This is a genomic window from Mesorhizobium sp. C416B, from assembly GCF_030323165.1.
Classification (GTDB): domain Bacteria; phylum Pseudomonadota; class Alphaproteobacteria; order Rhizobiales; family Rhizobiaceae; genus Mesorhizobium.
The window spans coordinates 165592-279067 of sequence record NZ_CP100471.1 but is presented as its reverse complement, the minus strand read 5'-3'; the positions used below and the strand labels follow the sequence as shown (position 1 = coordinate 279067).

Below are 113476 nucleotides of genomic sequence, written 5' to 3'. Positions count from 1 at the left end.
AGCACATCGGCGGCGCCCGTCAGCGACGACAGGCCGCGATTGCCGTGCTTGGCGACCGGCACGCCGCAGCCGGCAATGACGAAGGCCGAAGCGGTCGAGATGTTGACTGAATGCGAATTGTCGCCGCCCGTGCCGACAATGTCGATGGCGCCCTCAGGAGCTTCGACGCGCAGCATCTTGGCACGCATGGTGGCGACGGCGCCGGAAATCTCGCTCACGGTCTCCCCGCGCACGCGCAACGCCATCAGGAAGCCGCCGATCTGGCCCGGCGTCGCGTCGCCAGACATGATGATGTCGAAAGCTTCGCGCGCTTCCTCGAAGGTAAGCCCGGTTCCCGTGGCGACCTTGGCGATATGGGTCTTCAGGGCGCTCATTGGGCCAAGACGTTCATTGGGCTAAGGCCATTCATTGGGCGAGGGCTTGGGCAACGGCGGCCTGGTCGACGCTGACGGCGTACTGCGTCTGCAACTGCGCCACCAGCTGGTCGAGCAGATCGTCGGACATGCCTTGCGTGAAGGATTTTTGCGCATCGTCGGGTACCGAGCTGGCGTCGGCTCCGGCCGGCTCGAACACTTCGGCGACCTTGAACAGGATCTGGCCGTCGCCGGTGGGCGAGGGGATCAGCCCGGTGCCGCCTTCGCCGACGCCGAACATCGCAGCAGCACCCTCCTTGCCGAAATCGACATCGTCGGCCTCGCGCTTCACGCCGCGCTTGGTCTGCTTTTCAAGCTTCAGTTCGCCGGCGATGACGTCGAGTGTGGTGCCAGCCTTGAGGCGCTTGTCGAGTTCGTCTGCTTTCGCGGTCAGCCGCTTGGTCGTTTCCTCTGTCGTCCAGTCCGCCACCACGCGCTGGCGGACTTCGTCCAGCGTGCGGTCGCGAGCCGGCGTGATCGATGTCAGTTCATAGAACACGAAGCCGTTGTTAGGCGTGGTCAGGGCTTGATTCTCGGTGTTGGGCTCGGCCTCGAACACCGCCTTGATGAGGTCCGGCGATGCCGGCAGGTCCTTGATGATGGTCCCGTCCGGCCTGAGGCCGGTGCGGTCGATGGCCTCGACGGTGACGTCCTTGAGCTTCAGTTTGGCGGCGGCTTCGGCCAGCGTGCTGCCGGCGGCGCGGGTGTCTTCGTAATTGTCGTGCACGTCGAGCAGGATGCGGCTTGCTTCGCCAAGCGCCAGATCCTTGCGGATCTGGTCTGACACTTCCGCCAGCGGCTTCACCGTTTCCGGTTTGATCTCGGTGACGCGCAAAAGCACCGGACCGAACGCGCCCTGGACGACCGGGCTGACTTCGTTGACGGCTAGCGCGAATGCGGCATCGGCGACCGCCTTGTCGGTGATCTTGTCCTTGGAGAGCGTGCCGAGCAGCGTGTCGGCCGGGGTCTTGCCCTGCGCGGTGACGATCTTGTCGAAAGTGGCGCCCGTCTTCAGCGAATCGGATGCCGCCTTGGCGGCGTCCGCGGAAGGAAACACCAGCTGTTCGATGGTGCGCATTTCCGGCGTGGTGTAGCGGCCCTTGTTCTTGTTGTAGTCGTCGCTGACCTGCTGGTCGGTCACGGCGCTGACATCCATGATGTCTTCGGGCTCGAGCCGGACATAGGAGAATTTGCGGTATTCTGGCGCCGCGTAGGTTTTCTTGTTGGACTCGAAATAAGCCTGAAGCACGCTGTCGGAGGGGGCCTCGATCGGTTCGACCAACGCCTTTGGCAAGATCAGATAGTCGATGGTGCGGTCTTCGCCCCGATAGAGCGCAACTGCCTTGAAGAAGGTGTCCGGAGCCTTGAGGCCGTCCGAAACCGCTTCGACGATCTGCTGGCGCACCGCCACCTGAGCCCGGTTCTTCAGATAATCCTCCGGCCGCATTCCCAGTTCGCGCAGCCGGGATTCGAACAGCCGGCGGTCGAACTGGCCATTCGGGCCCTGGAAGGCGGGTTCCTGCCGCGTCAGTTCGGCCAACCTGTCCTTGGAGAAGCCAAGCCCGAGCTTGCGCGCCTGTTCGTCAAGGACGGCGCCGGACACCAACTGAGCCAGCACCTGGTTGTCGATGCCATAGGCCTTGGCCTGGTCGCGGCTGATGCGCTGGCCGATCTGCTGCTGCAGCATGGCGATCTGGCGATCATAGGCGAGGCGGTACTCGGTGATCGACACGGTGGTGCTGCCGGCGGTGATCACCGCATGATGGCCAGCCAGGAAGCCGCCCGTCATCCGCGTGGTGACGCCCCAGGCAAGGAAACTCAACACCAGCAGCGACAGCAGGGCTTTCGCGACCCAGGTCCCTGCCGCGCTTCTCAATATACCAAGCATTGTTACTTCCGATTTTTGCGCAGTTTTGCGTGCGCCCGAGTCTGAAACAAGCGCAATAGCGCCCTTCCGGCTCACTGTCGATTGCTTTGTGGCCTGATTTTGATAGGGAGGGCGAGACCCCAATGTCGCCCGGAGAACCAGATCCCCATGACGCCAGGAATTCGACCGCTCGTTGCCGGCAACTGGAAAATGAACGGCACCAGCGCTTCGCTGAACGAGCTCAGGATGATCGGCAACGGCTTCATGAGCGGGCTCGACGCAGAGACCGAAGCATTGGTCTGCGTGCCGGCGACCTTGCTGTCGCGCGCCGTCGAAATCCTGTCGCGCACGCCGGTGCGGGCCGGTGGCGAGGACTGCCACATCAAGGAAAGCGGCGCCTTCACCGGCTGCGTCTCAGCCGAGATGCTGAAGGATGCGGGCGCCAGCCACGTCATTGTCGGCCATTCCGAGTGCCGCGAACAGCGCAGCGAGGACGATGCCATCGTCCTCGCCAAGGCCTCGGCGGCGTGGCGGGCAGGGCTCGTCGCCATCATCTGCATCGGCGAGACCAAGGCCGAGCGCGAAGCGGGCACAGCACTCGACGTATTATCGCGGCAGGTCGCCGGCTCGGTGCCACCGAGCGCAACGCCCGCCAACACCGTTATCGCCTACGAGCCGGTATGGGCTATCGGCACCGGCCTGACGCCGACCGCCGAAGACGTGGCGGAGGCGCACGCGCATATCCGCCAAAAACTGGCGGAAGCGCTCGGCGCAGCCGTGGCCGGCAAGATGCGCATCCTCTATGGCGGCTCGGTCAAGGCGTCCAACGCGGTCGAACTGCTGGGCGTCAAAAACGTCGACGGCGCGCTGGTTGGCGGCGCCAGCTTGAAGGCGTCCGACTTTCTCGCCATCGCCGAGGCATACCAGAATATCGCTTAGGCCCCGGAATTTCGTTGCCGACCAGTTCCGTCATCGACTTATGAACGCAGCAGTTCGGCGGAAATCGTTGCAAAGGGCGCATTGCTTCCCATATTCCGGCCACGGGCTTGGAAATGCCGTTAAAGCATTGTATGGAGCCGCCTCCAAATCACCGGCCCTGATCGCCAGGGAGCGGCAGGGCTTGCCAGGATAAAATATGGAAACCGTACTGATCGTCATCCACCTCATGGTCGTGCTCGCCCTTGTCGGCGTGGTACTGCTGCAACGCTCCGAAGGCGGTGGTCTCGGCATTGGCGGCGGTTCCGGTTTCATGACCGCGCGTGGCGCCGCCAATGCGCTGACGCGGGCGACGGCGATCCTGGCCGCGGCCTTCTTCGTGACGTCGCTGACACTCTCGATCGTTGCACGCTATGGCGAAAAACCGATCGACATTCTCGACCGCGTGCCGGCCGACAGCGGCAACGGCGTGCTCAATCAGTTGCCCGGCACGACGGCGCCGACGCCGCCTTCGGGCAACACCGCACCGGCCGCGCCCGCGGCCAACGGCGCCGCCACGACGCCGCCCGCGACGGCTCCCGCCACCACAGCCCCGGCGACGGCTCCATCTCCGGCGACGCCACCTGCAACCGATTCGGCTGCGCCGCCGGCTACCAATGGCGTTACCTTGCCGGTCACGCCGCAGGTTCCGAACCAGTAGTCGGTAGCGTCCGGTGCCGCGATCTGTTGTTGTTTCAACACAGTCGCGGCAAATGGCACACGATCACGAAGATTCGACCGCACCCCGTGCTTGAGGCCCGTACGCCACTTCGATTATAGATTGCCGGCGGCACTTTCTGCGCCCTTGGGGGGCGCCGGGCGACGCCGTGGGCAACAAGCATTGAACGATCGGATCTTCGCCATGCAGCTTCGCAGCTTCATTTTCATGGGGTTTTGTGCCGTATTCGGCATGAGCTCCGCGGTCTTCGCCGGCACTCCGGCAATGACCTCACCGCAGGCGGTTGGCAAAACCGCTGTCATCAACGTCGCCGCCAAGAGCGATGCGACGCAGCTGAAGCTTCTCAAGAAGAAGAAAAACCCGAGCCCGGATGATCTGGCTCAGATCAGCAAGCTCGAAGACAAGATCGCCGCCGACAGGGATCTCGCCCGCGTCAAGGCGCTCGAGGCCCGCAAGCTGGCGATGCGCGATGCGGCGAAAGCCAGGGCCGATGCCCAGCGCCAGGCGTTCCTGGCAAGCAAGGGCAAGCCGGTCGTGGTTGCCGACGCCAAGCCAGGCAAGAAGACCACCAAGATCATCGCTCCGGTTGACCCGATCGCGCCGATCGAGCCGATCGAATCGGCTGAACCGCTTCCGGCCGAAGCGATGAATATCGCGCTGACCGGCAACAATGGCGAATTGCGCAGCGAGGCCCCGGGCCAGAAGCCGACGAGTGGCGGACTGTTCGCCGGCCTGTTCGGCGGCACGTCCTCTGCCTCGTCGATTGCCTATCTCCCCGAAACGCGCGCGCTCGACCAGGCTCTCGCCAAGCGGCAAGCCAAGAAGCAGTTCAAGGTGAAGCCGGAATTCGTGCCGCAGGACGTCGAATTCAGCGGCTATGAGCCGGGTACGATCGTCATCGATACCAGCGCGCGCCGCCTCTACCTCGTCGAATCGGCTTTCACCGCCCGCCGCTATGCGATCGCGGTCGGCCGCGAAGGCCTGCAGTTCAAGGGCAAGGTTGCCGTTGGCGACAAGCAGGAATGGCCGCGCTGGATCCCGACGCTCGACATGCAGAAGCGCGAACCCAAGCATTACGGCCAGTACAAGGACGGCATGCCCGGCGGCGGCCAGAACCCGCTCGGCGCCCGCGCCATCTATCTCTACGACGGCAAGAAGGACACGCATCTGCGCATCCACGGCACCATCGCGCCGCAGTCGATCGGAACCAGCGCTTCCAATGGCTGCTTCCGCATGATCAACGAGCACGTCATGGACCTCTACAGCCGCGTCAGGGTCGGCACCAAGGTCGTCATCATCTGACGCTTTCACAAACCTGCCGAAAGGGCCGGCTTTTGCCGGCCCTTTTGTTTTGACCAAAACACCAGTCTCGAACCTCGGGACTATCGCGCCTTCTCTGGAAAAAGCCTCAGCGGCGGTTTTTTCTCTGGCGGAATCAATTCGGCCGCGTTAAGCGATGACTCCCATGGCGCGATATGTATTCATCACAGGCGGCGTGGTTTCCTCACTTGGAAAAGGCATCGCTGCAGCGGCCCTTGGGGCTCTCTTGCAGGCGCGAGGCTATCGCGCACGCATCAAAAAGCTCGATCCCTATCTCAATGTCGATCCCGGAACGATGTCGCCTTACCAGCATGGCGAGGTTTTCGTCACCGATGACGGCGCCGAGACCGATCTCGATCTTGGCCATTACGAGCGCTTCACCGGCCGCTCGGCCAACCAGCAGGACAACATCACCACCGGCCGCATCTACAAGAACATCATCGAGCGCGAACGGCGCGGCGACTATCTCGGTGCCACCGTGCAGGTCATTCCGCATGTCACCGATGAGATCAAGAATTTCGTGCTCGACGGCAATGACGACTATGATTTCGTGCTGTGCGAAATCGGCGGCACGGTTGGCGATATCGAGGCGATGCCGTTTCTCGAGGCGATCCGCCAGCTCGGCAACGATCTGCCGCGCAACAACGCCGTCTATGTCCACCTGACCTTGATGCCTTACATCCCCACGGCCGGCGAGCTGAAGACCAAGCCGACCCAGCATTCGGTCAAGGAACTGCGCGGCATCGGCATCGCGCCCGATATCCTGCTGGTCCGCGCCGACCGCGCCATCCCCAAGGAAGAGCGCAGAAAACTGTCGCTGTTCTGCAATGTGCGCGAAAGTGCCGTCATCCAGGCGCTCGACGTGCCCCACATCTATGACGTGCCGATGGCTTACCACAAGGAAGGGCTCGATTCGGAAGTGCTGGCCGCCTTCGGTATCGATCCGGCGCCGAAGCCGCGCATGGAGCCCTGGCAGGCCGTGTCCAACCGCATCCACAATCCGGAAGGCGAGGTAACGATCGCCATTGTCGGCAAATACACCGGCCTCAAGGATGCCTACAAATCGCTGATCGAGGCTTTGTCGCATGGCGGCATGGCCAACCGCGTCAAGGTCAAGCTCGACTGGATCGAGAGCGAGATTTTCGAGAAGGAAGACCCGACGCCGTGGCTGGAAAAGGTGCATGGCATCCTGGTGCCCGGCGGCTTCGGCGAGCGCGGCTCGGAAGGCAAGATCCTGGCCGCGAAATTCGCCCGCGAGCGCAAGGTGCCGTATTTCGGCATCTGCTTCGGTATGCAGATGGCCTGCATCGAGGCAGCGCGCTCGCTGGCCGGCGTCGAACACGCCTCGTCGACCGAATTCGGTCCGACCGACGAGCCGGTCGTCGGCCTGATGACCGAATGGCTGAAAGGCAACATGCTGGAGAAGCGCCGCGAAACGGGCGATCTCGGCGGCACCATGCGGCTTGGCGCCTATCAGGCTGAACTCGCCAAGGGTTCGAAGATCGCCGACATCTATGGCGACACCCAGATTTCCGAGCGCCATCGCCACCGCTACGAGGTCAATATCGACTACAAGGAGCGGCTGGAAGATTGCGGCCTGGTGTTTGCCGGCATGTCGCCCGACGGCGTGCTGCCGGAAACGGTCGAATACCCCGACCATCCCTGGTTCATCGGCGTCCAGTACCATCCGGAGCTGAAGAGCCGGCCGCTTGAGCCGCATCCCCTGTTCGCCAGCTTCATCTCGGCCGCGGTGGACCAGTCGCGACTGGTCTAGGGCCACGGTGAGATTTCGCAGCTGATGCAGACCTATGTTGCGCTGCTCTACAGCATTATCCTCGGCGAAGGCCGCCGGGTCGTCATGGCCGACCTCAAGGCGATGGCTGAACAGCTTGGGCTGAAGAACCCGCGCACCCTGGTGGCGACCGGCAATCTGGTCTTCGAGACACGGGCGACCGGCATCGCCAAGCTGGAACAGCGGCTGGAAACGGCCTTCGAAAAAACCTTCGGCCGCAACGTCGTCATCATCGTGCGCACTGCCGAGGATTGGCTGAAACTTGCCGCCGGCAACCCATTCCCGGCCGACTCTGCCGAGGCAGGCGATCAGGTGGCTGTGCGGGTGATGCGCAAGCCAGCGCCAGCGGATGGTGTGGCCGCGCTCCAGACCTATGCCGCCGAGGACGAGAAGGTGGCTTCGGTCGATGGCGACATCTGGGTCGTCTTTTCGCGCGAGCGGCCAAGCTCGCGGCTGCTCGCTGCCATGAACCACAAGCGCATGGGCATCGGCACCGCACGCAACTGGAACACGGTGCGGAGATTGGCTGAGATGGTGGAGTAGGGAGTAGGGAGTAGGGAGTAGGGAGTAGGGATTATACTATTCCCACTGACTACTGACTACTGACTACTCCCTATCTCTCATTTCACGCCTTTGCCGTCCTGGCCCCTGCGCCAAGGGCGGCGGTGCGAAGGACGTAGTAGATGACCCCTGCAATGCCGACACCGAAGAACCAGCCATAAACGCCCCACCATGCCGGCAGCAAGTTGGTGAAGTTCGGCAGGACCGAGGAGAAGATGGCGCCGATGCCGGCGGCTATGAAGGCGTTGACGTGCCAGCCGCCCTGGAAGCGGAACTCGCCATGTTCGCGGTACAGTGCCTCGACGTCGACCTCGCCCTTCCGGATCAGATAGTAGTCGACCATCATCACCCCGAAGATCGGCCCCATCGTCGCGCCGATGACGTTGACGAAAGACGCGGCACTGCCTTCCCACGGCGCGAAGGGATAAAGCACCAGCGCGATCACGGCCGCGATATAGCCGCCCTTCTTGAAGTCGATCTGCCGGGGAAAGACATTGGAGAAGTCGAAGGCCGGCGAGACGAAGTTTGCCACCACATTGATGCCGAGCGTCGCCACGGCAAAAGTCAGGGCTGCAAGCGCTGCCAGGAACCAGCTGTCGAATTTCGCCGAGATCTGGTCGGGATGCAGAAGCACTTCGCCATACACGTCGAAGGCAGCGATGGTGGTCACGCCGGCGACCAGCGAGAACAGGATGAGATTGATCGGCAGGCCCCAGATGTTGCCCTTGCGCAGCGATGCCTTGTCTGGGGCATAGCGGGCGAAATCGCAGAAATTGAGATAGAGCGCCGAGAAATAGGTGACCCAGATCGCCGCCACCGCAAACAGCGACGTCCAGGAGCCAGGGGTTCCGGGTACGCCGGCATCCTTTGTCTTGTCGAGCAGCACATCCATCGGGATGTCGCTGGTGAAGGCAAATCTCCCGGATTTTACACAGAGATAGATCGCCAGGATCAACATCATCACCCACACCGCCGGGCCGGCCCAATCCTGGAAGCGGCGCACCGTTTCCATGCCGTTCTGGATGATCAGCAATTGCAGTGCCCAGATGACCACAAAACAGATCACTTCCAGACCCGTATGGCCGAGGAAATGCGTGTTGGCGTTGAAATCGGCGAACCATTGCGAGCGGATCAGCAACGCCACGATCGCGCCCGATGCCGCCGCCGTCTGCGCGCCGTACCAGAAGCAGGCTACGATGGCGCGCACCAGGGCCGGAATGTTGGCGCCCCAGATGCCGAAGGAGGCGCGCGCCAGCACGGGGTAGGGCACGCCGGTCTTCACGCCGGCATAGCCGACCATGTTCATCAGCGCGTAGATGATCAGCGAACCGATGCCGATGGCGATGATGAAATTGACGAAGCCGCCGCAAAACAGGAACAGGCTTGCGGCGAGATAATAGCCCCAGAGGCTGTGGACGTCCGACGTCCAGACGTTGAAGATAGAGAACGGCCCCCAGTTTCGGACTTTGGCCGGAGCCAGATCCTCATTGTATAGATCAGGTGATGCGCCTTGTATGGTCACTGCGATGTCCTCCCCTTGATGCCGCACGCGCCCTCACGCGTCGACTGCGCAGGTTATGCCTGACGCAGGGGAACCGGCAAGCAATCCATTTGCCGGCTTTGGCCTTAAAGATATTCAATGAGAACAGCGCTTATCGATCGGCTTTTGGCGAAGGTCGGCGCAAACGCGGCGATCTTGATTCGATCCGCAGGGGCAGCGATCAGGACGCTTTGCGGTTGAGGGCCGGTGATGCGTCGAAATTGGCGGCAAGCCAAGCTATCGCGCAGGTGACATCATCGAGCCTGTATTGGGCCACGGTCGGCCCATGCGGCTTGACCCGGATCGAGATGCCGCCGGCCTCGTTGATCGCCTCGAAACCGTTTTCGTCGGCGGTGTCGTCGCCGAGAAAGACCGGCCGCCGTCCGGCAAAGGGCGGGATTGCCATGAAACGCCGCACGGCAGCGCCCTTGGCCGCTTCGAGCGGCATGAGTTCGACGCCGGCGTTGCCCGGGATAACCCGATAGCCCTTGGGAAGCTCGGTCAATGCCTGTTCGGCGAGATGCGTTGCCCTGGCCAGCAGATGCGGCGCCGCACGCGTATGGATGGCGAGGATCGGACCCTTGCGCTCGATATGAACAAGGCCATCATCCAGTTCGGCTTCGATGGCGTCGGCAAGGGCAGCGATATCGGCGGGAGCATCGGCGGTAACGACCGGGCCGTCCGGCGTCAGCCGGTGTTCCAGCCCATAAAGACCCGCAACACGCAGCTTCAACGGATGAAACAGGCGGTCGGCGCCTTCGACCGAGCGGCCGGTGATAAAGGCGACAGCGCCGTCCAGCCGTTCATCGACGATGCCGAGGAGGTTGCGCAGTTCGTCGCTCACGGACACGGCGTCGGGGTGCGCGGCGTGCTCCAGCAACGTGCCGTCGATGTCGAGGAAAAGCGCCCATTGTCCTTCCGGCAGGTCGGGTGCGGTTGGCAGGCCCGGTGCTTTCGACAGGCTATTCATGACGCCACCTTCCGCATGCGGTCGAACAGTGAGACGATGTTGCTGCCGGTGTTTGCGGGCCGCTCGGCGACACTTGTCGCTCTTTCGAGGTCGCCGCGTTTGCGCAGGCGCGCCGCATCGAGCAGCATGCTGCCGGCCCAGCGAAAGACATTGTTGTCGCGCACTATTTCGCGCATCGGGCGCATGCGCTCGCGTTGTTCGTCCGGTGACATGGTCAGCGCCTGCAGCAACACCTGGCTCATCATCGCCGCGTCGTAAGGATTGACGATCAGTGCTTCCAGCAGTTCGCGCGACGCGCCGGCAAACGTGCTGAGCAACAGCACGCCCTGTTCGTCGTCACGCGCGGCGACGAATTCCTTGGCTACGAGGTTCATGCCGTCATGCAGGCTGGTGACCATGCAGATGTCGGCGGCGCGATAGATCTCATAGATCTGTTGCTGCGAATGGTGCTCAGCCACCATGACCACGGGCTTGTAGCCGTCATGACCGTAGCGCTGGTTGAGCTCGTTGGCATAACGCAGGCATTCATCGTGCAATTGCTGGTAGGCCGGCAGCGTGCCGCGGCTTGGGGCAGCAATCTGCAGGAACACTACCTTGCCGATCCACTCGGGGTGGCGCGTAAACAATTCGTCCAGCGCATGGAAGCGGTCGAGGATGCCCTTGGTGTAGTCCAGGCGCTCGACGCCGACGCACAGCTTGACGTCCGCCGACAGGCCGAACCGCTCACGCAGGCGGGCGCGGCTTTCCTCGACCGGTGGCAGTTTGGCCAGGAGTTCGGCCGGCCATTCGATGGAGATGGGATAGGCGTGCACCAGGGTCGTCCGCCCGCCATACGAGATCGCGGCGTCGGCGCGCTCGATCCGGCTTTCCAGGAACCTGTCTACGCTTTCAGTGAAATTATTGGCATGAAACTGGGTGTGAAAGCCGATGATCGAGCTCCCGAGCAGTCCATCAAGAACGCGTTCGCGCCATGGGCAGATGCTGAACACTTCGGAGTTCGGCCACGGGATGTGCCAGAAGGTGATGATGATCGCCTCCGGCAGGCGCTCGCGGATCATGCGCGGCAGGAGCGCGAAATGGTAATCCTGAACCAGCACGATCGGCCGCTCATTGCGCGCCTCGGCAACCACCATATCGGCGAATTTGCGGTTGACGGCCTCATAGGCCTCCCAGTCCGAGGCACGGAAGACCGGCCGTGTGAAGGCGATATGGCAGAGCGGCCAAAGCCCTTCATTGGCAAAGCCGAGATAATAGCCCTGATATTCGTCGTCGCTCAGCCACACGCGGCGCAGCGTATAGGACGGATTGTCCGGCGGCACCTGAACCCGATCGTTGCTGTCGACCGTCAGACGATCCGCAGTTCCGCCGCCATAGGCGATCCAGGTGCCGCTGCAGGCGCGGGTGATAGGCTCAAGCGCCGACACCAGGCCGCTGGCCGGCACCAGAAGCTCGACGCCGTCGTCCTTGATGTTGTGGATATAGGGTTCTCGGTTCGAGACGACGATGACCTGCGCGTCCGGCAGGTCGTCGGCAAGTATCTTGCGCAAGGTGTCGGGCGACCAGTTCACCAGCGCCGCGTCGGGAGATTGTCCGTTCTTCTCGAACTCCCGCAAGACCTTGCGCGTCGCTTCCGATGCGACGTCCTCGCCGGCAGTCGGTGCAACCGTCAAGCTATGGCTACGACGTTGCCTGGAGATCGATAACAGAACGGCTAGAATCGAAAGGCCAAGGCTTGCAAGGATCAAGACCCAGAGCAGGGCCATGCCATAATCAGTCATTCCAATTCCAACTCAATTTTGGCCGTCAGGGCCTTTTTCTTCATGGTTCGATTTGAGTGTTCGCAGCCGACGATCGCCCGTGAGAACCTGTGTTTTTCGCAACGCACCAACCCTGGGTTCGGTTCCCGTTGAAGGCCGTTCAGATCATGTCCGCACGATCAGCGGAACCAGCCCTTCATGGCGGTCGGCGAGAAAGGCGACGACGCGGTCGCCGACGCGCTGGAAGGTAAGATCGACCCTCTTTTCGCCGACACCCAGATGCCTGAGCGTCAGCGTATCGATGCCGATCGGCAAACGGGGTCGAGTGACGTGGATTTCGCCGTTCCAGCCGTCGATTTCCAGACCGAGGCACGCCTGCATCAGCATGAAGGCCGAGCCTGCCGACCACGCTTGCGGCAGGCAGGCGACGGGGTAGGCGATCGGCGCTTCGCCCGGCGAGCGGGTGAAACCGCAGAACAGTTCCGGCAGTCGCATGTTGAAATGCACTGCCGATTCGAACGTACCGCTCATCAGCCGCACCACGCTGTCACGCTCGCCGAACCGCGCCAGGCCGGCGCCGCACATCGCCGTGTCATGCGGCCAGATGGAACCATTGTGGTACGACATCGGGTTGAACAGCACAGCATCGTCGGAAAGCGTTCGCACCCCCCAGCCGGAGTGGAAGGAAGCCGAAAGCAACTGGTCGGCGACCATCTTAGCCCGCGCCGGTTCGGGCAGGCCGACGTAGAGCAGGTGTCCGGCATTCGACGTGCGCACCTTGCACGGCTCTCCGGCGCCGTCGATCGCCAGCGCATAGAAGCCGAGATCGTCCAGCCAGAAATCACGCTCGACGGCGATCCGCATCTCTTCGGCGCGATTTTCCCAGTGCTCGGCCTGTGCGAACTCGCCCCGGCGGCGGGCGAGAGCGGCAAGGCCCCTGAAGGCGGCGAAGACATAACCCTGCACTTCGACCAGCGCGATCGGCCCCTTGGGAATGCGCCCGTCGGCGTGGAAGACCGAGTCGAAGCTGTCCTTCCAGCCCTGGTTCGCAAGGCCGGATTCGGCAGCGCGCTGATAGGTGACGAAGCCGGTTGCGCGGCTCGCCTCTTCCGTCCACTTGGCGGCGGCGCAGAGAGACGGCCACAGGCTGGCGATGAAGTCCATGTCGCCGGTGCGCTCGGCATAGGCGCAAGCGAGGTGGATGTAGAGCGGCGTGGTATCAACGCCGCCATAGTAGCGGCCGAAGGGTAGCTCCTGCAGCGCCACCATCTCGCCCTTGCGCGTCTCGTGCATGATCTTGCCGGGCTGCGAGTCGCTGAAAGGCGATGTCTCGGTCGCCTGGTGCTGGGCGAGGAAGGCAAGCACGCCGCGCGCCAGGCCGGGGTTGAGCCATAGCATCTGCAGCGCCGAGATGACGCCGTCACGGCCGAAGGCCGTCGAAAACCAGGGGATGCCGGCATAGGGGTAGGGGCCGGTCGACAACTCGGTGGTCAGCAAGGCGACATCCGCGCGGGCGCGTTCGACCCAATCGTTGAAGACGCGACCCGAACTGTGCACCGTCGCGCCATGGCGGCGCTTGGCCCGCATGCCGAAACGGGCGCGCGCCGCGGCCGCCCGGAAGCGGTCGCGGTCGGGCGTTTCGGTCAGTTCCGCGCCGACCTCGACGTAAAGCATCTTGCTGCTGCGCTTGGTCACTGCGATGAGGAAATCCGCGCGCTCGGCCCTCAACTGGTCTGGCGGCTGCGAGAACGAGATCGCCGACACCCGCGCCAGCCCGTCCAGTCCGTCATAGCGCAGCAGCACCGAGGCAGGCGCGATCTCCGCTGCATGCGCCATTCCGCGCTTCGGCCGGGTCGAACCGCGCACCTCGAACATGTCGCGGAAATCGGCGGCAAAATGCAGCGAGACGCGGATTGCCGAATGCTCCTGGCTGTAGTTGGAAAGGGTGATGCGCTCGAACAGCCGGTCCTGCCACAACAGCCTGACGCGCTCGATATGGATGGCGCCCTGCGGGATGTCGCGGCCACCGACGCTTTGCATCGGCAAATTGGTCATATTGCTGGTGAACAGCACATTGTCCTGGCTGAGCGAGGCGCCGAGCAGCGATGTCTGCCGGCCGCCGACGGTGAGCCTGAACTCCGACAGCACCCGGGTGTCGTCACGGAAGAAACCGTCGCCCGCACCCCTGATATCGCCGTAGGCATCGGCCACGGCAAAACAGTCGCCTTGCTTCAGGGCAAACAGCCGGTGCGGCTCGCGCGGCGCGGTTTCGTCCAGGGAGGCAAGGGCCACGGCAGGGTCGAGCTTGCGCTCGTCAAGTTCGGTCATCAGTCACAAATCTCTGTTTCGGGCTCGGAACGTCCGCCGTCGTTCACGACGCTTTCGATTCAGCCGGGGCGCCGATGAGACGCGCATAGGCAGTGAGATAGTCGCGCGCCATCCTGTTGGCGGAGAACCGACTTTCGAAGACGGCGCGCACCTTTCGCCGGTCGAGTTGCAGCAAGGCCGGCACCGCGGCGACCGCGGCGTCGAGAGAATCGACGACAAATCCGGTAACGCCATGGTCGATGACTTCCGGCAACGCACCGCAGTTCCAGCCGATGGTTGGCGTACCGCACGCCATCGCCTCGATCGCGGCAAGGCCGAACGGCTCGGGCCAGTCTATCGGAAACAGCAGACCAGCGGCATTGCCGAGGAATTCAGTCTTCTCACTCTCGGCGATCTCGCCGACATAGTCGATGCGGTCGCCATCGATCAACGGCTCGATCGTCTCATGGAAATAGGCGCGATCATAGTCGCCGATCTTGGCCGCCAGCTTGAGTTTCATGCCCGAGCGCAAGGCGATGTCGATGGCCCGGTCCGGCCGCTTGTCGCGCGAAAGCCGGCCGAGAAAGGCGAGGTATGGTTCGCCTGCCGCCGTCTCGAAGGTCGGCTGATAGAGACTCGTCGGCAGCCCGTGATGGATGGTGGCCAGCCAATTGGCATTCGCAAGCCCGGTCTTCTGGCTATGCGAGATCGAGATCAGCGGAAAGCGCGGAAAACGCTCATAGGCTGGCGCCAGATCGACATAATCGAGCCGGCCATGAGGCGTCGTCACCGTCTTGTCCGGCATGGTCTCGAAGAACGAGAAATGCAGGAAATGGCTGAGATGAAAATGAATGATATCAAAGTCGTGGGCTCGGTTCCTCACATCGGCAAGCATCGCAAGATGCGCCGCCGTGTCCGATTTCAGTGGACGCGGATCGAGGCGTAGCGCGCGTTCGCGACCTGGTATCAGTCTGGCCGACGTCCGGCTGTCGCCGCTGGCGAACAGCGTCACCTCATGGCCGAGTTCGACCAGCCCTTCGGTCAGATAGGAAACGATGCGCTCGGTGCCGCCATAGAGAAGGGGTGGCACCGATTCGTGCAAAGGGGCGACATGGGCTATGCGCATGGTTTGAACGTGTCCCTCAAGGCAATCACGAGAGCGAAATGCATCAGCCGGCCTAACGTTCCGGACAAAAGCGGGCGTCGGCAACCCAAGCCCACCAGCGCAGATTTTTTTGCAATAAGCGGAACAAACGCGCCATCCGCGAATTTAGTAGGGTTGGTTCGCGCTGCGGCCGACCAGGGAGAGAACAAAATGGACCGCTTGCATTTCTTTACGCCCGTGCGCATTGCGCGCGGGCAGGGACACCCCGTCGAGGAAGTCGATAGCGTTGCCGAAGCGATGGTCTTTTTGCAGAAATGGCCATTGGGACGGCGTGGGCCTGTGTATCAATGCGCCGTGAATTGCTGCTCCGCGGCCCTGTCGGGCAGAATGTCGGCCGAAGCAGCCAGGAAGGCGTTTACGGGCTTTGCCCGCATCACCCGGCTGCTCGATGATGACATGGCGCTGCCGATGGGCGGCGAAAGCATGGCGGAAGTCCACGCGCTGAGGCGCTAGGCGCCGGTCCAGCCATTTGGCTATTGAACACCCGGGCTTTGGCGGCGCGGGCATCATCTTTTTCGCACCGGGTATTCCGGCGCGGCCCTTCACCTCATGGGCCACACTGTGCTTTCATGCGGCGTTTCGCATGACCGGTGGGTGACGACCATCCACGGGCGGTCCGAACGTGGAGGGGTAGACAATGCCGAAACTGATCGTGGGAACACTCGGCGCTATCGTCATCGCCCTCATCTGGGCGGTCCTTGCCAGTTTGATGGGCGCGCCATCGATCGTGATCACGGTCGGCGCGGTCGCCATTGGGGCCGGCGTCTACACCTACGTCGACAGACGCTCGACTTGACGCGTCCCCGGTCTGCCGCGCGCTCGACCAATTGCACGCCGGTGTTTGACGCGCGCGGCAGTCGCGGCGGGCACATTCTTCAAGGATGAGCTTGCTGGCCGCATAGAGAGCCAAGGCGCAGACAGGGCGCCACACGTCGGACCGGGGGCTCCGCGAGAACTTGGGAGAGATCGTCAGAGATATTTCAATCCGGCCAATGTAGATCGAAACGGCGAATCCGTGGATTTCCGGTGGAACATCGTCGCCTCGAAACACTTCGGGCGTTGCACTGCCCCATCAGTGCACGTTCCCTTGTTCTGTTGGAACTGGCCGGCTGCCGAAAGGTGGCCGGCTTTTTTGTATATAAGCGGAACCTGAAATTACGGGGCTTGTTCTGGATGCGGCAGCGAGCCCCTCGCTGCTGGTCGAGGGCCGTAACCCTTGGCCGGGCCCGCATCGCTCCGCCAGTGGTGCGGGCCCACGGCCTCCGGTTTTTCCGGGCGTCTCGACTCGCTGATCCTCACCCTGGTCCGGCTAATGCATGTCACTCAAAAAAAGGCTCGGTTGTGAGACAATGACATGCACACGCGGCGCGCTTTAGCACAATCATTCACAAAGCCGTGGGTTCAACTGTTGCTACCCTTCTTGGCTGGATTGTGCGAATGATGACTGTCCTTTTCACCGCCACCCCCTGAAACTCGGCTTTTGGATCGACGGTCTTCATCCGCCGGGGGTTTGTTGACCTGCAGGGGTTTTCTGGCGTTCTCGTGCGATGCGCCTGGCCCGCCCTGCCGGATCGTGTTCGGGTGTTTCTTCGATGTGGACATGATCACCGATCCTGCTGACGGCCCTGATGAGTGGTGTTGACCTTGGTGTTGGCTTGCTGCCCTTGGCGCTCCGGATCCGGCGCTCCGTGAGTGCCGTGCTGGGCATCATCGTGGCTAATCTGTCGCCCTTCTCCTCGACCCTTCTGGCTCTGGTTCTCAGGCGGCACGGGCGGCATTTTGCTCGACATCTGCATCTCCTTGGGTTGGTCTCGTGACTCCCAACCGTGATCGTGGGGGGAAGTTCCGTCTGCTTCGTCAGCACCTGTGATTTCGGTGCCGACGGAATCTGACTCCCAACGCGGATTTCAACGAACAGCAGCGGCCCGCCCGCGTCGCCCCGCCAGTGGTGCGGGCCTGCAATATAAATCCTAAGCCTGGGCTGCTATCGCAGTTTATTGCGAGCTTCCGGCGACTTGCGTAGCGGCCTGCAGTGGCATTCAGGAGAGCAGCGTGTTGTACCCGGTCAATTGGAGCGACCGAAATACAGTGCTTGACCACGTTGCTGACACGATCGGTGACGAGCGTGGTGTCGCGCCTGGATCGCGGCAGCAGCCTCTGGTCCGATCTGCCTGCAGCTGATGGCAGCTAAAACGACGTCAAAAGACCTAAGCCTCTTTGATCGCCCTCGCTGCTCGCACGAGCGATGACCAGTCAGCTCCCATGGCTGCGACAAGGTCTCGAGCATCTTCGTCTGATATTCCGGTACGGTCTACGAGCTTCCGTGCCAGCAATTCGAATGCCAATTCTATGATCGTCATAGCTCAGCCCCTACGAGAGTGCCCGTGACGATAGCTTGCTAATGGGTCTTCCGCATTTGCACATGTTAAGCGACCATCACGAATGTCTCATGTACCGCAGAATGTCTGCAGGACGCGCTCATCCGGGCGTGGCGGCTCAGCAAAGCGTTCCATTCCCGGCTGCTCATCGAAGGGACGGCTGACGACCGCCAGGATCTCCTCGAACAGTGTGAAGTCACCGCCCAACGCCGCCTGGATCATCGCCTCGATGCGATGATTGCGGGGGATGAATTTGGGATTGACCGATTGCATGGCAGAACGGCGCGTGGCCGTGTCGCCCTCGCTTGCGATGCGCTGGCGCCACCGCGCCGACCAGGCATCGAATGCACCTGGATCCTTAAACAACTGCCGCGCCGTGCCTTGGCCGTCCGCAGCGTCGAGGTCATCGCCCAGGCGCCGAAAGCCGAGCGTAAAGTCCGCTTCGCCGTGAGCCAGCACGTCCAGAAAGTCGGCAGCGAGCTGCAAGTCGCCTTCCGCTTCGGTCAGCAGTCCGAGTTTTCTGCGGAAGCCGCGCTGCAACACAGCCTCATAGGAGGCCTGGAACGACCTCAGCACCTCTTCCGCTTCAGACACTGCTTCATTCTCGTCCGTGCTCATGAGCGGCAGCAGGGTCTCGGCAAAGCGCGCAAGGTTCCATGTGGCGACACGAGGCTGGTTGGCATAGGCATAGCGACCGGCGCGGTCTATCGAACTGAACACCGCGCTGGGGTCGTAAGCGTCCATGAAGGCGCATGGGCCATAGTCGATCGTCTCGCCCGAGATCGACATGTTGTCGGTGTTCATGACGCCATGGATGAAGCCGACCAGCATCCAGCGCGCCACCAGGTCCGCCTGTGCGGCGACAACGGCCTCCAGCAAAGCCCGGTACGGCCGTGCTTCCCCCGCCAGCTGTGGGAAGTGACGCTGAATGGCATAGTCGGCCAGTATCTTGAGCGCCTCGGTGTCGTGGCGCGCGGCGAAATATTGGAACGTGCCGATCCTGATATGGCTTGCCGCCACCCGTGTCAGGACGGCGCCGGGCAGCCGGACCTCGCGATAGACCGGGTCGCCGGTGAGCACCGCCGCAAGGCTTCGCGTCGTCGGAATGCCGAGCGCCCCCATCGCTTCGCTGACGACATATTCGCGCAGGACAGGGCCGAGTGCGGCGCGGCCGTCGCCGTTGCGCGAGAACCGCGTTGGTCCCGATCCTTTCAGCTGGATGTCACGGCGAACGCCGTTGACGTCCACCACTTCGCCAAGCAGCAGGGCGCGCCCGTCGCCAAGCTGAGGCACGAAGTTTCCGAACTGGTGGCCCGCATAGGCCAGGGCGATTGCTTGCAACCCTTCCGGAAATCTGTTGCCGGCAAGCATCGCCACTCCATCCGGGCTGGTAAGCTGGTCGGCATCGAGCCCGAGTTCCTCCGCGAGGTGCCGGTTGAACCGGATCAGCCGCGGTTCGGACACCGGCTTCGGATCTGTTTGCGCGAAGAAGCGCTCCGGCAATTGCGCATAGCTGTTGCTCAGGGCGGGAAGCCCCGTCTGAATGACCGGGGGTTGTTCAGCAGTCGCAGGTGACGTCATGACGAGCTGTCTCTGAAGAGGAGGGGTTCAACAGATCCCGTTTCGAGGAGCCTGTGTTCATTTGTTCATATAGGGACGCAACGTCGTTGGTGCCATCCGGATCCATCAGGCCGGCACCGGATACAAGCTGGGAACCACCCGCCTCAACTATCGAGGTTCGGGCTGCCGTGGGACGACGGGCCGTGGCGGAATCCAGAGCTGACCCCGCATCGCCACTGTCTCCGAACTGAGCACCCGGCAATCTAGTCAGTGCGGGCGTGCAATGCCGGGGCGGCGTCTGCCTTGGTTGGCAGCGGCTCTCTCGGGGCCGCTCCCGGCGATGATTTCGAACCCGGTTCGACTCGCTCCTCGGCGATGAGCCGGGCGCCACGCTCATAGGTCAGGTAGCGCCAGAGCCACTGGATCGAGACCTGAACGCGGTGCTGAAAACCGACGAGCAGGTAGACATGGATGAGCGCCCAGGCAGACCAGGCGAACCAGCCTTTCAGTTTCAGCCTACCCGATTCGAACACGGCAGCGTGGCGGCCGACAATGGCCGTGTTGCCTCGATTGCTGAAGACAAAAGCGGGCAGCGTATCGCCAGCATCTATCCGGCGTGCCAGTGCCTTGCCGAGGTGCTCGCCCTGCTGCTTGGCGACCTGGGCAAGACCCGGCAATGGCTGGCCGTTCCCATCGAGGACCAGTGCGACGTCGCCAAGCGCGAAGACATCGGGATGGCCGACGACCTGCAGGTCGGATTCGACCTTCACCCGACCGCCGCGGTCGAGCCCGACACCAAGCTGGGCGACCAGCGGAGAAGCCGCCACCCCGGCGGCCCAGAGCGTCAAGGCCACCGGGATCACCTGGCCGCCGACGGTGATCTGATGCGCTTCGATCGCCTCGACCCGGTTGCCGAGCGCGACCTCGACGCCCAGGCTTTCAAGGCGCAGACGTGCATATCTGGAAAGCTCCGGGGCGAATCCGGCGAGCAGACGCTCGCCGGCTTCTACCAGTATGATCCTTGTCTTCTCGGGCCGGATGTTGCGGAAGTCGCGCGCCAGTGTGTGCCGGCTGAGTTCGGCGATCGAGCCCGCCAGTTCGACACCGGTCGGGCCGCCGCCGATAATGGCGATCGTCATCAGCCGGGATTGCTCGACTGGATCGGTGGTCCGTTCCGCGTGCTCGAACGATAGCAGCAGCCGTGACCGGATCGTGCGCGCGTCCTCGATGGTCTTCAAACCGGGACAGACCCGAGCCCAGCTCTCCTGGCCGAAATAGAATGGCTGCGAACCAGTGGCCAAGACCAGGATGTCGTAGGGGACCGTGGTCCCATCGGCCAGCACCAGTATCCTGGCCTCGGTGCCGATCTCGGTGACATCGCCGAAGAGGACCTGAACCGAGGGATAGCGGCCCAGGATCTTGCGGATGGGCTCGGCGATGTCAGGCGCCGACAAGGCGGCGGTTGCAACCTGATAGAGCAAGGGCTGGAACAGGTGGTGATTGTGGCGGTCGATGATCGTCACCCCGATTTCCGCCTTGCCGAGCGCCTTGGCAACCTCCAGACCGGCAAAGCCTCCGCCGACCACGACGATGCGCGGTGTCAGGCTCCGGCCGTGGCTGCTCTCGGTGGCGAATTGCATGCTTGATACTCCCCTATCCCTGTCCGGAAGTCATAGCCTGGCAGGAGTGCCTCGCTGCTGGCTGGAGCTACTGCTCACTCCGGCGGCATCGGTCCAGGCAAGGCATCCGGCAATGACAGGCGTCGTGCTGACCACAAGGGCGCCGCGCGCGTGAAGAGCTACCAACCCGCGCCATGAGACGCGGTCGACCGCCCAGATGGTGCCGCTGGCGTCGACCCATTTGAGATGGGCGTCGGCGACTTCAACGGCCCGCATCATCGCCGCCGGTTCCATCCCGGCCCGAAAGACGATGATGGAATTGGCGGCGCCGTTGAAGAACGGGCCGGCGCCGGCTGCCAGTCCCGCAAGCAGGACGATGCTGGTCAGCGCTGCCGAAGCACCGCGTGCCGGTCCGCCGCGGTTGGGCAGCACCAGCACCAACACAAGCGGCACGATGCCGAAGATGACCAGCCACGCAATATCCCAGGCGAGCGGCAAGTCGCTGTTCATCTTGATCCGGTGCAGACCCAGCAGCCAGTGAAACACGACGGCATCGACGACATGCCAGACGCCGAACCCGGCGAAGGCGAGCCGCAGGATCTCCGTGGTGGTCCCGGGCCGCGCGCCGGCCGCCCTCGCGGCCACCAGCAGCACCGTGCCGGCGACGGCGAGCACATACATGCAAAGATGGAAGAGGCCGTCGGCCATGATCTGGAAGCGCAGGTCGGAACCCACCGGATCGGCGACGCCCGAGAGAAGATGATGCCATTGCAGGATCTGATGCAGGACGATGCCGTCGAAGAAACCGCCGAGCGCGAAGCCGAGCAGCAGCCAGCCGGCTCGCGTTCTCGGGTCGAGTGTCGCGGTGATCGCGTCCATGTCAGGACCACCGGCTCCAGGCCGGGGCGTTCAGTTGCCTGCGCACCGACATGTCCGGCGGCATGGGGTCATGGAGACCATGACGCGCCTCGAGCCAGAAGGCGGATATCAGCCCACCAACCACCGTCGTCAGAACCAGTGTCGCAGCAATTATCGCCAGCATGGACGTCGATCCTCAGCCGCGCAGGGTCGGCCGCGCGGAACCTAACAGCGGCTTCCGTGGAATGTTCCTGGCTGTCGGTTCGGTGGAGGGAACAATCAAGTTCCAGCACGGTTCGATGCTGGCGACGGACGGCTCAAGCGGAGAAGGTCATGAACGAATATACGGCGGCAGATCCGGGCGGTCTCGACGGCCATCAGCCGAGCGGCATCACCCGATGGCTGTTTTCGACCAACCACAAGGACATCGGCACACTCTATCTGGTCTTCGCTTTCATCGCGGGGGTGATCGGCATGCTCTTGTCGGTGAGCATGCGAATCGAGCTGCAGCAACCCGGGATCCAGTTTTTCCCCGGACTGGCGTCGATGATCTACGGTTACCAGGGCGACGCGGCGATCGACGCCGGCAAGCAGCTTTACAACGTCTTCACCACGGCCCACGCGCTGATCATGATCTTCTACACTGTGATGCCCGCCCTGATCGGCGGCTTCGCCAACTGGATGGTTCCGATCATGATCGGCGCCCCCGACATGGCCTTCCCGCGCATGAACAACATCTCGTTCTGGCTGCTGCCGCCGGCATTGATGTTGCTTTTATTGTCGATCTTCATGCCCAGCGTCCCCGGCGGCTATGGCCCTGGGACCGGCTGGTTCCTGTACCCGCCGCTGTCGACCTCCGGCCATCCCGGTCCCGCCGTGGATCTGGTCATCCTGTCTCTGCACATTGCGGGCGCCTCCTCGATCCTGGGAGCCATCAACTTCATCACCACCATCTTCAACATGCGCGCGCCGGGGATGACCCTGCACAAGATGCCCCTGTTTGTGTGGTCGATCCTCATCACCGCCTTCCTGCTGCTGCTGGCTCTGCCGGTGCTGGCCGGCGCCATCACCATGCTCCTGACTGATCGCAATTTCGGAACCACGTTCTTCGCGCCGGACGGCGGAGGCGACCCGCTGCTGTACCAGCATCTCTTCTGGTTCTTCGGCCACCCGGAAGTCTACATCATGATCCTGCCGGCGTTCGGCATCGTCAGCCAGGTGATCTCGACCTTCTCGCGAAAGCCGATCTTCGGGTATCTCGGGATGGTCTACGCAATCGTGGCGATCGGGGTGATCGGCTTCGTCGTCTGGGCCCACCATATGTACACCAGCGGGATAGGCCTCGACACGCAGCGCTACTTCACCTTCGCCACGATGGTGATCGCAGTGCCGACCGGGATAAAAGTGTTCTCCTGGATTGCAACCATGTGGGGCGGCTCGGTCGGCCTGCGGACGCCGATGCTCTGGGCCCTCGGCTTCATATTCCTGTTCACCGTAGGCGGGGTGACGGGCGTTCAACTCGCAAATGCCGGCCTCGACCGTGAACTGCACGACACATACTTCGTCGTCGCGCATTTCCACTACATACTTTCACTGGGAGCGATCTTCGGCATCTTCGCGGGCTGGTATTACTGGTTTCCGAAAATGACGGGATATCTCTACAATCCGCTTCTGGCTGGGGTCCATTTCTGGACGACCTTCGTCGGCGTGAACCTCGTCTTCTTCCCCCATCACTTCCTTGGATTGGCGGGCATGCCGCGTCGCTATGTCGACTATCCCGACGCATTCGCCGGCTGGAACATGGTGTCCTCGTATGGATCGTACCTGTCGGCCGCGAGTGTCGTGATTTTCCTCTTCGGCATCTTGGAAGCTTTCTACCGGCAAAGAGCCGCCGGCATGAACCCATGGGGGCCAGGAGCTACCACATTGGAGTGGGAGCTGACCTCTCCACCCCCTTTCCATCAATGGGACAGGCTGCCGCAAATCAGATGAGGCCGGGTGTCGAACTCCTGTGCGCAAGCCAGCCCGGTTCGCCGCTGAGGCGAACTTCAGCCTGCCGGTGGCAGACGTTGGCTGCAGCTGAGAACCGGATCGCTATCTGAAGCTGATTAACAGCACAGCGAACAAGCTTGCGAGCGCGACTGCCCAGCAGAATAACCAATTGGCGATCAGAAGAAGCGATTTGAGCACGGTGGCATGGCAGTAATCTTCGATGATCGATTGCATTCCAAGCCGCATGTGAACGCAGCTTACGAGAATGAAGCCAATAAGGGCTGGCGCGACATAGATCGATCCTACGACGCTGAGGACGGCGTCTCGAGGCTCACCGACCACCATTATAACGACCGCGACGATGTAAATGACAAGGATCAACAGGGCAGCAGATGTCAGCCGCTCCAGCATGAACGTTTCGGTTCCGTGTTTCGCCGATCCAAGGCCCCGCACTCGAGCTAGCGGAGTTCTGATTGAGGGTCTGTCAGCCATGGCGTTTCCCCAAAATTACTTGGTTGACTTGCGGGCAACTCAAGCTGTTGCTGTTTCGATGCCCGGGCCGTCGGTGCCGACGGATAGTGGGCAAGCACGGTCTCCAGTCGAGCAAGGCGGGCTTTGTGGGCGTTCAGTTCGTATCCTGAACGCCATCCAATTTGCCTGGGTCTGCCATCTCTGCATAGCTCGCTTTCAAGCAGCGAGATACGAAGGCGGACCGCGTCGATCTCCTTGACGAGCGCGGCCTTCACCGATTTTCGACTCTGCATGGCTGTAGTTCCGGTGCAAGGATGGTTCCAAACCTGACGCGTCTGGAAATGTTCCCGGGTGCCGAAGGCGTGCTGAAGATTAATGCCTCAGTGCTGGACCCGCACAATGGGTCGCCATGAGCTAAAGCCGGGCACTAGCTCAACGGCCGCGATGTGCCCGGCGAATGCTTGTGAAAACGAGCGAACGCCTGGCCCGCCTCGTCCCGAGAGATAAGTAGCCCCTCAGAACAGCGACCGCACGTGGCCGAGATGACCAGAGGGTGTTCTTGGGCCAACATATGTTATCGGCCACTTTTGTTTCTCTCTCCTGCAAAAATATTTGGGCTGAAAGGCCGGGAACTAACCGATCCTCCGGATGTTGCGGAGTTAGTCAGGAGAAACGGACTATGTCGGACAAAGAAATTCATCGGGGCGCCTCGCGTTTTCGCCCTATCCGCGTCGTGGACGCCCGCGTGTTTCGCGGGCCGCACCTCTATAGCATGACGCCAATGGTCCAGATTCGGATCGACCTCGGAGCCCTTGAGGCGTTCCCGACAGACAAACTGCCCGGGTTTTCCGAACAAATCGTCCGACTGTTGCCCGGCCTTGCGGGCCATGGCTGCAGCTATGGCGCCGCCGGCGGCTTCGTCCGCCGCATGCAGGAAGGAACCTGGCTCGGCCACGTCGTCGAGCATGTCGCCCTGGAACTGCAGAGCATGCTCGGTCACCGGGTGACACGAGGAAAGACACGGTCGGTCAAAGGCAGTCCGGGCACTTATAATGTCATGTTCGCCTACAAGGACGAGCTTGTCGGGCTGCTCGCCGGGCGCGTCGCGCTCGAACTGGTGGACAGCCTGCTGCCGGCCAATCTGCATGGTGTCGAGGGGCTCGGCGACATTGCGGAAACGCAGGGGCCATTCGAGTTCGCAGCCAGGCTGCAGCAGCTCAAGCTTCTGGCCGCCGAGCGTGCCTTGGGGCCTACGACTGCTTCCTTGGTGCGCGAGGCCGAGAGGCGAGGCATTCCGGCGGCGCGGATCGACGACAGCAGCCTCGTGCTGTTTGGTCACGGAAAGCATCAGAAGCGCATCCGCGCCAGTTGCAGTGACCTCACTTCCGAGATTGCGACCGAGATCGCCTCGGATAAGGACCTGACCAAATTCCTGCTGCAACAGGCCGGCCTGCCGGTGCCACGCGGGGAGCTGGTGCGATCGGCGCAGGACGCGGTCGCGGCAGCCGCACGGCTGGGCTACCCCGTGGTCACCAAACCACTCGATGGCAATCATGGAAGCGGCGTCAACATCGGTCTGGCAACAGAAGACGACGTCCGCTGGGGTTTCGAACAGGCGCGAGAACACAGCCGCAGCGTTATCGTCGAGCAGCATTTCGTCGGCTCGGATCACAGGATCCTGGTAATCGGCGGAAAGGTGGTGGCGCTTGCCGAGAGGGTTCCGGCCCATGTGGTCGGCGATGGCCGGAGTTCTGTCGCCGAGCTCGTCGAGGAGACGAACCGCGACCCGCGGAGGGGAGAGGGCCATTCCTCGGTATTGACCCGCATCGAAATCGACGAATGCGTCGAGCATTTCCTGTCAAAATCGCAGCTCGCCCTGGCGAGCGTTCCAGCGCCGGGCCAAATGGTGCTCTTGCGGCCCACCGCCAATCTCTCCACCGGTGGGACCGCGATCGACCGGACGGAAGAAATCCATCCCGAAAACGCGCTGATCGCCAGGCGGGCGGCACAGATCGTCGGTCTCGACATTGCCGGGATCGACTTCGTCTGTCCCGACATCTCACGGCCGGTGAGCGAAACCGGCGGCGGCATCATAGAGGTGAATGCCGGTCCTGGCTTTCGCATGCATCTCGAACCCTCGTCGGGGCGCGCCCGCAACGTCGCACGGCCCGTGCTCGATCTTCTCTTCAAAGGCGGCAAGGACGGCCGGATTCCGATCTTCGCGATCACGGGAACCAACGGCAAGTCGACCACTGCCCGGATGCTGGCGCACATCCTGCAGGCGAATGGGGCAACCGTCGGGCTCACCTCCACCACCGGCGTCTACTTGAACGGCGAGCGGATCATGACAGGGGACTGCTCCGGTCCGCAGAGCGCCAGGATCGTGCTGCGCGAGCCGGGTGTCGATGTCGCGGTGCTGGAATGTGCGCGCGGCGGCATCCTGCGCGAAGGGCTTGCCTTCGATGCATGCGATGTTGGCGCCGTTCTGAACGTCCACGGCGATCATCTCGGGCTGAGGGGCATCGACACGATCGAGGACCTGGCGGAGGTGAAATCGGTCGTGGTCGAGTCCGTCCGCCGCGGGGGATGGAGCATTCTCAATGCCGACGACGTCCATACGTCCGCAATGTCGCGAGATGCCGGCGGCAGGATCTGCTACTTCTCGCTGGCGAGCAGGAGCGAGTGGCCCGATTTCTTGCGCAGCCACCTGGCGGAAGGCGGCCGCGCCGTGACGCGGGAGCCCAGCAGCGACGGCTGGGACATTTTCATCCACGAGGATGGGGAATCGATGTTCCTGATGAGCGTCGACGAAATTCCCGCGACCTTCGAGGGTTCTGCCGAATTCAACGTTGCCAACAGCCTGGCAGCCGTCGCCATGGCGCATTGCCACGACGTTCCGGCGGCAACGATCCGGGCGGCGCTGGCCGAGTTTGGCACCTCGTTCGAGCAATCTCCCGGTCGCCTCAACGTCTTCGACGGGCATGGTTTCCGCACGATCGTCGACTATGCGCACAATCCGGAAGGGCTGAAGGCGCTCGGAAAGCTCGTTTCCCACATGAGGCGCGGCTATCAGCGCACGATCGGCTTGGTCGCCATACCCGGTGACCGCCGCGATTGTGATATACGCGAGATGGGCGCGATCGCTTCGCGGATATTCGACGTCATCGTCTTCAAGGAGGATGAGCAGGAGCTGCGCGGCCGAGCCCCCGGAGCGATCGCCGGCTTGCTGCGGGAAGGTGCCTTGAACGCCGGCTGCGCCCCAGGCCGCATTCACGCCGTCTGTCCCGAGAAGGAGGCCGTCGACGTGTGTCTCAGGCTTGCACGGGAAAACGACCTTGTCGTGCTGACCGTCGACGACGTTGAAGCCGTGTGGCGGCAGGTAACCGGCTTCGGAGGCGCGACGCCTTCGAGGGGAGGGCCCGATCAGACCCATATTCGCCATCTGAGGGCTGGCTGATGTGGTCGCTGATCCTGCACGGCGGCGCCAAGGAGATCGATCCGCAAGAGGAGGAGGCGCATCGCAACGGATGCATCGAGGCGCTCGAGGCAGGTCGGGCCATCCTGGCCGGCGGCGGAACGGCGGTCGATGCCGTGGAAGCTGCCGGTCGCGTCCTCGAGGCCGACCCGACATTCAATGCGGGATATGGAAGTGCCCTCAATTCGGACGGCGAGGTCGAGATGTGCGCTGGCCTGATGGAGGGCAGGGACTTCAATGTAGGTGCCGTCGCAGTGATCAAGGGCGTGCGCCATCCAATCAGTGTCGCCAAGGCCATGCTGCATGAGGAGCCGATCCTGCTGGCGTCGGAGGGGGCCCGGCGTTTCGCCGCCGACAAGCAGCTGGAGCTTTGCGATCCGGCGGATTTGATCACGTCGCAGCAGCGCGACGCCTCCAGCAAGTCTGAGGCGAAGGATACGATCGGTGTGGTTGCCCTGGATCAATACGGGGACATCGCCGTCGGCACTTCGACCGGCGGACTGGACGGCAGTGCTCCCGGTCGTGTGGGGGATTCTCCGCAACCCGGCTGCGGTTATTATGCCGACAACCGGTTGGGAGCCGTCGCCTTCTCGGGAGACGGTGAGCATATCGCGCGAAAGGCTCTCGCGGCCCGTGTCATGCAGGCACTCTCGGCGCGGCAGGCATTGTCTTCGGGACAGGCTGAAGGCGGCCTGGAGCAGGTGCTGAATCCCGCGCTCAAGGAAGTCGAGGCGATCGGCGGCGAAGCCGGAGCCATCGTGCTTACCGCGACCGGCGTGTCTGGATGGGCGCATAACAGCAGGGAGTTCGCAGTCGCTTTCATGACCAGCGAGGACAACCACCCGCACGTTTTCCTGCGCAAGAAAGACGTGGGCAAATGACCGACAAGAAGAAAAAACGATCCTCGAACGGTAAAGCCGGAACGCTCGTCATCATCGGCGGCCACGAGGACCATGATGGCGATCGTGTCATCTTGAAGGAGGTAGCGAGCCTGGTTCCGAACGGCCGCCTGGTGCTTGCCACCATCGCGTCTCATGAGCCGGATGGCTATCTCGAGAAGTATCAGAGGTCCTTCGGTGAGCTGGGCATCAAGGATGTCATCGAGCTCTACGTCAACGACCGCCTCGAGGCAGCTCATGAAAAGAAAATAAGTGCGCTCGCAGACGTGAGTGCGGTGTTCTTCTCCGGCGGCGACCAGCTCCGGATCACCAGCCAGATCGGCGACACGCCCATCGACGAGCGGGTGCACGAAATCTATGAAGCCGGAGGCGTCATTGCCGGCACCTCCGCGGGCGCGTCGGTCATGAGCGACACAATGATGGTGAAGGGGCCGAACGCAGCGTCCTTTCGGATCGGCCACATTCGCATGGCGCCGGGACTGGGCCTGCTGCCGAACGTCATTATCGACCAGCACTTTGCGGAACGTGGCCGCATTGGGCGGCTCATCGGGGCGGTGTCGCAGAACCCGCGCGTCCTCGGCATCGGCATTGATGAAGACACCGCGATCGTGGTGAAGGGCGAGATGTTCAAGGTCATTGGCAGCGGCGCTGTCTATCTGGTCGACGCAGCCGGCGTGACCCATTCCAACATCGCGGAAGGTGAGCCTGATGCCGCCCTTTCGATTCATGATCTGAGGGTTCACGTGCTGAGCTCAGGCGATGCGTTCGATCTCGCGCTGCGACGGCCGGTGGGGCTTCCGTAAGACTTCGCCGCACTCAAGCTGATGGTGTGGCGCGGTCCGCGTACCGCGAAAACCGTATATGAGGCAGTTCTCCTATTTGAAGTCGCCCAACCAGGATTGTCGCGTTGTTGCGGGCCCGGCAGGATTACGGACGGCCTCTCTCGGCTCGAATCCCGCAAAGCTGAAGACCTTCGCTCACCCGGCGTTCTGCCGAGCTAGCCCCGGCGGCGACTGGCCTGAATGGCAGCAAAGGTTACCGGACGAAACCCCCATGCGTCGACGCCGACATCATGCTGGCGCGTCATCGGCTTCAGACGACCGTGCGAATGACCGTGCAGGTTTACCGACCTCTTGCCGATCTGGTTCCAGGTGCGAAAAGGATAGTGGCACAGAACCAGCAAGCTGCCCTCGACAAGAAGCTCCATGTAGTGGTGCACGCTCGCCCAGGCCGGGTCGCCAATGGTGGCGGCGCCATCATTGTTGCCAATTATCAGGTGCTTGGACCCGTTAAGAGACGACAGCAGTGAAGACACGGTCTCGGCTGGACCCTTGGCGAAATCGCCGAGGTGCCAGACCTCGTCGTTCGGGCCAACCGTTTCGTTCCAAAACGCAACCAGCGCCTGGTCATGATCGACCAACGAGGCGAAGGGACGCCGGTCGAGGCGCAGAATGCGCGGATCGTTGAAATGCGTATCGGAAGTGAAGAAGATCATGCGCCGCGGCCGGCTGCGACGCGCGACCGGCGATCGCGTCTAACTGCCGGAGCGCTCTTCGGCTTCATCATCGATCCCGATCGGGGCTTCCCTAAGCATCTTGAGTGCCTCTTCCTTCGTAAGGCCGCACTTGCGCGCGAAGTAGAGCGCCTCGATCGCCTTTTCGCGATCCGCCGTGGATTTTGCGTGCTGTTTGGGCTTTTTGCCCATCGTTCTCTGCCACCTTCCGAGGCCACCAAACCATCACAGTGCCGCGTTGTTCCCGTGCATCGGCTGACCTGCCGGACTGCGCGAATGCCGATGTCGCCGGCATCCCGCGAGCCCCGGACAGCGCGTATATCAGCCGGCTCGCGACAACGGCGGAGCGACTCCAACCCCGACAGCGTGAATTCAAACGAAAGCCCGCGCCGTGGGAGGGGCCGGCGCGGGCGATCGGGCTACCGATCTTGCAGCGCGGGGGTCGACCGCTGCATGGCTCGAACTGTGCAAGCGAGCATTTGTTCCGGGCCGCATGCAAAGCATCGGCGTTTCATTGCAATTCTGGGGGACACAACCAGCATTTCGCTTCAGTCCGCCGCCGATGTGGGAGGATGAATACCGCCTTGCGCTAATTCGTCCGCCCTGGACACGAAACCAACCGCGCATTGAGCGCGTAGCTTCGGCGATTTAAAAACACCTGCACTGGAATATTTCCGGGCGCATGGAACATCTCCGGCCGCTGATGTTTAGGCCGGAATGACGATGAGCTCTGTTCTTACAATGATTTACTCTCTCGCCATCTTTATCGGCGCGAAGCGGCGCAACCTCTTGGTGAATGCGAAACTCGATAGAGTTTTGCGCAATATGGCTGGCGCAGAACTGAATCAACGTGGCCAGTAAACCGCAACACCGCCGGTTCCAGTTCACAGCCAGTGTCCTCGCGGCCGCTACCTCGGTTCGGGTGGCAAGCGGCTCGGCAGGACTGCAAGGGCCGCCCCCTCTGGGCTGGCTGGTGCGTGGTCGATCCGATTTCGTCGATGAGGGCGGAGCACGATGCTCCCGCAGTGCGCCGTGCTGGCTCGAATTGCGGGGCCGCGTCCACGATCCGCTCACGGGGCACGCACCTTTAGGTCCGGCCCACGCGAGTGGCTTCGGAGGACCTATCCATGAACGATGATGATCCTATAAATTCGCTCGCCAATGCAATTCGTCATCGCAGCGCAATTTTGTTTGTGGGGGCGGGGGTATCGATCAGCGTCGGACTTCCGTCTTGGGAGAAGCTCATCGAGCGAATGGCAAAGGAGCTCGGCGTCGACGATGAATTTTCCACGCGACGCGATCGTTTTCAGACCTTGGCCGAATACTATCGGATCAAGCATGGCAGCATCGGACCACTTCGCAGTTGGATGGACAGAAACTGGTCTGTCGCCAAGGAACGGATCGAGAAATCGGAATTGCACCGTCTCATCGTGACGCTCGATTTTCCCGTCATCTATACGACGAACTATGACCGGAACCTGGAACTCGCTTTTGAAATCCACGGTCGAGAGTACGTGAAAGTGGCCAACGCACGGCACGTTGCGCAGGCCCGTCGAGGCATAACGCACATCGTGAAATTTCACGGCGACTTTGACGAGGACTCTTCCCTTGTCCTCACCGAAACCGACTATCTTGACCGCCTGTCCTTCAATTCTCCCCTTGATGTCCGCTTTCGCTCCGACGCTCTCGGCAGCACGATCCTGTTCATTGGCTATAGCCTCTCCGATCCAAACATCCGGCTGCTGTTGCACCGGCTTTGGCAAACCTGGCACCGGTCTGGATATGAGAAAGATCGTCCCCCTTCGTTCATCTTCATGCCCAGCCGCAACCCTGTGGAGGAGGCCGTGCTTGGGCGCTGGGGTATTTCGGTGCTCGTTGGCGCAGGTGATGATCCTGAAGCCGGTCTGACGGATTTCCTCAGGCGTTTGGTGGAAGCGGTGGCGGTGACCTGAGGCGCGCTCCCCAGTGGACCGTAGTTGGGTTTTCTCAGGTGCGCTGTGACCGACGCACCAGATCGTGGCCGACAGGCGCCAGATCGGCGACTGTTGGAGCCACGACTTCCACAATCAATCCCGCAGCGATCATCTTGGCGTGAAGTCGATCTCCGGCGTCAATTGCCGGCAATATGCACAAACCAGGTCAATCGTCGTTTGCACATCATCCAGGCAAACAACTTCGGACGGGGTATGCATGTAACGCAAAGGCACGGAGAGCACCCCACTTGCCACGCCGCCTCGGTTCTGCTGCATGACACGCGCGTCGGTAGGGCTTGAGCTGCCCACCGCCTGAAGCTGATAAGGTAGGCCCTCTTTCTCGGCCACCGACTTCAGCAGTTTGAACACCACCGGGTTGGTGTTCGCGCCTTGAGTGATTGCCGGCCCTTTCCCAAGGTCCAGTTTGCCCTGATCCTCGGCGCGAGCGCGCGGATAGTCCATTGCCACGCCCATATCAATTGCGAGGCCGGTTCGAGGCGCGATATTGAACGCTGAGGTCATCGCGCCTCGGGAACCAATTTCCTCTTGAACCGTACCCAGGATATAGAGGCCCACGCCGGGGTGAACGCCTCCCTCCTCGGAGAGGCAGCGCAGGACCTCGGCGCCGATGAGGAGGCCAACCTTGTTGTCGAACGCTCGTCCGACAGCAAGGTTGCCCTGTAGCGCCGCAAACTCGCCGTGGATAGTGACCGCGCTGCCGACCTCTACGACCTTCAACGCTTCCTCTCGCGAACTCGCGCCGATATCGATCCATAGTTCCATCAGCGAGGGAGTTTGAGACGTGTCAGAGGCTTTGAACGTCTGGATTGCTTTGCGACCTACGACGCCCAGGATCGGCTCCTTGCCGTGCACCCAGACACGCTGGCCGATTTCAGTGGCAACGTCCGTTCCACCTATGGTGCTGAAGAAAAGAAAGCCGTCATCGTCGATGTAATGGACGATGAAGCCGACCTCATCCATGTGCCCGGCATACATGAAGCGCATAGACGCCTCAGGATTGATGATCGCCGTGACATTGCCCATGACGTCCGTCGTCAACCTGTGGGCATACGGACGAACATACTCGCGGAAAAGCTCCGCTACGGGTTGCTCAAAGCCGCTCGGCGACGGGGTCGCCACAATTTCCTTCAAGAACTTGAGTGATTCATCGCGCATCAAGCTGACTTTCACGGTTCAAGGGGTGGAGGGCCATTCGAGCATGGTCATACTCGTCGGGCTTCGCGCCAATTTTGGCCTTCTTCGGTGCGATCGCCCGCGAATTGGTCAGCCCAAGGCAGGTTGTGGAGCCAGGCTTCGCGCCGGGGGGTCCAAAGCTCGTATGTCGGGAGAAGGTCGTTTGGCGCATCGTCGAGAGTGCCGGTCATGATCTCGGCTTCGTCGTCGCGGAGATTCACCACGCGCGACCCGCATGCCGGACAAAAACCTCTGCCGTTGAACGCCGCTAGCTCGCCCTTGCACTGGTAAGCCGACCGTGGCCACACGGCAAAGGCACTGTAGGTGCTGCCGCTGGTTCGCTTGCAATCCTGGCAATGACACAAGCCAACGCGCAACGGCGCGCCGGTAACAACATACCTCACAGACCCGCAAAGACAGCCGCCGGTCCGCTCTATCTTGTCAACCTCGTCGTTCATGGTCGCCGCCGACATGAGTGAGGGAAGCGTGTTGGACTCCGCTCTGCCGTTTGCATCGAGGCATCAAGTTAATGGGCAATGTCTTCAACAAGGCCTAGCTCCAAAGCTCTTGCTGCCATCAGGTAGCAGCTGTTCAGGGCATGGTCGCGCAGCTCTTCCAGCGATGTTCGAGAACCTTGGACGAGATCGGCGAACCCTTCATTCTCGAGTCGCTCTGCCGTTTCCAACAGCGCAAGTTGTTCGCGAACGATCTGAAGACAGCTTCGAATTGGTCCATTCAGAACCAAGTCTTTCTCAAGCCTTCTTTCATGAATCAGCAGGACTGCTTGCGGGCAAAGGAACCTGCAGGCTTTCGGGAAAGCGGCAAGGACCGTTACCCCGGCAGAGTAAACCGTATTCTTGCCAATGATGTAGCCGTTGCGGCCCGAGTGTTTCAGAAAAAGTTTGAACTCTAGAGCTAGACGTCGCGCGCCGTCGGCGTCGCCTCCGGGCGTGTCGATTTCAACGTAGAGATCGTCTTCCCCGGAACGCACGGCTTTCAAATCGTCCAAGGCTTTGGTGACGACAGTGTCATCAATCAAGCCGTGTATACGCAAGTTTGGATCGAACAAAAGCCGGTGAAGGTCTGGAGCGGGCGGCGGGGAGACGGTGTGTTCGGCTGACTGGGGCAACAGGTCCATATAGGCATCCTCATTATGGGGGCCGAACTTAGTTGGTACCCTTTTGTTCCCTTGAGGGAGTTCGAGCGGTGGTGATCACAGCCGCGTCTCTCGGCGGCTGTGGAGCTCCCTCTTTCATTGCAGATCCTTTTCGCACCAGGCCCGGTAGAGGCACCTCAGCCGCTAGGTTGGCTCCATCGGCATATCGGGCATTTGCCGGAGCTGACGCAGTCGCTTTGCTGATTTCTGCCACGTCCGGGACCAGTCCTGTGGACGGTTGAACTCAACGGCCTCAATGGTTCCCGGCTGCTGCCTTCCGGACCCCCGCGGTCGGGCTATTTTTCCTGGCCGTGCCATTTTTCCGGGGGGCTGAAACAAACAGCTTTGTTGGCAGTTCTAGCGTCCGGAGCACCGGCTCCGCGCGGCGCGGCCGAGCGGCCGGGGCTGTCCGGCAGGAGGTCCAGCAATGTCTCACGATATGCAAAGACGATTTGCAACGCGCTTGATCGCGGTTGCGCTGATGCTCTCGGCCAGTGGCGTGGCGCCTGTCCTGGCCCAGGATACCCCGACCGACTTCACAGCGATCATCCAGCAGAAATTGCCGGCCGTGGTCGCGATCACGACCCGGGAGGTTGTCCAGGACCAGACGACGGCGGGCGACTTTACAAGTCCGTTCGACGGCCAGGGCCTCGGACCCGTTCAGCCGCAGGTGAGGGAGGCGCTTGGCTCCGGATTTGTGATCAGTCCCGACGGCTACATCGTCACCAACAACCATGTCGTTGCCGATGCGACAGAGATCCATGTCGTATTTTCCGACAAGGAAACGGCGCCGGCGCAATTGGTCGGCCGTGACCCCGCCACCGATATAGCGGTGCTGAAGGTCGACCCGCGGCCCAACATGACCACGACCAAATGGGGTGACTCGGATGCAATGCAGCCGGGCGCATGGACAATCGCGATCGGCAGTCCCTTCGGGCTCGGAGGGACTGTCACTGTCGGCGTTCTTTCGGCCCGCTCGCGAGACATTCAAGCCGGGCCGTACGACGATTTTCTCCAGACGGACGCGTCGATCAATCGAGGCAACTCGGGCGGTCCGCTGTTCAATGCACGTGGCGAGGTGATCGGCGTCAACACCGCCATCGTCTCACCGTCGGGCGGCAGCATCGGAATCGGGTTTGCGGTGCCATCGCGTACCGCCCAGAGCATCGCCGACCAGTTGATCCGAACCGGCCGGATCGAGCGTGGCTTCATCGGGGTCCGCCTGCAGGACATCACGCCGTCGCTGGCTGAGGCCCTCGGGATGAAGGATGACAAGGGCGCGCTGGTTGCTTCGGTCGAGCCCGGCAGCCCGGCGGAGAAAGCCGGCTTGAAGCCGGGTGACGTGATCACCCGGTTCAACGGCAAGGGCATTGAGGGTGTCCATGACCTCACGCTTGCGACGGCTAGCCAGAAGCCTGGCAGCAAGGCCACTCTGACACGGAGTAACGGCGGCAAGGACCAGGAGATCGCGCTTGTCATCGGTGAGCGCAAGGATGCGGAGGTGAAGACCGGCGCTGTTCCCGACAAGAAGTCGGCGGCAGAAGGCCTCGGCCTATCGCTCAGCCCGATTCCGGATCAGGCGCGTCAGCAGCTCGGCATCAAATCAGGAACGACCGGCGTCTTCGTCGTGGAAGTGGTTCCCGATGGCCTTGCCGCCCGGAGCGGATTGCAGCCGGGCGATGTCATCATATCGGCCAACGATCGCCGCGTGACGGAGCCTTCGGATATCGTCGAGGAGTGGGCGAACTCTCGCCGGCAGAGCAAGCCCATCCTGTTTCGGCTGGAAAGGCAGGGGCAGTCCGTGTTCGTGGCGGTCGCCGGGAAATGACCGTCTCCAGGACGGCCATGTGACTGCACCACGATCCGCTTGCGGATCCGCTCCAAAGGCGCCGGAGCCCAGGTGCAACGGGGAAGCATCGCCGCAGAAAGTTTGCGGGATGCGCTCATTGGCCAGGGCGCGCAACGCGCACTTATTCTGCAGCGTCAGAGCTCTTTTGAGCTCGTCGTGCTCGAGTGTGCTCGCCATCCTCAGGCAGTTTCGCGCCTTGCCGTAAGCCGTGCCTGGAGAAGGACGACGACGAGCAAAAACAGCCCGCGGATCACCGACTGCCAGTAGGCTGACAGCGAAATCCAACCCATGCCGTTTTCGAAGTTCAGGACGTTGAAAAGGATCCCGAGCAAGAGCACGCCGGCCAGCGTGGTCAACACCGAGCCCGAGCCGCCGGTCAGCAGCGTCCCGCCCACGACCACGGCTGCGATGGCAAACAGCTCCCAGCCGACGCCCTCGATCGGCTGGCCTGCGCCGAACTGAGAAGCGAGGACGACGCCGGCGAGCCCGGCCAGGCACCCGCTTGCGACATAGACGAGAAATTTGACGCGGTCAGTGCGCAGCCCCATCAGCCGCGAGGCATCCTCGCCACCGCCGATGGCCAGCACCGTCCGTCCCGTGCTGGTGTAGTTCAGGACCACTGAGCCGACCGCATAGGCAACCAGGGCGATGACTGCCGGAATCGGGAAAATCCAGAAATTCCCTTGGCCGATGGCGGTGAAACCCGAATCGTAAGACACCGAAACGGTCTGGTTGCCGGCCAGAAGCAGCGCCGAGCCGCTTGCGGCCAGCATGGTCGCAAGCGTGGCGATGAATGGCATCAGGTTGCCGCGCGTAACCAGGAGCGCGTTGATCAGCCCGGCTGCCAGGCCGGCGCCAACGCCCGCTGCAAGGCCTGCCACGATGCCGTGCGGGCTCGCCAGGGCCGACGCGACGCTGCCCAAAGCGGCGACGGAGCCGACGGACAGGTCTATGCCGCCGGTCATGATCACGAAGCACATGCCGAGCGCGACGAGCGCGAACATCGAGTTGTAGCGCAGAACGCTCATCACGTTGAAGAGGCCGAGGAAGCGGTCGTAGCGCAGGAATCCGAACAGGACGAGGGCTGCAAGCGCGATGACGACACCGTAAGTGCCGATGATGCGAACCAGTCTGGCGCTGTTCATGGATTACACCCGGTGTTGCTGCTGCAGCCAGACGGCGAATGCGATGATGCCGGCCTTGACGACGAGCGCAGCGGCGTCGGGCACGCCATTGGCGAGCAGCGTGTAGCGCACCAACTGGATGGTCAGTGCGCCCAGCAGGGTGCCGATGATTGTGGCCTTTCCGCCACTCAACAGCGTGCCGCCCACCGCGACCGCCGCGATGGCGTCGAGTTCCATGCCCAGCCCCACGAGATTGGCGTCGCTGGAGGAGTTGATCGCAATGACGACGAGACCGGCTAGCCCCGCGCACAGGCCGCTGATCGCATAGACAGCGAGCTTGATCCTCGATACGGCGATGCCGGCGAGTTCAGAGGCCTTTTCATTGCCGCCGACCGCCAGGATGCTTCGCCCGAACACCGTGCGGTGAAGGGCCCAAGCGGCCGCCGCAACCAGCACGGCCATGATGATGACCTGCGCGGGAATGCCGAGCGGGCGGGCAAGTCCGATCCACTGGAATTGCGGCACGCGGAAGGTCTGCAGATTGCCGTTGGTCATGACCTGCGCGATCCCGCGCCCGGCGATGAACAGCACGAGCGTTGCGACGATCGGTTGGATGCGGAAACGCGAGACCAACCAGCCGTTGAACAGCCCGAACAGGCCGGCGACGAGGATCGAGGCAATCATCGCGACGGCTACCGCCAGATAGATGTTTCCGACCGGGAAGATCGTGCCCATGAAGATCATCGGCGCCAATGCGCCGGAGATCGCCATCAGCGAACCAACCGACAGGTCGATGCCGCCGGTGGCGATCACCAGGGTCATCCCCACCGCGACGATCACAATTGTGCAGACCTGGGTTAGGTTGACGTTGAGTGTCTGCAGCGTCGCGAAATTGCGCGTATAGGCAAGGTTGAAGACCACCAGCAGCACAAGCGCGATCACCGTGCCGTAGCGCGCCAGGAAACCGAACACATCAAAGCGGCGGTTTCCAGCGTCGTTGGCTGCGGATGGTGTGGCCAGATCGCTCACGCTGCCTCCTTCGCCGCGCCGCCATGCGCCATCGCCGCGAGCACGTCCTCCTCGTTGGCTGCCTGGCCTTCCAGTTCGGCCACCCTCACTCCTTCGCGCAGCACGAATATGCGGTCGGCTCCTTCCATCACTTCCTCGAGTTCCGAGGAGATCATCAGCACGCCGAGCCCGTCATCGGCAAGCTTGCGGATGAGGCGCTGGATCTCGGCCTTGGCCCCGACATCGATGCCGCGCGTCGGCTCATCGAGAATGAGCAGCTTCGGGTTCATTGCCAGCCAGCGGGCAAGCAGCACCTTTTGCTGGTTGCCGCCCGACAACTCGCGGACCTTCTGGTTAGGCCCCGAGCATTTGATGTCGAGTTCACGAATGAAGCGCTCGACGATCTCCTTCTGCCGGGCCTCGTTCAGGATGCCATTGCGGCTGATTTTCGGCAGCAGTGCCAGTGTTATGTTCTCCGCGACGGTCATTTCCGGCACGATGCCCTCGGCCTTGCGGTCCTCAGTGCAGAAGCCCATCCCTGCGGCGATGGCATCAGCGGCACGTGCGGGATGGTAGGACGCGCCCTCCATCGTCATCTCGCCTGCGCTCCGGCGGTCGGCGCCGAATACGAGGCGGGCTGTTTCGGTGCGGCCGGCGCCGAGCAAGCCGGCAAAGCCGGCGATCTCGCCGCGGCGCAGGTCGAAGCTCACGTCACGCACCAACTGGCCGGCCGCCAGCCCTTGCGCGGTAAACAGCACATCACCGATCCTCGACCGATCGCGTTCACCGAACGCGGTCGCATGGCCTTCGACGGCTGCGACGTCGCGGCCGAGCATGGCCGCGACCAGCTCCAGCTTGCCGATGTCGCTCATCGCCGCGCTTCGTACCGTGCGGCCGTCACGCATGATCGTGACCCGGTCGCAGACCTCGTACAACTCGTCGAGCTTGTGGCTGACGAACAGAACGGAGACGCCGTCGGCCTTGAGCTGACGGATAACGCTGAACAAGACCGAGACTTCACGCTCGTCCAGCGAGGAGGTCGGCTCATCCATGATCACGAGGCGGGCGGAAAAGCCGATGGCGCGGGCGATCGCCACCATCTGCTGCGTGGCGGTGTTGAAATCGCTGAGCGGGCGGCGCACGTCGATGCCGATCGAGAAGCGGCTGAGCAGGCGCTCGGCTTCCGCATGCATCGCGCTCCAGTCGAGCAGGCCGCGGCGGCGCTTCTCGCGTCCAAGGCAGATGTTCTCGGTCACCGAGCGCAGCGGTACGAGATTGATCTCCTGGTAGATGGTGCTGATGCCGCTGACCTGCGCCTGATGCGGAGACCCAACTTCGAACGGCTTCCGTTCGAACAGCACCTGCCCCGCATCCCGGCGGTAATAGCCGGTGAGCACCTTGATAAGTGTCGATTTGCCCGCACCGTTCTGGCCGATGAGTGCGTGGATCTCGCCCGGAAGAACCTGGAGCGAGGCATCGGCCAGGGCAGGGATGCCGGCAAAACGCTTCTGGATGTCACGCATGTCCAGGAGCAGCGCGGCTTGGTCCGGCTGAGCGGTCATCGTCAAACTCCCAAACCCTACCCGCCGAAGCGGGTAGGGCAACTGGAAAGAAAGTGGATATCAGAACGCAATATCGAAGTCTTTCTTCGCGTTCGTGGCGTCGAAGAAGGCATCCTCGTTCTTGATGAACGGCGGGATCTTCTTGCCGGCCGCATAGTCGGCCATCGTAGCGAAGGCCTTCGGCCCGAACAGCGGACTACAAGCGCAGATAGCGCCGATCTTGCCGTCAATGATCGCCTGGACGCCTTCCTTCTCGCCGTCGATCGACAAGATCAGCACATCCTTGCCCGGGGTCTTGCCGGCTGCTTCCAAAGCGGCGATGGCGCCTAGCGCCATCTCATCATTATGCGCGTAGATGATATCCGCATCAGGGTGCGCCTGAAGCAGCGTCTCGGCGACCTGCCGGCCCTTGTCACGGGCGAAGTCGCCGGACTGCGATGCCAGGATGGTGAACTGCGAGTGCTTGGCGATGAAATCGTCGAAGCCTTTCTTGCGGTCGGTAGCGGCCGAGGCTCCGGTCGTGCCTTCCAGCTCGATGATTTTCGACTTGCCATTGGCGTTCTTGACCAGCCATTCGCCGACGCGGGTCGCCTCCTCGATGAAATCCGAACCGATGAAGCAGACATAATCCTCGCCCGGCTTGGCCATGGTGTGATCAACGTCGCGGTCGACCAGAAACACCGGTATGCCGGCATCGCGCGCGGCAAGAATGACCGGCACCAGGGGCTTGTCTTCGCGGGGCGGCAGGAAGATTGCGTCGACGCCCTGCGCGATCATCGAGTTCACGTCGGAGGCCTGCTTGGCCGACGAACCGGCGGCATCCGTGTAGACCAGCTGATGGCCGAGCTTGGCGGCTTCGTCCTGCATGCTCTTGGTCTCGGCAAGGCGCCACGGATTGTTGCTTTCCGTCTGGGCGAAACCGACCTTGTACTTGTCCTTCTTGGCGAGTGGCGGGAGCGCCGCGAAGGCGCGTGAGCCGAGTGTCAGCGCGACCGCGCCGGCGGCGGAGCCAACCAGTAGTTTTCGACGGGTAATGATCATGCTCTTTCCTCCTTTATTGTCGCTTTCAGCGACTGTGTAATTTCCTCACGATATCGGCCCAGACGGCTTCGGCGATGACGCCGTCGGCAAGCTGGATCCGGCGCTATGCCGCCTCCAAAATAAAGTCGGCGCAGCGGTCGCCCAGCATCATGGCGGGCGCCGCCGTATTGCCGGCATTGATGTTGGGGCAGGCCGACATGTCGGCAACCCGCAGATTGTCTATTCCGCGCACGCGCAGCGCCGCGTCCAGCACCGCCATCCGGTCGCTGTCCGAGCCCATCCGGCATGTCCCGGCCGGATGGTAGTTGGTCTTCACAAAGCGCTTGCAATGCTTTGTCATGGCTTCGTCGCTGAGATCATCCTGGCTTGGCACGGCAATGGCCTTGACCCGATCGGCGAGCGGCTTGGTCTGAAAAACCTGCAGGAAATAACGCTGGCCGGAGATCATTTCCCTCATGTCGTCGGGATGTTTAAGGAGGTTCGGCGAAACGATCGGCATGTCCTTCGGATCCGCCGAACGCAGCCTCACGAAACCGCGCGACTTTGGCTTCACCACCACTGTCGTCACGGTAAGCCCATAGGTGTTCTCGACCAAGGTCAGGATATCGCGGTCCAGATAGACGTGCGGTACGCAGAAGGCCTGGATCGTCGGTTCGCCCTCGGGATCGGCCGGATTGACGAAGGCTCCGGCCTCCACCCCCGCTGACAGGATCGTGCCGGTGCCGAAGAGCTTGAAATGCAGGCCGTTCCTGATCATCCTCCAGCCTTGGCCCTGCCTGAAATAGCCGTATGGGCCGTTTGCGGTGGCGATGATCGGCACCTCCGGATGGTCGATCAGGTTTTCGCCGACCCCGGGCAGGTCGGCGACGCAGGAAATGCCGTGCCCGGCAAGCGCCTCGGCGGGGCCGATGCCGGACAGCATGAGCAGTTTCGGCGAGACGAGGGCACCGGACGAGACGATCACGTCGGCATCTGCATGGACGGTATGCTCGGCGCCCGACGCATCCGAATAGACGACGCCGGTGACCCGACCGTTTTCGATCAGCAGCCGGCTGACTGTGCAATTGAGTTTCAGCGTCAGCTTGGGATCATTCGTCAGCGGCTCGATGAAGGCATAGGCGGCGCTGCTGCGCTTTCCCCGCCGGTTCATGAACTGGTAGAAGCCGACCCCGCGCTGCGACGGTCCGTTGAAGTCATGGTTGTACGGCAATCCAAGGCCTTGGACGGCCTGGACGAACCAACGGGAAACATCATCGATGTGGCCTGGATCCGAGACCAGCAGCGGACCTTCGCTGCCATGCAGTTCGCCGCCGAGGCGGTTGTTTCCCTCCATGCCGGTGAAATGCGGCAGCACCGCCTGCCAGTTCCAGCGCACGCCGGCATTGTTGCCGCGCAGCAGTTCGTCCCACTCCTCATAATCGGCCGAGCGGCCTCGCATGTAGACCTGGGCGTTGACCGAGGTGCCGCCGCCCAGCACGTTGCCTTGCGAGATTTCATGGACGCGGCCGTCGAGATGGGCCTGCGGCTCGGTGCGGTGATAGCGCATGAATTTCGAGCCGTTGATCATCTTGAAGATGCCGGGCGGCATGTCGAGCAAGGGATGATGATGGGAATGGCCGGCCTCCAGCAGCAGGGTTCGCCGTCCCGCTTTGACAAGCCTTGCCGCCGCGACGCAGCCGGCTGCTCCGCCGCCCACCACGATATGGTCGTAGGACTGCGTCATGCTTCCGGCGCCTCACGGCTTTCGAATGTACCGCGGACATACTCCCAGGCCGCCGAGAGGTGGTTGAGCAGCGCCCGCTCGGCGCCGTCAGGATCTCGCTCAATGATGGCCGTGCAGATTTCACGATGGCTGAGGAAATTCACGCGGTTGCGCTCGGGCGACCGTGGCATGCGCATCCAATGCGGCGACAGCCATGCGGTAAATGCCTTGTGCACGACAGGCAGCACCGGGTTGCGCGCGATGTCATAGAGCGCTGCGTGGAACGCCACGTCCGTCGCATAGAATTTCTCGGAATCCGGGATGGCCGCCTCGTTCATCGCCAGCGCCGCCCTCAGGGCTGTGACGTCATCCTTGCGGGCATGGATGGCGGCGTTGCGCGCCAGCGACGCCTCGAGGAAGACGCGCATGTCGTAGAGGTTCTTCACGCCCGCCTGGTCGCTCAGCAGATGTCCTACAATGCCGTCGAGGGCGCCGAGCGCGGCATCCAGGCCAGGCCGGCGCGCCACGGGCCGGAACCGCGGACGCGCTTCCACCAGGCCGCGGCTGGCCAGGCGCGCAATCGCCTCACGCACAACGCCCCGGCCGACACCATACTCGATCATCAGTTCGCGCTCGGCCGGCAGGTAGCTGCCGTCGCCAAGCCTTCCGGACGTGATGTCGGCCTCTATGCCGGCCACCATCGCGTCGGCCGCGCGGGCGGCGAGAATAGCCGCGGGCATCTCAGGACGCTCTTCCGTATCCAGCAAGCCTTTTCCTCCCAGATGGTCCTGTTATTAGAAGGTAAATCGGACCAAAGCACAAGCGGTTTGATGCTTTTGTAGGACCAAAAATGACAGACTGGCTTCAGAATCGCTGAAAGATCAACCACATTGTTGCTAGTCAGCGCTGCCGGTGCAATTATGGTCCGATGAAAAAACCTGAATGGAGCGCAGCATGAGCCGCACCGAAATCAAGGAAGTCGAGACCCGGCTGTTCCGGGTCCCACTGCGTGAGGTGATGACCGATGCCAAGCACGGCGCGCACACGCATTTCGAGCTGGTCACCGTCACGCTGAGGCTTGCCGACGGCACCGAGGGCACAGGCTACACCTACACCGGCGGCAGGGGCGGCTATGCGATCAAGGCAATGATCGATCACGACCTCGCGCCGTTCCTCAAGGCTCGCGACACGACGCAGATCGACACGATCTACGACGGCATGCTCTGGCACATCCACTATGTCGGGCGCGGCGGCATCGCTTCTTTCGCGATTTCGGCGATCGACATCGCGTTGTGGGACCTCAAGGGCCGGCGTAGCGGCCTGCCGCTTTGGCAGATGGCGGGCGGGGCCGGGAAGAGCGCCAAGGCCTATCGCGGCGGCATCGACCTAAACTTTACCCTCGATCAGCTTTTGGCCAGCATCGATTCCTATCTCAATGGCGGCTTCACCGGGGTGAAGATCAAGGTCGGCAAGGACGACCTGGCCGAGGATGTGGCCCGGGTGAAGGCAGTTCGCGAGCGCATCGGACCTCATGTCACCTTTATGGTTGACGCCAACTACGCGCTCGACGTCCCGCGAGCGATCGAGGCAGCGAGAGCATTCGCCGCCTACGATCTGCTGTGGTTCGAGGAGCCCATCATACCCGACGACTATGAGGGTTACGCCAGCATTGCCAAGGCGACCGGAATGCCCCTGGCAATGGGAGAAAACCTGCATGTCATCGAGGAGTTCGAGCATGCCTTCGCTTGGTCGAATCTCAGCTACATCCAACCCGACGCCTCCAACTGCGGCGGGGTCACGGGCTGGCTGCGCGTGGCAGCGCTCTCACGCAAGGCTGGCATTCCGGTCTGCAGTCACGGGATGCAGGAACTTCATGTCAGCCTCGTTGCAGGTCAGACAAATGCCGGCTGGGTGGAGGCGCATAGCTTTGATATTGACCATTACACCACCGAGCCGCTTAGGCTTCAGGATGGTTTGGCGATAGCACCCGACGAGCCTGGAGTGGGCGTTGTCTTCGACTGGCACAAATTGGCGGAATTTCGCCAATAGCGCCTTGCATGGAACATGGTGCCTGTCGCTGCCGTTTAGAAATCTTGGAGGCGGCCGCATGCATTTTGTCCAGATCCTGCTTCCTCCTTCCGGCAACGCGGAGAGCGCTTCGCCGAGGAAGACTTCGACCGTCTGAAGAACGAACTCGCCGCCGCAGCAGCCAGCGGGCATACCATTATCGGATGCCACACTTACATTTGTAATTGCAGCGACGCTTCACCGGCTTTAACTCACGCGATCATAGCAGCGACACGACAAATGCAGGCGGCCGCCCGAACACCGGCAGAAGCTGCAAGCATTGGGTGCGCCTGCAGGGAGGCGGCGATGGTTGCAACGCGTACGGACACTGCGCATGCGGTTATGGAGGACTTCATTCTATCGCGGCACCGCTCACCGGTCCGCGAAGTTGGATTTTACGAGGCTATGAGTCAAACCCGACAAGCGATCGCCGCATCGCGCGAGGTGCTGAGGCGCTTTCGCGAACGTCAGGGCGACGACACTCCTCGAGCAAAGAATACAGACCGTGGTCCTGTCGCCGTGTCAGCCTTCGATGCCGACATCATACGCGCTGCATGCCGAGATCTGATCGCGGAGATGAACGTGCCCGAGTGTCAATGGCGCGAGCTGGCGCGAAGTCTGGTGCGCGAATTCGTGGCCTGCGAGCAGACCGAAGCCGGTTTGGTGGATTGGATCGTCCGCCGGCCAGCGATGACGGAGACGGACGAGGCCGGCTGACCGGAGCCAACTGGCGAGGCGGCGAATGAGCCAGGAGTCGGTCGACCGCAATCAACGCGAGCAAACAGTCCTCCCGGCGACTTGTTGCGCGGGAACTGCGGTGATCCGAGGATCGGAAACTTTGGCGAGCGGCTTGGACACATCTGATCCTCCTCGTCTGTAGCGTCGGGCTCGTGTTCGCATTTGAAGCATGTAGTGAGACTGGCCGATGGCGTGACCTTTCGTAGAGTGGAGACGAATGCGTCCAGCCCACTGTCCAAGGCACGGCGACGGCCATGTCGCGTTGCTCCCGGCCCTCGCACACAAAGGAGCCCAAGCCGGATGCTAACTGGCTGCATTAGGCCAATGGGAACAATTTGCGCGGGCCGAGCTTGGGCTAGCGTCGTACAGAGGTGCAAGTATGCAAGATGATTTTGACCGAGCTTCATCCGTCGCCGAGGTTGCGGAATCATTCGTGAGATCCCGGAGGCCGTTCTCTGTCGTATCGACCCGGGATGCGGTCACGATCGTCAGGAAACAGGCAGCTTTTTGCGAGCATACGGATGGCGAGCTTGCGGAGTTGGTGGCGGCAATTGCGGTCAGGCATGGTCGGTTGGTCGCGTTCGATCTTGATCTCGACGACACAGGCTTGGAGATCGGTCGCGCAGCATAGCCGACGCCTCACGCAATGAGATAGCCACCGTCAACCGGCAGAATTGCCCCAGTGATGAACCCCGCGAGCGGAGAACACAAGAACAAGGCGGGGCCGGTCAGGTCGCCCGGCGTACCCCAGCGACCCATCGGAGTGCGTTTCATCAATTCCGCGTTGCGAACTGGATCGGCCCGTGGCGCGGCGGTCATGGCGGTCTCGATCCAGCCAGGCGCCAATGCGTTTACGCGGATGCCATCCCCGGCATAGGCGATGGCGAGCGACTTGGTAAGTTGCACGATGGCGCCCTTGGATGCGGCGTAAGCCGGGGCATGAGCCGCGCCGAAAAACGCGAACATCGAGGCGATGTTGACGATGGCGCCCCCGTTCGAGAGTGCCCCTCGGAACGCGCTCGCACTCCGCATGGAGCCGGTGAGATTGATATCGACCACCGTTTCGAAACCCTGGACAGTGAATTCGGCGGCGCGCAGGTTTACCCCTGCGCAATTTACGAGCGCTGCAACGGATGTGAACTGACTGGAATATCCTTCGACCGCAGTCATGTCCCGGACGTCGAGTACTGAATACGAGACGGCGGTGCCGTATGCACGAGCGGCCGCTACCTCGGCGGCCGTGGCCCCCGTCGCGTGGACAATTGCCCCGGCCTCGGCGAACGCCATGGCGATGCCGTTTCCGATACCTGTCGTGCCTCCGGTAATGACGACGGTCTTGCCCGCGAAGAAGGGCATGGCCCATATGGAGTCGGTCACCAATATCTCCTCGTTTCGCCTCTGTGGCGGACCGCGAACTCACCGCAGCGGAAGGCAAACGGGCGGATGTCTACCGTACGAATTGATCGACGAAATCGTCACCGAGACCCACGCTCGCATAGTGATTTCTGCACATGTCGATCTTGGTGAAAACGTCCTCGAAACCAATCTGCTTGTTATCCTTGTCCAGGTAAACCATGCAGCCGGAAATGTTGAAGAAGGTGATCATCTCGGGCACGTCGCTTGGAACCGTGAGCGTGTGGATTTCACCGGGCGGCTCGAAAACGTAAGATCCCGTCTCTGCCACCCAGTCGTGTTCAAGGTAGTGCCAACGCCCCTTGATCACATAGCCATGCACGGGGGCCGGATGCAGATGACGGCTTAATATCCCGGCCCGGCGTACGCGGAGCAGATTGCACCACTGCCCTTGCATTGTGTTGAGCATAAGTGGTCGGAACCACACGCCCTCCGCCTGTGGGACCCAGACACGCTCGTCTTCGGGGACGGCAGCGATCGCGATCTCTTTCGGTGCCAGGGGATGGGCGGAGCCGTTGAAGGATTGATACATAGGAACCTCTGTCGCCAATTCATTGGAACGTCCATATCGGCGCGATCCTAACAACTGGGCCGAGTTCTGCCGAGGCGCAATCGGGCGCCCACCCATTGGGAATGTTGTAGGCGCGCACCCGCCCGCTGCCGCGACCGCAAGCGGGAAGGGGTTCGGAACGGTCCGTTGGGCGTCGAAGACGATCAGTGGGTTCATTCTTGCCTCATCATGCGGCTATCCGGGAGTGCACCGGGCTGGTACTGGTCTGGAAGCCCCGGTTTCGGACTTCCAAGGCCAGCAAGGCGAGTTCGACCTCGTCCAATCGCGACGGGCGTGCATTTTCCGGCATGCCTTCGGCGGTGGCCAGGTCGATCAGGTACTCGTTCCAGGCCCAGTCCTCGAGCACAGCGCGTTTCTCGTCGGGTGCGAGCACCGGGTCATCCACAACCTCCATCGGAGAGGCGTAGAATGTCTCCGGCTCGGAAAGCGCCGTCTGTATGTGCGCTGCCTGTGCGCCGGCGCCATAGCCGTGGCTTGCCTGGAGCCAAGCCAACTGCAGCCGCTGCCAAACCAGGTCGGAAAAGGCCTGTTTCTCCTCCGATGCATGCTGGCGCGTGACCTTGGCCTGGGAAGCAGGAGGTGCAGCCTGCACGACATAGTTGAGGCCTTGACGCTCGGCATAACGGATCGCCGCTTCCAGCGTCGGAAAGTTCAGTTCAACCTGGGTCAGGGTGTCCCGGCCACCGGTATAGCCCATCAGCGGCTCGATGAACGGGGCTGTGCGGCGTTCGAAGACCAATCGCCAGGCCTTGCGGGGCTTTGCCGAGGTCATGGCCGGGCGGCAGGGCTGGTAGATCCGCGCCACTGCGCCCTCCGGAAACACTGACCGTCCCATTGACAAAGCCGGCTCGTCTAGACGAGGCCGATTGTCATTGTCCGGCCGGACGGACGTCTTGGTTAGGTTTCTGTTGTCGCTGCTTTGAACTGTCTCCATTGCCTGTCCCTCCCGTTATGAAGGGTCGCACGGGCAGCGGCCGTAAGGGCCGCCACCCATACTGCATCCGTCAGTTCTTCCCGTTGATTGCGATCCGCTTGGCCTTCGCCTGCGCCCGCTCGGTCTTGGGCAACGTCACGGTCAGCACCCCGTTCTTGAAGGCGGCGTTGACCTTGTCTTCTTCAACCTCGTAGCCGAGCGGAATGAGGCGCTCGAAGCGACCGTAGAAGCGCTCGGAGAACTGCCGGTCCTTGTCCTCGGTCTCGGAACGCTTCTCGCCTTTAAGCTTGAGCGCCCCATTTTCCAGCAGGACTTCTATGTCGCTCTCGTCCAGGCCAGGTATTTCCGCCGTGACGCGGACTTCCTTGTCCGTGTCGGAGATTTCGACACTCGGCCAACTGGCGGCGAAAGAGGGACCGAAGGCCGGCAGTCTGGCGCCAAAGCTGCGGAAGGCGTCATCGAACAGCCGGTTTACCTCCCGGTGGAGGGAGACGAAGGGGTCTCGATCTCCGTCGGGGAAGAGACTGGGCGCCGAGTTTCCGTTGCCCCGGCCCCATGGGATCAAGTCACGTACGCTCATTGTCTTTCTCCTTTTGTAGGTCTCTGAGTCGGGCGGGACGCCCGGCTCAAGCGAAAGCCTTCATGGTGGATTGCTCAGGCGGCCAGCTTGTCGGTCTCGACCTTGGGCGCCTCGATCTTCGGCATGGGAGCCCCGCTGGAGATTTCGATCTTGCGCGGTTTCATCTCCTGGGGAACCTCGCGCTTGAGATCGATGCTCAGCAGCCCGTTCTCAAGGCTGGCGCCCTCGACTTTGACATGATCGGCCAGTTCGAACCGACGCTCGAAAGCGCGCCCGTTGATGCCGCGGTACAGATACCGGCCGTTCTCATCGCCGGATTGCGACCCGCTCACAACCAGCATGTTGGGCTGGTGGGTGACGGTCAGCTGGTCCTGCGAGAAACCGGCGACCGCCATCGTGATGCGATACTGATCATCATCAACCTTGGCGATATCGCAGGGCGGCCAGTTGTCGAACGAGGCCACACGGCTCGCACTTTCAAGCATGTCGACCATGCGGTCGAAGCCGATGCTGGACCGGTATAGAGGGGTAAAATCGAGGTTTGTCTTCATAGCCACATCCTCCTTGAGCAACATGGACAACAGAAGGCGCCAAGAGCCTTGCCGCCTCCTGGTGTTGCCGGCCCCATTGGGCGGCAGGCGACCATCATTTAGAATCGCGACGTGCACCTTCAAGAGCAAGAATAGGAAAATTTTCATCGGCAATCTGGGCGAACGCACCGATGCCACACCCCTCCCGCCGGCGGGGTCACTCGCCGACGGGTCCATGGTGCAAGAACAACTACGTCGCCCTTAAATCCGATCGACGAATGGTACGAACGCGGCCACTGCCGCGCTGTCACTGCAGTCAGGACCGGCACGCTCATCCGATTGATCCAACTGTTGCAACGCATCCATGATCGTGTCGAAGCTGACCGGTTCACCCGCTCCCGGCAGCATGCGAAGCGCTGGCACGGATTCTACGGCGCAGGCATCCGACGCCCATGACGAAAGAATGGCGCGCTACTCCTGAACAGCCAGGGCAACGTCGGCCAAAACGTCGTGGGGATGTTTGAAATGCCGCGCCGGATGCAGCAAGCGGTCCAGAAAACGTCAGGGGCCCACGGGTTCAATCGATGCAAAATAGCTCGAAATGGGTCCTTCCATGGATGGTCCTCCGCTTCAGACAATCTCATGCGAGTTTGGCGGCTCTCGCCAGCGGCTGTCGCGATCACGACCAGGCAGATCATCCAGGAACGACGCTCAACGACTTTCCCTAGGTGATGTCGATACCGAGACTCATCGTCCGGCACCTTGGGCGGCCCGGTCGCGACCAAAACGAATGAGCCGTTCGCGATCAAGGGCAGCTATGTTGCACTTCCCCGGATGTCTTTGGAGCATATCGAGGGCTGCGGCCTTGGAGCGGCGAGGGGACTTGCCTACATCGCACATGTCGTCGATATGAAGGTCGATGGGTTCGCCGAAAGTTTTCAGGCGCGCTATACGGACTTGGTCGGCGTCTCACCGCGATCGACTTGGCGCTCGGTTTAGGTTGCCCAGCGCCTGGCGTCGTCTCGGCGCAGAAAGGTCTCGCTAACGTAGCGACCCTTGCGACGGACTTGGACACGCCATGAACCGGACGAGAGTTTTGTGTAGGTGGCCATTTTCTCGTGTGCGCTCCGTGTGCACTGAGAGATCGAAACGTGGCGAAAAGGGTCGTATTCTGGCGTAAATTCGCGTGCACTCGGGCTGCTCTAACGATTTGATGTTAAAGAAAAAATGCTGAAAAATCAAGATCATAGACTGGCTATTGCACCCATGATGGACTGGACCGACCGGCATTGCCGGTTCTTCCACCGCCAGTTGACGCGGCGTGCGCTGCTCTACACCGAAATGGTGGTGGCGGACGCCGTCATCCATGGTACGCGCGAGCGGCTGCTTGGTTTTGACGAGACCGAACATCCGGTGGCACTGCAACTCGGTGGCTCCGATGCGCAAAAGCTGGCTGAGGCGGCGCGCATCGGCGAGGGCTTCGGTTACGACGAGATCAATCTCAATGTCGGCTGTCCGTCCGACCGCGTCCAGTCCGGCACGTTCGGCGCCTGCCTGATGAAAGTGCCTGACCTCGTCGCCAATTGTGTGGCGGCGATGAAGGCGGCGGTGAAAATCCCGGTGACGGTCAAATGCCGCATCGGCGTCGACGAGCAGGATCCGGAGCCCGCGCTCGACGCGCTGGCCGACGGCGTTTTCGCGGCCGGCGCCGACGCGCTGTGGGTGCATGCGCGCAAGGCTTGGCTGGAGGGTCTGAGCCCGAAGGAAAATCGCGACATCCCGCCGCTCGACTATGACAGGGTCTATCGCCTCAAGGCTAGAAAATCGAACAAATTCATTGGCATCAATGGCGGCGTTCAATCGCTCGAAGAGGCGGCTCGCCACCTCGATCATGTCGATGGCGCCATGCTTGGCCGCGCCGCCTACCACACGCCAGGCATCCTGGCCGGCGTCGACGCGGCATTCTACGGCGACAAGGCCGGCGCCTACGATTTTGCCGCGCTGATCGACACGATGGCCGACTACGCCGCGCGGCATATCGAGCAGGGCGGGCGGCTCGGCCACGTCACCCGCCACATGGTCGGGCTGTTCCACGGCCTGCCGGGCGCGCGCCGCTTCCGGCAGATACTGTCCACCGACGCGACGAAACCCGGCGCCGGACCGGATGTGCTGAAGGCAGCGTTCGCTGCCGTCGATTTCGACCGTGTTGAAAAGGCCGCTTAAGCAGTTCAGTCGCGCAGAATCATCCGGTTGCCGCGCACGTCGAAACCCGACAGCGAACCGATGAAATTCATGCCGAGCAGGCTCTGGCTGAGCGCGCCGGGCGCGGCGACCATGACTTGCATGTTCCTGCGCACGATGCCGCCGATCGCCAGTTCGTCGGTGCGCACCGAAGCGGCGCGCGCCATGCCATTGGCGGTCGAGACCGGGACGGTGAAGCTCAGCGCTGCCGGATTGAAGCCGGCCGCCTGCGCGTCTTCGGCGGTGAGCACTGTACTGGTCGCGCCGGTATCGACGACGGTGCGGATCGGCGCGCCGTTGATCGTGATGCGGGCCTCGAAATGGCCGCTGTCGGCCTTGTCCAGGGTCACGGTGGCATGGCCGTCCTCGACGCCGAGCTCCAGCGGGCTGCCGGGAACGAGGCCCGCCGTCACCCGGCTGGCGAAATCCTGCAACTCGTAGCGGTACTGGTAGCCGGCGACGAGCGCCAGCACGATCAGGGCCCACGTGCCGAGATTGCGGGCCATGACGCCGAGCGGCCTGCCGGACCGGACAAGGCCGGCGCTGACGAGCAAGCCGATCGCCCCCGGCCAGACCAGACGGCTGAAATCGTAATTCTCGATGCCGAACGTGCTGCCGGCGTCGTTGTTGATCATCAGCAGCACCAGCCCGAGGCCGATTGTCGCCATCACGATCCAGAACAGTCGGTTCATTGGACCTGCCGCCTCAAGAGAGGACGTCGCGCTCGCGCGCCATGCGGCTGCGGCGTGTTTCCCGGCGCGGCCTGCGCTCGACCGTTTCCAATCGGGCCGGCAACTCGGCCATGACGCTGCGGCGTACCTCCGGCGTCATCCCCATCCAGGCGCCGATTTCATCGCGCGTGCGGCCACAGCCGAAGCAGAAGCCGGTTTTCATGTCGATCGAACAGACCAGGATGCACGGGGATTCGATGGCCGTCATGACTTTCTCTTGAAGGTTCCGTCCGGAATCCCTCGTTCCATCTCCACATGGTGCAACGGCAAAGCCAATGCAAGCCCTTCGGAATGCGGCGCGGGCAACCGCTTTCGCGCCAATGTCGAGGGGAGTTGTGCCGGCCGGGCAAGGCGGTTATGCCGCTGATCAACCACAGGGAATGATCAGGACCGACATGACCAGCGCGCTGCCCTTCGACGACTTTCGCAATCTGCTGGCGAGCCTGCCGCCTGCCGATACAGTCGCGGAAAACAGGGTGCGCACCCTATTTTCCAAGGCCGACAAGCCGAAAGCCTCGCTTGGCCGCATCGAGGACATCGCCGCCTGGCTTGCTGCCTGGAGCGGGCGCGCCCCGCCGGCGGTGAACCGGCCCCTGGTGGCGATCTTCGCCGGCAACCATGGCGTGACCCGCCACGGCATCTCGCCGCGCCCTGTCGCTGCGACCGCAAACGCCGTTGAGCTGTGCGCCGCCGGCGGTGCGGCAATCAACCAGATTTGCGTCGCCAACAATCTTGGCCTCAAGGTGTTCGATCTGGCGCTGCACATTGCGACCGCCGACATCACCGAGGACGCCGCCCTCGACGAACGCGGCTGCGCCGCCACCATGGCCTTCGGCATGGAAGCCATCGCCGGTGGCGCCGATCTGATTTGCCTTGGCGATCTCGGCGTCGGCAACTCCACAGTTGCGGCGGCCTTGTGCGCCGTCCTGTTTGGTGGCAGCGGCGCCGACTGGGTCGGCCCCGCCTCGGGCGCGGACGCGGCCATGCAGGCGCGCAAGGCTGATGTAGTCGATAAAGCCGTCGCCTTCCATGGTGCGGCTCTGAAGGACCCGTTGGAAGCACTGCGCCGGGTCGGTGGCCGCGAATTTGCGGCCATTGCCGGCGCCATCCTCGCCGCCCGGATGCAAAAAATCCCGGTGCTGCTCGACGGCTTCGCCGCGACCGCTGCCGCTGCCGTGCTGCATGCCGCCAACCCGGGTGCGCTCGACCATTGCCTGCTGGCCAGCCAGTCGCCCGAACCCGGCCAAAGGCTTGCCGCCGAGCGGCTCGGCCTCAGGCCGCTGTTCGATCTCGGCATCAGCCACGGCGAAGGGGTAGGGGCCGCCCTTGCCGCCGGTCTGGTCAAGGCGGCGGCGCTTACCAGTTCGGGCATGGCGGCGGCGGTCAAAGCCTAGAACAAGCTGTCAACGTCGGCGGGCCGCCGCCACGGTCTTGGTTGGCAGCGCCGGCAGTTCCTCCATCACTCGGGCGAGCGGGAAAATGGCGATTGCCTCGGTGCCTTCGCGCAATTTCGACTGAAGTTCGAATTCGCCGCCATGCATGGCGAGCAGGCCCTGCACGATCGGCAGTCCGAGCCCGGTGCCCTGTTCGGCGCTCTTGATGGCGATCGAGCCCTGGCCGAAGGCGGACAGCACGATCGGGATTTCGTCTTCCGGTATGCCCGGCCCGTTATCCTTGACCGAAATGTACTGGCCGCCGCCCGCCGTCCAGCCGACGCGCACGCGAACTTCGCCGCCGGTGGCGGTGAATTTGATGGCGTTGGACAGGAGGTTGAGCGTTATCTGCCGCACCGCGCGCTCGTCGGCGAACAGCCGCGGCAGGGCACTTTCGAAATCCTGGACGATGCGGATGTCCTTGTTGCGCGCCTTCAATTCCATCATGTGGCAGCAATCTTCGGCGATGTTGAGCAGCATCACCGGCTCTTCGTTGAGCTGATAGCGGCCGGCCTCGATGCGCGACAGATCGAGGATTTCGTTGATCAGGTCGAGCAGATGCTGGCCGGAATCGTGCACGTCGCGGGCGTAGTCGCGATAGGTCGGGTTGCTCATCGGCCCGAGCACCTCATTGGCCATCACCTCGGAAAAACCGAGAATGGCGTTGAGGGGCGTCCTGAGCTCATGGCTCATAGAAGCAAGGAAGCGCGACTTCGCCAGATTGGCGTCTTCGGCCCGCCGACGAGCTTCGTCCGACATCGATTTCGCGGTCTCCACCTCGGCGAGCAGCGCATCCTTTTCGGAGCGGAAGGACAGAAGTATCAGCGACGAGCGGTTGAGATGGCGCGCGATATAGGCAAAGAACGGCAATGCCGCGACCAGCAGGGCGACCATGATCGTCCCGACCGGCACCCAAAATTTCGTTTCGGCATAGGCATAGACCGCCACCGGAACGACGAAGGTGGCAAGCAGCGAGCCGCGCAAGGACGACGCCATGATAGCGGTCGCCGCCATGACCAGCAGCAGCACCACCGCCTTGGCCACCTGGAACTGGTCGATCTGGCAGGTGGCGCAGCCGAGCCAGGCGAACCACGCCCAGCCGAGGCCGCACAGCGAATGGCCGATCAGGAATTCCCTGCGGGTGCGAACAGGGTTGAGTTCGGCGGCTTCGGTGCGTTCGACGCGGTGCGCCATGAAGGCGACGATCGAATAGCAGATCAGGGTGAACAGCGCCCAGACGCTGATCTGTTTGTCCACACCGGCCAGCAGCCCGGCCGCCGCGACCGCCAACACCAGCAGTGGGATGACGGCTGCGCCGCCCACCATGGTCCCGGCGTGCAGCTTCAGCAGCTCGCGGTCGAAGTCGAGATTGCCGACCTGCTGCGAAAGACGGTCGCGCGTCTTGCGCACCGCGCGCGCCACATCGCTGTTGCGGTGCGGTTTCCGGCGGTCCACAATGAATTTATCCGCTGTGTTCGAGCGTAGCAGAGGCATGGAAACTTCGATTTATGCGCGCAGCGATCTCAATTCGTTAAGCTACGTTCGAATGATTAAGAGACTGTTTGCCATATGAGCCGTTCGTGGTCGCCAAGGCCGCGCCGGCGATACTATCCGCCGCCGCCGCGAAGCCTGTGGCGCAAGCTGCTGGATTACGCGCTGACGGTCATTCTGCTCGGCCTGCTGATCCTGCTCGCCGCACGCCTCGACCGTTTCGAGACGCGCAAGGCGCAAGGGGCGGCGATCGTCAACGATGGCGATTCACTCACTCTTGGCACCGAACGTATCCGCATGCGCGGCATCGACGCTCCGGAATACCAGCAGATCTGCCGTAGGGATGGCGCAGACTACGCCTGCGGCAGGCTGGCGCGCCAGGCGCTGGTGCGGCTGATATCAGGCAATCCGGTGACCTGCAGCGGCTGGCAGCGCGACCGCTACGGCCGCCTGCTCGGCGATTGCAAGGCCGGCGGCAAGGATCTCAACCGGGCCCAGGTCGAGGCCGGCTGGGCCATTGCCTATGGCGATTTCGACACCGAGCAGGGCATTGCCCGCGCCGGCAAGGTTGGCATCTGGGCCGGCACGTTCGATGAGCCGCAAGACTGGCGCGAAAGCCACCACGGCGGCCCGCTCGAAAGAAAGCACGGCACGCTGGCTTCGGTCGGTGACGCCTTGCGAGAGATGTTTCGCTTCTGGTGACGAGCACTATAGTTGAAGGACCATATCGGGAGGAAAGCATGAAACTGTTCGATGGCGGCCGCGCCCCCAATCCGCGGCGCGTGCGGGTTTTCCTGGCCGAGAAGGGCATCGCAGTGCCACTGGTGCCGGTCGACATGGGTGCGATGGGGCACAAACAGGAGCCGGTCAGGTCGCGCAACCCGCTGCAGCGGCTGCCGGTGCTCGAGCTCGACGACGGTACCATCCTCACCGAATCCGTCGCCATCTGCCGCTATTTCGAGGAACTGCATCCCGAACCGGCGCTGTTCGGGCAAGGCGCGCTCGGCAAGGCCAAGGTCGAGATGTGGCAAAGGCGCATGGAGTTCAATCTGCTCAGCTGCGTCGCCCAGGCTTTTCGCCACATCCATCCGGCGATGAAGGAATGGGAAATTCCGCAGATCCCCGAATGGGGCGAGGCCAACAAGGCGAAAGCGGTCGAATTCCTGAAACTGCTCGACCCCGAACTGGCAAACCGCGAATTCGCCGCCGGTGACGCCTATTCGATCGCCGATATCACCGGCATGATCGCCATGGATTTCATGAAACCGGCGCGCATCAAAGTGCCGGACGAGTGCACAAACGTGCTGCGCTGGTACAGCGCCGTCTCCAGCCGTCCGAGCGCTTCCGCCTGATGGAGGCGGAACTCGAACGCTTGACGGCAAAGGTCCGCGCCTGCCGCATCTGCGTCGACACTCCGGTCGGCAGGCCACTGCCGCACGAGCCGCGCCCGGTGCTGCTGCCATCATCCAGCGCCCGCATCCTGCTCGCCGGCCAGGCGCCAGGCACAAAGGTGCATTTGTCGGGCATGCCGTTCACCGACGCGTCCGGCGACCGCTTGCGAAGCTGGCTGGGCGTGACAAGCGAGGAATTCTACGACACGGATAAATTCGCCATCGTGCCAATGGGGTTCTGCTTCCCCGGCCAGGACGCCAAGGGCGGCGACCTGCCGCCGCGCCGAGAATGCGCGCTGGCCTGGCGCGCGCCGCTGATGGCGCTGATGCCGCAGATCGACCTCGTTTTGACAATCGGCTCCTACGCGCAATCCTGGCATATGGGCGCCACGCGCCGGCCGTCGCTGACCGAAACCGTGAAGGACTGGCGCACCATCTGGGATGCGCTGGCCAGCCTGAAAGTGCTGCCGCTGCCACACCCGTCATGGCGCAACTCAGGATGGCTGAAGCAGAATCCATGGTTTGAAATGGATTTGCTGCCGTTTCTGAGATCGGAAATCCGCTATCGCATAGATTAGACTTTAAGCAAGATATCACTCGCTTTTGTGCCATCCGGCAGAATTTCTTTCTTGTGAAAGGTCGAAATAAGAGGGAGTATAGCCAATCTATTCCCAAAGCGCGTCACGCCCGAGGGAACGCGGCCTGCACCAGGAGCACCTTAATGGATCGCCTCGACAGAAAAATTCTCCGCCTCCTGCAGGAGGACGCGACGCTCGCGGTTGCCGATGTCGCCAAGAAAGTCGGCCTGTCGACGACGCCGTGCTGGCGCCGCATCCAGAAGCTGGAGGAAGAGGGAGTCATCAAGCGGCGCGTCGCCATCCTCGACCACGAAAAGGTCAATGTGCGCGTCACCGTCTTCGTGTCGATCCGCACCAATTCGCACAGCCATGAATGGCTGCGGCGTTTCTCGGAAGTCATCCAGGAATTTCCCGAAGTGGTCGAATTCTACCGCATGAGCGGCGACGTCGACTATCTCCTGCGCGTCGTGGTGCCCGACATCGCCGCCTATGACGCCTTCTACAAGCGGCTGATAGCCAAGATCGAGATCCGCGACGTGTCGTCGTCCTTCGCCATGGAGCAGATCAAGTACACCACCGAAATGCCGCTCGACTACATGCTGCTGGACAAGGAATCCGGCGCCAACGCGGCCTGAGCGCGGTTGACCATGACTGGGCGTTGACGCTGCACAAGCAGGCGGCGCTTAGTTTTTCTTTTTGTTGAGGAAACTCCAGGGCGAGTTGACCGGCAGCGTGATCGTGTCCGGCACCGTGTCGACTGCCACCACATCGGCTTTGCGTACGGTGTAGCCGGACTGGATGATGTTGACGCCGTCGAGAATGAACAGCTGGCTCTTCTCCAAGCCGGGCCGCAAGGCGCCGGTCACGGCAACCGACTCATAGGCCTGCGACATCTTGTAGGGACGGGCCGGCGTCACCAGCACGATCTGGTTGGGCGGCGGCGTTGGCATGTGGCTGCAAGCGCCTGTCCACGGCACCAGCAGGAACTGGTAGACGAGATCGCCATCACGGTCGACCGGCAATGCATAGCCGGCTAATTGTACTATCTTGTCCTGCAGGTTGAGCGACAATGTCTCGCCACGATCGGGCAGTTTTGCCGCAATCATCGGCAGGCCGGCATCTTCGGCCACCGCCTGCGTCGCAGGACGCAGATCTTTCCAGAAGATGTGCGCGGTTTGGCCTGAGGCGTTGGTAGCGGTGAACACCAACAACGCGGCTGCAAGCGCCAAGGTCGATTTGAGAGGACTGCTCATCGGCCGCTTCCTTTGTGCAGGAGTAAAGACGCCGCGGCCGATCGCGTCAACGCTCGAGCCGCATCACATGTCTGCGAGAGCCGGCCATGCCGACCTCATGGAACCCGCGAGCGATGAACACGCCGCGAAACCCCATGAAACGGTAGCTCGGCGATGCCTCGTCGACCGGGTAGGCCTCGATCACGCCGGCGCCCTTGGCAAAGGCGTGATCTATGGCAGCGTCAAGCAGCGCTGCCGCCAGCCCGCCGCCGCGCAGCGCCCTTGGCACATAGAAGCAGACGATCGACCAGATGCCGGTCTCGTCATCGTCCTGTTGCGACGTCAGCTTCCGATAGGTCTGGCGCGGCGCGACCGACCACCAGCCGACGGTCTTGCCGTCAATCTGGGCCAAGATTCCCACCGGCGTACCGGCCTCGACAAGCGCCATCATGGCCCGTTTCAACTCGGCGTGCTGGACATGCTCGCGGCGGCCGGGCAGGGGCCGCCAGGCCATGCACCAGCAATACTTCGGACCGCCTTGCGCTTCGAAGAGGCCTTCGAAATCGGCGCGCGTCTGCCGCGTCACCTCGGTGAACCGGACGTTGGCTAGGTCAGCCTTTTCTGGCGGCGATCCGCTCGACGATCTTGGCATTGGTGAGTTCCCGTACGGCGTCCTTGCCAATCCAGCGCGCCGTCTTGTCGGCCGACTGGGCCAGTCGTTCGGCCACGGCAAGGGCAGCGCCGTGCATCTCCAACGATCGCTTGCCGATCGAACGAAGCGCCCAGTTTGCCGCCTTCTTCACGAAATTGCGGCTGTCGGCGGCATGCGCTTCGATGATCGGCAGGAAGCCGAGGAAAGTCGCCACCGGCTCCTGCTTCCGGTGCACGACGGACCACGCCATCATGGCAAAGGCCGTGCGTCGAACGAACTCGCGCTCGTCCGCCGCGAACTCTTCAATCAGCTCCTTCCAGGCGTCCGTGTCGACGAAGAGATCGGAGACGCCGTCGACGATATCCCAGGAATCGAAGGACGCGGCCCATTGTCGTGCATCCGCGGCTGAGAAGCGCTTCGGGTCGGCCGTGACGGAAGCGATGAACTGCGCCTCCATGATGCCGGTCTGCCAAAGTTCGAAAGCTCGCTCGTGGTTGCGCTTGATCTTTTTGGCGATCTGCCGCTGCATGCCATGCGAGATGCCGAGCGCGCGCTCGGTCTTGATACCGTAGCGCAACATGCCGCGGCGATTGTCCTCCGAGCCGATCGAGCGCAAATGGGCGACGATCTCATCGGCGCTCGATTGGGGCGAAAGCTCGGCCATTGCGAACGCTTATTTTTCCAGGCGCGCCAGCAAGGACGAGGTGTCCCAGCGCTTGCCGCCCATCGCCTGCACATCCTTGTAGAACTGGTCGACAAGGGCGGTCACCGGCAGTCTCGCGCCATTGCGGTCGGCTTCATCGAGGCAGATGCCGAGATCCTTGCGCATCCAGTCCACGGCAAAGCCGAAATCATATTTACCGGCATTCATCGTCTTGTGGCGGTTCTCCATCTGCCAGGACCCGGCAGCGCCCTTGGAGATGACTTCGATGACCTTCTCGATATCGAGCCCGGCCCTCTTGCCGAAGTGGATGCCTTCGGCCAGTCCCTGCACCAGCCCGGCAATGGTGATCTGATTGATCATCTTGGTGAGTTGGCCGGCGCCCGACGGACCCATCAGCCCGACCATCCGGGCAAAGGCGTCGATGACCGGCCTGGCCCTGTCGAAGGCAGCCTGCTCGCCGCCGACCATCACCGTCAGCACGCCGTTCTCGGCGCCCGCCTGCCCGCCGGAAACCGGCGCGTCGAGGAAGGAAAAGCCGGCCTTTTCAGCGGCGTCGGCCAGTTCGCGCGCCACTTCGGCCGAAGCGGTGGTGTTGTCGATGAAGACGGAGCCTTTTTTCATCGCGGCGAAGGCGCCATCGGCCCCGGTCGTCACCGAGCGCAGATCGTCGTCATTGCCGACGCAGGAGAAGACGAAATCCTGGCCCTCTGCGGCGTCCGCCGGCGTCAAAGCAAGCTTGCCGCCATGCTGGGCCACCCATTGTTCCGCCTTCGCCGCGGTGCGGTTGTAGACGGTGACGTCGTGGCCGCCTTTGTTCCTGAGGTGCCCGGCCATGGGATAGCCCATCACGCCAAGACCGAGAAATGCCACAGATGCCATGGGTTTGCCCTTCAGACGGAACGGAATTGTCTTGGACAGCTCTAGGCTCTACGCGCCATTCGTCAAGACGCGCATGAGCCGATCGACTGGTACAGCCGAACGCTCAGCGGATCAGATGAATGGTGATCCGTCGCTCGATCCATTCGACGCCGTGGCGCAGGATCTCGACCATCACCAGATAGACGATGGCGACCCAGACATAGGCCTGGAAGTCGAAGGACTTGGCGTAGGCCAGCTTCGCGTTGCCCATCAAATCATAGACTGTGATGATGGCAACGATGGCGGAGGCCTTGATCATCAGGACGAGTTCATTGCCGTAGGGCCGGAGCGCGACGATAAACGCCTGCGGCAGGATGACCTTGCGCAGCGTCTGCAATTTGTGCAGGCCGAGCGAAGCAGCGCCCTCCCATTGGCCCCTCGGAACACTTTCTATGGCGCCGCGCAGGATCTCGGCCTGGTAGGCGGCGGTGTTGAGCGCGAAGGCGAACACACCGCAATTGAAGGCGTCGCGGAAGAACCACCACAGTCCGACGGATTCGAGCTGCACCCGGAACGAGCCCAGGCCGTAATAGACGAGATAGACCTGGACCAGCAGCGGCGTGCCGCGGAAGAAGTAGACGTAGCAATAGGCCAGGACGGACAGATAGCGGTTCTTCGACATGCGGGCATAGGTGACGGGCAGCGAAAAAAGCGCGCCGAGCACCATCGAGATGGCCACCAGCGCAAGCGTGGTTCCCAAGCCCTGCAGATAGGCCGGCGCGTATCTGGCGAAGAATTCGCCATTCCAAGCGTAAACCAGATAGACGGCGATGCCGATGCCGAACAGGATCCAGAAGCCGACCAGCGCGTAGCCGACGATACGGGCCCGCGGCCAGCCTCGCGCCCGTGGTGGTGGCTTCTCGATGTCGACGGCGGCGCGCGTCACGACGCTCATCGTGCCTCCCTCCGCCCGAGCGAACGCAGGATGAAGCCGGTGGCGATCGACGACAGGATGGCGAGGATAAGGAACACCATCGCCGCGACGCTGTAGAACAGGAAGGAATGTTTGGTGACACGGGCCGCCACGCCGGCGTTGCGCAGGGTTTCAGCCAGGTTGACGACCGACACCAGGGCCGTGTCCTTGAGCAGGCTCAGCCAGCAATTCTCAAGGCCGGGGAAGGCGATGCGCAGCAGCTGCGGCAGGATCACCTTGCGCATCGTCTGCCATTTCGACAGACCGATCGCATAGCCGCCCTCATACTGGCCCTTCGGAATGGCGCGAAAGGCCGACAGGAAGACTTCGCTGGAATAGGACGAAAAGATCAGCGACAGCACGATCATGCCGGCGAGGAAGCTGTCGACATCGACCGTCGCTTCCGGCCTGAACAGACGGATGACATACTGCAAGAGGATCGGCATGCCGAAGAAGAACAGGAAAAGCGTCACCAGTTCCGGCAGGCCGCGAAACACCGTGGTGTAGATGTTGGCGGCCACGCGGAGCGACGGCTCTTCGGATTGTTTTGCCCAGGCGACGAAAAAGCCGATCGTCAGGCCGATCGGCAGTGTCGCCAGCGCGAGCGCAATGGTGACCAGTGCGCCATAGGCAATATCGTCAATCCAGCCATCGGGTCCCCAAGTGAGAAGTATCCATATGTTCTGGCTTGGCATTGACGGGTCTTGTCTCCACTTCTGTCAGGCCAAGGCGGCAGGAGGAAACTTCCCCTGCCGCCTTGTTTCAGACGTTCAGGACTCGGCGCCGAAGACGTCGAACTTGAAGTACTTGTCGTTGATTTCCTTGTACTTTCCGTTAGCGCGGATTGCGTCGATGGCGCTGTTCAACTTGTTGACCAGATCCGTCTCGCCCTTGCGCACGGCGATGCCGGCGCCCGGTCCAAAGATATCGACCGGCTGCGGCGAGGGCTGGCCGAGAATCTTGCAGCAGGCGCCATCAGGCGAATCCAGGAACTGCTGCAACACGACGATATCGTCCTCGATCGCGTCGAGACGCCCGTTGGCGAGATCGGCCTGCTCTTCGGGGCTGCTCGGATAGCCCTTGACCGTGCTGTCCGTATAGGTTTTCGAGGCGTAATTGAAATGCGTCGTCGTGGTTGCGACGCCGATGGTCTTGCCGGCCAGGTCTTCCTTGGTCACGCCCTTGAGGGTCGAATCCTTGGGTACCGCGATCGCCGACGGCGTGTTGTAGTATTTGTGGGTGAAGTCGACCTTCTCGGCGCGCTCCGGCGTGATCGACATCGAGGCGACGATGGCGTCGAACTTGCCGGCCTGCAGAGCCGGAATGATGCCGTCCCAATCCTGGGCGACGAAGGTGCACTTGACCTTCATCTCGTCGCAGAGCGCCTTGGCGATGTCGATGTCGAAGCCCACGAGCTGGCCGTCCGAGGTCAGGTTGTTGAATGGGGGGTAGGCGCCTTCGGTGCCGATTCTCAGGGTCGTTTCCTGAGCCTGGGCGACGCCGAGCGTCAGCAGCGCAGCCGATGCGGCGAGCGCGATACGCAGTGCAATACGCATGATAGTCCTCTCTTTATGGCTCCCGGCCGTCGTTCCGGAACGGCTCTGTGGGGCGGTGCTTTTGACCGCCCGCTGGCGCGATACTCCCACTGTTTTCGGGAGAAAAGCAACTGTAAAACCGTTGCTTGCGGGATTTGCGGGTCCAGCCAATGCCGACGCCGGGTTAATGCATGTCGCCCAAAAGTGCGCAGCGGTTTTGGGACGACGACATGCATAAATAAAACAACCTGAAGCGCGTCGCATGAGGCCGTTCAGGCGCGACGCGCTTAGACAATGCAACGGCTGAAGAGGGCGGCTGACCCGGGCGAGGGCAGGGGCCTCAAGGTTTGAGGCCGGTCATGCGCTCGATGAAGTCGGCTATCCCTCCCGTGTCGTCGAGATCGAACACAGGCAGGCTTTCGCCGGCAACCGCGAAGTCGGCGGCAATCGCCACGATATGTCCGTCGTTCGCCGACAGCGGCGAGCGGTCCTTGGCCTCCCGCCGCCGGGTCTCGATCTTTTTGTGCGCCTCGCGCTTGTAGCCTTCGACCAGCACGATGTCGCACGGGGCCAACCGCGACAGGACCGTCTCCAGCGTCGGCTCGTCCTCACCGCGCAATTCATGCATCAGCGCCCAGCGTTTGCCCGACACCACCGCGACCTCGGTGGCGCCCGCCTGGCGGTGGCGATAGCTGTCGGCGCCAGGCTTGTCGATGTCGAACTCATGGTGGGCATGTTTGACCGTCGACACTGTCCAGCCGCGCCGGACGAGCTCTGTGACCAGCTTCTCGGTCAGTGTGGTCTTGCCGGAATTCTTCCAGCCGGTGATGCCGAAGATGTTCATGGGCCGATGCTCTGCAACAGACGCTCGGCCACCGCAAGGTCGTGCGGTGTGTTGATGTTGAAGAACGGGTCGATCTCGTCACTGCCGTGGGTCAGCAACGGAAATTCCACTTCGACACAGTCGTGCCGCTCGATGAAGGCGGAGACGCGCCTGTTGTCCTCGTCGATCAGGAAATGGCGCAAGGCCTCACGCAGCCCGAGCGGCCACAGCGCAAAGGTCGGATGCCGCCTGCCGCCGGAACTGGCAACAGCGATGGAGCCTGGTCGCTCGTCAACAGCCGCAGCCAGCCTCTCGACCAGGTCCACCGGCAGGAACGGCGTGTCGCCGGCGGCCGTCGCCAATGCCTTGAAAGCGGTATTCGCTGCCGCCCATTCGAGGCCGGTGAGAATTCCGGCCAGCGGTCCGGCATAGCCTTCCACCGCATCGGCGAGAACCGGAAGACCGGCCGCGGCGAAGCGCGCCGGGTCACTATTGGCGCTGACCGCCAGCGATCCGACCTGCGGCGCCAGGCGGGCAACGACATGGTCGAGAAGCGGACGCTCGCCAAGCGCCAGCAAAGTCTTGTCGCCGCCGCCCATGCGCCGTGACAGGCCTCCGGCCAGGATAATTCCTGCAATGTCTTGGCTCATGGCCAACCTATATGCCGTCCGGCGCCATGTCGGGTCCAGCGCTTTCGGCCGCCGGCTTCTGCCGGCCGACGACCCGTTCGCGATAGAGCGCGTAGAGGCCGGAGCCGATGATGATGGCGGAGCCAACGATCATCGGCAGGTCGGGGACATCGCCGAAGATGATGAGGCCAAGCAGCATCGACCAAAAGAGGGCGGTGTAGCGGAATGGCGCAATGAAGGAGATGTCGCCGGCCCGCATTGCCATGATGATGAACTGGTAGCCGATCAGCACCAGCACCGCCGCCAATGCCAACAGTGCCGTGCCTTTGCCGGACATCGGCGTCCAGCCACCCATCGGCGACAGCAGCACGGCGCCAACGATGGTCATGGCGATTGCCGTTGCCGTCGACACCAGCAAGGTCGGGATAGCCCTCGGGATGCGCTTGGTGGCGAGGTCACGTACTGCGCAACAGGCGACGCTGACGAGTGCGTACAGCGAATAGACGCTGAAGCCTTCGAAGCCTGGCCGCACGATGATCAGCACGCCGCCGAAGCCGACCGCGATCGCCAGCCAGCGCCGCCAGCCGACCGCTTCGCTGAATACGAGTGCCGCCCCCATCGTCACCGCCAGCGGCAGCGCCTGCAGCACCGCGGAGACATTGGCGATCGGCAGATGCGCCAATGCGACAAGGAAGGCGACGGTGGCGCCGGCCTCGGCGACCACGCGAAGCGCCACCAGCGGCTGCAGCATCGAGCCCGGCCGTGCGAGCGCACCTTGCTGCCAGGCGAGCAGACCGACGAGCAGCGACGCAAAGGCGCCGCGCACCAGCATGACCTGCGCCATGTTCATCGATTCCGAGGAGAACTTGGTGATGGCGTCGTTGAGGGTGAAGCCGATCATGGCCACCATCATGCACAGCGCGCCGCGAATGTTTGGGGAAAGAGGCAAGGGCGTTACCGGTTTTGCAAGAGCAATTCCAGAAAAGTGTGAAACGGTTTTCCGTCCGGAATTGCGTGAAAACAAAGAATAAAGCGGTTCGACGTTTCGGCGAAACGGTGAACCGCCCAAGCCTGTAGCAGCCGGCGGCAAGACAGCAACGTCAAAGAAATAGGCCACGGATTTTCACCCGTGGCCCACAAAATCGCTAAGAGGGCTGGCCGGATGACCAGCAGGCTCATTTCGGGGTCAGCACCTCGGTGCCGCTGCCGTTCTTGCCGGCGATGGTCCACAGGCCGTGCAGCGAGCCGTCATCCTCTACCTTGTAGACGACGAGACCGATTTCCTTGCCCATGACATAGCCGGCGGAGAAGGCATCGTCGTTGCGCATGCAGATGCCGTCCGACGATGATCCGCCCGTCTCCCAATGGATGGTGCAGGTGGTCTCGCTGGTCAGCGTGATGGTGGCTTCGCCGCCATATTTCGAGCCGTCGAAATTGGTGCCCGCAACGGTGTAGCTGCCACCGATGGACTGTGCTGCTGCCGGCGCGGCGGCAAACCCAAGCATTGCAAGAGAAAGTAAGAATGTGCGCATGTCGTATTCCCCCAAACCGAGCGACGAGCCGCTATAGGCCGAAATTTAGGGCGGAACGCGATGGCGGTAAATCGGGTTTGCAGCGTCGAGAGCGATTTATTACCAGTGTTGCTCAGCCCCATGCAGGCTGTCGCCGATAGCGCCGACCAGTGGGTCGTACTTGGCCTTGAGCGAGGCGGGATATTCGATCCAGACTGTATGGATTGCATCCTCTTTTTCGAAGACGATTCGGGTATAGAAGATCTTGTCGCCTTTGGTGCTTGAGACCACTGCCCAGTTCTTACCGGTTTTGCTGTAAGTGACCTTTTCCCCAGAGTCAGGGTCGGCTTTTTCCTTTTCAACCAGACTGTCGGGCGTATCTTCCGTCAGCTTGTATCCGCCGTAACAGGACAAGCTCGCACCATCGGGGCTAAGCCATTTTCGACCGTCGCCATTGAGGGACTCAGGCATCGGCTTGCTGAAAATCTGGCTCGGGAACGTGCACACCGTGCCATAGCGCGCATTGATGTAGGTGAACGGCTTTGCGAGCGCCACTGTGGTCGCCAATGATAGGGCCACGACCAGCGCTGACAGCCCGGTTTGGCAAACACGCTGCATGGAAATCCCCCTCGCTTCCAACGGAAGCATTCTGCACCAAATCTCGGAAAAAATCAGCCGCCGGTGACGCTCATATGCCTCGATACCGAAGGGCGGCTGGTGCGGCGGTCGATGATGAAATCATGGCCCTTCGGCTTGCGGCCGATCGCTTCGTCGATGGCAGCAGCGACCAGTTCGTTGCCTTCGGACGCACGCAGCGGGGCGCGCAGGTCGGCGGCATCCTCCTGGCCCAGGCACATATAGAGCGTGCCGGTGCAGGTCAGCCGCACGCGGTTGCAGCTTTCGCAGAAATTATGCGTCATCGGCGTGATGAAGCCCAGCCTGCCGCCGGTCTCTGCGACATGGACGTAGCGGGCCGGACCGCCGGTCTTGTAGGGGATGTCGCTCAGCGTGAACTGGCGCTCGAGCGAAGCGCGCAGCAGCGACAGCGGCAGATACTGATCGGTGCGGTCGGCGTCGATCTCGCCCATCGGCATGGTTTCGATGACGGTCAAGTCCATGCCGCGGCCATGCGCCCAGCGCATCATCTCCGGCAGCTCGACGTCGTTGAAGTCCTTCAGCGCAACGGCGTTGAGCTTCACCTTCAGCCCCGCCGCCTGCGCGGCATCGATGCCTTGCATGACCTTGCCGAGATGGCCCCAGCGGGTGATGGCGTGGAACTTGTCGGCATCGAGCGTGTCGAGCGAGACATTGATGCGCTCGACACCGCAATCGGCAAGCTCGGCGGCAAAGCGCGACAGCTGCGAGCCATTGGTGGTCAGCGTCAACTCTTCCAGCGCGCCGCTCTTCAAGTGCCGCGACAGCTGGCGCACCAGATGCATGATGTTCTTGCGCACCAGCGGCTCGCCGCCGGTGAGGCGCAGTTTGCGCACGCCCTTTTCGATGAAGACGGTGCAGAGCCGGTCGAGTTCCTCGAGCGACAGCAGGTCCTTCTTGGGCAGGAACGCCATGTCCTCGGCCATGCAATAGGTGCAGCGGAAATCGCAGCGGTCGGTGACCGACACGCGCAAGTAGCTGATCGTGCGACCGAAGGGATCGATCATGTCCATGCGTTCAAGCGTTTCCAATGCTGCGAGTGGTGCCGTTATATACGGCTATGTGATACGATCCAACCCGCCATTCAAGATAGCCGCTCTCGATCTTTGGTGACATTCCCCGGCCGACATCCGATGTCGGCCGGGTCCAAATGGCCTTTTCCGCTCGCGCGAAGCAGCGTAGGGAAGGGCGGATCGATGCGGGATGCAGAACAATGACGGCGCCGAAGGAACTCAGGGTCTCGAAGGACAGAAAACTGCTGTCCGTCACCTTTCCCGATCATCGGCCGTTCGAACTGCCGGCCGAACTGCTGCGCGTCGCTTCACCCTCGGCCGAGGTGCAGGGCCATTCGCCGGACCAGCGGGTGACGGTTCCCGGCAAGCGTAACGTTGCTATCCTGAAGATCGAGCCGGTCGGCAACTACGCCGTGCGCATCACCTTCGACGATTTTCACGACACCGGCATCTTCACCTGGAATTACCTGCACACGCTTGGCCACGAAAAGGACGCGCGCTGGAATGCCTATCTCGCCGAGCTCCAGGAGAAGGGACTGAGCCGCGACCGCTAGTTCGGCACTGTCGGCAAAACGTCATTGACTGGGGGTAACGCTGGCAACAGTTCGGAGACGGGAAAATGTCTGACATCACCACGGTCGAACAGCTCGAAGCCCTCTACGGCCTGCCCGGCGAAGCGTCGACGGTCAAGGAACTCGACCACGTCATTCCCGAATATGCCGCCTTCATCGAAGCCTCGCCTTTTGTCGCTTTGGCGACGAGCGGGCCGGAAGGGCTGGACTGCTCGCCGCGCGGCGATCTCGCCGGCTTTGTGCGCATGCATGACCCGAGAACGCTGATGATGCCGGACCGACGCGGCAACAACCGCGCCGATTCGCTTAAGAACATCATCCGCGATCCGCGCGTCGGACTGCTGTTTCTTGTGCCGGGTTCGGGCACGACGCTGCGCGTCAACGGCCGCGCCCGCATCACCACCGACGCCGCGCTTTGCGCCTCCTTCGCCGTCGAAGGCAAGCCGGCGCGCTCGGTCACCGTGGTCGATGTCGATTCGGTCTATTTCCAGTGCGCCCGCGCGATCGTCCGTTCGGAGCTGTGGAATCCGGCAAAGCACGTCGACCCGAAATCGCTGCCGACACCCGGAACAATCCTGGAAGTCACCAGCCGCAAGAACATCGATGCCGGTACTTACGACAAGGAATGGCCGGAGCGGGCGAAGAAGACGATGTGGTGAGGTGGGAGGCGCGTGGATCGAACGGCTCAGGTATCCTTCAGCACGTCATAGATCTTGCGCATCTGTTCGCCGATCATATCGCACTGTTCCGCTGTCGACTGGCTCATCGCCTTTTCGATCAGCGCCATATGCACCTTCAGCGCCTTCATCAAAAGCTCCGTGCCGGCCTCGGTAAGCGTCAGCCGCAGCACGCGCTTGTCCTTCTCATCGCCTTCGCGGCGCAGCAGGCCGCGCGCCTCGAGCTGCGGCAACAGCATGGTGATGTTGGAGCGGCCGACCAGCAGTTTGCGGGCGAGATCGTGCTGCGACATGCCGGGATGGCGATAGAGGTTCATCAGCACGTCGAGCTGCGCCGGCTTGAGATCCAGCGGCGCCAGCTTTACCGCCAGCGCACGCTCCAGCACATGGCAGGCGCGCGCCACCGCGACCCAGTTGCGAAAGCGCGGGTTGTCCCAGGGCAGCTCTTGTTTAATGTTCATGTTTGAACTATTATGTTCATGCTTGAACGGAATGGATGGATCGCCACTATGGCATCATTTGGACTGAAGGTCATCCGGGGCGTGTTCGGCGCGGCCGAGCTTGTGGCGCCGCGTCTGAGCGGGCGCGCGGCCTTCGAACTGTTCTGCCGCACGCCGAGCGTGAAGGCGCTCAGCGACGGCGAGCGGCGTGCGGTCGACCGCGCCGCCGGCTTCATGGCCGAGGCGCGCCATCATCGGCTGACGACCAAGGCCGGCTGCGTCATGGTGCACGAATTCCGGCCCGAGCCGGGCAGGGCGTCCGCCGGCACGGTGCTGGTGGTCCATGGCTGGCGTTCGCGCACGGAATATATGCGGGCGCTGATCGAAGGCTTTCGCGATGCGGGCTACCGGGTCGCCTCGCTCGACCTGCCGGGCCATGGCCAGTCGCTGGGCCGTCATCTCAATATGGTCAATGCGGTCGAGGCGGTCAGGGTCGCCGGCGAATGGTTCGGTCCGTTCAAGGCGATCGTCGGCCATTCCTTCGGTGGCGCCGTCGCCGCCAATGCCATTGCCGGTTCGATCAAGGGTATCCAGCCCGTCGCGGCCGAGCGGCTGGTGCTGGTCGCCGCGCCAAGTTCCCTGCCGGCGATCTTCGCCGACTTCAGCCGCATGCTCAATGTCGGTCCGCGTTCGCAGGTTTCCATGGCCGATCAGGTGAAAAGGCTGTCGGGCCGGCCGCTGCATGAATTCACCGGCGACCGCCAGTTGGCTGAGGCGCCGGTGCCGACGCTGGTCATCCACGCGCCGGACGACCGCGAAGTCCCCGCCGATCATGCCACACGTTATGCCGGCGCCGGCAGCCATGTGCGGCTGCACTGGGCCGATGGGCTCGGCCACCGTCGCATTCTCGCCGACAAAGGTGTTGTCGAACGCGCTGTGACTTTTGTCAAAAACGAGCGCGAGCTGATACTGCATTGATTCCAATGGGTGTATTGTCGACTCCGACAACGCCGGAGCGGTGAGCTAACCGTTCTTCTTGCCGCCCGGCTCGACGGGCAATCCGGCCGCCTTCCAGGCGGTATAGCCGCCAAGGATGTGCTTGACCGGCGACAGCCCCATATCCTGCGCCGTCTTGGTGGCCAGCGCCGAGCGCCAGCCGCCGGCGCAGAAGAAGACGAAGCTTTTGCCCGAGGCAAAGAACGGCTTGTGGTAAGGGCTTTCGGGATCGATCCAGAATTCCAGCATGCCGCGAGTGACATGTTTGGCGCCGGGGATCTGGCCGTCCCGCTCGATCTCGCGTGGATCGCGCAGGTCGACGAAGATGGTGTCCTCGTCGTCGAGCAGCCCGGCCGCTTCCTCGGGCGAGACCACCTCGATCTCGGCATTGGCCTCGTCGAGCAACTCGCGATACCCTTTTTTCACGGATGATCCCTCCCGGCGCATTTCGCCGCCGACTGGATTTCCAGCACAAGCTCCGCGCTTTGTCACGCTGTTCCGACCAGCCCCTGCCACGCCGCCATCGCTCCGGCCACTGTGGCCATCAGCGCTTCGCACGAGGCGCCGTCGCGGGCCTGGATCGACATGCCGTGCTGGACCGTCGCATAGAAGGTCGCCGCCGCGTTGCTGTCGAAGCCCGCCGGCAATTCGCCTTCCGCCACACCGCGTTCCAGCCGTCTCAGCAAGAGGGTGTGGTTTTCGGCGCGGCGGCGGCGCAAATCATCGCAGATCGCGCCGCTGCTGGAATCCTGGTGCAGTGCGCCCAGCGCGATGAGACAGCCCTGCGGGCGGTCGTCCTGAGAGTACGCTTTTGCCGTCTGGCGCAGGAAATTCTCGATCGCCTGGCATGCCGTCGGCGCTTCGTCCAGCGCGCTCCAGATCTCGGTGCCTTCGTTGCGGGTGTAATACTCGGTCGCTTCCAGAAACAGCGCCTCCTTGCTGCCGAAGGCGGCATAGAGGCTGGGCGAGCTGATCCCCATCGCCGCGGTCAGGTCGGCGATCGAGGTGCCCTCATAGCCTTTGGCCCAGAACAGCTCCATCGCCTGCCGCAAGGCGGCGGTTCGATCGAAGGTGCGGGGACGGCCTCTTTCCGGCATGACGATCTTTTCTGTGTTGATCGATACATAATTCACTTGACGTCGCCAGGCAAGGTTGCCAGATATTTATATATCGATCGTTACATAAACGGAGAAATGACATGTCAACGAACGGATTGAACGGCAAGGCAGCACTCGTCACCGGCGGCAGCCGCGGCATAGGTGCTGCGATAGCAAAACGGCTAGCGGCCGATGGCGCCGACGTCGCTATCACCTATGTCAACAGTGCGGCGCCGGCCCAAGCTGTCGTCGCCGAGATTATAGCGGCAGGTGGTCGCGCGATCTCCATCCAAGCCGACAATCGCGACGCTGCCGCCATCGAAAATTCGGTCGCCGAGGCGGTGAATGCCTTCGGCCGGCTCGACATCCTGGTCAACAGCGCCGGCATCTGGCGCGCGGCGCCCATCGAACAGATGTCGCTGGCCAACTTTGACGAGACCATTGAGGTCAATCTGAGAGCGCCGTTCGTGGCCTCGAAGGCGGCAGCGGCTCACATGGGCGAGGGCGGCCGCATCATTTCGATCGGCAGCAATCTGGCCGAGCGCGTCACCGACACCAGCCTCAGCGCCTATTCGACCAGCAAGGCTGCGCTGGTCGGCCTGACCAAGGCGCTGGCGCGAGACCTCGGTCCGCGCGGCATCACCGCCAACGTCGTTCATCCCGGTTCGACCGACACCGACATGAACCCGGCCGAAGGCCCGCATGCCGAACACCAGCGGCGGAAGATGGCGACGCCCCGCTTCGGCAAGGCTGACGAGATCGCCGGCATGGTTGCCTGGCTCGCCGGTCCGGAAGGGCGCTTCGTCACCGGCGCCGCGCTCACCATCGACGGTGGCGCCAACGCCTGAAGCAGCGGCCGCTTTGACCGGTCTGGAGCGGCAACGCCGCTCCAGACGTCACGATGTTGTGAAACCGTTCTGCAACAGGCCTGCGGAAATTTATGGAAGCTTAACGAAATCGGTATGAATCGGTATAGTAGCGCCTTACATCCGCCATGCGGTTGGCAAGATCGTCTAGCGGCGCGGAACGGGAGCCGGCTTGCAGCCGGAGCGGGTGATTAATGAAATTCCTCGGAAATAAAGCCACCGTGATGCCGCTTGCAGTGGCGGCAGCACTGGCCTTCGGTGTGCCGCAGGCAAGCGCGCAAGGCCTGTTCGACATGCTGTTCGGCGGTGGCGTCAAGCACAGGCCGCAAGGCGAATTCCCGCCGCCGCCGAAGCGCAAGCCGAAGCCCGCCGTATCGGGCGGTGGCGGCACCAGGATCAGCAGCCCGTCCTACTACACCTACAAGGCCGACCGGCTGGTGCGCGTCGACTTTACCGCATTGGTGGCAGCACCTCCCCAGGTGGCAACAGCTGAAGACGCCGCCTTTGTTCCGTCGGCGACCAGCACCGCCTTCCGCGAAGCCGTTGCAGGCCTCAGCGACTATGAACTCTATGCCGAGCCCGATATCGCCAAGGCACTGATTGCCTATTACTCTGCCAATCCTGATTTCATCTGGGTGAACGAGGGCAATCCCAATGCCCGCGCCCAGGATGCGGTGCGGGTGCTTGGCGAAGCCGCAAGCTATGGTCTCACGTCGGCCGACTACACGGTCGAGGTGCCGGCAGCCAACGCATCGGCAGTCGATGCCGACGCCCATCTGAAGGAACTCGTCCGCTTCGAGATGGCGCTGTCGGCGCGCGTACTGCGCTATGCCCGTGACGCCCAGAGCGGGCGCGTCGATCCCAATCGCATCACCGGCTACTATGAATTTCCGCCGAAGCCGGTCGACATGGAAGGCGCGCTCAAGACGCTGGCCCACACCCAGGAAGTGCGCACCTACCTCGAATCGCGGCACCCGCAGAACGCGGAATATCAGGCGCTGCGCGTCGAACTTGAATCGCTGCAGGCGAGCGCCGAAAACGAAATCGTCGTCGATCCCAAGCTGTTGCTGAAGCCCGGCGAGACCAGCGCCGAACTGCCGAAGCTGCTGACGCTGATCGCGCGCAATCTCGACGACGAGATGGGCGGCGCCTATGGCGAGATCCTGTCTCGTCTCGGCACCAGCGATGTCTATGTTCCCGAACTGGTTCCGATCATCAAGGCCGTGCAGGTGAAGGCCGGCATGAAGGGCGATGGGGTCATCGGCCCGCGCACCGTCGCCTCGCTCGCCGGCACGTCCAAGGCCGACAGGCTGCAGAAGGTGCAGGTCGCGCTGGAAGAATTGCGCTGGATGCCGTCCGATCTCGGCAGCCCGCGGGTGTTCATCAACCAGCCCGCCTTCACCGCCAGCTATATCGACAATGGCGAGGAGAAGCTGAAGACCCGCGTCGTCATCGGCCGGACCACCAACCAGACCGCCTTCTTCTTCAAGGAGATCAAGCAGGTCGATTTCCATCCCTATTGGGGCGTGCCGCAGTCGATCATCGTCAACGAGATGCTGCCAAGGCTGCGTGGCGATCCGGGCTATCTCGACCGTGCCGGCTACGAGGTGACCGACTCGCGCGGCAGGCGGGTTCCCTCTTCCTCGGTCAATTGGGGCGCCTACGGCGCCAACATTCCCTACAGCGTGCGCCAGCAGCCGAGCGAAGCCAATGCGCTGGGCGAACTGAAGATCCTGTTCCCCAACAAGCACGCCATCTACATGCACGACACGCCGCAAAAATCCTTCTTCCAGCGCGATATGCGGGCGCTCAGCCATGGCTGTATTCGCCTTCAGGATCCACGTGGGATGGCGGCGGCGGTGCTCGGCGTCTCGGTCGACGACATCGCCGAAAAGCTCAAGCACGGCCATGCCAGCGAAGACGTGACACGCACGATTCCCGTCTATGTCTCCTACTTCACTGCCTGGCCGGACCTGTCCGGCAAAGTCGAATATTTCAACGATGTCTACGACCGCGACACGCGGCTGATGCAGGCGCTGGAAGCGACTGAAGCGGTGCGCTCGCCGACGAGCTGAAACCAGCGGAGTTCCTCGTTCAACGAACGAGGAACTCACTTTGTCTCTCTGGTTTTATTAGATTTTTGGCCGATGGACGGTCGCCCGTTTCCTGCGATCAGCGCTGGATGAGCGGACGCCGGAAGCCGGCGTCGCGGCCCGCGATCAGCCAATAGACCAGACCGGCTACGAGGCCGGCGGCGGCGATGATGCCGATATCGGCCCAGCGTCCGGCATCCTCTTCCGCGGCCGGCCAGACCAGGAAAAAGCCGGCTGCAGCGGCAGCGGCGCCAAACAGCATGTGCACCAGGAAATTGCGCAGGGCAAAGAATTCGGCGAGCAGCGCGAAGATCAGCGTCTGCAGGCCGGTCAGCACGATCGTCAAGAAATAGACGACCATGCCGAGCGGCGGCCACAGCAGCACGACAATGGGCGAAAATTGCATGGCGCCGAAATAGTCCGGCGCGTTGGGCAATACGGCGAGTGCGCAATATATCGCCACGACCGCGAACAATCCGATCAGCACCGAAACGAAATAGCCGGCAAGCATCATCAGGATGCGCTTCAAAACATGCTTAACCATGGCCATGCACCCCCGTGCCCTGCAACTGTTACGCGCACTCAGCCATCAAAGGCGGATCGGCGCAAGAGTGCATCCAGCAGTGCTTTGCGGCAAATCTTCAGGCGCCGCCGCATAGATGTTGCGAATCCGGCAAAATCCATGTGCCTTTTATCGTGAGGTCGACGCCGTAATAGACCCGCCCGCGCTCGTCGCCCTGCGGACAATCCCTCGGGATCGATATCAGGCACATGACGACAGGATCGCCGGCTTTCGAACTGGCAAGGCCAGGCTCCCGCTCGTAGGAAACCCCGGCGCCGCCATTGCTGAACCGCGTCACACTGCCGGCTTCAGGACTGGCCGTTTCCAGCGGGTCGTCGCCAAGCCGCGTAGTCAGCGCCGTGATGTGGGTGAAGGCGCATTGCCCGATCGACGAGGGCAGGGGCTGGTCGGGGCTGCCTGGATGGCGGGCTGCGGTGTCGAGCGCCTTCTTGCCGATCAGGGCGATGTTGTAATCCTGCACCCAGGACGGCGCATTGCCGTAGGTCTGCAGCGCATTGTTCTGGGCGCTGACGATGCAGGCGGCATCCTGCCCGCAGGCGTTCCTGTCAGTGATGAGCGCACGGGCGATCTTGCGCTTGTCGCGGCCAAAGGCTGGCTCGAAACCCGTAAAGGCCTTGGCGACCAAGGCATCAATTGCCGACAGTTGCGGGTCGGCACAGATCGCCTTTTCCACCGGCAGGCTGGCTTTGCGGCAGTCGAAGGATGGCCCGTCGGCACGCGCTGGACCAAGGCAGACCGCCGCGCCAGCCAGTGCAACGACAAGCGCAAGCGAGTTGGCAATTCGATTGGAAGAAAGCATGGTCGCCCCGTTGTCCGACAACTGCCACCATCGTAGGCAAAAAACGCGGCGGACGGAATTGCCGAAGCGGTGCGGTATCAGCGCTATTTCGGTTCGGCTGTTACGGGATCGAAGGTGATTTCGACTTTCGCCTTGTCGGCGGTGTAATAGGTGACGGTGTACCCGTCCTTGTCCCAGTCGACCTCCTTCACATAGCGAAAGCCGTCGCGCTGCTCGACCTTGGCGATGATTGCCGACAGTTTCTGGGCATTCGTCGGCGGCAGTGGGCTGTCATCCGCGGCAAAGGCCGTCGAGCCGGCCAGAAGAACGACGACGCCGGTCGCCAGAACAAGATTTCGCATGATTACCCTCATTTCACGTTGGTATGAACCGCACCGGAAACTCGCAGGCAGCACAGTTTGTTCCGAGTGCTGACGTCGCGCAGGTTCCGTGAAGCCCTGGATCGCCGCGCTCAGAGCTACGGCACGCCAATATTTGCGCCAACCGCCGGCCAACCATGAGTGCTGCCACGGCCCGCGCTGGACAACCCGATGGTGGTAGAGCTTTGCCCAAGACCCTGCTAGACTTCTGGTCCTGGCGGGGTGGCATGGCGCGCCAACCCCGCCGGAATCTTCATCTCTCAGCGCGCGGCGAAGTGTTTCAGGAACGGGTCGTCGCCTGTGCTGGACCAGAACCAGAAGGGAGCGGGGGCTCGAACATGGCTGTACGGAACTACACCCGTCAGCTGGCGACAATCATTTCTATCGATGCCGTCGGGTTCTCCCGGCTGATGGGCATCGACGACGAGTCTGCTGTCGCGGCATTCGAGGAACGGCGCGACATCATCGCCGACAGCTGTGGCACATTTGGCGGCCGCACGTTCGGCGACGCCGGCGACAGCATCATGGCCGAGTTCGGCAATCCGATCGAGGCGTTGCGCGCGGCCTTTGATTTCCAGGGCCGCATCGTCGCCCTCAACGCCGAGGTTGCCGACGATATGCGCATGCCGTTTCGCGCCGGCATCAACACCGGCGACGTCATCGTGCGTGGTGGCCGCCTCTACGGCGACGACGTCAACATCGCCGCGAGAATCCAGGAATTCGCGCCGGGCGACGGTCTCGCCGTTTCGGAGACGACCTGGCACCATGTGAAGGACAAGACGGCGGCCGAATTCACCGATCTCGGCGAATTCAGGCTGAAGAACATCGCCTTGCCGGTGCGCGTTCTGATCGCCGGCCGCAGCGGCAACGGATCCTCGCCGGCGGCGTCGTTCGCGGCCATTCCCCAGGCCAATGCGCAGCAGAAGCTGTCGTCCAAGGGGCCGCCGGCGATCGCCGTCCTGCCCTTCCACGCCGATGGCGGCGAGCATGACATCGGCTACATGGCCGACGGCATCGCCGAGGACATCATCTATGGTCTATCCAACACCAGATGGCTCTCGGTCATCGCCAAGGGCTCCAGCTTCCAGTTCCGCGACGACACGCTGGGCACCCGGGTGATCGGCAACGCGCTCGGCGCGCGCTACATCGTCAGCGGCACGCTGATGCGCAATGGTGGCCAGATCCGCCTCAACACCTCGCTGGCCGACGCGTCCAACGGGCGGCTGGTGTGGTCGCAGCGCTTCGATCGCGATCTGGTCGACATCTTCAACCTGCGCGACCAGATCGGCGCTGAGATTGTTTCGATCCTCGACAAGGAGGTCGACCGGGCGGAACAGGCACGCACCTTCCAGGTTCCCTGGGAAAGCCTGGAGACCTGGCAACTGGTGCGACGCGGCCGCTGGCACATGAACCGGCGCACCCGTGGCGACACCGAAACCGCACTCGAGTTCTTCCAGAAGGCGTACCGCGAGGACGCCAACTCGAGCGCCGTGCTCAATGAACTGGCGTGGTGGTATTTCTGGCGGGCATGGCTGCGTTTCGGCGACAGCGACGATTTGAACAAGGTCGAGCAGTTTGCCCGCAAGGCGTTGCTGGTGGACAGCCTGGATGCACGCCCGCACGCCCATCTCGGCGCCGTCGACATCATGCGCGGCGAACCGCGATCGGCCGTCGACCATTTCGAGGAAGCGATCCACATCAATCCGAGCTTTGCCTTCGCGCGCTCGGCCATGGGCAGCGCCCAGCTGCTGCTCGGCAATGCCGCGTCAGCGATACCGTTCTTTCTCGATACCGAGCGATTGAGCCCGTTCGACCTCTACCGCTTCCACAATCTGGGGGAACTGACGGCGGCCTACTGTTTGGTCGAGAACTGGCCGGCGGCGATCGCTGCCGCCGATCGCTCGCTCAACCTGTCTCCCGGCTATTTTTATTCCAGGTTCCTGAAGATCGGCGCGCTGATGCGAAGCGGCCGGCCGGAACAGGCGCGGCGCGAGATGACCATTTTCACCACCCGGCATCCTGATTTTTCAGAACAGCGTGTGCGCTGGATACCTTTCACCGACAAGGCCGCGAACGAGTTCCTCGTCGCCAATTTCCGACTGGCCAAATGAACATGGCGTCAATGCTGGCTGGAACATGGACCAACTGTGAAAAGATTCACATACGTGCAACCGATGCAAACCTAGGCGTTGAACGGCCGGCATCGCAATAACGTGGATAGCCGGGGGGCTTGAACGCGCATGACCGAACTGAAGTATTTCGACGCTATTCGCGCGGCCCAGAAAAACCAGCGCCCGCTGTCGGAAATGCCGCCCTTCGATCTCGGCCGGATCCGGAAGACAGGGCTGATTGCGCGCATCGTCGGGTCTCTGGCCGAAGACCCCCGCTGGGCGCTTTCCTTGTTGCGGCGTTTCCGGCCGACCGGCAAGCTCTTCGGTGTTCTCGTGGTCACCAAGAACGCCGATGTCCGCGACATATTGGAGCGCGGCGACGAATTCCAGACCCCATACGGCCCGGAAATGACCGAGCTTGCCCGGGGATCCAACTTCATCCTCGGCATGCAGGACGGCGCCGACTACCGGCGCATGAAATCGTCGGTGCTGAGTGCATTCCCGCCGGCCGAGGTCGAAGCCGCCGTCAGGCCGATCGCGGCGCGTCATTCGCAAGAGATCATGACGCGCGCCAGCCCCGGCTTCGATGCGATCTCCAGGTTGATGAAGATCGTCCCGGTGCACATCTGCCGCGATTATTTCGGCGTCGAGATGGACGATGAATCCGAATTCGCCGACTGGGCGATCGCGCTGAGTGCGCTGTTCTTTTCGGACCCGACGGCGAGCCCCGTCATGCGCGAACTCGCAGTGGTGGCGGGCGACCGTCTTCTCAAAGTCATCGATCGCTCCATCCAGTCGGCTAGGGACCGGGGCTTGAAGGCCGAGCAACCGCTGGCGAGGCTGGTTGTCCAGATGGATCAGGGCCGCCTGTCGCGGGATGACCTCAATTCGATCATGCTGGGCATGATCGCCGGCTTCGTCCCGACCAATGTGCTGGCCGCCGGCAATTGCCTCGACGTGATCCTGTCGCGGCCCGACGCACGGCAGGCTATCGATGCCGCATTGGCCGAAAACGATACCGCCAAGCTCGACAGGGCCGTCCTTGAAGCCATGCGCTTCAAGCCGATCTGGGTCGGCCCCTGGCGCTACACGGCCCGCGACGCGATCATCGGCAAGGGCACGCGCCGCGAGCGCCTGGTGAAAGCCGGCACGGTGGTGATGCCGGCGACGCTGTCGGCGATGTTCGATGCGGACGCCGTGCAGAACCCGGACCAGTTCGACACATCGCGCCCGCATCGCGACTACATGGTGTTCGGCCACGGCATTCATCAGTGCATCGGCGCCGAGATCGCCAGGATCCAGATCGGCGAAAGCCTGCGCGCCCTGTTCCAGAAGCAGGGCGTGCGCCGCATGCCCGGCAAGGCCGGGCGGATGACCCGCATCGGCGCCTATCCCGAAACCCTCAAGGTCGATTTCGAACGGGCAGAACTCTGCCGCACCGTAACGCAGTCCATGGTGACGGTGGTCTGCCCGGTCACCCGATCCGCGTCGCTGGATGCTGTCCGCGACAAGGTTGCCAGCCTCGGCAACCCGGCCGTCGAAGATATCCGCACCGCGCTCGACATTGCCGGCACCGTCCACTTCACCAGCCTGACCGTGGTCGGCACCGGCGAGATCGGCGCTGATTCCGGTCGGGAAAAAGGAGCTCTGGTTCTCGAGATTTCCGGTGACGGCAGCATCGACGATGTCATCGATGCGGTCACGCACGCCATCGGGCACCGGCTGCGGCCGATCTTCAAGGATGTCTGCGATCTGCGCGATGGCGGCGCATTGAACGATTTCCTGCGCAAGCACAATGTCGACATATCGCCGTCCTTCGGCAGCAATGCCGGACTGGTGTTTTCGGGCACGCCGGGGCACTCGGTCCAGCGTATCAAGGCCGAGCAGCAGCTTTTCGAAGCCGTGCGCGACATCGTCGAGCGGCCACGCAAAGGCGCCGGCAACGCTCCTGCCGTGCTCGCTGAAGTTCGCCAGCGTGTCCAGTCATTAGGGACGTTTGCCTGGGCGTTCGAGCCGGCCGAAAGCCTGCTCGAAAAGCCGCCGGGTCATTGGGGCCGTGCCCTGATGACGACGTTGCTGGTGCCGCCGGTCTTCGTCACGGTGGCGATCATCTGGGCTGCTTGCTGGTACATGACCTACGGTGTGGTGTTCGGCAGATCTATCGACATCAGTTCCCAGGAAATCTCCTTCACCGCCATAGCCGTAGCAATCACCTCACTTCTGTTGTCGGGACTTGGAGTGTTGGTGGCAGCGGCGCTGCTGGCGTTTTCGTGCTTGCTGGCGCTGCGACGCCGCGAGGACAGGGATCGGCCGGAAAGCACATCGATCGGCATATCTGAATTGAACGCGATACTCGTCAAGGAGGGCCACGCGGCACAAAACCATCTGACTGCGATTTCGACGATGAAGGCCGGCATTCTGCGGCGGCTGGCGCTCAGGTTTTCCTTCTACCTGATCTCGATAGCTGCCCAGAAGGTATTCAAGCCAGGCTTCCTCAACACAATCAACACCATCCATTTCGCCCGCTGGATACTGCTGCCCGCCTCCAACCGATTGATGTTCTTCTCCAACTACGGCGGCAGCTGGGAAAGCTATCTTGAGGACTTCATCGCCAAGGCGTCCGCTGGCCTGACCGGCGTGTGGAGCAACACCGTGGGCTATCCACGCACACGATGGCTGTTCCTGGACGGCGCGCGCGACGGCGATCGTTTCAAGCGCTGGGCGCGGCGCCAGCAGGTGCCGACCCTGTTCTGGTACTCCGCCTATCCCCAAATCAACACAGAGCGCATCCGGATCAATTCCCGGGTCAGGCGCGGCATTGCTTCCGCCGTCGGCAACGAGGCGCGCGACTGGCTGAGCTTGTTCGGTTCGCTACGGCGCCCGGCGAGCGAAACAACCACCGTTCAAAAGACCACTTCGCTGCTGGCCAATATCAGCTCTGCCTTTCCGGCGCCTCTCGAACAGCAGCTGGAAACCGGCGAGATCCAGTCCATCTTCTTCGGCCCGCTCGGCCCGCTCGCTTATTCGCATATGCTTGCGATCCGGGTGCCGGACAAGTTGCCGGCGCCCAAGCGCAGAGCCTGGCTCGATTTCGTTGTCGAGCAGACGAGTTTCGGCGAAGGCAGGCCCGCCGGGCGCGCTATGATAGTCGCCTTTGGTCCCGGTGGCCTGCGGCAGTTTGGGCTCGACGAGGGTGTGGAGGGCGATCCACTGGAAACATTTCCGATCGCCTTTCGCCATGGCATGGGCAACCCCGAGCGTGGGCGCATACTGGACGACCGAGGCCGCGACGGCCCGGACGAATGGGAGTGGGGGTCGCCGGAGAACCCTGTGGACCTGGTCATCGTCTGCTATGCTGAAGACCCGGGACGGTTGAAGACCGAGATTGCCACCGTGAGACGAAAGACGACCGGTGCAGGCATGAAGGTCGTCGCCGAACTGCCGCTCGCCGTAAACCGGGGTCCGACCGACACGAAGACGAAATCGTCCGACGGGGCAAAGCGTGACGATCGGTCGGAACGTGGGCCAGCCTACGAGCATTTCGGTTTCGCGGACGGGATTTCGCAGCCGATTGTCCGGGGCACGACCCGCGCCAGCAGGGGCGCCGCGCCCATGCATCTGGTCGCGCCCGGCGAGTTCCTGTTCGGCTATCGTGATGAGCATGGGTTCTATCCAGCCTCGCCCTCGGTAAGCGCATCACGCGATCGGACTGGAATCCTTTCGCAGGTGCGCCGTAGCCGGCTGATTCCGGGCCTGCCGCCACCGCCGCGCGATTTCGGGCGCAACGGTTCATTCCTGGTTATTCGCCAGTTCGAGCAGCACGTCGACGTCTTCAACAACTACTGCAAAAAGGCTGCAGCCTTGGTCGCGAGCCAACTCGGCAACCAAGCCATCACGCAAGACTGGATTGCCGCCAAGATGCTCGGCCGCTGGCAGAACGGTAGCTCGCTGGTGCGCAACCCCGATCATCCGGGACGCGTCATCGACAACAACTTCGCCGCTGGCGCCGAGGATCCGCAAGGCCATCGCTGCCCGCTTGGTGCCCACATTCGCCGTTCCAACCCACGCGACTCGCTGGGTGAGGACCGCGATACGCAGATCAATATCGGCAAGCGCCATCGTATCCTGCGGGTCGGCCGTACCTATGAGAAGCAGGACGGCAAGAATGGCAAGGTCGAAAAAGGGCTGCTGTTCATGTGCCTCAACGCCGACATAGAGCGCCAGTACGAATTCATTCAGCAGACCTGGGTTTCGTCGGCCACGTTCCAGGGCCTCGTCGCTGAAAAGGACCCGACGATTGGTTCGCGCAGCGGTGATGGCAGGTTCACCATTCCGTCATGGGAAAAGGTCACGATGCTCCGTGACATGCCGCAATTCGTCACCACCAAGGGTGGTGGATACTTCTTCATGCCCAGCCGCTCGGCGCTGCGCTACCTGATTTCGCGGCTCTGAGTCTTAGCCGGGGCTATTCGGGATCGGCGTCAGTCGTCGTCCTGCGATTCGGCGATATGGCGCAGCGCCCCGGTGTCGGTGATGCGCAGGCCGCCGCGTTTGATGGCAATGAACGAGCGGTTGCGCCAGTCGTTGAGCGTCTTGTTGACGGACTCGCGCGTGGCGCCGAGGAACTCTCCGAGTTCCGATTGCGAGATCGGGATCCAGCCGGCGCTGTCGGCCATCACCTTGGCCAGGAAGACTAGGCGTTTGGCGAGCCTCGCCTCGATGCCGAAGAAGGCCTGGTCGCCGAGTTCGCCGCTGACCCAGCGCAGCCGGGCGCACAGAAGTTCGATCATCGCGCGTGCCAGCGGTGGATTTCTCTCAATGCGATCAAAGAGTTGTGTCCTGCTGAGCGAAACCAGCTCGCAAGCGGTCAGGCAGATGGCGGTGGCGGTGCGTGGCCGCCCGTCAAGCGCGCCGATCTCGCCGACGAGGCTGCGCGACAGCTCGATATTGGCCACCAGCTTCTGCCCGCCAGGCGAATAGATCGAGATTTCCACCGTGCCGCTCATCACCCCGTAGATCCGGTCGGCGGCATCTTCCTGGACGAACAGATGCTGGCCGGCGGCGTAGCGCTCGACCTTGCAGCCGCTGAACAGGATATCGAACAGCTTTGGATCGATGCGTGCCAGGCGCGGCAGATCGTTTCTGTCGTTTGGGCCGCCAAAAGCCATGTTCCAAATTCCCAATTGCCGCAATCGGCGAAGTTTAAGGGCCGAAGTCTAAGGCAAGAGTGCACCGCGTCAAAGGCCGGCGTTCATCCCTTGCGATTACGCCTTGTAAAGGCTTGGCGCAGTGGTCGCGCCCAGTGCCTGGCTCGTGCCGGGCGGAAAGCCGCCTGCACGCGCGGCGAGAGGAGCCGCGCGTGCAGGCGCCAACTGATAAAAATGGATAGGTGATAAAATTTCTGTAAAACCGAGCGGCCGCAATGGCCCTTCCACCCGTTGCGATAGGTGGGCGCAAACAGCGTGAGCGTCTGTGACGGAGATCACATACGGCATCGCTGAAATAATGCGAGCGTCATACATCGCGCGAGCGACTGCGGCAAAGACATGCCGACGTTGCACTCCGGTCATCTTCGACGCGAGTTGATTTGTTTCCTTGCCTGCCAATCAGAAATGCACCAGTCTAAAATGGGGCAATACAGTTATTTACTTCGACAGAACCTTTGGGGGCGACTATGCCGGTCAGCAGAGAGCAGCGAATCCGTCAATATCTCGATCTCGTCACCGGGGGCGAGGGGACTGAATCGGTCCTCGGCAACGTGGAGACGATGGCAGGCGGCGCTCTGGAATCCCTTGCGCCTGCGGAAGCCGGCAAGACGGAGGCGGCGTTTGAATCGGCGCGCGCTGGCATGGAGAGCCTCGCGCGGGGCGCCGAAGTCGCGCCCGAGCAGCTTTCCGATCTGGAAGCCATAATCATCCCGGAGTTGCGGCCGGTCTATGACATCAAGGATGGCACCTTTACGACGCTGACTTTCGACGGCGCTCCGACACCTGGCCATTCGCTGTGGACGAAGCTTACCAGCGAGGCCGCATTGAAGCAGCGCATCGAAGCCGCCCTGCCGGCGATCGGGCGTATCGAACTGTTGTGGAACACCAATATCCCTTACGGCGGCACGGGCTTCGTCGTCGGCCGCAACCTGTTGATGACCAATCGTCATGTGGCGCAGATATTTGCGGACGGCCTTGGCGACTGCAATCTGCAATTCATCAACGGCCGCGCCGCCGGCATCGACTTCAAGCGCGATTCGGCGGCGGGAAACGTCTTCAAGATCCGCAATGTCCGGATGATCCATCCCTATTGGGACATGGCGATCCTCGAAGTCGAAGGCCTGCCCGACAACATCACGCCGCTGTCGCTCGCGGTCGCCGACGCGCGCGATATGCTGCGCCAGGAAGTCGTCGCCATCGGCTATCCCGCGTTCGACAATCGCAACGCGGTCGACGTCCAGAACGAGCTCATGCGCAATCGTTTCCAGGTCAAGCGCCTGCAACCGGGCATGCTGCAGGGCGGCTTCGATACGGAGAGTTTCGGCAAGATCGTCAGCGCGGCGACACATGATTGCTCGACCACTGGCGGCAACTCCGGTACCGCCATGATCAACCTCGCCACCGGCGAGGTCGTGGCGCTGCATTTCGCCGGCCGCTATCTCGAGCGTAACTACGCCGTGCCGACCGGCGCGCTGGCCAAGGACCAGCGTGTCGTCGACCTCGGCCTCAATTTCGCCGGCGCCGCCAGCGGCGGCCCAAACGATTGGGGCGCATGGTGGAACAAGGCGGACAGCGGGTCGCCGGCCGAGGGCGTAAACCTGGTTGAAGTCGGCGGCGTCCAGCAGATCCCGGGCGTCGCCACCCAGACGCCTCCATCCGGAGGCGTCGTCGTTTCGCCGGGCGGCAGCGTCACTTTCGAAGTGCCGTTGCGCATCACCGTCTCGCTCGGCGCAACGCCTGCCCATGAAGCGGTCACGGAATCGGTCGAGCTCGAAGCGGCCAAGTCGACCCCTCCAGGCGGCGCATTCGTTCCCAAAACGGTCGCGGACTATGCCGGCTATAAGGGCTACGACGAGAAATTTCTCTCTGGCGGCACTAAACTCGCGCCGGTCGTTGTGCCGATGCCTGAGGCCACCGACCTCTCCGTGCTGGCGCCGCTCAAGGCCGGCGGCACGCAACTCGACTACCAGAATTTTTCGCTCAAGATGCACGCCAAGCGGCGGCTGGCGCTGTTCACCGCCTCCAACGTCACCGAGGAGAGCAATCTGCGCGAGCCGGAAAAGGGCCGCAACTATTCGCGCGGCGGCCTGTTCAGCGAGCGCTGGTTCCCGGATCTGCGGCTCGACGACAAGTATCAGATCCCCGACGTCTTCTACACCCAGGATCAGGGCGCCTTCGACAAGGGCCATATCGTCAGGCGCGATGACGTGGCCTGGGGCAGCACCTTCGAGTTGCTGCTCAGGGGCAATGTCTGTTCCTTCCATGTCACCAACTGCTCGCCCCAGGTCGAAGGCTACAACCGCTCCGACAGGGGCGAGAAGAACTGGGGCGATCTTGAGAACCACGTCCTGTCGGAGGCGGCGAGCGAACGGCTGTGTGTCTTCGCTGGCCCGGTGCTCGCCGATGACGACCGAACCTTTGCCGGCAAAGGCCCCAAGGGAACAAGTCTTCGCGCGCCGGTGCCGCGCCGTTTCTGGAAGGTGATCGTGGCGCGCGTCACAGACGGGCTCGCCAGCTATGGCTTCGTCCTCGAACAGGATCTGTCGGACACGGAGCTGGAGTTTGCCGTCTCCGACGAATTCATCGGCGCCATGTACCCGCTAACCGAAATCTCCGAAATGACCGGCATCACCTTCGACAAATCGATTGTCGACGCCGACCAGTACGAAACGGTTCGTGGCGGCGAAATTGCAATGCGGGCGGGATCACGCAAGCGGAAGAAGAAGGCTTAGGGTCGGAGGGAATCCCATGACCGAATGGACGCACTCCGAACTGAACAGTCTCAACCGCATCCTCGCCAACCTCTACCCGATGATCGGCGACGGCGTGCGTGTTGCCAAAGGTGTCGGTCTTTCGACTGCCCAGATCGCCTTTGACAACAAGGCGATCAACAACTGGTTTGCGATTGTCCAGCGCGCAAAGCAGGAGACCAGGGCCGATGACCTCGTCGCCTTTGCACTCGATGAGAATCCCGGCGACCAAGCACTGCTGCAGGCAAAGCAGCACGCCCCGCCGCCGCCGGTCGAAGGCCCCGCGACCGCCAATTGGAGCGGCGCGACGGCGCCGGCCCAGCTCGAAAAAATCCTTGGCGACAAGAGCACGCTGGTGCCGATCAGCTATCTCGAACTCGGCCTTGTCAGGGCAAGATCGGTGGTGCGCATCAAGCGTGCGGATGGCAGCTCCGGCACCGGCTTCATGACCACCGGCGGGATACTGATCACCAACAACCATGTCTTGCCTGACGACGCTTCATTGGCGGGCACGGTGGTCCAGTTCAACTATCAGCGCACCGTTGCCGGGCTCGACGCGCCGCTCGACCAGTTCGACATCGACACCGCCGTGCCTCTTCGTACCTCCAACGACAATGATTGGTCAGCCGTCCGCATCAAGGGCGATGCTTCCAAGTGGGGCGAGCTGGACATGAAGCCCATGGCCGTGAAGGTCGGCGATCACGTCAATATCATCCAGCATCCCGGCGGTGCGCAGAAACAGATTTCGTTCGTCGCCAATGTCGTGGCCTTCGTCGGCGGCGGCCGCGTCCAGTATCTGACCGACACACTGCCGGGTTCGTCGGGCTCGCCGGTCTTCGACACCGACTGGAACCTGATTGCGCTGCATCACAGCGGAGGCTGGCTCACCGAGCCCAACGCGCCTACCAAAAGCACATATTATCGCAACGAGGGCATTGCGATCGACACCATCATCCAGGACCTCGCGGCCAAGCCTGTGTAGATGGTGAGCTATGCAGACCGATGGCGCAGCTCGATGCGCGGCGATTTGGGACTACGGCATGTAAAATTTTTCGGATGTGACGGTTTATAACGCCAGACACCAAACACCAGGGAGTTCAGAGATCAGCGCCTATTTCGACCTCAGGCTTCAACTGGCTGATCTCTACCCATTGCCTCCCGATTGGTTGCAGGTAACCAAGGACGCTGGAATCGTCGCTGGCGCCATCAACCTCCAGGGGGCGGCGCTTACAGTCTGGTTCAACATCCTTGACTATGCGTTGACCAATAAACTGTCGCAGGCGCTTATGACTGCCGTCGTGGCGCAAAATCCGCAGTGCGCGGCCCGGTTCAAGGCCTATCTGGACGAACTCGCCGCGGGCCAGAAACCGACGGCCGAGTTGCCCGGCATGACGACCGACGATCGGGTCAACACCGCGCTCGCAGGCTTCAACGCCGTCAACCAGCAGTCCAAGGACATTCAGGCCACGCTTGCCGCCGACAACGGCCTCACCAATGTCACCAGCCAGATCGATGTCCTCAAGACCTACAAGGACCTGCATGACCATCTGCAGAGTTTTCAATACGGCATCGGCAGCTTCCAGAACCTGCTGGTCGCCGCCCGCGACATGGGGGCCGACCTGGAGCAGGTCCGCGTCATGCGCAATTTCCTCAAAATATTGAAGCTCTTCTGTGTCTCTATCGGAGAGTCGGTCATGGAACTGCCGGCGGGGCCGGCGCTTCACGATATCGAGCAGGCCTGGCTCGACGACCTCAAGGCGGCTGCGATCAAGTTGCAGGCTGCCATCGATAACAAGTCTCCGGACGCCTACGACGCGCTGTTTGACGTGCGCACCGTGCTGCGCGTCGTGCCGTCGCGGCTCAACCAGCAGATTTTCGTCACGGCAAAGAACCTGCCCTTCGGACTTTTGGCCACCGGTCTAGATACGATAGCCGGCAAACTTCCTGCAGAAGAGCCGTCCGTGCCCTTGATCAAGGCCGCGCATGACGCGATCATGGTGCTGTCCTCGACCATCTATGCGCGCGTCGTCGAGCACAAGCTATGGCAGGACATCGACAACAAGCTGGCCAGCCTTACCGACATGATCGAGCCGATAGAAGGGGGCGCTGCGGCGGACAAGTCGCTGCCGTTCCAGTTTTCGCCGCTGTGGCGAAACCTGGAAGTGAAGGTCAAGGTTCTTGCCGACCTCGACCCCACTGGAGCGTGGCGGGCGACGCTCGTCGACTACTCCACCGACGTCAACGACCAGCTATCGCGCGAGACCGTCGATACCGCCTTCATCCTTGCCTTCGAAGCCTATCGGGACGAGGCCCAGCAACGCTTCGTCCAGGTCGATCTGGCGCTGAAAACGGAATGCGCCTCGATCGTCCGCGTCAGCACGCCTTTGCACAAGATCATTGAGGACCTGGGGCCATGAGCGATGAACTTGCGACAGGCACGGAGACCGAAACTCCGGCCGATTTTATTTCGCTGAGCGACATCCGGATCGCACATCTCGAGCTGATGCGCATCGCCAGCAGCAATGAAGCCGTCGACCCATCGATGAGCCGCAGCGACAAGGCCGGCGCCGAGACGACGGAAGCCAGCATCGACAACACGGCCCCCGATGCGCAGGCCATCCGCGACTTCCTGGCCAAGGCACGGCGCGCCGGCAGCACCATCGCGCGGGAATCCGACCGGCGCGCGGCGCAGCGCATACTCGATTATTGGTCCGCCGAACTAGTCACGCGGCCGGGCATCACCTCAGCCGACGTCAGCCCGGTGCGGCTCGCGTCTTTCGCAGGTGGCGGTGGGCTCGAAACAACAGAGCCAATTGCCGTCGCGGTTGACTCCGAATCGGCATCGCGTGAAATCAACGATTCAGGAACGGTCGCCATCGCCGTTCCTGAATCAATGGCCGTCGCGACCAAAGACGGTGCCGAATCCGGCGACGGCTTCGCATCCGACGACGAACTGAGTTCGGACGAGCTGACCGAGCGCTTTCGCATTCGCGTGGCCGCCCAGGCGCGGCAATGGAAGAACACCGGCTATCCCGGCTATCTCCTGCGCGGCGAAGCGCTGAAGGAGGCGGCGGAGCTGCCGCAGGGGCCGGACATCGCCGAGTTCGTCGAGGCGAGCGCCAAGGCGGAGACCGACAGCCAGAAGCAGCGCGATCGCAGCAAGAATATATTGATCGCGCTGTTTGCCATCCTGGCCGCGATCCTTGGGGCAACCACCTATTTCGCCTACGTCCAGAGAAATGACGCTGTTGACGCGCGCAAGGATGCCGAGACGACGGCGAGTGAGGTCGCAAAGCTCAATGGAAAGCTTTCCACCGCCCTTGAAAAGACGGAAGACGCACGCCAGCGAGCCGAGGCTGCACTTGCCGTTGCCGAGAAGAAGGCGGAAGACGCCGCCAAGACGCTGGCCGAGCAGCAAGCCACGCAGGCCACTTTGCGATCCGCGATCTTGCTTGTGGTCGAACAGCTCAAACTCGGCAGCGTGTCCCTGGACAAGTTGGCGCCCGATTTGCGACAGGGGGTGCTGGTCGAGCTGGCCGGGCAGGTCAAAAGCGGCGAGGTCGCGCTCGACCAATTGCCGGCGCCGCTGCGCGCCGCGCTTGAACCGCTGCTTGGCAAAGACATAGACAAACAGCCTAACGTTCTTTCGGGATACAAGGTCGATTTCATAGGGGCCACGATCGGCTTGCCCAGGATAACCGACGACCTGGCCAACGACGCCGTGGCGCCGCCGCTTGATTACATCAACTACTCGCTGGTCATGTGCCGAACTCATCGCATGGCCATCTATTCGGCCGTCAACCTGGATCGGTCGCAGAGGTTGCCGCTGCAATTCACCGCCAGCAGACTGAAACCCGACAGCCGATTGTCGGTCGACTACCAGCCTCGTCCCAACTGGTACTTTCGCGCGGACCGGCCCTGGCTGGCGGCGCGATTTGCAAGTGCCAGCGACATCGCCTGGGGTCCGGAGTTCGCCGGCGATCCGGCAACGGCGGCGCTCAAGCTGGCGCAGTATGCCTCTTTCCTGCCAAACACGATGCCGCAGCCGCGTACTTTCTACGGCAGCCGATGGGTGCCGCTCGAAAACTGGGTTCGCTCGCAGCACAATCCGCTCGCCAATCGGGTGACCATCTTCAGTGGTCCTGTCTTCCGGCCCGCGGACCAGCCGGTCGACGGCGTGCCGGTCCCTTATGCCTATTGGAAGCTCGCGGTGTCCTCGGTGTCGGCGGCCGTGAAGGGAGAGGTGAGGGAGCCGGAATTTGAGGTCGATGCGTTCTTCATTCCAGCCGACGCTACGGGGGCGTTCAACGTCGAGCAGTATCGGCTCCCGGTTGCCGAGCTTGAAAGGCTCACGAGCCTCAATTTCGACCCTCTCATCGAATGGACGGATTCACTGAAGAACCGCGGCCCCAATGGAACCGCGGCCGACGAACTGGCGGCTCGCGTCAAGCTGCTCGACGGCGCAAATGATGCACTGCGCGGTGACCTGATTGCCGTCCTCGAAGACGCAGACCTTCCGGTGGTCGAACGGCAGAAGATCGTCGCGGCTCTCGTCGAGATGGCCGGCCTGCAAAGCATAAGCGGGCTGACACCGGCGGGGCGCCGCAACGTGCTTGAGACCCTGCTTGGGGTACCGCCTGAATTGTGGGAACGCCCGGACTGGCTGGCTATGTTTGCCGGCGCGCGCCGGGCGGTTGCCGATCTCGCCCTTTCGGCAGCCGACGGCCAGACTGTTATCGGTGAGCAGGATCGCAACGCACTCAACACGCTGAAGGACCGGCTGCGTATCCAGCAGAGCCCACAGACGGTTTACGTCCAGTTCGCCGGCATGGCGCGCGAGGACGCCGGGGCGCTTTCCGCAAAAATGCGGGCCTTGGGCTGGGGCATTCCAAACCCTGGCGAAGAACGTGTCGCCGCTGCCGCCGGCAAGAACGAAGTTCGCTACAACCCCTACAACGACGCCGACCGTGGCGCCGCCGAACTGCTGGCCGCCGACCTCACGGTTGCCGCTGGCCGACTGGTGACAGCCCGTGCGGTGCCGATCATCAAGGCCAACACATTGGAGATATGGACCAGCATATAGAAACACTGAAGGCCCGAGCGGGGCGAAGACAAGGGCGCGTAAAAAAGCCGCGATGCGCCGCTCACTATCGTCGCGACAAATACGGGCTGTTCTCACTCCAGAGGTTTTTACATGCGCACGCGTCACGCCGTCATGCTTGCACTTTCCGCGCTTTGCATTCCAGCCGTCTCCATGCCGCTGCAGAAAGCCAACGCGCTGGAGCCTGAAAAATACACGGTCTATTGCGCCAACGATCACATCGAGGTTTCGTTCTGGGATCTCGAGCAGATGAAGGTGCGCAACGGCTCCGATGTCTGCCAGTTCCAGAGCTACACGAGCTACTCAAGCGCCTTGAACTTCGCGCAGAAGAATTTTGGTGGGGAAGGGGCGAGTTGCAGCTGCTAGGAGTGCTGGCTTGGAGTGCGCTGTTCAGGGAAAGAAAATGGTGGGCGATGCAGGGATTGAACCTGCGACCCCACCCGTGTGAAGGGTGTGCTCTCCCGCTGAGCTAATCGCCCGCTCGTTGCCCGAAGGCCAAGCGAGCCGCGATATAAGGGAGGCAGGGTTGTGAAGTCAAGGCGATGCGCCGGCCTTCTGTGCCTGAAATAGGCGAGGGCAGGCGCTGCCGCGCAATCGCCCGTTTCGCTCAGCCGGCCGCAGCTGCAATCAGCCGTTCCGCCAGGTCGAGCGTCAGCGCGTCGAAATGCGAAATCACCGCCGATGGCTCGAATTCCCTGACATGGCGGTCGGTGTAGCCGAAATCGACGGCGACGACCGGAATGCCGGCGGCCTTGGCGGTGTCGATGTCGGTCTGCGAATCGCCGACCATCAGCGCATGATGCGGATCGCCGCCGGCGAGCCGGATGGTCTCGGTCAGATGGCGCGGGTCGGGCTTGCGGAACGCGAACGTGTCCTGGCCGGCGATCGCGGCGAAATGCTTTGTCAGGCCGAGCGCCTCGATCAGCGCTTTCGAATTCGCCTCATATTTGTTGGTGCAGATGGCAAGCAGGTAGCCGGCCTTCTCGAAGCGGGCGATCGCATCGACCACGCCGGGGTAGGGGCGGGACTTGCCGGGGATGTTGAGCGTGTAGTGGTCGAGGAACAGTTTCAGCAGCCGGTCGTGCTCCTCCACCGCCAGCGACTTCTGCTGCGCGGTATGCGCGCGCTCGATCATCACCCGTCCGCCCTGGCCGACAAAACGCCGGAAGCCGGCCTCGTCGACAGCGGCAAGCTCGCTGGCGGCAAGGCTGTGGTTGAGGCTGTCGAGCAGGTCCGGCGCCGTGTCGATCAGCGTCCCGTCGAGGTCGAACACGATGATCGGTTGGGTCATGGCCTGTCCTGTGGCTGATGCATTGCAGGCAGGCGATAGCGGCTGCGCTTCTTTCAGGCAAGCCGGTGCGAGCCAAAGTCTTTGACCCTGCGGGCAAAAGTGCTAGGAGCGCGCATCCAGAAAAATCAGAACCAAGCCAAATCCCCGGGGCGAGCATGGATGCGAGGCAGTTGAAGGTCGAGGCCGCGCGGGCTGCCCTTGCCCATGTCAGTGACGGCATGCGCATCGGCATCGGCACCGGGACGACGGCCGACGAATTCGTGCGGCTGCTGGCCGAAAAGATCGCCACCGGCTTGTCCGTCATCGGCGTGCCGACGTCGGAGCGCACTGCAGCCCTTTGCCGCGAACTCGGCGTGCCGCTGTCGACGCTTGAGGAAACGCCCGAGCTCGACCTCACCGTCGACGGCGCCGACGAGATCGACGCGGCGCTGACGCTGATCAAAGGCGGCGGCGGCGCGCTGCTGCGCGAAAAGATCGTCGCGGCGGCATCTCAGCGCATGATCGTCATTGCCGATCGCTCGAAGATGGTCGACACCCTTGGCCAGTTTCCGTTGCCGATCGAAGTCAACCAATTTGGCCTGCGCGCCACTGAAATCGCGGTCGCGGCAGCGGCCAAAAGTCTCGGCCTTTCCGGCCCGGTTACATTGAGGATGACGGGGGGCCAGCCTTTTGTTACAGACGGCGGCCATTTTATCCTCGATGCATCTTTTGGCCGCATTCCGGATACAAGAGCGCTTTCGAATGCTCTCCATGCCATTCCTGGTGTGGTCGAGCATGGTCTTTTCATCGGGCTGGCGTCAGCGGCCATCATCGCCGGCGGCGACGGCATCCAAACAGTCCATGCCGCCCGAAAACCAGGGAGTTCTACCGATCATGATGTTGCATAACCGGGTTCGCAATCTTTGCGCCGTTCTGGCGGCTTCGGCCGTTTTCGCCTTCTCCTCCCCGGCGTTCTCGCAGGAGATCACGGAATCGCATCTGAAGGCAGCACGGGCGGCGATCACGGCAATCCACGCGACCGACTCGTTCGACAACATCCTGCCGCAAGCGGCGGCCTCGCTCGAGCAGCAGCTTATCCAGAAGAACCCTGATATGCAGGAGCTGATCGGCAAGACCGTCGGCGAAAAGGCACTGGCGCTGGCCTCGCGTCGTGCCGATCTGGAGAAGGAAGCAGCGCTCGCCTATGCCAAGGTGTTCTCCGAGAAGGATCTCACCGACATCGCCGCCTTCTACAATTCCGATGCCGGCAAGAAGCTGCTCGACAACGGCCCCAACGTGACGCGCGAACTGGTCAAGGCCGCCGACATCTGGCAGAACGGCCTGGCGCGCGATCTCGCCCAGCAGGTCGGCGAAACGCTGGCAGCCGCCGCGAAGGCCGCTGCTCCGGCCGCGCCTGCGCCGGATAACGCAACTGCCCCCGCCGATGGCGCTGCACCTGCCGACGGCGATGCGCCCGCAGACGGTGACCAGCCGGAAGCGCCGAAGAACTAAGACGTCTGATTTCGCCACCGGCATCCTTGCCGCTGGACCAGAAAGCCCGGTGGAAACCGGGCTTTTCTTTTGGCTTCATGCAGCCTACCTGTCTCAAACATTTCTTGGGGCAAGGAACAGCAGCATGGCCGGTTACGACTACGATCTCTTCGTCATCGGCGGCGGCTCCGGCGGGGTGAGGGCGGCGCGCGTGGCGGCAGCGCTCGGCAAGCGTGTCGGCATCGCCGAGGAATACCGCTATGGCGGCACCTGCGTCATCCGTGGCTGCGTGCCGAAAAAACTCTATGTCTATGCCTCGCAATTTCCCGAGCATTTTGCCGACGCCGCCGGCTATGGCTGGACGGTGCCGGAGGCGAGCTTCGACTGGCCGACGCTGGTCGCCAACAAGGACCGCGAGATTGCCCGTCTGGAAGCGATCTACGAAAAGAACGTGAAAGGCGCCGGCGGCGAGACGTTCCACTCGCGCGCCATGCTGGTCGACCCGCATGTCGTGCATCTCCTGGGCGATGACCGCACCGTCACCGCCGACCAGATCCTGATCGCCACCGGCGGCCGGCCGGCGCCGCACCCGGCGCTGCCCGGTCACGAGCATTGCATCTTTTCCAATGAGGTTTTCGACCTCAAGCAACTGCCGAAGGCGATCATGATCGAGGGCGGAGGCTACATCGCCGTCGAATTCGCCAATATCTTCCATGGCTTGGGCGTCGACACCACGCTGGTCTATCGCGGCAAGGAGATACTGTCGCGCTTCGACATGGACCTGCGGCACATGCTGCACGAAACCATGGAAAAGAAGGGGATCAAGATCCTCTGCCACGCCGTGTCGGAATGGGTCCGCAAACGGCCGGACGGCAGGCTGGATGCGTTGGTCACCGGCGGCAAGGTGCTGACGATCGACCAGGTCATGCTCGCCATCGGCCGCCTCCCAAACACCGAGAATATGGGCCTGGAAGGCGTCGGTATCGAGCTCGGCATAACCGGCGCCATCGTTGTCGACCAGTATTCCCGCACCAACATCGACAACATCTGGGCGATCGGCGACGTCACCAACCGCGTGCAGTTGACGCCTGTGGCGATCCACGAAGCCATGTGCTTCATCGAGACCGCATTCAAGGGCAATCCGACCGCGCCCGACCACGACACCATTCCGACCGCCGTCTTCTCACAGCCGGAGATCGGCACCGTCGGGCTGTCCGAGGACGATGCCGTCAAGCGCTACTCCGATATCGAAATCTACCGCGCCACATTCCGGCCGATGCGGCACACGCTGTCGGGCCGCGACGAAAAGATGCTGACGAAGCTGGTGGTCGATGGCGCCACGCGAAAAGTGCTCGGCGCGCACATCCTCGGGCCGGACGCCGGCGAGATGGCGCAGTTGCTCGGCATTCCGCTGAAGGCCGGCGTCACCAAGGATGATTTCGACCGCACCATGGCCGTCCACCCGACGGCAGCGGAGGAACTGGTCACCATGTACAAGCCTACCTACCGCGTGAAGAACGGCGTGCGGGTCGATTGACGCCCGCGCGCTCGATCTTGAAGAACCCCCCATGGCAGCCGCTGTTGCCACCGAGATGGGAGCCTGAAGCTTATTACAACAAAGTGCCGCGCAGGATGACCAGCGCCACCGAGAAATAGATCACCAGGCCGGTGACATCGACCAGCGTGGCGACGAACGGCGCCGAGGCGCTCGCCGGATCGAAGCCGATCCGTTTCAGCGCGAACGGCAGCATCGACCCCGACAGCGAGCCGAAGGTGACGATGCCGACGAGTGCTGCCCCCACGGTCGCCGCGATCAGCGGCCAATGCGGCCCATAATCGTAGAAGCCCATATACTGCCAGAGCGCGATGCGGCAGATGCCGACCACGCCAAGCATGGCGCCGAGCACGAAGCCGGTGGGCAATTCGCGCAACGCCACCCGCCACCAGTCGCGAAGGCCGATCTCGCGCAGCGCCAGCGCGCGAATGACGAGCGAGGTCGCCTGCGAACCGGAATTGCCGCCCGAGCTCATGATCAGCGGGATGAACAGAGTGAGCACGATCGCTTTTTGCAGTTCGCCTTCATAGCTTTGCATGGCATTGGCGGTCAGCATCTCCGAGATGAACAGCGCGCACAGCCAGCCGCCGCGCTTCTTGATCATGGCGAGAAAGCTCATCTTCATGTAGGGCTCGTCGAGCGCCTCCATGCCGCCGAAGCGATGCGCGTCCTCGGTCGTCTCCTCGATCATGGTGTCGATGATGTCGTCGATGGTGACGATGCCGAGGATCTTGCCATGGTCGACGACGGGAACCGCGAGCAGGTCATATTTGGAGATCGTCTGCGCCAGTGTCTCGCGATCGGTCAGCGGCGTCACCGTCACCGGGGCGCGATCCGGCGCCACCGACAGGATCGGATCGTCCGGCTCGCCGGTGATCAGCCGGCGCAGGCCGGTCGAGCGCACCAGCACATGCGTGTCTGGATCGACGATGTAGATGGCGTAGACGGTCTCCCGCGTCCGCTCCACCTTGCGGATGTAGTCGAGCGTGCGCCCGACGGACCAGTCCGACGGCACGCTGACGAATTCGGTCGTCATGATCGAGGCGGCGCTGCCTTCGGGATAGCCGAGAATGGAAAGCAGCGTTGCCCGCAGCGGCGGGACCAACCCGCCGAGCAGCTCGGAGCGCGCCGGTTCGTCCAGTTCGCGCAGGATATCGGCGGCGCGGTCGACCGACATGGCGGTCAGGAGCTTGCACGCCTTGGCGCGCGGCAGCGCCTCGGCCAGATCGGAGGCGCCGTCGAGTTCAGGCTGGTCGAAGATCTCGACCAGCCGCTCGAACGGCATTTCGCAAAGCAGTTCTATCGCGGTATCGCGAGCTTCCCGGTTCAGGGCCTCGACGACATCGGCGACGTGATCATTGGCAAGGATACGCGCGATCGCGACGGCATCGTCGCCCGCTACGACGGGGGTAAATTCGTTCATGGCTCACTCCTTGCCGTCCGGCGGAACGTGAGCCGTTAGAGGTCACATCGAGGCGGACGGCGGTTGCGTTCGACTACTGTCGCCAGGCATGGCGCCGTGACCTTTCTGCTCGCGGGTTCGAGTTGGAATTCAGCGAGCGGGCGCAACATAGGAGCGCATCTTGGCGAGTCAATCGCGGGGGTGGCGGAAAACAGCCGGGAGCCGGCCCAATCGCGAGACTGTGATGATTATTGAAGGGGGAGGGAGCGAGTGCCCCGCCGCCAGTGGCGGAACGCGCTTCGGCGTGGCTGCTATTTCTGCTTCAGCCGGCGTGAAAAACGCATCCATTTGTCCTCGACCGGCCGCGGCTGCGTAAGGATGGTGGTGAGCTCGCGCGGAAGGTTCGGAACAAGCGGCCTCTTGGTGGCGACGCCATCGGCGATCGCGACCACGCTGTGGTAGAATTCCTCGCCCGAGGCCGAGCGTGGCGCCACCGCCTCATGCATGATGCTGATCACGGTGACATCGGGGCAATTGTCCTTGATCGCCTGGTGGAAGGCGATCTTGCCATCGGGATCGAGCGCGCCGGTCGCTTCGTCGAGGAACAGCAGTCCCGGTTGCTGCAGCACGATGCGGGCCACAACCAGCTTCTGCTTTTGGCCGCCGGAAAGCAGCTGGTCCCAGATCTTTCCCTCGCGGCTTTCATCGGCCATGTGTTCGATGAAATCGCCAAGGCCGGCCTTGTGCAGGGCTGCCGCGACCTGCGCATCGCCATAGTCGTCCTCGGAGCCGGGCAGGCACACCAGCTGCTTCAGCGACACCAGCTGCAGCTTGACCTCCTGGGCGGCATAGAAGCTCCTCACACCGTCAGGGAAGACGATGGTGCCGCGGCCATAAGGCCACAAGCCGTTGATCGCCTTGATCAGCGAAGTCTTGCCGCAGCCGGATTCGCCCTTGAGGAATGCCCACTCGCCGCGCCGAAAGCGCAGATTGGCTGCGCTCAGGAACGGCGTGGCGTCTTCACCCTGATGCGCCAGTTCAAGCTTCTGGATGGTCAGGCCGAAGACCGGGTTCTGGCTGGCATAGTGGAAATCGGAACGGCCGGTCTGGCTGTAGAATTCCTGCGGCTGTTGGACGTTTTCAATGGCGTGCGCCAATTCAATGACGCGCTGGCTGTTGGCCCGCAAGGTGGCGAGACTCGGCATGACATGGATGAACCAGGAACATTTGCTGATCAGCGCGTTGACCTGCTCGGAACCGGTTATGTAGCCCTTGAGGTCGACGCCGTTGTGGATGAACGGCACCAGACCAGGTCCGTAGGCGACAACTTTGGCCCCGACGAAATTGTAGACCGATTCGAATCCCGCATAGAGGGTGTTGACGATGTTGAGCTTCGACCAGGTGGTATCAATATCGAGATAGAGCCGTCCATGTATCGTCTTTTGCACGTCTTCGCCTTGCGACGCCGACACATGGAAACTGCGGCGCAACAAAGTGATCAGCTCGCTGCGATAGGTGCCTTCGGCCTTCTGCATCCTGACGTTGAGCCACTCCAGCATTCCGCCGAGTTTGATCGCGATCCAGGTATTGACCGGCACGTAGATGGCAACCGCCAGCAGAGCGAGGACGGCGCTGCCATAGCTGCCGAGGGCATCCAAGCCTTTTACCTCCACGGAATTCGCCAGCAAAGCGCCGCCGACAAAATAAAGTGAGGTGAAGACGCCGAACACACCTTGGGCAAGCCCGATGGCGCCGCCCGCCATGTCTTTGATGGATTCCTGCACGCGCTGATCAATGTTGTCGGGCGCTGGCGCATCTGGCGAGCCATTCTGGGCGTGGTAGTGCGTATGGTTGGTATCGAGCAGCGCCGCATTGAAACGCGCGTTCAACCAGGCGCGCCATTTGCGATGCAATGTCGCCGATACAAATTTGCAGGCGCCTATGATTCCCATGTCCTTGAACACGACCAGCAGGACAAGCAGGCCGGCATTGGTAAGCACCGATTCAAGGGGCGTGGTATTCGCGGCGTCGTGAAAAAAAGCGATTGAGGCTGCCAGTTCGCCCGCCAACACGGTAAACCAGACGTCCGCCTTGCTCGACAGGGCTATGATGAGTGCGAGGACGACGGTGAGAGCCCAGGCTTCCCTCCACCGGTCCGAGAACCAGTAGGCCCGCATCAGTCCCCAGAAGGTCCGCATCGACGATACTGGCGTCAGGGGCGACGGCCCGGCGGGGGCGTCGCGGTTCCAAAGTGCCGATATTGAACGTCGCGGTCTGTCGACCCGAATCACAATCCCGCCCAAACCTTTTTTAGTTTTGTTACGGATAGTAACACCAATTGATCATTTTCTATGAATTTTATCCCGGCGAATGTGAAGCAGCCCACCCGCCGTTGCCATGAGGCAACAGTTGGTGCTGCGAGATCGCCGTCTTTGGGTCAAATTTGTCCTTTGTTTCAATGTGTTGCGAGAACGCTCAGATCTGCGAATATATTCCCTGAGGGAAGGCTCATACACGGCTTTGTGACCAAAAGGCCTGCCCGTCGGCCGGTTTTCCCACCGCGCGCTAACCGGATCGCCCGAAAAATTGCCGTCCGTGATCGCCCTAGGCCGCCCGAATCATTTCACCGGCCATCATGGTTGGGCACGCAAGATCGTCGCTCCTGCACGGCGACTGCTCATGAGTTGGCCCACGCTTTTTAGCTGCAGCTCAACACCGTTTGACAATCAAGCGCACTGGAATGAACCTTGCCGGGCACTGTCGGCACCGATGCATGTCCGGTCCCCAACAAGGAAGCTCCCCAATGCTTGCACGCGCAGCCGTTCCCGCAATGGTGACGCTCTTTGCCTGGCTGCCTCTTGCGCATGCCGTCAGCCAGACCATTCCGGCAAGCGCCGAAGGGCAAATCGAGTTCAATGCTCCGTCCGGCAACATCGGCTGCATCTACACGCCGAAGGGCGGCACCAGCACCTACGAACCACAGGATGGCGGTCCGGAACTGAGCTGTTCGCGCGTCGAGCCCAGCTACGTCACCGTGATCCTTGGGCCGAACGGCCCGGCGACCTTGATCAAGAATCCGGGAGAGCAGGGCTGCTGCAGCGATGTCGCGAAGCTGGCCTATGGCAACAGCTGGAGCAAAGGGCCGTTTACCTGCCAGTCGTCAACCAAGGGACTGACCTGCACGGGCAGCAACGGGCATGGCTTCTTCCTCAGCAAAGCCAAGGTGACGGTGAAATAACTTCGGTCAGCCGGCCCTTTCCAGCTCGCCCTTGGCCTTTGCGGCCGCGACTTGGCGGATGGCATCAGTCAGCGTGTCGGCGTCCTGCGCGCCCATGACGGCGTATTTGCCTTCGAGCAGGAAGCACGGCACGCCAGTGATCCCCATCCGCGATGCCGTGGCGATTTCTGTGCGCACCTCCTCGACGTCGGCTTCGGTCGGCAGGAGCGTTTCGACCACGGCAGCGTCCATGTCGGCCTCGCGGGCGGCATCGATCAGCACGGCGTGGTTGCCAATATTGCCGCCTTTCTCGAAATACAGTTGGAACAGCCGGCGCACGAGCCGGTTCTGCACGGCTTCACCGGCGGCACCGGCCCAGCGGATGACACGATGCGCGTCCAGCGTGTTGGCGGCCACCTTGATGGCGTCGAAAGCGAAATCGATGCCTTCGGCTTCGCCGAGCGGCTCTATGCGGGCATGCATCTGACGGATGCGCTCGTCGCTGCCGAATTTGGCCAGCATGTATTCGCGCCGGTCCTTGCCCTCGGATGGGATGGTCGGGTCGAGCTGGAACGGCCGCCAGCGCACATGAACCTGGACGTCGCCAGCAGCGGCGATCGCCTTGTCGAGCCGCCTCTGGCCGACGAAGCACCAGGGGCAGACGACGTCGGAGACCACGTCGATGGTAATGGAATTGTCATCGCTCATCTTGATCTCCTGCAGCCGAACGTTTCAGCAAGACCGATCTCGGCCACGCTCAGTTCGGCTTGCGCCACCAGGTCGGCCATTGATAACCGAATATGGGCGTCTTTTTGGGATGGTCCAGATAATTCCAGTAAGCGAGCCATTGCTGCGCGTTGTACTGCATCGGCACCATGTAGTTGCCGGAGATCAGCAATCGGTCGAGCACGCGCACGGCGGCGACATAGTCTTCCTTGGTCCGTGCTCTAAGCATCGCGTCGATCGCCGCGTCGACCGCTGGATCGGCGACGCCGGCCAGATTGAATGAACCTTCTCTTTTGGCCTCTGAAGAACCCCAGCGAAGGTTCTGCTCCATACCGGGCGACAGCGAGTTGCTGAACCCGCTCGACCCGACAAGAACCTCAAAGTCGAAACGCTGCTTGCGCGACTGGATCTGGTCGGCTTCGAGGCTGCGGATGGTCACCGCGATGCCGATCTTTTCCAGCGAGCGCTGATAGATGGCGGCAAAGCGTTCCTCGTCCTGCGAGGCCGTCAGGATCTCGAAACCGAAGGGAGTTCCCTTTGGGTCCAGCAGGACCCCATCCCTAACGGCGTAGCCCTGACTCTTCAGCAGGTCGAACGCCACCTTCAGCACCTTGCGGTCCTGGCCGGTGCCGTCATTCACCGGCGGTCGCCAGCTGCCGTCCATGACATCGGCCGGCACGCGGCCGGGGTAGGGCGCCAGCAGCGCCTTTTCCCTGTCGCTGGCGGGATGGCCGAGCGCGGAAAGTTCGGAATTCTGCCAGTAGCTCATCGTGCGCGTGTACTTGCCGCCGAACAGGTTCTTGTTGGCCCATTCGAAGTCGTAGAGCATGCCGAGGGCGCGCCGCACCTCCGGATTGGAAAACTTCTCCAGTCGCGTGTTGAACAGGAACCCGGTCACCACGGGCGGTATGCCGGTGTCGAAGGTCTCGGCGATCACCTCGCCGCGATGAAAGGCGGGAAAATCGATATCGCGCTCGCGCTTGACCGGATCGCCCTCATCGTAAATGGCGCAGATGCCTTTCTTGAACGCTTCCGTCTTGGCATTGGCGTTGAGGAAGTACTCGATGGTGATCTGGTCGTAATTGTCGAAGCCGCGCTTGGAAGGGATGTCCTTGCCCCAGTAATTCGGGTTGCGCTTGAACACGATGCGCTGTCCCGGCTGCACCTTGTCGATGATGTAGGGACCGCTGCCGATCACCGGCTTCAACGTCGTCTTGTCGAAGGTATCCTTGTTGAAGGCGTGCTTTGGGATGATCGGCGTCAGCGCGATGATCAAGGGGGTCTCGCGATTGGCCTTGTCGTTGAAGGTGAAGCGCACGCTGTGATCGCCGGTCTTTTCGAGCTTGGCGATCAGGCTCATGCGATCCCTGTAGGGCGGGCGGCCCTTGTCGGTGAAGACATCGTAGGTGAACAGCACGTCATCCGGCGTCACCGGCTCACCGTCCGACCACTTCGCATTTGGATTAAGGTGGAATTCGATCGATTTGCGCTCCAGGTCCATATCGGCGCTGTCTGCGAGCAGGCCATAGAGGGTGAAGGCCTCGTCGTAGTTGCGCATCATCAACGGCTCGAAGACGAGATTGCCGAAAATGAGGTCCTGCATGCCGCGCGCCGTGGTGCGCAGGCTCTTCAGGATGAACGGGTTCAGATTGTCGAAGCTGCCGACGACGCAGTAAGTGACGTTGCCGCCCTTGGGCGCATCGGGATTGACGTAGTCGAACTGCTGGTAGTCGGCTGGCAGCGCCGGCTCGCCCTGCATGGCGATGGCATGTTTCGGTTCCGACATCGCCACGCCGGGTGCAAAGGCGAAGAACGAGATTGCGGCGATCAGCCAAACAAGAATGCGGCCCATGACCGTCTCCTTACTGGGCGGCTTGATGATTCGGAGTGCACCCTAACATGGCGCCGCGGCGCTCCGGCCAGATACATCAATCCAAATCGCACGACCCAAATTGCGAGGCCAAGAATTGCAGGCGGCGGGCTGGATTCGGCTGCTCATGCAGTGTAACACGCGCTCCGAAGTCATTCTGTTGCCTCAATTCGGCAACAGGTAGCAGGACCACACGGCGCGAAGAAGCCGGTCCCGGGATCATTTGAGAGGAAATGCACGACATGACGAGCCTGAACAGCAACGCATACCGCCTTTCGGTCCTGGCCGCGGGCGTGGTCGGCTTTCTGGGCGCCGGACTTCCCACCGCTTCGGCACAGCAACAGATTCCGCAGGGTTGGTTCAAGGCCTGCACCAAGCAGGAAGATGTCGACATCTGCAATGTCCAGAACATCATCACTGCCGGCAACGGCCAGTTCGTCACCGGCGTCAGCCTGATCGAGTTGAAGGGCAAGGTAAACCGCAAGGTCTTCCAGGTCACGGTTCCCCCAGGTCGCCTGGTGCCCCCCGGCATCGCCCTGCAGATAGACGCCGGCAAGGCGACGAAGCTGGATTATGTCATTTGCTTCGCCGACCGTTGCGTTGCCGAAGTGCCGCTGACCGACGCGCTCGTCGCGTCCTTCAAGAAGGGACAGGCGATCACGCTGACCTCGATCAACTTCCAGAGCCAGCCAAATCCAATCAAGGTTGCCTTGACCGGCTTCAGCGGCGCCTTTGACGGCGCGCCGCTGCAGCAGTCGGACATCGAGGATCGGCAGAAAAAACTTCAGGATTTCGTCGTCAAGAACAACCAGGACTTCGCCAAGAAGCTCAAGGACGAGCAGGCCAAGGCCAAAGCCGCCAACTAATCGCCGGGACAGATACCGGAGCGACAAAAAAGCGGGGTCATGCCCCGCTTTTTTGTTGTCGTCACGTCGATGCAAGGTGATGTCAGTGTCTCGACTGGCGTTTCGGCTCGTAGCGTCCGTCCGGCCGCTTGTCGAACATCTCGCCGATCTGCGGATGCCGGACCGGTTCGCCCGATTGATCCTCGAGCAGATTCTGCTCGGAGACATAGGCAATGTATTCGGTTTCCGAGTTTTCAGCGAGCAGATGGTAGAACGGCTGGTCCTTGCGCGGCCGCACGTCGGCCGGGATGGCTTCGTACCATTCGTCGGTGTTGGCGAATTGCGGATCGACATCGAAAATGATGCCGCGGAACGGAAACAGCCGATGACGAACCACCTGTCCGATCGAAAATTTGGCCGTTTTCATCATACTCACCACTAAGCCTCTAGAGCGCCCGGCGTCCCCTCGAATGTGCGAAGAGCGCTCTAAGACTTTGAATTTACACACACCGTGGCCAAAAATCGAGCCCGACTTAGGTCTGGGATCAGGCTTTATTTGGCGCAGATAGCGTGTCAGTTCAATGCCGAAGCGCTTGACGCCCGATGAAGCTACGGGCTAGCCCGGTCCAGGGGTTTCGGGCCAGGGCAAAAATGTCTGACGTCGTCGGTCTTGTTCTTCCGTTCTTCGGGCTGATTTTCATCGGCTTTCTGGTCGCACGCATGACCAGGCAGCCGCTGGAGGCGCTTGGCTGGATGAACACTTTCATCGTCTATGTCGCGCTTCCTGCCCTGTTCTTCCAATTGCTGGCCGGCACGCCGTTCGAACAGTTGACCGAATGGCGCTTCATCTTCGGCTCGGTATTTTCCACCTACACGATCTTCTCGATCATGTTCGTATGGTCGGTGACGGCGTCGCAGGCGAGATCGCCCAGTCGACGATCAAGGCGCTGGCCGCGGCCTACGGCAATATCGGCTATATGGGGCCGGGGCTGGCGCTGCTCGCCTTCGGCGAACAAGCGGCGGTTCCCGTCGCGCTGATCTTCTGCTTCGAAAATATCATGCATTTCGCCATCGCGCCGATGATGATGGCGCTGTCGGGCGACGACAAGACATCGCCGTGGCGGCTCATCCTCGGCGTAGTCAGGAAAATCGTCCTGCACCCGTTCATCATCGCGACCGCGCTTGGCGTCGGCGCCGCCTATCTCGGCTTTCACCCACCGCAGCCGGTCGATCGCCTGCTTGAATATCTTTCGCGGGCAGCCGCCCCTTGTGCCCTGTTTGCCATGGGCGTGACGCTTGCGCTCCGGCCGCTCAACCGCGTGCCGCATGAACTGGCGTCGATCGCGGCGCTGAAGCTGATCCTGCATCCATTGCTCTGCTACGTCGTGCTGAGCTGGATCGGGAACTTTTCCGAAATCTGGGTTTTTTCAGCCGTGCTTTTGGCGGCATTACCGACTGCAACCAACGTCTTCGTCATCGCCCAGCAATATGGCGTCTGGGTGCAACGCGCCTCGGCCAGCGTCATGATCACCACCTGTCTCTCGGTGCTGACGGTGACCGGGCTGCTCTACATGATCCGCCACGGCATCTTACCGCCGGACCTGTTTCCCTGAACCGCCGGTAAGCGCCGCAAAGCCGCTGCCCGGCCTCAAGCCTTCGCGCATGAAAAAGGCGCGCAGCGGCGCGAAACTGCCGAGCACATTGAGGCCGGCGCTGCGTGCCATCTGCGCCGGCAACATGTCCGACAGCAACGACATGTTAAGCAGATTGACCGCGCCCGAACGCGCCAGAACGTCGGGACGGCGCCTGGAATCATAGGCGGCCAAAGCCCTTGCGGCGCCAGGGTCGCCGCGATTTTCGCGTGCGATTCCAATCAGATCCTCAACGTCCCTGATGCCGAGGTTGAGACCTTGGGCCCCGATCGGCGGGAACACATGTGCAGCCTCGCCGACCAGCGCCACACGGTTTTGCGCGAAGCGCCCCGGTGATGCCGCTGAAAGCGGGTAAATTTGTCGGCCGGGCTCAACCGACACCCGGCCCAGCATCGACTGCATCTGCTGCTCGACACGCTCGGAAAGTGTCACGTCATCGAGTGCGGCGAGGTCCTTCGCCGTCTCCGGTTTCACCACCCAGACGAGGCTGGAGCGGTTGCCGGGCAGCGGTACCTGGGTGAACGGCCCGGTCTCTGTGTGGAACTCGGTCGAGGTGAAACCATGCTCGCTGCGATGGCCGAAATTCAGCACCAGCGCCGCTTGGCGGTAGGATCGCACCGAGGCCACTATGCCCGCCGCCTCACGCGCCGGCGACAGGCGCCCATCGGCAGCGACCGCGAGCGAGGCCGAGACTTCGCGACCATCAGTCAAGACGGCATGCGCCTGATCGGCGTCCAGACGCCAACTCTCGACCATCGACGTCAGCCATTCGATGCCGGGACGCGCCGCGACGGACTTGGCCAGCGTCGGGTTCAGCGCACTGTTGGGCAGGTTGAGCCCGAACTGCTCCTCGCCGATCTCTATGGCGCGAAAAGTCACCACCGGGCTGCGGATCAGCCGGCTGGTCGCATCAACGATGCGCATGACCTTCAGCGGCGCGGCCTTCGGCGCAAGTTCGGCCAGCACGCCCAGCCGATCGAGAACGTTGAGAGCAGGGTTCATCAGCGCCGTGGTCCGGCCATCGGGCCCGCCTGCTTCGGGTCCGACCAGGGTTACCGGAAAGCCCGCCTCGGCGAAACCGAGCGCCGCGATCAGTCCGGCAGGGCCGCTGCCGGCTACCAGTATCCGTGCTGTCTCGCGATGATCCAAATTGGACTTCCAGTTTGCGATGCAGGTGTCTACCCATGGATATAGGTCAGACCATGCGGCTTGATCAACGCGGCGATTAGGCTCATTCGGTTGTCATGACCGGCCAGCAGGACGATTTCAGCCACCTCGACCGCGCCGGCCGCGCCACGGCAAGCCTGGCCCGCAGCCCCCGCCTGACGGTCAACATCGCCATCGCCGGCGGCATTCTGCTCGCCTGGTTCATTCTCGGCGCCATGGCGATCCGCGACGCCGAAGGCCGGCTCCCCGGCGTACCAGGCGATGTGGTCCTGCGATATCTGCCGCAACTGCCGCTGCCGGATGTCCTCGACCGCTTCTTCGGCATGTGCCTGACGCCCGCACCACTTGATGCCGGCGGCGCACAGCTTCTGGCGTTGATCGTGATGTGGTTTTCGATGGCTGTGGCGACGATGCTGCCGTCGGCGGCGCCGATGATCCGTACCTATTGTGAAATCGCCGACACCGCCCGCATCAAGGGCGAGCCGGTGGCCCACCCGCTGGTCCTGGTTGCCGGCTACCTCTCGACATGGCTTGTCGCCTCTATCGGCTTCGCGGTGCTGACGTTGCTCGTCCACGCATTTGCGTCCTCCGCTCGATTGCTCGATCCGGTGAGCGGCCTTGCCGCGGCGGCCGCGCTGCTGGTTGCCGGCCTCTACCAGTTCAGCAGCCTCAAGCAGGCCTGCCTGACAAAATGCCGGAACCCGTTCTCGACACTGTTTTCCAACTGGAGCGCGGAGCCGGGTGGCATCTTCCGGCTAGGGCTGAAGCAGGGCCTGTGGTGCCTCGGCTGCTGCTGGGCGCTGATGCTGGTGATGTTTGCCGTCGGCGCGATGAACGTGTTCTGGATGGCGCTGATCGGCCTGTTCACCTTGATCGAAAAACAGACCACCGGCAGCCTTCCAACCCGAGTGGCCGGTGCGATACTGCTTGTCTGGGCAATCGCCCTGCTAGTAGTCTCGGCATGACGGGGGATAATTCCATGGCAGAGCAAGGCTGGGCAATGAAAGGAGAGCTCGTGCTCTCCTGCAATTGCACGGTTTTTTGTCCTTGCGTGCTGTCGCTTGGCAGCCATCCGCCGACGGAGGGTTATTGTCAGACCTGGGCGGGCTTCCGCATCGACGCAGGCCATTTCGGCGAGGTCGACCTGTCCGGCCTCAATCTCGGTCTGGTCATGGAAATCCCCGGCTATATGAGCCGCGGCAACTGGACCGCAGGCCTGTTCATCGACAAGCGAGCCTCCGTCTATGCAGTGAAAGCGCTGACCAGGATCTTCACCGGGAAGGCCGGCGGAACCACCGCGCTGTTGTCGATCCTTGTCGGCAAGTTCCTCGGCGTCGAGCAGGTGCCGATCACCTACGAGACGCGTGACAAGACCCGTATTTTCCAGATACCGAAGATCATCGACGGGGCGGTCACACCGATTCCCGGCAAGGATCGCGAGAAGGATACCGTGATCGGCAACTCGGAATACTGGATCGCGCCGGAGATCATCGTGGCCAGGTCCGACAAGAGCAAGATGCGGGCTTTCGGCCGCAACTGGAACTTTGCCGGCCGCTCGGCCGAAATCTGCAAACTGGATTGGCGGGGCCCGTGAGCAAGAACACAACCGCCAGAAACGCCGCCAAAAAGATCACCGACCGGATTCCGAGGCCGAAGAAGAAGGTCACCTGGCCGCAGGCGCGGGCATTCTCGGTGCATCTGTTGACCGCGTCTGGCTCGTTCCTGGCCTTCCTGTCTCTGGTGGCGGCAAGCGAGCAACGCTGGACGGCGATGTTCTGGTGGCTGGGTCTGGCGCTGTTCGTCGACGGCATAGACGGGCCGATCGCGCGCAAGCTCGAGGTCAAGGAGATTTTGCCGACCTGGTCGGGCGAACTCCTCGACAACATCATCGACTATGTCACCTACGTGCTGATCCCGGCCTTCGCACTCTACCAGCGCGGCTTCATGGGCGAAGGGCTGTCGTTCCTGTCGGCGGCCATCATCGTGGTGTCCAGCGCCATCTATTATGCCGACACCGGAATGAAGACGAAGGAGAACTTCTTCAAAGGCTTTCCGGTGGTCTGGAACATGGTCGTGTTCACGCTGTTCGTCATCGAGCCCGGACAGTGGGTGTCCTTCGGCGTCGTCGTGGCGGCCGGCATCCTGACCTTCGTGCCGATCAACTTCATTCACCCCGTGCGGGTGGTGCGGCTGCGGCCAATCAATCTTGGCATGACGCTGCTCTGGTGCGCTTTCGGTGCGCTGGCGCTGGCGCAGGCGGCCCTTGCCGCCTTCTACGACCAGATCGGCGTTTTGGGCGAACAGGTCAGCGTCTTTACCAAGGTCGGCATCACCATCACCGGACTTTACCTCGCCTGCATCGGCGGTATCATGCAGTTCTTCCCCAAACTCGGCGCCAAGCCGGACCCTAAGAAAGCCTGACCGCAGGAAAGCCCACAATGTCCAAAGCAGTCCGTATCCACGCCCATGGCGGTCCGGAAGTCCTGACCTGTGAAGACGCCGATCCGGGACAACCCGGCGCCGGGCAGATCCTGGTCAGGCACACCGCGATCGGCCTCAATTTCATCGATGTCTATCACCGCATCGGCCTCTATCCGCCGCCCGGCGGCTTCCCGCTGATCCCCGGCGGCGAGGCGGCAGGTGTGGTTCTCGAGGTCGGCGCAGGCATCGACTGGCTGAAGCCGGGCGACCGCATCGCCTATGCCGTCAACGTCGGCGCCTATGCCGAACAGCGCGTCGTCGCCGCCGACCGCGTCGTCAAGGTGCCGGACCGCATCAGCGACGAACAGGCCGCCGGCATGATGCTTAAAGGCATGACGGCGGAGTATCTGTTGCGCCGGACCTTCAAGGTGAAGGCAGGCGACACCATCCTGTTCCATGCCGCCGCCGGCGGCGTCGGGCTGATCCTGGGACAATGGGCAAAACATCTCGGCGCCACCGTGATCGGCACGGCAAGCTCAACCGACAAGATCGAGCTCGCCAAGGCGCATGGCTTCGGCCATGTCATCAACTACAAGGAGCAGGATTTCGTCGCCGGGGTCGCCGCCATCACCGGCGGCAAGAAATGTGACGTCGTCTACGATTCGGTCGGCAACGACACATTCCCGGCCTCGCTCGACTGTCTGAAGCCGCTCGGCATGTTCGTCTCTTTCGGTCAGTCCTCTGGACCGATCCCGCCATTTTCGATGTCGCTGCTGGCGCAGAAGGGCTCGCTGTTCGCTACCAGGCCGACTTTGTTCGTCTACAACGCCAAGCGTGAAGACCTCGAAGTCTCCGCCGCGGCATTGTTCGACGTGGTGTTGAGCGGTGCGGTCGAGATCAAGATCAACCAGCGTTATGCGCTGAAGGACGCGGGCAAGGCGCAAGCCGATCTCGAAGGGCGCAAGACCACTGGCACGACCATACTGATCCCCTGATCTGCCTTGCTTTTCAGCGTTTTGCCGCGACGCCAGGCACTGTTTACCCGAAAAACCGGACGATCGGTTTGTTGTGCGAAGCAGGTCAATCTTTACCCCTTGAGTTTCCGCTGAAATTCTTGAAGCTCTTTCAAGGTGGGTGCTGCTTTCGCACGAGAGCGGCCAGCGCATACCATGCTGGCGGGAACACAGAACATGTCCGGGAACCGGATGGGAGGCACTGTGAGTGCAGATCATGATGGAGCGAACCTGCTTGAGGTTCGTGGCCTGACCAAGATATTCGGCACGTTGACGGCGTGCGATCATATCGACCTCAACATCGCCAAGGGCGAGATCCACGCGCTGCTTGGCGAAAACGGCGCCGGCAAGTCGACGCTGGTCAAGATGCTGTTCGGTTCGCTGGAGCCCAATTCCGGCGAGATATTCTGGAACGGCGAAGCGGTGCGGATCACCAGTCCGGGCATGGCGAAGAAGCTCGGCATCGGCATGGTGTTTCAGCACTTTTCGCTGTTCGAGGCGCTGACCGCGGCCGAGAATATCGCTCTGTCTCTGGATGACGGCTCACCGATCAGCTCGATCGCGGCCAAGGCGAGGGCGCTTTCCTTCAGCTATGGCCTGCCGCTCGATCCGGACTCGCTGGTCGGCGATCTCTCGGTCGGCGAACGCCAGCGCATCGAGATCATCCGCTGCCTGTTGCAGACGCCGCAGCTCATCATCCTCGACGAGCCGACCTCGGTGCTGACGCCGCAGGAAGCCGACAAGCTGTTCGAAACGCTTGAGCGCCTGCGCTCGGAGGGCAAATCCATCCTCTACATTTCGCACCGGCTGGAAGAGGTCAAACGCATCTGCGACCGCGCCACCGTGCTGCGTCACGGCAAGGTCGTCGGCCATTGCAATCCGCGCGAGGAAACGGCTTCGTCGCTGGCTCGCATGATGGTCGGCAACGAGGTGAAGGCCGTGGTGCGTGCGCCGGCCGAAGGCATCGAGACCGCGCAGCCGCTGCTCGAAATCCGCGCCCTCAGCCGCAAGCCGGCAACGCCGTTTTCGATTCCGCTGAAGAATATCAACCTCACTGTGCGCGCCGGCGAGGTGATCGGCATTGCCGGTGTCGCCGGCAACGGCCAGGGCGAGTTCTTCGAATCCGTCTCCGGCGAGGTGCTGCAGCAGGACGCCGCATCCGTGCGCATCCGCGGCAAGGATGCCGGCTCGCTCTCGATCACAGGCCGGCGGCTGATGGGCGCTGCCTTCGTGCCGGAAGAACGCCTCGGCCATGGCGCCGCGCCACGCATGAAGCTTTCGGAAAATCTGCTTCTGTCGCGGCACGCCACCGACGGCAAGGTTTTTGTCGGCGCCGGCGGCGCCGTCAAAAGCGTTGCGGTCTATGCCGCCGCCCAGCGCATCATCGTGGCGATGGATGTGCGCAAGAGCGCGCCCGATCCGGAAGCTGCGGCCCTTTCGGGCGGCAATCTGCAGAAATTCATCGTCGGTCGCGAACTCGACCGCAGCCCTGCCGTCATGGTCGTCAACCAACCTACCTGGGGCGTCGACGCCGGCGCCGCCGCTCATATCCGCCAGGCGCTGATCGAACTGGCGCGCAGTGGCTCGGCGGTTCTGGTCATCAGCCAGGACCTCGATGAGCTGTTCGAGATTTCGGACGCGATCGCGGTCATGCACAATGGCGAATTGTCCAAACCGCTGCCGATCGCCGAGGCAACTTTCGAAAAGGTCGGTCTGTTGATGGGCGGCGCCGAGCCTGGCCACGCCGAACATGGTCTGGAGACGGCATGATGCGCCTCGAACTCGTCAAACGCCCGCAGCGCTCTATGCTCTTTTCGGCGCTGTCGCCCTTCATCGCCTTCGCCCTAACGATCATCGCCGGCGCGGTTCTGTTCGCGCTGCTCGGCGTCAACCCGCTGAGCGCATTTGAGATCTATTTCATCGAGCCGATCAGCCAGGTCTGGCAGCTGCATGAGCTGGCGATCAAGGCCGCGCCGTTGATCCTGATCGCGGTCGGCCTGTCGGTCTGTTACAAGGCCAACATCTGGAACATCGGCGCTGAGGGACAGTTCATCCTCGGCGGCATTTTCGGCTCGGCCATTCCGGTGCTGTTTCCCGGGTTCGAAGGCCCGCTGGTGCTGCCGCTGATGCTGTTGTTCGGCATGGTCGGCGGTGCCGCCTATGCAGCAATCCCGGCTCTCTTGAAGACGCGCTTCGGCACCAACGAAATCCTGACCAGCCTGATGCTGGTCTATGTCGCCCAGCTTTTCCTCGACTGGCTGGTGCGCGGCCCCTGGCGCGATCCACAGGGCCACGGTTTCCCGCAGACGATCCAGTTCAATGACTCGGCGGTCCTGCCGGAACTGATGCCGGATGCCGGCCGCGCCAATTGGGGTTTTGTCTTCGCGCTTGTTGCAGCCGTGCTGATCTGGGTGCTGATGAGCCGCCTGCTCAAGGGTTTTGAGGTCCGCGTGCTCGGCTCCAGCCCGAGGGCAGGGCGCTTCGCCGGCTTCGGCCTCAACCGCATGGTCTTCTTCGCCTTCCTGCTGTCAGGCGCGCTGGCCGGGCTTGCCGGCATTTCGGAAGTCTCCGGCGCCATCGGCCAGCTGCAACCGGTGATCTCGCCCGGCTACGGCTTCACAGCGATCATTGTGGCGTTCCTCGGCCGGCTCAATCCGCTCGGCATCGTCGCCGCCGGCCTGGTGCTGGCGCTGACTTATCTCGGCGGCGAGGCGGTGCAAAGCGCGCTCGGCATTTCCGACAAGGTGGCGCGTGTGTTCCAGGGCATGCTTTTGTTCTTCGTGCTCGGTTGCGACACGCTCATCCATTACCGCATTCGCCTGGTCGGCATGGCGCTGACGAAAAGCGCGGCGAAGCTTGAAGCCGCGCCGAAGTTGAAGGAAGCCCGCTGATGGACATCGCCGTCAACATCCTTTTGACCATCGCCACGGCGGCAACGCCGCTTTTAATAGCGGCAATCGGCGAACTCGTGGTCGAGCGCTCCGGCGTGCTCAACCTCGGCGTCGAAGGCATGATGATCATGGGCGCCGTCGGCGGCTTCGGCGCCGGCTATCTCACGGGATCGCCCTGGATCGGCCTGTTGGCGGCAATCGCCATGGGTGCCGTGTTCTCGCTGCTGTTTGCGGTGATGACGCTGTCGCTCGCCACCAACCAGGTGGCGACCGGCCTGTCGTTGACGCTGCTTGGCCTCGGCCTGTCCGGCATGATGGGGACCAGCTTCGTCGGCCAGCCAGG

Annotated in this window: 107 protein-coding genes, 1 tRNA gene and 1 pseudogene (2 of these 109 running past the window's edge); 48 read left to right on the top strand and 61 right to left on the bottom strand. The window is 62.4% G+C overall.

From position 1 onward, the window contains the following. Positions 1-374: the 5' portion of an anthranilate phosphoribosyltransferase gene (gene trpD / locus NLY43_RS01440; RefSeq protein ID WP_023712346.1), read on the bottom strand. Its footprint begins 637 nt before the window's first position; the window shows 374 of its 1011 coding nt (coding positions 1-374); its start codon is at positions 372-374; its stop codon lies off the left edge, out of view. A 31-nt stretch (positions 375-405) separates the two neighbouring features. After that, complete coding sequence (locus NLY43_RS01435; RefSeq protein WP_023712345.1) at positions 406-2301, bottom strand: peptidylprolyl isomerase; 1896 nt, start codon at positions 2299-2301, stop codon at positions 406-408. 147 nt (positions 2302-2448) lie between these two features. Here NLY43_RS01435 and tpiA point away from each other — a divergent pair, with 147 nt between their 5' ends. The 5 genes from tpiA to NLY43_RS01410 all read left to right on the top strand — a co-directional run bounded on the left by tpiA (position 2449) and on the right by NLY43_RS01410 (position 7589). Next, entirely contained in the window at positions 2449-3219 is a 771-nt protein-coding gene (gene tpiA, locus NLY43_RS01430) for a triose-phosphate isomerase (RefSeq protein ID WP_023671052.1), read from the top strand. Positions 3220-3415: 196 nt separating this feature from the next. Continuing rightward, a complete protein-coding gene (gene secG, locus NLY43_RS01425) occupies positions 3416-3916 on the top strand; it encodes a preprotein translocase subunit SecG (RefSeq protein ID WP_023688558.1) in 501 nt (166 codons plus the stop codon). A gap of 201 nt (positions 3917-4117) precedes the next feature. Then, a complete protein-coding gene (locus NLY43_RS01420; protein WP_023693456.1) occupies positions 4118-5236 on the top strand; it encodes a L,D-transpeptidase in 1119 nt (372 codons plus the stop codon). 154 nt (positions 5237-5390) lie between these two features. Beyond that, on the top strand, positions 5391-7028 hold the full coding sequence (gene pyrG, locus NLY43_RS01415) for a CTP synthase (protein WP_081725397.1): 1638 nt from the start codon (positions 5391-5393) through the stop codon (positions 7026-7028). 24 nt (positions 7029-7052) lie between these two features. Beyond that, positions 7053-7589: a DUF1697 domain-containing protein gene (locus tag NLY43_RS01410; RefSeq protein WP_023822677.1), complete on the top strand. Its 537-nt coding sequence runs from the start codon at positions 7053-7055 to the stop codon at positions 7587-7589. A gap of 82 nt (positions 7590-7671) precedes the next feature. On the opposite strand, the gene NLY43_RS01405 is transcribed toward NLY43_RS01410, so the two are convergent. From NLY43_RS01405 to NLY43_RS01385, 5 genes are all read right to left on the bottom strand, one after another. After that, on the bottom strand, positions 7672-9129 hold the full coding sequence (locus tag NLY43_RS01405) for an NCS1 family nucleobase:cation symporter-1 (protein WP_023710457.1): 1458 nt from the start codon (positions 9127-9129) through the stop codon (positions 7672-7674). Positions 9130-9328: 199 nt separating this feature from the next. Then, on the bottom strand, positions 9329-10117 hold the full coding sequence (otsB, locus tag NLY43_RS01400; protein ID WP_031202108.1) for a trehalose-phosphatase: 789 nt from the start codon (positions 10115-10117) through the stop codon (positions 9329-9331). Next, complete coding sequence (locus NLY43_RS01395; protein WP_023710459.1) at positions 10114-11895, bottom strand: alpha,alpha-trehalose-phosphate synthase (UDP-forming); 1782 nt, start codon at positions 11893-11895, stop codon at positions 10114-10116. The genes otsB and NLY43_RS01395 overlap by 4 nt, the downstream gene beginning before the upstream one ends. Before the next feature lie 144 nt (positions 11896-12039). Next, entirely contained in the window at positions 12040-14202 is a 2163-nt protein-coding gene (locus NLY43_RS01390; protein ID WP_023710460.1) for an amylo-alpha-1,6-glucosidase, read from the bottom strand. Positions 14203-14245: 43 nt separating this feature from the next. Continuing rightward, positions 14246-15307, bottom strand: a complete 1062-nt coding sequence (locus NLY43_RS01385) for a glycosyltransferase family 4 protein (protein WP_023710461.1) — start codon at positions 15305-15307, stop codon at positions 14246-14248. Between NLY43_RS01385 and NLY43_RS32675 the strand changes: the two genes are divergently transcribed. Beyond that, positions 15293-15799 carry a DUF982 domain-containing protein gene (locus tag NLY43_RS32675; RefSeq protein ID WP_373432840.1) on the top strand — a complete coding sequence of 169 codons (507 nt, stop codon included), beginning with the start codon at positions 15293-15295 and terminating at the stop codon, positions 15797-15799. The two genes, NLY43_RS01385 and NLY43_RS32675, sit on opposite strands and share 15 nt — an antisense overlap. A gap of 184 nt (positions 15800-15983) precedes the next feature. Continuing rightward, positions 15984-16142, top strand: coding sequence for a hypothetical protein (locus tag NLY43_RS01375; protein ID WP_023710462.1), 159 nt, complete (start codon positions 15984-15986; stop codon positions 16140-16142). Positions 16143-16747: 605 nt separating this feature from the next. Here NLY43_RS01375 and NLY43_RS01370 read toward each other — a convergent pair. From NLY43_RS01370 to NLY43_RS01350, 5 genes are all read right to left on the bottom strand, one after another. Continuing rightward, positions 16748-16948 (bottom strand): hypothetical protein, encoded by a 201-nt coding sequence (locus NLY43_RS01370; protein WP_081725396.1) that lies wholly within the window; start codon positions 16946-16948, stop codon positions 16748-16750. Positions 16949-16950: 2 nt separating this feature from the next. Further along, on the bottom strand, positions 16951-17136 hold the full coding sequence (locus NLY43_RS01365) for a hypothetical protein (protein WP_023682450.1): 186 nt from the start codon (positions 17134-17136) through the stop codon (positions 16951-16953). 657 nt (positions 17137-17793) lie between these two features. Then, the gene (locus NLY43_RS01360) at positions 17794-19305 is read right to left on the bottom strand and encodes a protein adenylyltransferase SelO (protein WP_023710463.1); all 1512 of its coding nucleotides are present in this window, start codon (positions 19303-19305) and stop codon (positions 17794-17796) included. A 242-nt stretch (positions 19306-19547) separates the two neighbouring features. Next, the gene (locus tag NLY43_RS01355) at positions 19548-20924 is read right to left on the bottom strand and encodes an NAD(P)/FAD-dependent oxidoreductase (protein ID WP_023693465.1); all 1377 of its coding nucleotides are present in this window, start codon (positions 20922-20924) and stop codon (positions 19548-19550) included. 30 nt (positions 20925-20954) lie between these two features. Next, positions 20955-21782, bottom strand: coding sequence for a DUF2243 domain-containing protein (locus tag NLY43_RS01350; protein WP_023710464.1), 828 nt, complete (start codon positions 21780-21782; stop codon positions 20955-20957). Between the two features lie 312 nt (positions 21783-22094). On the opposite strand from NLY43_RS01350, the gene ctaD reads away from it, so the two are divergent. Beyond that, entirely contained in the window at positions 22095-23753 is a 1659-nt protein-coding gene (ctaD, locus tag NLY43_RS01345; protein ID WP_023710466.1) for a cytochrome c oxidase subunit I, read from the top strand. A gap of 102 nt (positions 23754-23855) precedes the next feature. Here ctaD and sdhD read toward each other — a convergent pair whose 3' ends face one another. After that, positions 23856-24245, bottom strand: coding sequence for a succinate dehydrogenase, hydrophobic membrane anchor protein (gene sdhD / locus NLY43_RS01340; RefSeq protein ID WP_031199037.1), 390 nt, complete (start codon positions 24243-24245; stop codon positions 23856-23858). Positions 24246-24903: 658 nt separating this feature from the next. On the opposite strand from sdhD, the gene cphA reads away from it, so the two are divergent. From cphA to NLY43_RS01325, 3 genes are read left to right on the top strand one after another with little or no spacing between them, the layout of a single operon-like run. Next, positions 24904-27681, top strand: a complete 2778-nt coding sequence (gene cphA, locus NLY43_RS01335) for a cyanophycin synthetase (protein WP_050588476.1) — start codon at positions 24904-24906, stop codon at positions 27679-27681. Next, positions 27681-28580 carry an isoaspartyl peptidase/L-asparaginase family protein gene (locus NLY43_RS01330; RefSeq protein ID WP_023710469.1) on the top strand — a complete coding sequence of 300 codons (900 nt, stop codon included), beginning with the start codon at positions 27681-27683 and terminating at the stop codon, positions 28578-28580. Before cphA ends, NLY43_RS01330 begins: the two co-directional genes overlap by 1 nt. Continuing rightward, a complete protein-coding gene (locus tag NLY43_RS01325) occupies positions 28577-29401 on the top strand; it encodes a cyanophycinase (protein WP_023710470.1) in 825 nt (274 codons plus the stop codon). The genes NLY43_RS01330 and NLY43_RS01325 overlap by 4 nt, the downstream gene beginning before the upstream one ends. Positions 29402-29595: 194 nt before the next feature. Here NLY43_RS01325 and NLY43_RS01320 read toward each other — a convergent pair whose 3' ends face one another. Both NLY43_RS01320 and NLY43_RS01315 read right to left on the bottom strand, forming a co-directional pair. Further along, complete coding sequence (locus NLY43_RS01320) at positions 29596-30093, bottom strand: hydrolase (RefSeq protein ID WP_023682458.1); 498 nt, start codon at positions 30091-30093, stop codon at positions 29596-29598. 39 nt (positions 30094-30132) lie between these two features. Next, positions 30133-30303: a hypothetical protein gene (locus NLY43_RS01315; protein ID WP_023672674.1), complete on the bottom strand. Its 171-nt coding sequence runs from the start codon at positions 30301-30303 to the stop codon at positions 30133-30135. Positions 30304-31238: 935 nt separating this feature from the next. Between NLY43_RS01315 and NLY43_RS01310 the strand changes: the two genes are divergently transcribed. After that, a complete protein-coding gene (locus NLY43_RS01310) occupies positions 31239-32063 on the top strand; it encodes an SIR2 family NAD-dependent protein deacylase (protein ID WP_023682459.1) in 825 nt (274 codons plus the stop codon). A 129-nt stretch (positions 32064-32192) separates the two neighbouring features. On the opposite strand, the gene NLY43_RS01305 is transcribed toward NLY43_RS01310, so the two are convergent. The 3 genes from NLY43_RS01305 to NLY43_RS01295 form a co-directional block, all read right to left on the bottom strand. Then, positions 32193-33260 (bottom strand): M42 family metallopeptidase, encoded by a 1068-nt coding sequence (locus NLY43_RS01305; protein WP_023688539.1) that lies wholly within the window; start codon positions 33258-33260, stop codon positions 32193-32195. A gap of 47 nt (positions 33261-33307) precedes the next feature. Next, positions 33308-33736, bottom strand: coding sequence for a GFA family protein (locus tag NLY43_RS01300; RefSeq protein ID WP_050587750.1), 429 nt, complete (start codon positions 33734-33736; stop codon positions 33308-33310). Positions 33737-33804: 68 nt separating this feature from the next. After that, on the bottom strand, positions 33805-34416 hold the full coding sequence (locus tag NLY43_RS01295) for an ATP-dependent Clp protease proteolytic subunit (RefSeq protein ID WP_023672669.1): 612 nt from the start codon (positions 34414-34416) through the stop codon (positions 33805-33807). A 445-nt stretch (positions 34417-34861) separates the two neighbouring features. Here NLY43_RS01295 and NLY43_RS01290 point away from each other — a divergent pair, with 445 nt between their 5' ends. Continuing rightward, positions 34862-36262, top strand: coding sequence for a Do family serine endopeptidase (locus NLY43_RS01290; RefSeq protein WP_023710472.1), 1401 nt, complete (start codon positions 34862-34864; stop codon positions 36260-36262). A gap of 200 nt (positions 36263-36462) precedes the next feature. On the opposite strand, the gene NLY43_RS01285 is transcribed toward NLY43_RS01290, so the two are convergent. The 6 genes from NLY43_RS01285 to NLY43_RS01260 form a co-directional block, all read right to left on the bottom strand. Further along, complete coding sequence (locus tag NLY43_RS01285; protein WP_023672667.1) at positions 36463-37428, bottom strand: ABC transporter permease; 966 nt, start codon at positions 37426-37428, stop codon at positions 36463-36465. A gap of 3 nt (positions 37429-37431) precedes the next feature. Then, on the bottom strand, positions 37432-38436 hold the full coding sequence (locus NLY43_RS01280; protein ID WP_023682465.1) for an ABC transporter permease: 1005 nt from the start codon (positions 38434-38436) through the stop codon (positions 37432-37434). Continuing rightward, positions 38433-39977, bottom strand: a complete 1545-nt coding sequence (locus NLY43_RS01275) for a sugar ABC transporter ATP-binding protein (protein ID WP_023682466.1) — start codon at positions 39975-39977, stop codon at positions 38433-38435. The genes NLY43_RS01280 and NLY43_RS01275 overlap by 4 nt, the downstream gene beginning before the upstream one ends. A 60-nt stretch (positions 39978-40037) precedes the next feature. Further along, positions 40038-41018 carry an ABC transporter substrate-binding protein gene (locus NLY43_RS01270; RefSeq protein WP_023672664.1) on the bottom strand — a complete coding sequence of 327 codons (981 nt, stop codon included), beginning with the start codon at positions 41016-41018 and terminating at the stop codon, positions 40038-40040. Between the two features lie 103 nt (positions 41019-41121). Continuing rightward, entirely contained in the window at positions 41122-42741 is a 1620-nt protein-coding gene (locus NLY43_RS01265; protein WP_023672663.1) for a GMC family oxidoreductase, read from the bottom strand. Continuing rightward, positions 42738-43487, bottom strand: coding sequence for an FCD domain-containing protein (locus NLY43_RS01260; RefSeq protein ID WP_023682469.1), 750 nt, complete (start codon positions 43485-43487; stop codon positions 42738-42740). Before NLY43_RS01260 ends, NLY43_RS01265 begins: the two co-directional genes overlap by 4 nt. Positions 43488-43674: 187 nt before the next feature. Between NLY43_RS01260 and NLY43_RS01255 the strand changes: the two genes are divergently transcribed. From NLY43_RS01255 to NLY43_RS01245, 3 genes are all read left to right on the top strand, one after another. After that, entirely contained in the window at positions 43675-44769 is a 1095-nt protein-coding gene (locus tag NLY43_RS01255) for a mandelate racemase/muconate lactonizing enzyme family protein (protein WP_023713240.1), read from the top strand. Between the two features lie 324 nt (positions 44770-45093). Beyond that, positions 45094-45504 (top strand): hypothetical protein, encoded by a 411-nt coding sequence (locus NLY43_RS01250; protein WP_023710474.1) that lies wholly within the window; start codon positions 45094-45096, stop codon positions 45502-45504. Positions 45505-45904: 400 nt separating this feature from the next. Further along, positions 45905-46156 carry a hypothetical protein gene (locus NLY43_RS01245; protein ID WP_023710475.1) on the top strand — a complete coding sequence of 84 codons (252 nt, stop codon included), beginning with the start codon at positions 45905-45907 and terminating at the stop codon, positions 46154-46156. Between the two features lie 8 nt (positions 46157-46164). Here NLY43_RS01245 and NLY43_RS01240 read toward each other — a convergent pair whose 3' ends face one another. The 5 genes from NLY43_RS01240 to NLY43_RS01220 all read right to left on the bottom strand — a co-directional run bounded on the left by NLY43_RS01240 (position 46165) and on the right by NLY43_RS01220 (position 49574). After that, positions 46165-46902 (bottom strand): SDR family oxidoreductase, encoded by a 738-nt coding sequence (locus tag NLY43_RS01240; protein WP_245263955.1) that lies wholly within the window; start codon positions 46900-46902, stop codon positions 46165-46167. Positions 46903-46972: 70 nt separating this feature from the next. Further along, positions 46973-47470, bottom strand: coding sequence for a 2,4'-dihydroxyacetophenone dioxygenase family protein (locus tag NLY43_RS01235; RefSeq protein WP_023710477.1), 498 nt, complete (start codon positions 47468-47470; stop codon positions 46973-46975). Positions 47471-47675: 205 nt separating this feature from the next. Further along, positions 47676-48443, bottom strand: coding sequence for an NADH dehydrogenase ubiquinone Fe-S protein 4 (locus tag NLY43_RS01230; RefSeq protein WP_023710478.1), 768 nt, complete (start codon positions 48441-48443; stop codon positions 47676-47678). Positions 48444-48513: 70 nt separating this feature from the next. After that, positions 48514-49023, bottom strand: coding sequence for an Hsp20/alpha crystallin family protein (locus tag NLY43_RS01225; RefSeq protein WP_023696160.1), 510 nt, complete (start codon positions 49021-49023; stop codon positions 48514-48516). A gap of 74 nt (positions 49024-49097) precedes the next feature. After that, positions 49098-49574 (bottom strand): Hsp20 family protein, encoded by a 477-nt coding sequence (locus tag NLY43_RS01220; RefSeq protein ID WP_023693482.1) that lies wholly within the window; start codon positions 49572-49574, stop codon positions 49098-49100. A gap of 1206 nt (positions 49575-50780) precedes the next feature. Here NLY43_RS01220 and dusA point away from each other — a divergent pair. Further along, positions 50781-51776, top strand: coding sequence for a tRNA dihydrouridine(20/20a) synthase DusA (gene dusA, locus NLY43_RS01210; RefSeq protein ID WP_023710480.1), 996 nt, complete (start codon positions 50781-50783; stop codon positions 51774-51776). Between the two features lie 5 nt (positions 51777-51781). Here dusA and NLY43_RS01205 read toward each other — a convergent pair whose 3' ends face one another. Together NLY43_RS01205 and NLY43_RS01200 are read right to left on the bottom strand one after the other, a co-directional pair. Beyond that, positions 51782-52486, bottom strand: coding sequence for a TIGR02281 family clan AA aspartic protease (locus NLY43_RS01205; protein WP_023710481.1), 705 nt, complete (start codon positions 52484-52486; stop codon positions 51782-51784). 13 nt (positions 52487-52499) lie between these two features. Beyond that, positions 52500-52733: a DUF1289 domain-containing protein gene (locus NLY43_RS01200; protein WP_023824914.1), complete on the bottom strand. Its 234-nt coding sequence runs from the start codon at positions 52731-52733 to the stop codon at positions 52500-52502. A 187-nt stretch (positions 52734-52920) separates the two neighbouring features. Between NLY43_RS01200 and NLY43_RS01195 the strand changes: the two genes are divergently transcribed. Continuing rightward, the gene (locus NLY43_RS01195) at positions 52921-53919 is read left to right on the top strand and encodes a nicotinate-nucleotide--dimethylbenzimidazole phosphoribosyltransferase (protein WP_023710483.1); all 999 of its coding nucleotides are present in this window, start codon (positions 52921-52923) and stop codon (positions 53917-53919) included. 9 nt (positions 53920-53928) lie between these two features. Here NLY43_RS01195 and NLY43_RS01190 read toward each other — a convergent pair whose 3' ends face one another. Further along, a complete protein-coding gene (locus NLY43_RS01190) occupies positions 53929-55452 on the bottom strand; it encodes a sensor histidine kinase (RefSeq protein ID WP_023710484.1) in 1524 nt (507 codons plus the stop codon). A 75-nt stretch (positions 55453-55527) separates the two neighbouring features. Here NLY43_RS01190 and NLY43_RS01185 point away from each other — a divergent pair, with 75 nt between their 5' ends. From NLY43_RS01185 to NLY43_RS01170, 4 genes are all read left to right on the top strand, one after another. After that, positions 55528-56151: a thermonuclease family protein gene (locus NLY43_RS01185; protein ID WP_023710485.1), complete on the top strand. Its 624-nt coding sequence runs from the start codon at positions 55528-55530 to the stop codon at positions 56149-56151. 38 nt (positions 56152-56189) lie between these two features. Then, positions 56190-56801, top strand: a complete 612-nt coding sequence (locus NLY43_RS01180) for a glutathione S-transferase (RefSeq protein WP_023708349.1) — start codon at positions 56190-56192, stop codon at positions 56799-56801. After that, entirely contained in the window at positions 56801-57418 is a 618-nt protein-coding gene (locus tag NLY43_RS01175) for a uracil-DNA glycosylase family protein (RefSeq protein WP_023710486.1), read from the top strand. Before NLY43_RS01180 ends, NLY43_RS01175 begins: the two co-directional genes overlap by 1 nt. A gap of 143 nt (positions 57419-57561) precedes the next feature. Beyond that, on the top strand, positions 57562-58053 hold the full coding sequence (locus NLY43_RS01170) for an Lrp/AsnC family transcriptional regulator (RefSeq protein WP_023669013.1): 492 nt from the start codon (positions 57562-57564) through the stop codon (positions 58051-58053). Between the two features lie 48 nt (positions 58054-58101). Here NLY43_RS01170 and NLY43_RS01165 read toward each other — a convergent pair whose 3' ends face one another. The 10 genes from NLY43_RS01165 to NLY43_RS01120 form a co-directional block, all read right to left on the bottom strand. Beyond that, positions 58102-58671 (bottom strand): DUF3299 domain-containing protein, encoded by a 570-nt coding sequence (locus tag NLY43_RS01165; protein ID WP_023710487.1) that lies wholly within the window; start codon positions 58669-58671, stop codon positions 58102-58104. 46 nt (positions 58672-58717) lie between these two features. Further along, a complete protein-coding gene (locus NLY43_RS01160; protein WP_023710488.1) occupies positions 58718-59302 on the bottom strand; it encodes a GNAT family N-acetyltransferase in 585 nt (194 codons plus the stop codon). Then, positions 59262-59966: a DNA alkylation repair protein gene (locus tag NLY43_RS01155; protein ID WP_023710489.1), complete on the bottom strand. Its 705-nt coding sequence runs from the start codon at positions 59964-59966 to the stop codon at positions 59262-59264. Before NLY43_RS01155 ends, NLY43_RS01160 begins: the two co-directional genes overlap by 41 nt. A gap of 9 nt (positions 59967-59975) precedes the next feature. After that, positions 59976-60845 carry an NAD(P)-dependent oxidoreductase gene (locus NLY43_RS01150; RefSeq protein WP_023688512.1) on the bottom strand — a complete coding sequence of 290 codons (870 nt, stop codon included), beginning with the start codon at positions 60843-60845 and terminating at the stop codon, positions 59976-59978. Between the two features lie 103 nt (positions 60846-60948). Next, a complete protein-coding gene (locus NLY43_RS01145) occupies positions 60949-61779 on the bottom strand; it encodes an ABC transporter permease (RefSeq protein WP_023688511.1) in 831 nt (276 codons plus the stop codon). Continuing rightward, positions 61776-62492 carry an ABC transporter permease gene (locus NLY43_RS01140; protein WP_023669007.1) on the bottom strand — a complete coding sequence of 239 codons (717 nt, stop codon included), beginning with the start codon at positions 62490-62492 and terminating at the stop codon, positions 61776-61778. Before NLY43_RS01140 ends, NLY43_RS01145 begins: the two co-directional genes overlap by 4 nt. Before the next feature lie 75 nt (positions 62493-62567). Beyond that, positions 62568-63353: an ABC transporter substrate-binding protein gene (locus tag NLY43_RS01135; RefSeq protein WP_023688509.1), complete on the bottom strand. Its 786-nt coding sequence runs from the start codon at positions 63351-63353 to the stop codon at positions 62568-62570. Between the two features lie 319 nt (positions 63354-63672). Next, positions 63673-64176: a molybdopterin-guanine dinucleotide biosynthesis protein B gene (gene mobB, locus NLY43_RS01130; protein WP_023688508.1), complete on the bottom strand. Its 504-nt coding sequence runs from the start codon at positions 64174-64176 to the stop codon at positions 63673-63675. Next, a complete protein-coding gene (gene mobA, locus NLY43_RS01125; protein WP_023710490.1) occupies positions 64173-64805 on the bottom strand; it encodes a molybdenum cofactor guanylyltransferase MobA in 633 nt (210 codons plus the stop codon). The genes mobB and mobA overlap by 4 nt, the downstream gene beginning before the upstream one ends. A 7-nt stretch (positions 64806-64812) precedes the next feature. Continuing rightward, positions 64813-65733, bottom strand: coding sequence for a DMT family transporter (locus NLY43_RS01120; RefSeq protein ID WP_023710491.1), 921 nt, complete (start codon positions 65731-65733; stop codon positions 64813-64815). Between NLY43_RS01120 and NLY43_RS01115 the strand changes: the two genes are divergently transcribed. Then, the gene (locus NLY43_RS01115) at positions 65684-65815 is read left to right on the top strand and encodes a hypothetical protein (RefSeq protein WP_280800279.1); all 132 of its coding nucleotides are present in this window, start codon (positions 65684-65686) and stop codon (positions 65813-65815) included. The genes NLY43_RS01120 and NLY43_RS01115 overlap by 50 nt on opposite strands. A gap of 144 nt (positions 65816-65959) precedes the next feature. Here the strand turns inward: NLY43_RS01115 and NLY43_RS01110 are convergent, their stop codons facing one another. The 3 genes from NLY43_RS01110 to moaA form a co-directional block, all read right to left on the bottom strand. Beyond that, complete coding sequence (locus tag NLY43_RS01110; protein WP_023669002.1) at positions 65960-66316, bottom strand: hypothetical protein; 357 nt, start codon at positions 66314-66316, stop codon at positions 65960-65962. 99 nt (positions 66317-66415) lie between these two features. Next, positions 66416-66913 (bottom strand): hypothetical protein, encoded by a 498-nt coding sequence (locus NLY43_RS01105; RefSeq protein WP_023710492.1) that lies wholly within the window; start codon positions 66911-66913, stop codon positions 66416-66418. A 53-nt stretch (positions 66914-66966) separates the two neighbouring features. Further along, positions 66967-67962: a GTP 3',8-cyclase MoaA gene (gene moaA, locus NLY43_RS01100; RefSeq protein ID WP_031193366.1), complete on the bottom strand. Its 996-nt coding sequence runs from the start codon at positions 67960-67962 to the stop codon at positions 66967-66969. 200 nt (positions 67963-68162) lie between these two features. On the opposite strand from moaA, the gene NLY43_RS01095 reads away from it, so the two are divergent. Beyond that, positions 68163-68516, top strand: coding sequence for a gamma-butyrobetaine hydroxylase family protein (locus NLY43_RS01095; protein ID WP_023668999.1), 354 nt, complete (start codon positions 68163-68165; stop codon positions 68514-68516). A gap of 65 nt (positions 68517-68581) precedes the next feature. After that, on the top strand, positions 68582-69193 hold the full coding sequence (locus NLY43_RS01090; protein ID WP_023682499.1) for a pyridoxamine 5'-phosphate oxidase family protein: 612 nt from the start codon (positions 68582-68584) through the stop codon (positions 69191-69193). Positions 69194-69219: 26 nt separating this feature from the next. Here the strand turns inward: NLY43_RS01090 and NLY43_RS01085 are convergent, their stop codons facing one another. Next, positions 69220-69672 (bottom strand): MarR family winged helix-turn-helix transcriptional regulator, encoded by a 453-nt coding sequence (locus NLY43_RS01085; protein WP_023668997.1) that lies wholly within the window; start codon positions 69670-69672, stop codon positions 69220-69222. A gap of 48 nt (positions 69673-69720) precedes the next feature. Between NLY43_RS01085 and NLY43_RS01080 the strand changes: the two genes are divergently transcribed. Then, on the top strand, positions 69721-70629 hold the full coding sequence (locus NLY43_RS01080; protein ID WP_023710493.1) for an alpha/beta hydrolase: 909 nt from the start codon (positions 69721-69723) through the stop codon (positions 70627-70629). Between the two features lie 45 nt (positions 70630-70674). On the opposite strand, the gene NLY43_RS01075 is transcribed toward NLY43_RS01080, so the two are convergent. Next, positions 70675-71073: a rhodanese-like domain-containing protein gene (locus tag NLY43_RS01075; RefSeq protein ID WP_023688500.1), complete on the bottom strand. Its 399-nt coding sequence runs from the start codon at positions 71071-71073 to the stop codon at positions 70675-70677. Between the two features lie 62 nt (positions 71074-71135). Beyond that, entirely contained in the window at positions 71136-71744 is a 609-nt protein-coding gene (locus NLY43_RS01070) for a TetR/AcrR family transcriptional regulator (protein WP_023710494.1), read from the bottom strand. Positions 71745-71845: 101 nt separating this feature from the next. Here NLY43_RS01070 and NLY43_RS01065 point away from each other — a divergent pair, with 101 nt between their 5' ends. Both NLY43_RS01065 and NLY43_RS01060 read left to right on the top strand, forming a co-directional pair. Beyond that, entirely contained in the window at positions 71846-72592 is a 747-nt protein-coding gene (locus NLY43_RS01065; RefSeq protein WP_023710495.1) for a 3-oxoacyl-ACP reductase family protein, read from the top strand. Positions 72593-72804: 212 nt separating this feature from the next. Continuing rightward, positions 72805-74685, top strand: a complete 1881-nt coding sequence (locus tag NLY43_RS01060; protein WP_023688498.1) for a L,D-transpeptidase family protein — start codon at positions 72805-72807, stop codon at positions 74683-74685. A gap of 97 nt (positions 74686-74782) precedes the next feature. Here NLY43_RS01060 and NLY43_RS01055 read toward each other — a convergent pair whose 3' ends face one another. The 3 genes from NLY43_RS01055 to NLY43_RS01045 form a co-directional block, all read right to left on the bottom strand. Further along, positions 74783-75253 carry a hypothetical protein gene (locus NLY43_RS01055; RefSeq protein ID WP_023668992.1) on the bottom strand — a complete coding sequence of 157 codons (471 nt, stop codon included), beginning with the start codon at positions 75251-75253 and terminating at the stop codon, positions 74783-74785. 91 nt (positions 75254-75344) lie between these two features. Then, on the bottom strand, positions 75345-76085 hold the full coding sequence (locus tag NLY43_RS01050; RefSeq protein ID WP_023710496.1) for a lysozyme inhibitor LprI family protein: 741 nt from the start codon (positions 76083-76085) through the stop codon (positions 75345-75347). A gap of 83 nt (positions 76086-76168) precedes the next feature. Then, the gene (locus NLY43_RS01045) at positions 76169-76426 is read right to left on the bottom strand and encodes a PepSY domain-containing protein (protein WP_023668990.1); all 258 of its coding nucleotides are present in this window, start codon (positions 76424-76426) and stop codon (positions 76169-76171) included. Between the two features lie 356 nt (positions 76427-76782). Here NLY43_RS01045 and NLY43_RS01040 point away from each other — a divergent pair, with 356 nt between their 5' ends. Beyond that, complete coding sequence (locus NLY43_RS01040; RefSeq protein WP_023668989.1) at positions 76783-78555, top strand: adenylate/guanylate cyclase domain-containing protein; 1773 nt, start codon at positions 76783-76785, stop codon at positions 78553-78555. Between the two features lie 129 nt (positions 78556-78684). Beyond that, positions 78685-83007 carry a cytochrome P450 gene (locus NLY43_RS01035; RefSeq protein WP_023710497.1) on the top strand — a complete coding sequence of 1441 codons (4323 nt, stop codon included), beginning with the start codon at positions 78685-78687 and terminating at the stop codon, positions 83005-83007. A 29-nt stretch (positions 83008-83036) separates the two neighbouring features. On the opposite strand, the gene NLY43_RS01030 is transcribed toward NLY43_RS01035, so the two are convergent. Then, positions 83037-83723: a Crp/Fnr family transcriptional regulator gene (locus NLY43_RS01030; RefSeq protein ID WP_023668987.1), complete on the bottom strand. Its 687-nt coding sequence runs from the start codon at positions 83721-83723 to the stop codon at positions 83037-83039. A 96-nt stretch (positions 83724-83819) separates the two neighbouring features. Then, complete coding sequence (locus NLY43_RS01025; RefSeq protein ID WP_156936196.1) at positions 83820-84161, bottom strand: hypothetical protein; 342 nt, start codon at positions 84159-84161, stop codon at positions 83820-83822. A 68-nt stretch (positions 84162-84229) separates the two neighbouring features. Here NLY43_RS01025 and NLY43_RS01020 point away from each other — a divergent pair, with 68 nt between their 5' ends. From NLY43_RS01020 to NLY43_RS01000, 5 genes are all read left to right on the top strand, one after another. Then, positions 84230-86494: a DNA/RNA non-specific endonuclease gene (locus NLY43_RS01020; protein WP_286459466.1), complete on the top strand. Its 2265-nt coding sequence runs from the start codon at positions 84230-84232 to the stop codon at positions 86492-86494. A gap of 16 nt (positions 86495-86510) precedes the next feature. Next, positions 86511-87494, top strand: coding sequence for a trypsin-like peptidase domain-containing protein (locus tag NLY43_RS01015; protein ID WP_023710499.1), 984 nt, complete (start codon positions 86511-86513; stop codon positions 87492-87494). A gap of 304 nt (positions 87495-87798) precedes the next feature. Continuing rightward, positions 87799-88929: a hypothetical protein gene (locus NLY43_RS01010; RefSeq protein ID WP_155921533.1), complete on the top strand. Its 1131-nt coding sequence runs from the start codon at positions 87799-87801 to the stop codon at positions 88927-88929. Continuing rightward, positions 88926-91595 (top strand): DNA/RNA non-specific endonuclease, encoded by a 2670-nt coding sequence (locus NLY43_RS01005; protein WP_023710500.1) that lies wholly within the window; start codon positions 88926-88928, stop codon positions 91593-91595. The genes NLY43_RS01010 and NLY43_RS01005 overlap by 4 nt, the downstream gene beginning before the upstream one ends. A 111-nt stretch (positions 91596-91706) precedes the next feature. Continuing rightward, positions 91707-91979: a hypothetical protein gene (locus NLY43_RS01000; RefSeq protein ID WP_023696133.1), complete on the top strand. Its 273-nt coding sequence runs from the start codon at positions 91707-91709 to the stop codon at positions 91977-91979. Between the two features lie 38 nt (positions 91980-92017). Here the strand turns inward: NLY43_RS01000 and NLY43_RS00995 are convergent. Together NLY43_RS00995 and NLY43_RS00990 are read right to left on the bottom strand one after the other, a co-directional pair. Beyond that, positions 92018-92092 (bottom strand) — tRNA-Val (locus NLY43_RS00995). A 128-nt stretch (positions 92093-92220) separates the two neighbouring features. Then, the gene (locus NLY43_RS00990; protein WP_023696132.1) at positions 92221-92904 is read right to left on the bottom strand and encodes a phosphoglycolate phosphatase; all 684 of its coding nucleotides are present in this window, start codon (positions 92902-92904) and stop codon (positions 92221-92223) included. 155 nt (positions 92905-93059) lie between these two features. Here NLY43_RS00990 and rpiA point away from each other — a divergent pair, with 155 nt between their 5' ends. The 3 genes from rpiA (at position 93060) to gor (ending at position 95911) form a co-directional block, all read left to right on the top strand. Next, entirely contained in the window at positions 93060-93791 is a 732-nt protein-coding gene (gene rpiA / locus NLY43_RS00985; protein WP_023710501.1) for a ribose-5-phosphate isomerase RpiA, read from the top strand. Continuing rightward, on the top strand, positions 93778-94395 hold the full coding sequence (locus tag NLY43_RS00980) for a DUF2059 domain-containing protein (RefSeq protein WP_023696130.1): 618 nt from the start codon (positions 93778-93780) through the stop codon (positions 94393-94395). The genes rpiA and NLY43_RS00980 overlap by 14 nt, the downstream gene beginning before the upstream one ends. Positions 94396-94519: 124 nt before the next feature. Continuing rightward, positions 94520-95911: a glutathione-disulfide reductase gene (gene gor / locus NLY43_RS00975; protein WP_023691326.1), complete on the top strand. Its 1392-nt coding sequence runs from the start codon at positions 94520-94522 to the stop codon at positions 95909-95911. A 73-nt stretch (positions 95912-95984) separates the two neighbouring features. Here the strand turns inward: gor and mgtE are convergent, their stop codons facing one another. Both mgtE and NLY43_RS00965 read right to left on the bottom strand, forming a co-directional pair. Next, positions 95985-97352, bottom strand: a complete 1368-nt coding sequence (gene mgtE / locus NLY43_RS00970) for a magnesium transporter (RefSeq protein ID WP_023710502.1) — start codon at positions 97350-97352, stop codon at positions 95985-95987. 290 nt (positions 97353-97642) lie between these two features. Next, on the bottom strand, positions 97643-99529 hold the full coding sequence (locus tag NLY43_RS00965) for an ABC transporter ATP-binding protein/permease (protein ID WP_023710503.1): 1887 nt from the start codon (positions 99527-99529) through the stop codon (positions 97643-97645). Positions 99530-100134: 605 nt separating this feature from the next. On the opposite strand from NLY43_RS00965, the gene NLY43_RS00960 reads away from it, so the two are divergent. After that, positions 100135-100569: a hypothetical protein gene (locus tag NLY43_RS00960; RefSeq protein ID WP_023682515.1), complete on the top strand. Its 435-nt coding sequence runs from the start codon at positions 100135-100137 to the stop codon at positions 100567-100569. A gap of 6 nt (positions 100570-100575) precedes the next feature. Here NLY43_RS00960 and NLY43_RS00955 read toward each other — a convergent pair whose 3' ends face one another. Together NLY43_RS00955 and NLY43_RS00950 are read right to left on the bottom strand one after the other, a co-directional pair. After that, positions 100576-101256, bottom strand: a complete 681-nt coding sequence (locus NLY43_RS00955; RefSeq protein ID WP_023710504.1) for a DsbA family oxidoreductase — start codon at positions 101254-101256, stop codon at positions 100576-100578. A gap of 49 nt (positions 101257-101305) precedes the next feature. Continuing rightward, positions 101306-103126 (bottom strand): extracellular solute-binding protein, encoded by a 1821-nt coding sequence (locus NLY43_RS00950; protein WP_023710505.1) that lies wholly within the window; start codon positions 103124-103126, stop codon positions 101306-101308. A 260-nt stretch (positions 103127-103386) separates the two neighbouring features. On the opposite strand from NLY43_RS00950, the gene NLY43_RS00945 reads away from it, so the two are divergent. Beyond that, positions 103387-104010 (top strand): invasion associated locus B family protein, encoded by a 624-nt coding sequence (locus NLY43_RS00945; RefSeq protein WP_023668972.1) that lies wholly within the window; start codon positions 103387-103389, stop codon positions 104008-104010. A gap of 82 nt (positions 104011-104092) precedes the next feature. Here the strand turns inward: NLY43_RS00945 and hspQ are convergent, their stop codons facing one another. Next, positions 104093-104416: a heat shock protein HspQ gene (gene hspQ / locus NLY43_RS00940; protein ID WP_023668971.1), complete on the bottom strand. Its 324-nt coding sequence runs from the start codon at positions 104414-104416 to the stop codon at positions 104093-104095. 224 nt (positions 104417-104640) lie between these two features. Between hspQ and NLY43_RS00935 the strand changes: the two are divergent. Then, a pseudogene (locus tag NLY43_RS00935) lies at positions 104641-105602 on the top strand (AEC family transporter). Here the strand turns inward: NLY43_RS00935 and NLY43_RS00930 are convergent. Beyond that, positions 105579-106790 carry a UbiH/UbiF family hydroxylase gene (locus NLY43_RS00930; RefSeq protein WP_023710506.1) on the bottom strand — a complete coding sequence of 404 codons (1212 nt, stop codon included), beginning with the start codon at positions 106788-106790 and terminating at the stop codon, positions 105579-105581. The pseudogene NLY43_RS00935 and the gene NLY43_RS00930 overlap by 24 nt on opposite strands. A 95-nt stretch (positions 106791-106885) precedes the next feature. On the opposite strand from NLY43_RS00930, the gene NLY43_RS00925 reads away from it, so the two are divergent. The 7 genes from NLY43_RS00925 to NLY43_RS00895 all read left to right on the top strand — a co-directional run. Then, positions 106886-107773, top strand: coding sequence for a DUF2182 domain-containing protein (locus tag NLY43_RS00925; RefSeq protein ID WP_023688485.1), 888 nt, complete (start codon positions 106886-106888; stop codon positions 107771-107773). A 14-nt stretch (positions 107774-107787) separates the two neighbouring features. Beyond that, on the top strand, positions 107788-108402 hold the full coding sequence (locus NLY43_RS00920; RefSeq protein WP_023688484.1) for a DUF1326 domain-containing protein: 615 nt from the start codon (positions 107788-107790) through the stop codon (positions 108400-108402). Next, a complete protein-coding gene (gene pcsA, locus NLY43_RS00915) occupies positions 108399-109229 on the top strand; it encodes a phosphatidylcholine synthase (protein ID WP_023688483.1) in 831 nt (276 codons plus the stop codon). The genes NLY43_RS00920 and pcsA overlap by 4 nt, the downstream gene beginning before the upstream one ends. Before the next feature lie 17 nt (positions 109230-109246). Next, positions 109247-110224 carry a quinone oxidoreductase family protein gene (locus tag NLY43_RS00910; protein ID WP_023710507.1) on the top strand — a complete coding sequence of 326 codons (978 nt, stop codon included), beginning with the start codon at positions 109247-109249 and terminating at the stop codon, positions 110222-110224. Between the two features lie 210 nt (positions 110225-110434). Continuing rightward, the gene (locus NLY43_RS00905) at positions 110435-112012 is read left to right on the top strand and encodes an ABC transporter ATP-binding protein (RefSeq protein ID WP_023710508.1); all 1578 of its coding nucleotides are present in this window, start codon (positions 110435-110437) and stop codon (positions 112010-112012) included. Continuing rightward, positions 112009-113133 (top strand): ABC transporter permease, encoded by a 1125-nt coding sequence (locus tag NLY43_RS00900; RefSeq protein ID WP_031193354.1) that lies wholly within the window; start codon positions 112009-112011, stop codon positions 113131-113133. The genes NLY43_RS00905 and NLY43_RS00900 overlap by 4 nt, the downstream gene beginning before the upstream one ends. After that, a protein-coding gene (locus NLY43_RS00895; RefSeq protein WP_023668962.1) for an ABC transporter permease crosses the window boundary here: on the top strand, positions 113133-113476 show its 5' end (the start). Its footprint extends 577 nt past the window's final position; only the first 344 of its 921 coding nucleotides appear in the window; it begins with the start codon at positions 113133-113135; the stop codon falls past the right edge of the window. The genes NLY43_RS00900 and NLY43_RS00895 overlap by 1 nt, the downstream gene beginning before the upstream one ends.

Coding starts and splice junctions, on each gene's coding strand:
- NLY43_RS01205 (WP_023710481.1), bottom strand. CDS start 52,486: ATGAACCGACTGTTCTGGATCGTGATGGCGACAATCGGCCTCGGGCTG.
- NLY43_RS00980 (WP_023696130.1), top strand. CDS start 93,778: ATGATGTTGCATAACCGGGTTCGCAATCTTTGCGCCGTTCTGGCGGCT.
- NLY43_RS01275 (WP_023682466.1), bottom strand. CDS start 39,977: ATGACCGCTCAGCCGGACCAAGCCGCGCTGCTCCTGGACATGCGTGAC.
- NLY43_RS01315 (WP_023672674.1), bottom strand. CDS start 30,303: ATGGGCAAAAAGCCCAAACAGCACGCAAAATCCACGGCGGATCGCGAA.
- NLY43_RS00905 (WP_023710508.1), top strand. CDS start 110,435: ATGGGAGGCACTGTGAGTGCAGATCATGATGGAGCGAACCTGCTTGAG.
- NLY43_RS01295 (WP_023672669.1), bottom strand. CDS start 34,416: ATGGACCTGTTGCCCCAGTCAGCCGAACACACCGTCTCCCCGCCGCCC.
- NLY43_RS01310 (WP_023682459.1), top strand. CDS start 31,239: ATGAACGATGATGATCCTATAAATTCGCTCGCCAATGCAATTCGTCAT.
- NLY43_RS01330 (WP_023710469.1), top strand. CDS start 27,681: ATGTGGTCGCTGATCCTGCACGGCGGCGCCAAGGAGATCGATCCGCAA.
- NLY43_RS01155 (WP_023710489.1), bottom strand. CDS start 59,966: ATGGCCGAGCTTTCGCCCCAATCGAGCGCCGATGAGATCGTCGCCCAT.
- NLY43_RS01000 (WP_023696133.1), top strand. CDS start 91,707: ATGCGCACGCGTCACGCCGTCATGCTTGCACTTTCCGCGCTTTGCATT.
- NLY43_RS01030 (WP_023668987.1), bottom strand. CDS start 83,723: ATGGCTTTTGGCGGCCCAAACGACAGAAACGATCTGCCGCGCCTGGCA.
- NLY43_RS01095 (WP_023668999.1), top strand. CDS start 68,163: ATGACGGCGCCGAAGGAACTCAGGGTCTCGAAGGACAGAAAACTGCTG.
- NLY43_RS01080 (WP_023710493.1), top strand. CDS start 69,721: ATGGCATCATTTGGACTGAAGGTCATCCGGGGCGTGTTCGGCGCGGCC.
- NLY43_RS01355 (WP_023693465.1), bottom strand. CDS start 20,924: ATGCAATTCGCCACCGAGAGCAGCCACGGCCGGAGCCTGACACCGCGC.
- sdhD (WP_031199037.1), bottom strand. CDS start 24,245: ATGGCTGACAGACCCTCAATCAGAACTCCGCTAGCTCGAGTGCGGGGC.
- NLY43_RS01150 (WP_023688512.1), bottom strand. CDS start 60,845: ATGGCATCTGTGGCATTTCTCGGTCTTGGCGTGATGGGCTATCCCATG.
- NLY43_RS01200 (WP_023824914.1), bottom strand. CDS start 52,733: ATGACGGCCATCGAATCCCCGTGCATCCTGGTCTGTTCGATCGACATG.
- NLY43_RS01245 (WP_023710475.1), top strand. CDS start 45,905: ATGCAAGATGATTTTGACCGAGCTTCATCCGTCGCCGAGGTTGCGGAA.
- mobA (WP_023710490.1), bottom strand. CDS start 64,805: ATGAGCCAAGACATTGCAGGAATTATCCTGGCCGGAGGCCTGTCACGG.
- NLY43_RS01385 (WP_023710461.1), bottom strand. CDS start 15,307: ATGCGCATAGCCCATGTCGCCCCTTTGCACGAATCGGTGCCACCCCTT.
- NLY43_RS01365 (WP_023682450.1), bottom strand. CDS start 17,136: ATGTCGAGCAAAATGCCGCCCGTGCCGCCTGAGAACCAGAGCCAGAAG.
- otsB (WP_031202108.1), bottom strand. CDS start 10,117: ATGAATAGCCTGTCGAAAGCACCGGGCCTGCCAACCGCACCCGACCTG.
- rpiA (WP_023710501.1), top strand. CDS start 93,060: ATGGATGCGAGGCAGTTGAAGGTCGAGGCCGCGCGGGCTGCCCTTGCC.
- NLY43_RS01285 (WP_023672667.1), bottom strand. CDS start 37,428: ATGAACAGCGCCAGACTGGTTCGCATCATCGGCACTTACGGTGTCGTC.
- NLY43_RS01015 (WP_023710499.1), top strand. CDS start 86,511: ATGACCGAATGGACGCACTCCGAACTGAACAGTCTCAACCGCATCCTC.
- NLY43_RS00990 (WP_023696132.1), bottom strand. CDS start 92,904: ATGACCCAACCGATCATCGTGTTCGACCTCGACGGGACGCTGATCGAC.
- NLY43_RS01010 (WP_155921533.1), top strand. CDS start 87,799: ATGACTGCCGTCGTGGCGCAAAATCCGCAGTGCGCGGCCCGGTTCAAG.
- NLY43_RS01085 (WP_023668997.1), bottom strand. CDS start 69,672: ATGAACATTAAACAAGAGCTGCCCTGGGACAACCCGCGCTTTCGCAAC.
- NLY43_RS01265 (WP_023672663.1), bottom strand. CDS start 42,741: ATGACGCAGTCCTACGACCATATCGTGGTGGGCGGCGGAGCAGCCGGC.
- NLY43_RS01195 (WP_023710483.1), top strand. CDS start 52,921: ATGACCAGCGCGCTGCCCTTCGACGACTTTCGCAATCTGCTGGCGAGC.
- NLY43_RS01360 (WP_023710463.1), bottom strand. CDS start 19,305: ATGACGTCACCTGCGACTGCTGAACAACCCCCGGTCATTCAGACGGGG.
- NLY43_RS01065 (WP_023710495.1), top strand. CDS start 71,846: ATGTCAACGAACGGATTGAACGGCAAGGCAGCACTCGTCACCGGCGGC.
- NLY43_RS00900 (WP_031193354.1), top strand. CDS start 112,009: ATGATGCGCCTCGAACTCGTCAAACGCCCGCAGCGCTCTATGCTCTTT.
- NLY43_RS00945 (WP_023668972.1), top strand. CDS start 103,387: ATGACGAGCCTGAACAGCAACGCATACCGCCTTTCGGTCCTGGCCGCG.
- NLY43_RS01325 (WP_023710470.1), top strand. CDS start 28,577: ATGACCGACAAGAAGAAAAAACGATCCTCGAACGGTAAAGCCGGAACG.
- NLY43_RS00910 (WP_023710507.1), top strand. CDS start 109,247: ATGTCCAAAGCAGTCCGTATCCACGCCCATGGCGGTCCGGAAGTCCTG.
- NLY43_RS01270 (WP_023672664.1), bottom strand. CDS start 41,018: ATGATCATTACCCGTCGAAAACTACTGGTTGGCTCCGCCGCCGGCGCG.
- NLY43_RS01255 (WP_023713240.1), top strand. CDS start 43,675: ATGAGCCGCACCGAAATCAAGGAAGTCGAGACCCGGCTGTTCCGGGTC.
- pyrG (WP_081725397.1), top strand. CDS start 5,391: ATGACTCCCATGGCGCGATATGTATTCATCACAGGCGGCGTGGTTTCC.
- NLY43_RS01135 (WP_023688509.1), bottom strand. CDS start 63,353: ATGCGTATTGCACTGCGTATCGCGCTCGCCGCATCGGCTGCGCTGCTG.
- NLY43_RS00955 (WP_023710504.1), bottom strand. CDS start 101,256: ATGAGCGATGACAATTCCATTACCATCGACGTGGTCTCCGACGTCGTC.
- dusA (WP_023710480.1), top strand. CDS start 50,781: ATGCTGAAAAATCAAGATCATAGACTGGCTATTGCACCCATGATGGAC.
- NLY43_RS00965 (WP_023710503.1), bottom strand. CDS start 99,529: ATGCGGACCTTCTGGGGACTGATGCGGGCCTACTGGTTCTCGGACCGG.
- NLY43_RS01220 (WP_023693482.1), bottom strand. CDS start 49,574: ATGAAGACAAACCTCGATTTTACCCCTCTATACCGGTCCAGCATCGGC.
- NLY43_RS01070 (WP_023710494.1), bottom strand. CDS start 71,744: ATGCCGGAAAGAGGCCGTCCCCGCACCTTCGATCGAACCGCCGCCTTG.
- NLY43_RS01420 (WP_023693456.1), top strand. CDS start 4,118: ATGCAGCTTCGCAGCTTCATTTTCATGGGGTTTTGTGCCGTATTCGGC.
- NLY43_RS01170 (WP_023669013.1), top strand. CDS start 57,562: ATGGATCGCCTCGACAGAAAAATTCTCCGCCTCCTGCAGGAGGACGCG.
- NLY43_RS00920 (WP_023688484.1), top strand. CDS start 107,788: ATGGCAGAGCAAGGCTGGGCAATGAAAGGAGAGCTCGTGCTCTCCTGC.
- NLY43_RS01090 (WP_023682499.1), top strand. CDS start 68,582: ATGTCTGACATCACCACGGTCGAACAGCTCGAAGCCCTCTACGGCCTG.
- NLY43_RS01390 (WP_023710460.1), bottom strand. CDS start 14,202: ATGACCGAACTTGACGAGCGCAAGCTCGACCCTGCCGTGGCCCTTGCC.
- mgtE (WP_023710502.1), bottom strand. CDS start 97,352: ATGAACGAATTTACCCCCGTCGTAGCGGGCGACGATGCCGTCGCGATC.
- NLY43_RS01305 (WP_023688539.1), bottom strand. CDS start 33,260: ATGCGCGATGAATCACTCAAGTTCTTGAAGGAAATTGTGGCGACCCCG.
- NLY43_RS01370 (WP_081725396.1), bottom strand. CDS start 16,948: ATGTCCACATCGAAGAAACACCCGAACACGATCCGGCAGGGCGGGCCA.
- NLY43_RS01180 (WP_023708349.1), top strand. CDS start 56,190: ATGAAACTGTTCGATGGCGGCCGCGCCCCCAATCCGCGGCGCGTGCGG.
- NLY43_RS01235 (WP_023710477.1), bottom strand. CDS start 47,470: ATGTATCAATCCTTCAACGGCTCCGCCCATCCCCTGGCACCGAAAGAG.
- NLY43_RS01375 (WP_023710462.1), top strand. CDS start 15,984: ATGCCGAAACTGATCGTGGGAACACTCGGCGCTATCGTCATCGCCCTC.
- NLY43_RS01320 (WP_023682458.1), bottom strand. CDS start 30,093: ATGATCTTCTTCACTTCCGATACGCATTTCAACGATCCGCGCATTCTG.
- secG (WP_023688558.1), top strand. CDS start 3,416: ATGGAAACCGTACTGATCGTCATCCACCTCATGGTCGTGCTCGCCCTT.
- NLY43_RS01105 (WP_023710492.1), bottom strand. CDS start 66,913: ATGCAGCGTGTTTGCCAAACCGGGCTGTCAGCGCTGGTCGTGGCCCTA.
- NLY43_RS00960 (WP_023682515.1), top strand. CDS start 100,135: ATGCTTGCACGCGCAGCCGTTCCCGCAATGGTGACGCTCTTTGCCTGG.
- NLY43_RS01225 (WP_023696160.1), bottom strand. CDS start 49,023: ATGAGCGTACGTGACTTGATCCCATGGGGCCGGGGCAACGGAAACTCG.
- cphA (WP_050588476.1), top strand. CDS start 24,904: ATGTCGGACAAAGAAATTCATCGGGGCGCCTCGCGTTTTCGCCCTATC.
- ctaD (WP_023710466.1), top strand. CDS start 22,095: ATGAACGAATATACGGCGGCAGATCCGGGCGGTCTCGACGGCCATCAG.
- NLY43_RS01050 (WP_023710496.1), bottom strand. CDS start 76,085: ATGCTTTCTTCCAATCGAATTGCCAACTCGCTTGCGCTTGTCGTTGCA.
- NLY43_RS01140 (WP_023669007.1), bottom strand. CDS start 62,492: ATGCCAAGCCAGAACATATGGATACTTCTCACTTGGGGACCCGATGGC.
- NLY43_RS01145 (WP_023688511.1), bottom strand. CDS start 61,779: ATGAGCGTCGTGACGCGCGCCGCCGTCGACATCGAGAAGCCACCACCA.
- NLY43_RS01300 (WP_050587750.1), bottom strand. CDS start 33,736: ATGAACGACGAGGTTGACAAGATAGAGCGGACCGGCGGCTGTCTTTGC.
- NLY43_RS01435 (WP_023712345.1), bottom strand. CDS start 2,301: ATGCTTGGTATATTGAGAAGCGCGGCAGGGACCTGGGTCGCGAAAGCC.
- NLY43_RS01060 (WP_023688498.1), top strand. CDS start 72,805: ATGAAATTCCTCGGAAATAAAGCCACCGTGATGCCGCTTGCAGTGGCG.
- NLY43_RS01020 (WP_286459466.1), top strand. CDS start 84,230: ATGCCGGTCAGCAGAGAGCAGCGAATCCGTCAATATCTCGATCTCGTC.
- gor (WP_023691326.1), top strand. CDS start 94,520: ATGGCCGGTTACGACTACGATCTCTTCGTCATCGGCGGCGGCTCCGGC.
- tpiA (WP_023671052.1), top strand. CDS start 2,449: ATGACGCCAGGAATTCGACCGCTCGTTGCCGGCAACTGGAAAATGAAC.
- NLY43_RS32675 (WP_373432840.1), top strand. CDS start 15,293: ATGGGCTATGCGCATGGTTTGAACGTGTCCCTCAAGGCAATCACGAGA.
- NLY43_RS01045 (WP_023668990.1), bottom strand. CDS start 76,426: ATGCGAAATCTTGTTCTGGCGACCGGCGTCGTCGTTCTTCTGGCCGGC.
- NLY43_RS01190 (WP_023710484.1), bottom strand. CDS start 55,452: ATGCCTCTGCTACGCTCGAACACAGCGGATAAATTCATTGTGGACCGC.
- NLY43_RS01230 (WP_023710478.1), bottom strand. CDS start 48,443: ATGGAGACAGTTCAAAGCAGCGACAACAGAAACCTAACCAAGACGTCC.
- NLY43_RS01110 (WP_023669002.1), bottom strand. CDS start 66,316: ATGCGCACATTCTTACTTTCTCTTGCAATGCTTGGGTTTGCCGCCGCG.
- NLY43_RS01115 (WP_280800279.1), top strand. CDS start 65,684: ATGGCCACCATCATGCACAGCGCGCCGCGAATGTTTGGGGAAAGAGGC.
- NLY43_RS01165 (WP_023710487.1), bottom strand. CDS start 58,671: ATGAGCAGTCCTCTCAAATCGACCTTGGCGCTTGCAGCCGCGTTGTTG.
- mobB (WP_023688508.1), bottom strand. CDS start 64,176: ATGAACATCTTCGGCATCACCGGCTGGAAGAATTCCGGCAAGACCACA.
- NLY43_RS01175 (WP_023710486.1), top strand. CDS start 56,801: ATGGAGGCGGAACTCGAACGCTTGACGGCAAAGGTCCGCGCCTGCCGC.
- NLY43_RS01055 (WP_023668992.1), bottom strand. CDS start 75,253: ATGGCCATGGTTAAGCATGTTTTGAAGCGCATCCTGATGATGCTTGCC.
- NLY43_RS01290 (WP_023710472.1), top strand. CDS start 34,862: ATGTCTCACGATATGCAAAGACGATTTGCAACGCGCTTGATCGCGGTT.
- hspQ (WP_023668971.1), bottom strand. CDS start 104,416: ATGAAAACGGCCAAATTTTCGATCGGACAGGTGGTTCGTCATCGGCTG.
- NLY43_RS01410 (WP_023822677.1), top strand. CDS start 7,053: ATGCAGACCTATGTTGCGCTGCTCTACAGCATTATCCTCGGCGAAGGC.
- moaA (WP_031193366.1), bottom strand. CDS start 67,962: ATGGACATGATCGATCCCTTCGGTCGCACGATCAGCTACTTGCGCGTG.
- NLY43_RS01040 (WP_023668989.1), top strand. CDS start 76,783: ATGGCTGTACGGAACTACACCCGTCAGCTGGCGACAATCATTTCTATC.
- NLY43_RS01350 (WP_023710464.1), bottom strand. CDS start 21,782: ATGGACGCGATCACCGCGACACTCGACCCGAGAACGCGAGCCGGCTGG.
- NLY43_RS01395 (WP_023710459.1), bottom strand. CDS start 11,895: ATGACTGATTATGGCATGGCCCTGCTCTGGGTCTTGATCCTTGCAAGC.
- NLY43_RS00925 (WP_023688485.1), top strand. CDS start 106,886: ATGACCGGCCAGCAGGACGATTTCAGCCACCTCGACCGCGCCGGCCGC.
- NLY43_RS00950 (WP_023710505.1), bottom strand. CDS start 103,126: ATGGGCCGCATTCTTGTTTGGCTGATCGCCGCAATCTCGTTCTTCGCC.
- NLY43_RS01035 (WP_023710497.1), top strand. CDS start 78,685: ATGACCGAACTGAAGTATTTCGACGCTATTCGCGCGGCCCAGAAAAAC.
- NLY43_RS01185 (WP_023710485.1), top strand. CDS start 55,528: ATGAGCCGTTCGTGGTCGCCAAGGCCGCGCCGGCGATACTATCCGCCG.
- NLY43_RS01250 (WP_023710474.1), top strand. CDS start 45,094: ATGGTTGCAACGCGTACGGACACTGCGCATGCGGTTATGGAGGACTTC.
- NLY43_RS01005 (WP_023710500.1), top strand. CDS start 88,926: ATGAGCGATGAACTTGCGACAGGCACGGAGACCGAAACTCCGGCCGAT.
- NLY43_RS01160 (WP_023710488.1), bottom strand. CDS start 59,302: ATGCCAAGATCGTCGAGCGGATCGCCGCCAGAAAAGGCTGACCTAGCC.